Source organism: Litchfieldella xinjiangensis (assembly GCF_000759345.1).
GTDB classification, from domain to species: Bacteria; Pseudomonadota; Gammaproteobacteria; order Pseudomonadales; family Halomonadaceae; genus Litchfieldella_A; species Litchfieldella_A xinjiangensis.
Window position 1 is genome coordinate 168,852 of sequence record NZ_JPZL01000002.1, and the last position, 115,046, is coordinate 283,897.

Sequence of the window (115,046 nt, forward strand, 5' to 3'; positions counted from 1 at the left end):
GCCATCGCCGGCCTGGACCTCGGTGATCTGAGCGAGCAATCCGAAATCACGTAACTTGCCGGCCAGGCGCTGGGCGTCGCCGGTTTCCTTGAACGAGGCGGCCTGCAGCATGTAACGACTCGGGTCGGCGTCGGGCTGCGGCGTCTGAACCGTGGCGGCGCTCTCGTCTCGCGAGGCCATGCTGCGCTCGACGGCCTCGTTGATGCTGGCCAATTGCTCGGCAATGGGATCGGTGGCAGTCGGTGTCTCGGGTTGAGGGGCGGCCGGAGGCGGGTTGCGCGTGGCGGCGGCTTCCGATCGAGGTGCAACCACTTCCGACTCGGGAAGGAGGGTGTAGAACTCGAAGGTAGGCATGCGCTGCGCGCTGGAGGCGGCGGCTTCCTCGTTGCCACTGCCCGCGTCGGATGTGCTGTTCGAGGGCGGTTTCGGTACGACCGTCGCCAGCGGTACGGGCGCCTGTTGTTGGAGATACTGGGCCAGGAAGAAACCCGCCACCAGCCCGGCAATCCCCCACAGCCAGCCCGGAATGCCGCGGCTGGCGGATTTCTTCGGCGAACGGCGTGTGGTGGCGCCGCTGCGCTTGGTCTGGCGCGTTTGACGAGCCGCCATGAATTACATCTCCTCGGGGGCACTGACACCCAGCAGGTCGAGGCCGTTGCGCAGTACCTGGCGGGTCGCCAGGCCCAGGGCCAGGCGAGCGTTACGCAGGCCATCATCGTCGACCATCACTTTCACGGCGTTGTAGCAGGTGTGGAAGTCGGCGGCGAGTTCCTGCAGGTATTGCGCTATCTGTTGCGGCTCGCGGGTGCCGGCCGCATGCGCGACGACGTCGGGGTAACGGGCCAGGCGGTTCATCAGCGCTTTTTCCTGATCCGCCTCGAGGCGTGCCAGGTTATCGCGCGCCACGGCCAGATCGAAATCGTGGCCCTCGGCCTTGGCCTTGCGTGCCACGCTGCATACCCGGGCATGGGCATACTGGATGTAGTACACCGGGTTGTCGTTGGACTGCGAACGGGCCAGGTCGATATCGAACGTCAGCTGGGAGTCGGCACGCCGTGCAACCAGGAAGTAACGAGTCGCGTCACGGCCGACCTCGTCGATCAAATCGCGCAGGGTGACGTAGCTACCGGCGCGCTTGGACAGCTTGACCTCGACCCCCGAACGCGTGACCAGCACCATCTGGTGCAGCACGTAGTCCGGCCAGCCCTGGGGAATGCCGGTTTCCAACGCCTGCAGGCCGGCGCGCACCCGGGTCACGGTGGAGTGGTGGTCGGCGCCCTGCTCGTTGATGACGGTCGAGAAGCCGCGCTGCCACTTGTCCAGGTGGTAGGCGACATCGGGAAGGAAGTAGGTGTAATGCCCATCGGTCTTGCGCATCACCCGGTCCTTGTCATCGCCAAAGTCGGTGGTACGCAGCCACAGGGCGCCTTCCTCCTCATAGGTGTGCCCCCCTTCGATCAGTCGCTCGACGGCTTGCTCGACCTTGCCATCCTCGTACAGCGAGGACTCGAGAAAGTAGACGTCGAACGCCACACCGAACGCCTTGAGGTCCAGATCCTGTTCGCGGCGCAGGTAAGCGACGGCGAACTCACGAATGGCGTCAAGATCGTCTGGGTCGCTTTTGGCCATGACATGGCGATCGTCGGCATGCACGGTCTCACCCGCCAGATAGCTCTTGGCGACGTCGAGAATGTAATCCCCGCGATAGCCATCCGCCGGCCAGTCGGCGTCGTCGGGACCCAGGCCCTTGGCCCGGGCCTGGACCGAGGCGGCCAGGTTGTTGATCTGCGCGCCGGCGTCGTTGTAATAGAACTCGCGGGTGACATCGTAGCCGGTGGCCTCGAGCAGGCGACATAGGCTGTCGCCGATTGCCGCACCGCGGCCGTGCCCTACGTGCAGTGGCCCGGTGGGGTTGGCGGAGACGAACTCGACCTGAACCTTCTCGCCTTGCCCGGTGAGGTTGCGCCCGTACGTATCCCCGGCATCGAGCACCGCAGGGATGACCTGGGCGGCGGCATCGGTGGCGGCAAAGAAGTTGATGAAACCGGGCCCGGCGATCTCGGCCTTGTCGATGGCGGGGGAGCTCGGCAGGGCGGCAATCAATTGCTCGGCGAGCTCGCGGGGCTTCTTGCCGGCCGGCTTGGCCAGCATCAGGGCGAGATTGGTGGCGTAGTCACCATGAGCCTTGTCCTTGGTCGGATCCACCTTGATCGTGGGGGCGATATCCTGGGGCAGGGCGCCCTGTTGCTTGAGCGTGGCCAGGGCCTCGTCGAGCAGCGAAATGATGGTGTCTTTCATGTGAATCGAGATGTCCTGTGGCTCGGGCATGGCGCGCCTGGTTGAGCGAAAGCTCCGTGCAGCGTCGGCCCGCGAGTGGGGCAATGCCCCATTATCGGCAAATGCACTGCCGCTTTAAACCCTTGGGCGGCACTGCAAGCGATGCGGCTGTCAGTGGCTTCGTATTGCCTGCCTTCGAATGGCTGCATGCACATTGCAAATTACCCATTCAACTCAGCGTCTGCGGGTCGATATCCATCGACCAGCGAACGCGGCGTGCCTCACGGTTACCCTCAAGCCAGGCCACCAGCCAGGCAGCTGCTTCGTGAAGCTTGCTGCGCTGCGGGCTGGAGAGCATGACCTGCATGTGATAACGATTCTGGCGGCGCTCCATGGGGGCGGGCACCGGGCCCAGGCAATGCACGGGGTCGGGGCGGGCGCCGAGCCAGTCGCGCAGCGCCTCGGCCGCCGCTGAGGCCAGGGCCATCACCTCGGCATCACGCGGGCTCTCGAAGCGCGCCAGGGCCAGAAAGCGATAGGGCGGCAGCCCAGCGGCACGTCGCTCCTCGAGGAGTTGCCTGGCGAGTGCATCGTAGCCGTGCTCGGCGAGCAGCCTCAGGTGGGGGTCGTCGCAGTGCATGGTCTGTACTAGCACGCGGCCGGGATGTTCCGCGCGCCCGGCGCGCCCGGCGACCTGGATCAGCAGCTGAGCGCTGTGCTCCAGCGCACGAAAATCGCTGGCATAGAGACCGGCATCGGCATTGACCACCACCACCAGGGTCACGTGGGGCAGGTGATGGCCCTTGGCCAGCATCTGCGTGCCCACCAACAGACAAGGCTCGCCACGCCTGACCTCCGCCAGCATCGACTCGAAGGCATCCTTGCGCCGGGTGCTGTCACGATCGATACGGTGGACCGGCACGTCGGGAAACAGGCTGGCAAGCGTCTCCTCGCTGCGTTCGGTGCCGGCACCCAGCGGCCGGAGATCGGCACTGCCGCATTTTGGACAGGCATCCGGCAATGGGCGTAGCCGCTCGCAGTGGTGGCAGGCCAGTTGCGGCGGCTGACGATGCAGGGTCAGGCGCGCGTCGCAATGATCGCATTCCGCCAGCCAGCCGCATTCATGGCAGGCCAGCGTCGGTGCGAAGCCGCGGCGATTGATGAACACCAGCACCTGGCGACCGGCAGCCAGGGTCTGTCGGATCGCTTCGATGGCCGGCGTAATCAGCCCGCCCTGGCGTGTGCGGCCGCGCAAGTCGATCAATTCCAGGCGGGCCGGGGCGTGGCGGCTGGCACGGCGGGTGAGCTGCAAGTGACGATAGCGACCCGCCTGGGCTTGGGCCAGGCTCTCCAGGGCCGGCGTGGCGCTGCCGAGAAGCACGGGTATCGACTCCTTATGGGCACGCACCACGGCGAGATCCCGGGCATGATAGCGCAGGCCGTCCTGCTGCTTGTACGAACCGTCATGCTCTTCATCGACGATGATGACACCGGGCTTGGCCAGCGGTGTGAAGATCGCCGATCGCGTGCCGATCACGATCGGTGCGCGTCCGCTGGCGGCGGCCAGCCAGGCATCGAGACGCTCCCCATCGCTGATACCGGAGTGCAGGGCGACGACCGGCACGCGAAAGCGTTTGCGAAAGCGAGCCAGGGTCTGGGGTGTCAGGCCGATCTCGGGAACCAGGACCAACGCCTGGCGACCCTGTGCGATCACTGCCTCGATCAATTGCAGGTAGACCTCGGTCTTGCCGCTACCGGTCACCCCCTGCAGCAGGCACGGATGAAACCGGTCCAGGCCCTCGTGTAGCGCAGCCAGGGCCGTGGCCTGTTCGCGGTTGAGTGGCAGGGCAGGTTCGGCCAGCAGGCTACGATATTCGGCCCGGGGGCTTTCGATCACGGTTTCCTGTTCGGCCTCGATCAAGCCCTTGTCGAGCAGGCCGTCGAGTTGGGCGCGGCTGAAACCCTGGGCGGTGATGGCGCCGGTGGCGAGCCCGCGCGGATGCAGGCGCAATTGTTCGAGCAGTTCCGCCTGTCGCCGGGCGCGGCCGAGTTGTTCGCCATGACTGTTGCGGCCGCGCTCGGTCAAGCGCCAGCGCTCCCGGGTACGAGCTTCCAATGGCCGCCCCTGACGAAGTAATACAGGCAACGATTGGTGGTAAGTGTCGCCCAAGGCATGTTGGTAGTAGCGCGCAGTGAAACGGCAGAGCCAGAGCCAATCGTCAGGAAGCGGGGTATCGTCTAGCCAGCCATTGACAGGTTTGAGGTCGGCCAGTGGGAGATCGCTATGATCACGGCACTCTTCGACGATACCGACCACTTCGCGGCGGCCGAAAGGCACCCTCACGCGCAGGCCCGGACGCCACCCGCCGGAGGGAACCGAGGGGCCGGTGCGGTAGTCAAACAGACGTCGCAGTGGCGTTGGCACGGCGACGCCGAGCACGCGAGGATGAGATGTTGCTGGCAATTGGCCTCCGGCGTTGGCTCTGCTAGAATGCCCGGCCCGTCATGCCGGCTGGCCCTTTCATGTAGGGTGGGGCGGCAGGGCAGATCCGGTCCACGTGCGTACGCTGAGTCCTGTACGACTAACCCGTATGCGGTGCCTGGCAAGTGATCAGGTGGCGGCATACATGCTTCATGAGGCGTTAAGATGAAACAAGGTATCCATCCCGAATACAAGGCGGTCACGGCCACCTGTTCCTGTGGCGCGACCTATGAAGTCGGCTCCACTGCAGGTCATGACCTCTCCCTGGACGTCTGCTCCGCTTGCCACCCCTTCTATACCGGCAAGCAGAAGCAGGCAACCACCGGTGGTCGCGTCGAGCGCTTCAACAAGCGCTTCGGTGCCGCGGTCAAGCGCAACTAATCGCGCCCAACCGGCCTCACCGCCAGCAAAGGCCCGCTCCGGAAACGGAGCGGGCCTTTTCGTTGTGATGTCCCCTCCCTGATACAGAAAAAGCGGCGCGAGCACGGGTCACGATAAGCTCTGGCTTATGCGCTTCGGGCTAGATATAAGTTGCGACAAATAGTTGGAAAATGCTTCAAACGGTCGCTTAAATTCGAGTATCGACAGGAACTTGGCTCAAGTTGTGGCGCCGAAGGTTTTTCTATATTCTGGCTCGACATCACCAAGACACGAGCGGATGAGACGCATGACTGACGCTAAGAAACAGGCGGCGCTGGATTATCATTCACAGCCCATACCCGGCAAGCTCTCCGTCGAACTGACCAAGCCGACGACATCGGCCAAACACCTGGCCTTGGCCTACAGTCCGGGCGTGGCAGAGCCATGCCGCGAGATCGCCAAGGACCCCGAGAATGCCTACCTGTATACCGGCAAGGGCAACCTGGTGGCCGTGGTTTCCGATGGTTCGGCCATTCTGGGGCTGGGTAACCTGGGACCGCTCGCCAGCAAGCCGGTCATGGAGGGCAAGGGGGTACTGTTCAAGAAATTCGCCGGTATCAATTCGGTGGACATCGAAGTCAATGCCGAAAGCCCTCAAGCCTTCATCGATACCGTCGCGCGTATTGCCGACACGTGGGGCGGTATCAACCTCGAGGACATCAAGGCCCCCGAGTGTTTCGAGATCGAGCAGGCACTGATCGAGCAGTGCAGCATCCCCGTCTTCCACGACGACCAGCATGGCACGGCCATCGTGACCGCCGCGGGCATGCTCAACGCGCTGGACATTGCCGGCAAGCAACTCGATCAGGCGCGGATCGTCTGTCTGGGTGCCGGGGCTGCGGCCATCGCCTGCATGAAGCTGCTGGTTGCCTGCGGGGCCAAGGCGGAAAACATCTACCTGCTGGACCGCAAGGGCGTGATCCACAGCGGGCGTGGGGATCTCAACCAGTACAAGGCGATGTTCGCGACCGAGACCGAGCACCGCACACTGGATGACGTGATCGAAGGTGCCGATGTCTTTGTCGGCCTGTCGGGCCCCAACCTGCTATCTGCCGACCAGCTCAGGAAAATGGCCGATAGCCCGGTGGTATTCGCCTGTTCGAATCCCGACCCGGAGATTCATCCCGATGTCGCCAACGAGACGCGAAGTGACGTGATCATGGCCACGGGGCGCTCCGATTTCCCCAATCAGGTCAATAATGTGCTGGGCTTCCCCTTCATTTTTCGTGGTGCGCTGGACGTGCGCGCGACGCGTATCAACGAGGAAATGAAGGTGGCGGCGGTCCATGCCCTGAAGGATCTGGCCCGTGAGCCAGTGACCCAGGAAGTGCTGGACGCCTACGAAGTCGAATCGCTGGAGTTCGGGCGTGGCTATATCATTCCCACCCCCATGGATTCGCGACTGCTCGATCGCGTCTCCTCGGCGGTGGCGCAAGCCGCGGTGGACACCGGCGTGGCACGCAAGCCCTATCCTTCGCACTACCCCTTGAGCAGCGTCGAGGGTGTCTACGGCGACTGATGCACTGTTAGTCAGTACGTGAACGTAGCGCGCTATAAAAAGCCGGCCCTCTTGGCCGGCTTTTTCATACGTGATCGAAAGTGTATCTACCAACTGTAAAGCAGGGAGGCGCTGGTCGTCTGGTCGGTCTGGGCGGTTGCGGAGTCAGGGGGCTGCGAGTTGCGGCGTATCTCGTGAGACAGGCGCAGGGCAAGGCGGGAATTGAGGCGGGCGGTGATCGACGACAATGACCGCACGGTGACATTGTCGCCGGTGGTTTCGACGGAGGCCTCTTGAGAGACCGAGGCTTGCTCTGAAACTTCCCAGCGATAATCCATCGCGGCATAGGCGACCGCGTGTCGTTCGTCTTTCTCGATGCGCATCCCGTCGAAGCGAAACCCCGGGCCCGTCTCGACAGATAACTGATGCGTCTCTCCGAGCAGCAATTGCCGACCGTAACCGGCAATGGTCGTTAGCTGATGATCGTAGCCTGCGAAGCGATCACGCTCCCAGCGCGCGAAGCCGAACAGGTAGTGAGGGCCGTCCAGGTCATAGCGTTCGCGTCCGGCAACAAGGTATTGCTCTGCGCTGGCGCTATCGCCCTGGGTGACGCTGCGGATCTCGCCTCGCAGGGTATGCGTCCAGGCATTCTTCAGCCAGGTGAAGCGTCCCTTGGCAATCAGCGTCTGGCTGTCCGTATTGCCCGAAAGGTGCGTATAGCCGAGCTCGGCATCGCCACTGAAGGCGGGCGCATCCTGGTCGGGTGCGGGCGGGGAGTAGAACGGGCTGGCCAGGGCGTGTGTGCTGATCAGGCTGGCCAGCAACGCGAAGACAAGGCCGTTCAGGTGGCATCGCATGGCGAGGTCTCCTGGTTGCCGCATGCAGTGGTTTCGATAGTGCCCTCATGGTCTCGATGGAGGGCCAAGCACACCGCAGGCACGGGATGCCTGCGGTGCTCGGTGCATTGTCTGGCCTAGAAAATGGCCTCGTAGGTGCCGGTACCCTGTGAGCCGCTACGGTCTTCCAGTTCACTCTCGATGGAGCGCGGCTGAAAATCGGGCAAATGGTCTTCATGGAAGATCTCTTCGATCCCGCCCGGCTGATCGTCGTGCAAGCGTCGACCGGTTTGCGGATCGATGCGCACGCGCACGATCTCTTCCGGCGGCTCCGGCATGGCTTCGGGGCGACCTTCGAGTGCCTTGCCCATGAAATCGATCCAGATCGGCAGGGCGGCGCGACCACCGTACTCACCTGTCGATTCGTTGTTGTCCTTGCCGACCCAGACCGTGGTCACAAGATCGCTATTGTAGCCGGCGAACCAGGCGTCGCGCTGGTCGTTGGTTGTGCCGGTCTTGCCGACGATGTCGGCACGTCCCAATTCCAGCGCGGCGCGGCCGGTGCCATTTTCGATGACATCGCGCAACATGTCGCGCAACATGTAGACGGCAGCCGGATCGGCCACGCGAGGGGCGATGGGGTAGGTTTCGCCATCGATCTGGGTCTCGGTGGCCTGCTCGTCGCATTCCCGGCAGGCCACTCTGGGCACGGCTTCATCGATCACGTTCTCGTCACTGCCTCGCGTGACCCGCTCGATGAACCAGGGGGAGACCTGGAAACCGCCATTGGCCAATACGGCATAGGCGTTGGTCATTTCCAGTGGCGTCAGCGAGGTACTGCCAAGCGCAATGGCCAGGCCACGCGGCAGGCGCCCCTCGGCAAAGCCAAACTCCTCGAGAAACGCGAGGGTATTGTCCAGCCCGAGTTGCTGCAGTACGCGCACTGTCACCAGATTGCGTGACTGGGCGAGGGCGACCCTGAGGCGGGTCGGGCCGAGGAAGTCGCCGCTGGAATTGACTGGTCGCCAAATATCGCCGGCATCGGGCATCACGACCGGCGCGTCGTTGACCACGGTGGCCGGTGTCATGTCGCCGTGGTTGAGCGCCGCCAGGTAGACGAAGGGCTTGAAGATCGAGCCCGACTGGCGCTGCGCCTGGGTTGCCCGATTGAACTTGCTCGATGCAAAGCTGAAACCGCCCTGAAGTGCAAGGATGGCGCCTGTGTCCGGCTCGAGCACCACGATGGAACCTTCCGCATCGGGGCGCTGCGAAAGTCGCCATTTGCCCTCCTCGAGTTCGAGGATGCGTACCAGGTCGCCACGGGTGGCAATCTGTGACGCGGATTCGGGCTCGCCTTCCTTCCATTTTGCGCTACGGTAACGGCCTGCCCAGCGTAGAGCCTCCCAATCCAGGGTGATCAATCGACCCTGTGCATCCAGTACCTGCATCTGCCGCTGTGACGCCTCCACCACGATGGCTGGGCGAAGCGGGCCATAGCGTGGCGTCCGCTCGAGTACCCGTAACCAGTTGCTGACGTCGCCATCGATACCTTCGACTGTCGTCTGACTGCTTTGCGCCGCTTGGCGGGCAGTTTCCATCACTTCCGGCGACTCCGAAAGCTCTTCCTCCAGGCCGCTGCGCTCGGTGCGCTCCTGGGCTTCAACCAGGCTCGCGGGAATCTCCCGCTCTTCGGGGCCGCGCCAACCGTGGCGCGTGTCATAGGCGATCAACCCCTGTGTCAACGCCTGGCTGGCATGGGGCTGCAGTTCGCTATCCAGCGTGGTATGGATACGGTAGCCGCCGGTATATACCTCGTCACCATAGCGATCGATGGCAAACTGGCGGGCCATCTCCGCGACATACGACGCCTCGACTTCCACCTGGGCCGAGAAGCGACGCGCGGTGATGGGGGCGGCTACGGCTTCTTCGTAGGCGTCCCGGTCGATGTAACCGAGCTCGCGCATCCGATACAGGATCCAGTTGCGACGGATCAGAGAGCGCTCGGGATTGGCCAGAGGATTGAAGGTCGACGGGGCCTTGGGCAGGCCGGCGATCATCGCAGTTTCCGCAAGCGAGAGCTCAGCCAGGGTCTTGTCGTAGTAGGTCTCGGCCGCGGCAGCGATACCATAGGCGCGGTTGCCGAGGAAAATCTTGTTCACGTACAGCGCGAAGATCTCTTCCTTGCTGAGCACTTGCTCCATCTGCAGGGCCAGGAGAATCTCGCGAATCTTGCGGGTGAAGGTTCGATCGAGCGTCAACAGATAGTTGCGCGCCACCTGCATGGTGATGGTGCTGCCCCCCGACTGGATGTCGCCCCCGCTGGCGGCAAGCTCCAGGGCGGCACGAGCCAGGCCCTTGGGATCCACGCCGGGATGCTCGAAGAAGCCGTCGTCCTCGGCAGCCAGAAGCGCCTGGACCAGATCTTCTGGGATCTGGTCGTAGTTCACGGGCATGCGGCGCTCTTCGCCAAACTCACCGATCAGCTTGGCGTCGCGGGTAAAGATCCGCAGGGGGGTCTGCAGTTCGTAGTCCTGCAATTGGCGAACATCCGGCAGGCCAGGGGCAAAATACAACGCAGCCCCGACCACGGCCAGAACACTGGCCGCCCCCAACGATAGGGCGAGCCAGACTATCGAGACGATGAACCGTTTGGCGAACTTCATTGAATAGCGGTATCCGTGGTGATCGAGGGCGTTACGGCAGCGATGAGGGGGATCCATCCACCAAGCTGCGTATTATATGAACCTGACTAGCCCGTCACCAGCGTTGAAGGGCTGAGTGCGGGTAGTTTATGTGCCATCGGGTGATTTCATGTAATCTCTCAGCCACAGGGAATCCGGAGTGGTAAGGTGCCACTCATTATAAACGACTGCCGAGCCAGGCCTTCCGTACTGCAGGAGTCCCACGTTGGTGCGACTGAAAAAAACCAGCAAGGGGTTGATCGGTGTCGATATCACTTCGGCGACGGTCAAGCTGATCGAGCTGAAACGCAGCGATAGTCGTTTCCAGGTCGAGAGCTACGCCGTGCGTCCCCTGCGCGAAGGCGCTGTCGTGGAGCGGCGAATCCGCGACATGGACGAGGTGGCCGAGGCCATTGCACGTGCCGTGGAGCACGCTCGCCCTTCCGCGCGCCAAGCCAGTATTGCCGTTCCCGCCAGTGCCGCGATCACCAAGACCCTCACCCTGCCGGCCTCGCTCAATGATAGCGAGATCGAAGCGCGCATCCGGCTCGAGTCGGACAAGCATATTCCCTTTCCGTTCAGCGAGGTGGCCTTCGATTTTCAGCGCCTGGGCTTGAATGCACGCTATGGCGATCAACAAGATGTGCTTCTGGTGGCGTGTCGCCAGCAGGACGTGAGCCAGCTCTCCGAAGCCGTTCGCCATGCCGGCCTCGAGGCCACGGCCGTCGATGTCGAGACCTTCGCCATGGAACGTGCCTTCGGCGAGCTGCGTCATCAACTGCCTGTGCGGGGCAGCGATGACGATTGTGTCGCTCTCGTCGATATCGGTGCAACCATGAATGCGTTCCATGTGTTGCGCGAGGGGCGTGTCATCTATAGCCGGGATACCGTCTTTGGAGGGCGTCAGCTGACCGAGGAGATCCGTACCCGCTATGGCCTGAGCATCGAAGAGGCGGGGTTGGCAAAGAAGCGCGGCGGTCTGCCCGAAGACTATCAGACCCAGGTATTGGACCCATTCATCGATACCCTCGTCCAGCAGGTGGGGCGGTCGCTGCAGCTCTACTACACCGCGGGGCGCAAGCATGAGGTCAAGCGGCTGATGCTAGCCGGCGGCTCGAGCGTGATTCCTGGTCTCAGCGAGAGGTTGGCCCAGGATAGCGGGATGGATGTGGTCGTCGCCAATCCCTTCTTGAACATGAAGGTCAATCCGCGCATCGATATCCAGACCCTGGCCAGCGACGCGCCGGCCATGCTGACGGCCTGTGGCCTGGCGATGAGGGCGCGATCGTGACCATCGAGATCAACCTGTTGCCATGGCGCGAACGTGTCCGCGAGCGTCACCGCAAGCGTTTCTTCATTCTCCTTTCGTTGTCCGCGGCATTGGGTCTGATGGCGGGTGTCATCGTCACGTATCACTACGATCGCCAGCTCGCTGCCCAGCAACAGCGTAATACGCATATTCGCGAGGAAACGGCCCAGCTTGACGCGCATATCCGCTCAATCGGCGAGTACGAATCGCTTCGCGAACAGATGCTGGATCGGGTCGACATTTTCACCCGGCTGCAGCAGGGCCGGGCACAGACCGTCGATCTCTTCAACCAGCTTGCCGCGGGCCTCGAGGACGGCGTGCATTACACCCGGCTGACTCGTCAGGGGGAGAGCCTGCGACTGATGGGGGTTGCCGAGAACAATAGGCAGGTGTCCGATCAATTACGTGCCTTGGCCGAGGCTCCCTCGTTTGAGGTCCCGGTACTTTCCGAAGTCGAAAGCGAAGGCGACTCCAGGCAACGTCGCTTCAGCTTGAGCGTACGTCAGCGCACGAGTGACGACGCCCTTGCGGAGGCATCCCCATGAGTCTTGCCGGTGAATGGCGTCGCCTGAAGGAACTGGATTGGCGTGAATTGGACGTCAAGGAAGCCGGCGGTTGGCCATGGTCGCTGCAGACCTTCTGCCTGGCGCTGGTGCTGGGCCTGACCTTCGCCGGCCTTTATTGGTATCTGGCGCTACCGGAAAAGGCGCGGTTGGCGACGGCCATCGAGGAAGAGCAGCTGCTGCTGCGCGACTACCGCAACAAGGCGGCCCAGGCGGCCACTCTGCCGGCGATGCGAGAACAGGTGAATGAGCTGGAGTCGCGGATCGCTACCCTGAGGGAAATGCTGCCGACCGGGGCCGAAATTCCGTCCCTGATCGACCATATCAGCGAGACGGCGGTCGACAATCAGCTTGCGATCGATTTCATTCGTCTGCGCAGCCCGGTCGAGCAGACCTTCTACTTCGAGCAGCCGTTCGATATCCAGGTGCGTGGCGATTACCACCGTATCGGCTATTTCCTGGCCGGTGTCGCCAGCTTGCCGCGTATCGTCACTCAGCATGATTTCACCCTCGAGCCGATCGATGAACAGGGCCAGCTGCGCCTGTCCATGCTGGCCAAGACCTATCGTTATCGTGTGCCCAGCGACGACGAGGGAGAGGCGCAATGAGGTCGGCAAGCGCGCAATGGCCAGGGTGGGTCGTGTTCGTCGCATTGCTATTGGGCGGGTGCGCCGATCCGCACATGGCCGAGCTCGATCGCGACCTGGCGGCACTGCGTGTCGACCCGGGCAGTGTCGACCTTCCCCCGTTAGTCGACGTGCCCACGATTACCCGCGTGACCTATGACCAGGCCGACCTGCGCAGCCCCTTCATGGCACGCCGGCCCGAGGCGGATGCGGCGCCGACCGGCTCCGCGGAATTGGCCCCCGACCTGTCGCGTCCCCCCGAGCCGCTCGAGGCCTTCGTGCTCGAGTCGCTCGAGCTGGTCGGAACCTTGACCGTTGGCGGCCAGCAGACCGCCCTGATCCGGGCGCCGGACGGTGAAGTGCATCGGGTGTCGATCGGGTCGTACCTGGGCACCGATTTCGGACGCATCGTCAGTATCACGGCCCGCGCGGTCCAGTTGGTGGAAGTGGTGGCCACCGGGCAGGGGGGCTGGATAGAACGCGCTCGCCAACTGACCTTGGGCGCCGATCAGGAACAGAATATCGACCGTCGTGGCTAGTCCGCCGAGGCCGGTAGCGACGGCAAGAACGCAGGGGAAGGGAACCATGAACAAGATGCTACGCGGCCTGGCGGTCGTCATGATGGTGGGGCTGTTGCCATGCACAGCCTGGGCGGCATCGACACTGACCGATATCGATTTTCAACAGGGAAGTCGCGGCGAACTCGACATGACGCTGCAGTTCGATGGCGGGGTGCCGGAAGTGCGAGGTTACCGCCTGGATAACCCCGCTCGATTGACCGTCGACATGATCGATACGGGCCATCGGCTGGATCGTCGTAGCCAGGAGTTGAACATCGGCGGCGTCGAGCAGGTCACGGTCCTCGAGGCGGGCAACCGCACACGTCTGGTCTTCGACCTGGAGGGCGCGTTGCCCTACTTTACTCGCCAGGAAGGCGAGCAGTTACGACTGGTGATCGGTGCCGACGATAGCATGGCGACGACTCCGACCCCGTCGTCCAGCGACACAGCGCCAACGGCGATGCCTGACGTCGGCGCGGCGAACCCGCAGATCGAGAATGTCGATTTCCGCCGGGGCGATGGCGGCGCGGGACGTTTCATCGTCACCTTCGACCGCGCCGGCGTCGATGCCCGAGTGAGGGAAGCGGGCAACCGGATCATTGCCGAACTGCGCGGCGTGACCTTGCCGGCCGAGCTCGACCAGGTGCTCGATGTCAGCGACTTCGGCACCCCGGTCCAGCGTATCACGCCGGAGCGCGATCGACAGGGCGTGACTCTCACCCTGCAGGCGGAAGGCGAGTTCGCCATGCTGTCGACCCATGGCGACCGTCAGTTGATCATCGAAGCCCAGCCGATTACCCGGGCCGAACGCGAAACCCGTGAACGGCAGCGTTTTCCCTATACCGGCGAGCGCATCACGCTCAACTTCCAGGATATCGACGTCCGCTCGGTGCTGGCGATCATCGCCGATTTCACCGGGCTCAATCTGGTGGCCAGCGATAGCGTAACCGGCAACGTCACGCTCAACCTGCAGGACGTACCGTGGGATCAGGCCCTGGATCTGGTGCTCAAGAGCCATGGCCTGGCAAGCCGACAGGAAGGCAATGTGATTGTCGTGGCGCCCGCCTCGGAGCTGGCCAGCCTGGAGCGGCAGGAAATCGAGGCGCGAAGCCAGATGGAGACCCTGGCGCCATTGACGACCGAAATGCTCCAGGTCCGCTATGCCAAGGCCTCTGACCTGGCGGTGTTGCTGAAGGGCGAGAGTGGTTTTGGCTTGTTGACGGAGCGGGGCCGTGTCGCCGTCGACGTGCGCACCAATACCCTGATGATCCAGGATACCGCCGAGCAGTTGCAGGCCATCCTGCGCACCATCGAGCAGCTCGATATCGCCGTTCGCCAGGTTCAGATCGAGGCGCGTATCGTCATCGCACGTGACAGCGCAACCCGTGAGCTGGGTGTGAATTGGGGCATCTCTGGCGATGGCGGCGGGCGCCTCAACCTGGGGGGCGCCTCCTCGGGAGATCCGCTTTCCAGCAATGGACAGCGCTTCTCTTCCGGCGAGTACACGGGCCGTTGGGTGCCGCCATCCGATACCGTATTCCAGCGTGGCGGCCTGGCGGTGGACCTGGGCAATGCAACGAATCCGGGCACGGCGTTCTCCTTCGGCTATCTTTCCGGCGACATCCTGCTCGATCTGGAATTGCGCGCTCTGGAAAGCGAGGGCAAAAGCCAGACCATCTCGCAGCCGCGCGTGATCACGGCCAACCAGCGTACCGCCATCATCAAGCAGGGCACCGAGATCCCCTATCAGGAGTCGACCTCGAGCGGGGCGACCAGCACCGAGTTCAAGGAAGCCGTACTCTCGCTGGAGGTCACGCCGCAGATTACTCCGGACGACCGCATCATCATGGATCTGGTGATCAATAACGATACCGTCTCCGACCAGAGCTATGAGGGCGCGCCGGCCATCGACACCAACCAGATCGAGACCCAGGTGCTGGTCGACAATGGCGAAACCGTCGTGCTTGGGGGGATTCTCACCACCGAACAGTTGCGCAGCCTGTTCAAGACGCCCTTCCTCGGCGACCTTCCGGTACTCGGTCACCTTTTTCGCTATACCCAAGACTCGAACGAAAAGGTAGAGTTGCTGGTATTCATTACCCCCCGGATCATCGAGGACGGACTGGCAATTCGCTGATGCAGGAGCTTCCCAACCTATTTCTGATCGGCCCCATGGGGGCCGGAAAGAGCACCATCGGCCGCCTCCTGGCGGCCGAGCTTTCACGAGATTTCGTCGACAGTGATCACGAGATCCAGGCCCGCTGTGGCGCCGATATCCCCTGGATCTTCGACGTCGAAGGCGAAGTGGGCTTTCGTGAGCGTGAACAGCAAATGGTGGAAGAACTCACTCGCCGCGAGGGTGTGGTACTGGCGACGGGGGGAGGCGCGGTGCTGCGCGAAGCCAACCGTCGCGCCCTGCGGGACCGCGGCACGGTCATCTATCTCTACACCACGGTCGAACAGCAATTGAGGCGCACCGCCAAGGACCGCAACCGGCCGCTGTTGCGGGGCGACAATCCCGAAGACATCCTGCGCACCATCTTCACCAAGCGTGATCCGCTCTATCGCGCTACGGCCGACCTGATCGTGCGTACCGACAAGCGTGGCCCCCGATCGGTGGTCAATGAAATCCTGCGGCGGGTCACCCACCTCGTCGACCCGCTACACTGCAAGGCCTGATCATGACTGAATCCTCGCTTTCCGAATCTCCGGCCACCCTGCATGTCGATTTGGGCGAGCGTAGCTACCCCATCCATATCGGTTCCGGAGTGCTGGGGCACGTCGACTCGCTGGCACCCTACCTGGCCGGTCGTCAGGTAATGATCGTCACCAACCAGACCGTGGCACCGCTGTATCTCGAACGGCTGCGGGCGGGCCTGCCCGATGGGCTTGAAGTGCGTGAAGTGGTGCTCCCCGATGGCGAACACACCAAGACCCTGGAGTCGGTGGCCCGAATCTGGGACGCGCTACTCGAGGCCGGCTTCAATCGTCGTTGCACGCTGATCGCCCTGGGCGGCGGTGTCATCGGCGATATGGTCGGCTACGCTGCGGCCTGCTACCAGCGCGGGGTCGCCTTTATTCAGGTGCCGACCACGCTGTTGTCGCAGGTCGACTCCTCGGTGGGCGGCAAGACCGGGGTGAATCATCCCCGCGGCAAGAACATGATCGGTGCATTTTGGCAGCCGCGTGCCGTTCTCATCGACACCGATACGCTGGCCACCTTGCCGCCTCGTGAGCTCTCGGCGGGGCTTGCCGAGGTGATCAAGTATGGCTTGATTCGCGATAGCGCTTTCCTGGCCTGGCTGGAGGCCAACTTGCCGGCCTTGAGAGCGATCGATGGCGCGGCCTTGCGGGAGGCGATCCTGCGCAGTTGCTCACTGAAAGCCAAGATCGTCGCAGAAGACGAGACCGAGCAGGGGGTTCGCGCGCTGCTCAACCTTGGGCATACCTTCGGGCATGCCATCGAATCGCACCAAGGCTATGGCAAGTGGCTGCACGGGGAGGCCGTAGGCGCCGGGATGCTGATGGCCGCCGAGCTGTCCCGGCAGTTGAGGTGGCTCACTCAGGCGGATGTCTCGCGGGTCGAAGCACTCCTTCAATCGGCCGAGTTGCCCCGCTTTGCGCCCGCCGATATGAACCTCGAGGACTTCCTGGCGCGCATGCGCCTGGACAAGAAGAACATCGACAGTCGCCTGCGCCTGGTTCTGTTGCGTGCGCTGGGTGAGGCCTGTATCCATGACGACACCCCGCCTGACATGCTCGAGGAAATGATCGTGAGCTTTCCCCGCCAGTAGGCTCGGCCGCTGAGAACAATCAGGCGCCTTTCGAGGCGCCTTTTTTGTGTCTCGTTAATGCGAGAACGGCTCGATCCTGCATGAATTTGCATGCCTCATGCAGGATCGGCATGGGACGAGACGGCAGTTTTGTGAACAATTCGCCTGAAAAGGGTGATTCGGGGCTGGCGGCGCAAGTCCTTGTCAGAAAACACGTTTTCGTCAGTGGAAGTGGTCTAACTTGCCGTTTTTCGGGGTTTTTTGCCGATGCAGGCCAGGTGGGGAATTGCTTGTTGGGATCGGTCTGGCTATGCTGTACAGCCTTTTTCACGCCAGAAAGCAGCCAATTTTCGGCTTTCGAATAAAAAAGAAAACCTCTAAGAATAGCATCAAATATTTCTGGTTACAAGTTTCCCCGTTTTTTTGTGAGGCACGCCCATGATAAGAGGTCTCCACCAGCCTGGCGAGTTCCGTGACAACTGCGGCTTCGGCTTAATTGCCCACATGGAAGGCCAGGCCAGTCATGACCTGCTGAAGACGGCCATCGAGTCGTTGACCTGCATGACCCACCGGGGCGGTATCGCTGCCGATGGGAAAACAGGTGATGGCTGCGGTCTACTGCTCAATATGCCCATCAAGTTCATGCGTGCCATGGCGCGCGAGACCCTGGGTGTCGAGCTGGGCGAAGGGTTTGCGGTGGGGACGATCTTCCTGCCCGACGATGATGCCCGTGAAGCTCATGCGCGCGAGGTTCTCGAGCGTGAGCTCAAGGCCCGCAATCTGGTCGTGCATGGCTGGCGCGACATGCCGGTCAATCCCAGTGTTTGCGGTCCGTTGGCGCAGGAATGCCTGCCGCGTATCCGCCAGCTCTTCGTGGAGTCGGGTGACGAGCGTCCTGAGGCCAACCTCAATGTCGACCTGTTCATGGCACGTCGCCGCGCCGAGGAAGCCCTGCGCGACGAGGAAGACTTCTATGTCTGCTCGCTGTCGACCAAGGTGGTGTCCTACAAGGGCTTGATGATGCCCGTGGATCTGCCCACCTTCTATCTCGACCTTAGCGATGAGCGACTGGAAACCTCGATCTGCGTTTTTCACCAGCGTTTCTCGACCAACACCGCACCGCGTTGGCCGCTGGCCCAGCCATTCCGCTTTCTGGCCCACAATGGTGAAATCAACACCATCGAGGCCAACCGCGGCTGGGCGAATTCGCGCAAGGAAAACTTCGTCAACGAGCTGTTGCCGGATATCGCCGAGCTGGATGAGATCGTCAATACCCAGGGTTCCGACTCCTCGAGCATGGACAACATGCTCGAAGTGCTGATGACCGGGGGCATGGACATCTATAACGCGATTCGCATGATGGTCCCGCCTGCCTGGCAGAACGTCGAGACCATGGATGGCGACCTGCGTGCCTTCTACGAATATAACTCCATGCACATGGAGCCGTGGGATGGCCCCGCCGGCATGGTCATGACCGATGGCCGCAATGCGGTCTGCATGCTGGATCGCAATGGCCTGCGTCCGTCGCGCTGGGTGATTACCAAGAATGGCTATATCACCCTGGCGTCCGAAATCGGCACCTATGCCTACAAGCCGGAGGATGTGGTCGCCAAGGGCCGTGTCGGTCCCGGCCAGGTGCTGGGTATCGATACCCATACCGGCGAAGTCCTGCATACCCAGGATATCGATGATCGCCTCAAGTCCAGCTATCCCTACAAGCGCTGGCTGAAGGATCGCGCCCAGTATCTCGAATCGGCGCTCACCGAGCTGGCTCGCTTCCAGCCCATGGACGCGGAAGAGCTCAAGACCTACCAGAAGATGTTCCAGGTCACCTTCGAGGAGCGTGACCAGGTGCTGCGTCCGCTGGCCGAGAGTGGTCAGGAAGCCGTCGGCTCGATGGGTGACGACACGCCCATGGCGGTGCTGTCACGTCACAATCGACTGCTGACCGATTACTTCCGCCAGAAGTTTGCCCAGGTGACCAATCCACCGATCGACCCGCTGCGCGAGGCGATCGTGATGTCACTGGAAACCTGCTGTGGCGCCGAGCTCAATGTTTTCGAGGCAACACCGGATCATGCCCACCGCCTGATCCTGACCACGCCGATCCTGTCGCCACGCAAGTTTACCGCGCTGGTGAGCCAGGAGGATCCGGCCTTCGCCAGCCATCACATGTCGCTGGCTTATGACCCGCAGGCGCAGGGACTCAAGCAGGCGCTGCTGGCGCTATGTCATCAGGCAGAAGAGGCGGCCCGCAACGGCAAGGTCATCCTTGTGCTCTCCGATGCCGAGCTGAAGCCGGGACAGATGCCGATCCAGGCCGCCCTCGCCGTAGGTGCCGTTCACCACCATCTGGGAAAAAAGGCGTTGCGCCCGCGAGTCAATGTCGTGGTCGAGACCGGCTACGCCCGCGATGCCCACCAGATGGCGGTTCTCTTCGGGGTGGGCGCCACGGCGGTCTATCCGTACCTGGCCTACCAGGTCATGGCCGACATGCATCGTACCGGTGAGCTGGTTGGCAATCCGGCCGATGCCCGCGAAAACTACCGCAAGGGGATGCAGAAAGGGCTATTCAAGATTCTCTCCAAGATGGGAATCTCGACCCTGGCCTCCTATCGCGGCTCGCAGTTGTTCGAGGCGGTGGGGCTATCTTCCGAAGTGATGGACCTGTGCTTTACCGGCATGGCCTCGCGCATCGAGGGTACCGGTTTCAGCGAACTGCAAATGCAACAGGAACTGCTGGCCCGCGATGCCTGGATTCCGCGCAAAGGCATCGGCCAGGGCGGCTTGGTCAAGTACGTTCATTATCAGGAATACCACGCCTACAATCCGGACGTGGTCATGATGCTGCAACAGGCCGTACAGCAGGGCGACTACGAGAAGTGGAAGAAATTCGCCCGCCTGGTGAATGAGCGTCCCGTGGCGACCATTCGCGACTTGCTGGCGCTCAAGCCGGCGCCCGAGCCGTTGCCGCTCGAGGAGGTCGAGCCGGTCGAGAATCTGCTGCCACGCTTCGATAGCGCCGGGATGAGCCTCGGTGCGCTGTCTCCCGAAGCCCATGAGGCGCTGGCCCAGGCCATGAACGAGACTGGCGGACGCTCCAACTCCGGTGAAGGGGGTGAGGATCCCGAGCGCTACGGGACGATTCGCAGCTCCAAGATCAAGCAGATCGCCTCCGGGCGTTTCGGGGTAACCCCCGCGTACCTGGTCAATGCTGAAGTCCTGCAGATCAAGGTCGCCCAGGGCGCCAAGCCTGGTGAAGGGGGGCAGCTGCCGGGTAGCAAGGTCAACGAACTCATCGCCCGGTTACGCTATGCGGTACCCGGCGTGACCCTGATCTCGCCACCGCCGCACCACGACATTTACTCGATCGAAGATCTGGCGCAGTTGATCTTCGACCTGAAACAGGTCAACCCGGATGCCCAGGTGTCGGTGAAGCTGGTTTCGGAGCCGGGTATCGGCACCATCGCCACCGGGGTCGCCAAGGCGTATGCCGACCTGATCACCGTATCTGGGTATGACGGCGGCACCGCGGCAAGCCCGATTACCTCGATCAAGCACGCCGGCAGCCCCTGGGAGCTGGGCCTGCCCGAGGTGCATCAGGCCCTGCGCATCAATGGCTTGCGTGACAAGATCCGCCTGCAGACCGACGGCGGCCTGAAAACCGGGCTCGACGTGGTCAAGGCGGCGATTCTCGGCGCCGAGAGCTTCGGTTTCGGTACCGCGCCGATGGTGGCACTGGGGTGCAAGTATCTGCGTATCTGTCACCTGAACAACTGCGCCACCGGTGTCGCCACCCAGCTGCCGTATCTGCGTGACGAGCATTTCCGTGGCACGGTCGACATGGTCAAGCATTACTTCCGCTTCATCGCCGAAGAAGTCCGCGAATTGATGGCCATGCTGGGGGTTCGCAAGCTGACCGACCTGATTGGCCGTACCGACCTGCTGGAGGTGATCGAAGGGCAGACCCCGGCCCAGCGCAAGCTCGACCTGACGCCGCTGCTTCAGAACGATCACGTGCCCGCCGAGGCGCCGCAGTTCTGCCAGGTGAGCCGTAACGTGCCGCACGACCCGGGTGCCAAGAACCAGGAGGTGCTCGAGGCGATACGCGGCGCGATCGACAACAAGTCGGGTGGCGATTTCTCGTTCTCGATCACCAACTGCGACCGGAGCGTGGCGGCCTTGGCCTCGGGTGCCATTGCCAAACGCTATGGTGAAGAGGGGCTGGAAGACGCGCCCATCACCGTGCGCTTCACCGGTGTGGCTGGCCAGAGTTTCGGCGTATGGAATGCGCGCGGTCTGAATCTGCACCTCGAAGGGGACGCCAACGATTACGTGGGCAAGGGCATGAATGGGGGATCGATCACCATCGTGCCGCCCCGCGTGAGCAACTTCGAAAGCCACAAGACGGCGATCATCGGCAATACCTGTCTCTACGGCGCCACTGGCGGCCAGCTGTTTGCCGCCGGGACCGCAGGCGAGCGCTTCGCCGTGCGTAATTCCGGGGCGCATGCCGTGATCGAGGGGGCCGGCGACCACTGCTGCGAGTACATGACCGGTGGCACGGTGTGTGTGCTCGGTGAAACCGGCGTCAATTTCGGCGCGGGCATGACCGGTGGTTTCGCCTATGTGATAGACGAGGACCGTACCTTCGTCGATAAGTACAACCATGAGTTGGTGGAGATCCATCGGATCAACACCGAGACCATGGAAGCCTACCGGCGTCACCTGCGGGAGGTCATCAAGGAGTATGTCGAGCGGACCGGCTCTCAGCGCGGTCGCGACATCCTCGAGGACTTCAGCGATTACATCCGCCATTTCTGGCTGGTGAAGCCCAAGGCAGCAAGCCTCAACGGCCTGCTCGCCGAATCCCGCCGGCGCCCGGAGTAAGTGGAGGAGAAGACCACCATGGCAAACCGTCTCAACAACGATTTCCAGTTTATCGATGTGGGTCGCCAGGACCCGCAGAAGAAAGATGCACGTACCCGGGCCAAGGAGTTCGCCGAGATCTACGAACCCTTCAAGCCCCAGGAGGCGGCCAGCCAGGCGCATCGCTGCCTGCATTGCGGCAACCCCTACTGCGAGTGGAAGTGCCCGGTACACAACTACATCCCCAACTGGCTGAAGCTGGTCAGTGAGGGCAACATCCTCGAGGCGGCGGAGATGTCGCATCGAACCAATACCCTGCCCGAGGTCTGTGGGCGGGTATGTCCGCAGGACCGCCTGTGTGAAGGCGATTGCACCCTGAACGACGGTTTCGGTGCGGTGACCATCGGCTCGGTGGAGAAGTACATCACCGATACCGCCTTTGCCATGGGCTGGCGCCCGGACATGTCCAAGGTGACCTGGACCGACAAGCGCGTCGCGGTCATCGGCGCCGGGCCGGCCGGCCTGGGGTGTGCCGACATCCTGGTTCGCAATGGCGTTCGCCCGGTCGTGTTCGATCGTTATCCCGAGATTGGTGGCCTGCTGACCTTCGGCATTCCCGAGTTCAAGCTCGAGAAGAATGTCATGGAGCGCCGGCGTGCCGTGTTCGAGGAGATGGGGGTCGAGTTCCGGCTGAATACCGAGATCGGCCGCGACGTCACCGTCGACGATCTGCTCGAGGAGTACGATGCCGTCTTCATGGGCATGGGCACCTACAAGTACATGACCGGCGGCTTCCCGGGCGAGGACCTGCCCGGGGTGCACAAGGCGCTCGACTACCTGATCGCCAACGTCAATCACTGCCTGGGCTTCGAGACCGGCCCGGCCGATTACACCTCTCTCGAAGGGCAGCGTGTGGTGGTGCTGGGCGGAGGGGATACGGCCATGGACTGTAACCGTACGGCGATTCGCCAGGGAGCGGCGAGCGTCACCTGTGCCTATCGCCGCGACGAAGGCAACATGCCCGGCTCCAAGCGTGAGGTGAAGAATGCACGCGAGGAGGGCGTCGACTTTCTGTTCAACCGCCAGCCGGTGGCCGTCATCGGCGAGGACAAGGTCGAAGGGGTCAAGGTCGTGCGGACGCGTCTGGGGGAACCCGACGAGAACGGCCGCCAGCGTCCCGAAGTCGTCCCTGGTTCGGAAGAAGTCCTGCCGGCGGATGCGGTGATCATTGCTTTCGGCTTCCAGCCCACCGAGATCGCCTGGCTCGAGGCGACCAACGTCTCTACCGATGACCGAGGCCGGGTGATCGCCCCGGAGCATGGCACCTATCGTTACCAGACCACCAACGAGAAAATCTTTGCGGGGGGTGACATGGTGCGCGGGTCCGATCTGGTCGTTACCGCCATTCACGAGGGCCGTCAGGCCGGTGAAGGGATACTCGATTATCTGGGCGTGTAAGTCTCGCTGTCAGGCTGGCCGTTAGGCTAGCGTCGAGCCTATCGAAGGGCGCCTACCGAGCGGTGGCGCCCTTTCCTTTTATCATCAACTAACCTGATGATGTCTCGGGACAATCGTATCGATCCAAGGTGTAAGAGGAGGCAAGCATGCAGCGACGCAGGGCGATCTGGCTGGTCTGGTTGGTGGTGGCACTGTGTTATCTGGTGCCCTACACGCTGCTATCGCATATCCAGGCATGGTACGGCAGCTTCCTGTTCTGGAGCCTTGCAGGATTGGTGATCATCGCGCTCAACGTCTACATCACACGCGACCTGGGGGGCAAGTGACATGAGTGCCTCGCTCATCTGGTGGTCGGTGGTGATCTACCTGGCCATTTCCCTGCTGCTCGCCGTGCTTTCCCGGCAGGCCAGGGCCCCCGATATGGCCGGTTATTTTCTGGGTAACCGGCAGATGAACGGCGTCGTCTCGGCGCTGAGCTATAGTGCCACGACATACAGTGCCTTCATGATGGTGGGCCTGGCCGGGCTGACCTATGCCGGTGGGGTCGGGGCGCTGGGCTTCGAGATCGTCTATTTCGCGGGGGTGTCGCTGGTGGCTGTCTTCGGGCCGCGGTTCTGGTCGGTGGGCAAGGCCTTCGGCTTCATCACGCCCAGCGAGATGCTGGGTTACCGCTATGCCAGCAAGCCCGTGGCCATGGCCGTGGCCCTGGCCAGTTGCGTCTTTCTGATTCCCTATGCAGCGGTTCAGCTGGCGGGTGTCGGTTACCTGCTCGAAGGGACCACCCAGGGCGCCATCGGCTTTTCGACCGGGGTGGTGTTGGCGACCGCCATCGCGATCGCCTTCTCATTCATTGCAGGTATCCGTTCGGTGATGTGGACCGACTCGCTACAGGCGCTGGTGATGATCGTGGTCTCCACGTTGGTGGCATGGCTGGTCATCCAGGGGCTGGGCGGCTTCGGCGCCTTGTTCGATACCCTGGCCAATGAGCATCCCGAGTCGCTTGCCGTACCGGGCAGTGGCCTGTTCAGCTTCGTCACGTTTCTGGGACTGACGATACCCTGGTTCTTTTTCAGCGTGTCCAATCCGCAGGTCAGCCAGCGCTTGTTCATGCCGTCGTCGATGCGAGCCATGCGACAGATGTTGATCGGTTTCCTGGTCTTCGGCTTCGTCTATACGCTGGTCTCGGTCCTGTGGGGCTTCTCTGCATTGGCAGCCTTTCCGGGGCTGGAACGGGCAGACCTGGCAACGCCCACCTTGCTGGGGTCGCATTACGTCCCGCCAATCCTTGGCGTGGTGGTAATGATCGGCATCATGGCGGCCGCCGTGTCGACCATCGATTCGATCATGCTGACGCTGTCCTCGATGCTGTCCCGCGATGTCTACGCTCACCTCCGCGGTGCCAGCGAGACCCGGCAGTTGCGCGCCGGTCAGGCCGTGATCCCCATCATCGCCCTGGTGGCGCTGGGCTTTGCCGAACTCGAACTCGACTTGATCGCCATGCTTTCGGTGGCGGCATCATCGGGGCTGGTTTCGATGGTGCCGGCCATCATCGGGGCGTTTTTCTGGCAACGCGGTACGGCCGCCGGTGCGCTGGTCAGTATCATCGGTACCAGCCTGTTCGTGCTGTTCGTCTACGCCAGCGGCAATGCCGTGCTGGGCCTGCCTGCCGGCATCTGGGGCATCGTTGTCTCCAGCGGCCTGTTCGTTGGCGTCAGTCTTCTCGGCCGGCCTCCCCATGAGCGGGCAGCGGCATTTCTGGCCGCAGCTCAGGGGGCCGGCGCCGAGGACTCCCTGCGTCAAGAGAGCGATGGGTAAAGGTATGTAGCGAAGCTTAGACTAAGGTCGCTTTTCGCTGAGCCTCCGGCTGGTTTATGTTCGTCTCTGTATAACGAACGCATGTTCTCTATGCGAACAATTAAGGCGTATCGAGAACGCTACGACCGGCCGGAGGAATCCCATGACTACCAAACTGACCCGCTGCCTACTGGCGCTGTCCATTGCCAGTGCCACCCTGTCATCGGCGCAAGCGGCAACGACCCTGCGCATGGCACACTTCTGGCCAGGTGCGTCAGGTATCAATCAGGATATCTTCGAAGCCTGGGCCAATACCGTCGAGGAGGAGTCCGGCGGTGAGCTGCGTGTCGAGAATTTCCCCTCCGGCACCCTGGCCAAGCCGGATGACCTCTACGAGGCTGCCGTGAACGGTATCGCCGACATCAGTATCACCGCACAGGGTTATACCGCAGGTCGCTTCCCGCTCTCGCAGATCGTCGAGCTTCCCGGCGTCTCGGATTCCGCCAGCCAGGGGGCCTGTATCCTGCAAAGCCTCTATGAGGATGGTCACCTCGCTGAAGAATACGCCAACACCCGACCGCTTTATATGTTCACGACCGGGCCGGGTTATATCCACACCACCGATACCGATGTCCAGACCCCGTCCGACCTGGCGGGCCTGCGCATCCGTCGGCCCACCGCGGTGGCCGGCGATATCCTCGAGAACCTGGGTGCCAGCCCGGTGGGCATGCCTGCGCCGGATATCTACACCTCCATGCAGCGCGGCGTCATCGATGGCCTGAGCTTCCCCTGGGAAGGCATGAAGGTTTTCCGTCTCAACGAGCTGGCCGAATACCACACCCAAGTGCCGTTCTACTCGCTGATCTTCGTTGCGACCATGAGCCAGCGTACCTACGACAGGTTGAGCCCAGAACAGCAGGCGGTCATCGATGCCAACTCCGGCATGAAGTGGGCCGAGGTCGCCGGTGATGTGTTCGATGGACTCGACAAGGCCGGCAAGCAGGAAGCCGAGGAAGCCGGTCATACCATCCGCGTCATCGACAATCCGCTCGAGAACCCGGACTGGCAGCAGCCGCTACAGGACGGAATCGACAATTATCTTGCCGAGCTTGAAGCGCGCGGCCTCGACCAGGCTCGCGACGTCTACGATGCGGCCCTCGAGGCGCGTCAATCCTGCCCGGCCAGTTAAGGGGCAGGCATGATGCAAGCCAGGCTCGAACAGGCCGGTCTCGTACTGGCCACCCTGTGTCGCGTCATCGCCGGCATCGCCCTCGTGGCGCTGCTGGCGGTCACCATTACCGACGTGGGGACCCGTTATCTTTATCGACTGACCGAAGGCGCCATCGCCCTGCGGGTGACCGGCAGTGTCGAGCTGGTCAGCTACCTGATGCTGTTCTCGCTGCTGGCTGCCATGGCAGCCAACGTGGAGCGCAGCCAGGTGGTGGTCGAGGCCTTCTCGCATGGCCTGTCGTCATCGATCAAGGCCCGCCTGCATGGCGTCTATCTGTTGGGATTCGCCGCCTTGGGATTGGTGCTGTTCATCGGCCTGATCGATGCCGGCGGGGCGGCCGCTCGTCATGGCGAAGTGACCCAGGACCTGCGCCTGCCGATGGGCCCCATCTATTATCTGGCCGCGTGCCTTGGCCTGTTGCTAGGCATACGTAGCCTGATCCATGCCGTATTGAGCGCTGTCTTCGGCGTCGAAGGAGAAGAAGCCCATGGGGAGTGAAATGATCGGCGCCGTGGGCCTGGGCTGCCTGCTCCTGCTCATGGTGCTGCGTGTACCGGTGGCATTGACGATGCTGCTGGTGGGCATCGTCGGTTTCTCCCAGGTGATCAGTTGGGGCGCGGCCATCTCGATGCTCAAGTCGGTACCGGTCGAGGTGCTGTCCAACTACAGCTTCAGCGCCGTGCCGATGTTCATCCTGATGGGCGTGCTCGCGGCGCACTCGGGCATGGCCGGCAAGTTGTTCGATTCCACCCGGGTGATCTGCGGTGGCTGGAAGGGCGGCCTGGCGATCGCTGCGGTGGGCTCGTGCGGCATCTTCTCGGCGATCTCGGGCTCGTCGCTGGCCACCGCCAGCACCATGACCCGAGTCGCCCTGCCGGAAATGGAGCGCTACGGCTACAACCGTGGCCTGGCCACCGGCGCCCTGGCGGCCGGCGGTACCCTGGGAATCATGATCCCACCGAGTATCGCGTTGCTGATCTATGCCATCCTTACCGAGCAGTCGGTGGGCGACATGTTCATGGCTGGCCTGGTGCCGGGGTTGATGGGCCTGGTGATGTATGCCCTGACCGTCAGCGTGGTGATGCGCCTGAAGCCGTCGCTGGCGGTGGCCGGCGAGCCCACTTCATGGGGTGAGAAGTTCCGCTCGATGACCGGGCTGGTGCCGTTCTTCGCCGTGTTCCTGGTGATGATCCTGGGGATCTACTTCGGGGTCTTTACCCCGACCGAGGGCGCCGCCGTCGGAGCCTTCTCCACGCTGCTCTACGCCCTGGTCAAGGGCATGCGCTGGGGTGGGCTGTGGCGCAGCGTGCAGGAGACGCTGTCGCTCTCCGCCGTGGTGTTCTTCATGCTGGTGGGGGCCGAGACGCTGGGCTACTTCATCTCGGTATCGCGGATCTCGTTCTCGATCAGCGATATTCTCTACGGCATGGATCTCGCCCCGATCGTGGTGGTGCTGTGCATCCTGTTGCTGTACTTCGTGCTCGGCATGTTCATGGACTCGATCGCCATGCTGGTGATCACCGTGCCGGTGGTTTACCCGATCATCCAGTCGCTGGGCGTGGATCCGGTGTGGTTCGGCATCATCACCGTACTCACGGTGGAGCTTGGCCTGATCACGCCCCCGGTGGGCATGAACGTGTTCGTGATCAAGGCGATGGCTCCGCACGTGGGACTGGGCGAGATATTCAAGGGCGTGACGCCATTCATCGTCTCGGATTTCATTCGCCTGGCGCTGTTGGTGGCCTTCCCGGTCCTGACCACGATGTTCCTCCTGTAGGCACGGCCTCTGCAATCGGCTACTTGCCCCGTGGCGTCACGCTGCGGGGTTTTTTATTGGCGGCCTGTCGCCCGGCGCTCCAGATGACGTTGGCGAAACGCCTTCGGCGTCAACATCGTGTGACGCTTGAAAAAGCGAGTGAAGTAGGCGGGTTCGGAGAAGCCGAGGGTATCGGCGATCTGGCTGATCGTCATGCTGGTGTAGGTCAGTTCACGCTTGGCTTCGAGCAGCAGTCGCTCATGGAGTATCTGCAGTGCGCTACGGCTGGCGAGACGGCGGCATAGCGTATTGAGATGCGCGCTGGTCAGGCCGAGTTGCGCCGCCAGCGACTCGACGGAGGGCTGCTCGCGGTACTGGGCCTCGACCAGTGAAAGCAGATTGTTCAAATGGGCCTGGCCGCGACCCGTCGGATTGATTGCCTTGGCACTCACCTGACGGCGGGTATCGGTACGTCGTATGAGATGGATCGCCAAGGCCTCGAGCAGTGCATTGAGCAGTAGGTCGCGCCCCGGAGCCGGGTAGCGATACTCATCATGCAGCTGGGCAATGAGCTGAGCGACCCGCCTTGCATCACCTTCGCGGGTAAGCTCATGGAAGGCGGGCCTGCCAAGTCCCATCGACGCTGGGCCGAGGCGTTGGCTGAGCGTTTCCACCAGCGGTTTGGCGAGGGTCACGATATGCCCTTGGATCGACTGCGAGAAACGAAACCCATGGATGGTCATGGCCGGGATCACGATCAATGCCGGCCCCGCGATAGGCTGAGGATTGCCTTCGATTTCCAGCGTCAACTCGCCGCTTTCGATATGCAGTATATGCAACAGGTCGGCGTGGCGATGCGCTCGGATATGCCAATCATGGCGGCGACTACGCTCGGCGATCGACTCGCAATGGAGCAGATCGGGGGTGGGCCAGTGGCGGGTCTCGCCGTACAGCTTGAAGACCGGCACCGTGTCGGAATGGGGAGTGAGCATGGTGGCCTTTCGTTACGACTAAAGTCGATTCTGGATCCTGTAAAAGTCCAAGTTTTCAGCGGCAATATGCCTTATTTCGCCCTGCGAAACATAGAAAAATACAAGGAATGATCGCAAGTCACGAGGCATAGCCATGCGAACCCAAGTCGCCATCATCGGTGCCGGGCCTTCCGGCCTGTTGCTCGGTCAGCTGCTCCAACGCCAGGGCATCGACAACATCATCGTGGAGCGCAAGAGCGGCGAATACGTGCTCAGCCGTATCCGCGCGGGCGTCCTCGAACAGGGTATGGTCGACCTGTTGCGTGAGGCGGGTGTCGAGGAGCGGATGGATGCCGAGGGCCTGCCGCATGACGGCTTCTCCCTGGCTTTCGACAATCGCCGCGTACGCGTCGACCTTGCCGAACTGACGGGCGGCAAGAAAGTCATGGTTTATGGCCAGACCGAGGTCACGCGCGATCTAATGGCCGCCCGTGAGGCCAGCGGTGGCCAGACGATTTACGAGGCCGACAACGTCCAGCCGCACGCGCTCGATAGCGACCGGCCCTACCTCACCTTTGAAAAAGACGGTGAAACGGTACGCCTGGATTGCGACTATATCGCCGGGTGCGATGGCTATCATGGTGTGTCTCGCCAGTCGATTCCGGCGGAGCGCATCAAGACGTACGAAAAGGTATATCCCTTCGGCTGGCTGGGGCTGCTCTCCGATACGCCACCCGTCTCCGACGAGCTGATCTACGCGCGTCACGAGCGCGGCTTCGCCCTGTGCAGCATGCGTTCCGAAACTCGCAGCCGTTACTACGTGCAGGTACCTCTCGACGAGAAGGTCGAGAATTGGTCTGACGCGCGTTTCTGGGAGGAACTGAAACGGCGCCTACCCGAGGATATCGCCGCCAAGCTGGTCACCGGCCCTTCGCTGGAGAAGAGCATCGCGCCGCTGCGCAGCTTCGTCGTCGAACCCATGCAGTATGGCCGCCTGTTCCTGGTCGGGGATGCGGCGCATATCGTGCCGCCTACCGGCGCCAAGGGACTCAACCTGGCAGCCAGTGACGTCAATACGCTCTATCGCTTGATGGTCAAGGTCTATCAGGAAGGGCGCACCGACCTGATACCCCATTATTCTCAGACCTGCCTGAAGCGTATCTGGAAGGCCGAGCGATTCTCATGGTGGATGACCTCGATCCTGCACACGTTCTCCGATCACGCGGACTTCGACAGTCGCATGCAGCAGGCCGAACTCGACTATGTCACTTCATCCGAGGCAGGGCTCACGACGCTTGCCGAAAACTACGTGGGGCTCCCCTACGAATCGTTGGAATCCTGACGCGTCCCTGACCGAAATAAGGTGACTCCTGGTCCTCTTGGCGGCCTCTCCATTTCCCGAACGCCGCCGTGCGTTCGGGTTTTTTCATTCCCAACGCCGACGTGCCGGAGCATGCCCCCACCATTGGCCGGTCAAGGTGCCCTCGGCGAGCTGTTCGCCAAGCCGAGCCAGGGCGTCGGGGGCCAGGCTGGCAAGCGCTTCCTGCTCGGCCAGCCATGGGGTTTGCGGCGCGCTGCCCTGTCGTACGGCGTGCCATAGCCTCAGGCGCGTTTCGCGCTCGGTTTCCGGTGCGCCCCAGCTGACGCTGAGCCAGCGGCAGCGCTGGATGAACGCCTCTGGCGCCAGGCGTGCCAGCGCAGGACCCTGCTGAACGACGAAGTCGACGATGGCGCGACGCAGCTCAGGGATATCGGCCCCAGGGGACTGCACCACGTAGCCGATCCGCGGCCAGCCGCCGGCCTCTCGGTAACGAACAGCGCAGGCATAGCCCAATTGACGCTGCTGACGCATCTCGTGGCAAAACGCGGCGTCGTGACACTGGGCCAGTAACTGGAACAGCGCACGACTCTCTGCGCTGGCATCGGGGGCATCGACCTGCAGCATCAAGGCCCGGTCGCCGTCATGGGCAGCGAGCCATTGGGTCGGCCATTCACTTATCGCTGTTTCAGAGACCGGGTGACTGGCAGAACGGGATGCCCTGGGGTCGCCAAATGCCACGGGGTCGGGCAGGGAGGCGAGCAGTGCCCTGGCGGCGTCCAGCGCCGTCTCGGCATTCTGATTGCCACCTGCCCAGGCCAGTTGCTGCGGCAGGGCCGACTCAAGAGCGGTGCCAGAAAGCGTGTATGCTGGCAGCGGCTGGGAATCCAGCTGTGCCAATAGGCGCTGGGCGAGAAGGCCGTGCGAGGGGATATCGGCATGCGCGGTGCTTCTCAGCGCTTCGTCGGCCTGGCGAGGCCAGGCGGCAACGGCCTGTTCGAGTCCGGAAACGAGCCGCTCGGCGTCGCCCCAGGCGAGCAGCCAGTCGCCATGGCCGTCTCCGCCCAGAGTTAACTGGATTCCTTGATGACGCGCCGCCTGACGCAGCGCCAGGGTGCGCTGTAGCCAGCGCGCCACTCGGTCGGGTTGATCCATAGCCGAGGTAGGCCAGGCGATACCCAGGAACGCCTCGTCCAGGACCGGTTCGCTGCCCCACCAAAGGCGTTGACGCTCACTCGTCTCGTGCCAGGGGGCCGGGTCGCTTGCTCCTTGGGCGATGGGGTGGCGCTTGTCCAGGATAGGCGACAGTGACACGGGCCAGGGCGCGGCATCGACATCAGGCGACAACCGGCGCAGACGTGTACCGGTCTCGGGGTTCACGTCGATTGAAGCATGCGTTGCGGGCATCGGTTCCAGTACGCGACAACGTTCAGCCGCGAACGCATTATCGGTAGGTATCCCCGCCAGGTTGGCTGACGCTTGATTGTCTGCCAGGGCCAGGCGTACGGCTGCCTGCCGGGGCCAGCGGTCGAGATCGAGCTCGTCAGGACGAGGCATGGCTGCCGGTAAATGCGATGAGAGGTGTGCCACCCGAGCCTGGCAGGTAGCAAGGACCGGTTCGATCTGACGCAGGCCGGCAACGGTCAACGTCAGGGTCAAGGCCACGACCGGGGCCGTTCCATCGATCCGCAGCACGGCGTCCATGTCAAGAATGGCACCATGCTGGCGCAGGGTGGCGGCCAGCGTCCCATCACAGAGCGCCGCCGCCAGGCGCGCCCCTTTTCGGTACTGCTCTTCGCTGAGCGGTTCGGATAAGGGCCAGATGAGTTCCAGCATCGGCTGGGATGCTTGCGTATTGGGCAGCCCCCACTGAATCCGGGCAGGCGGTGCCCAGCGCCAGTGACGCTCGGGATGGGGCGCGGTTCCTTGTTGAATCGTCGTGGCGGCATGTGCGAGCCACTCGAGCTGGCGCTCGGCGGGTTGAGGGCCCAGCAGCACCAGGCTGAACCGCTCGGCTCGATAGTGGGCTCGATGGAAGGCGGTGAGGGCGTCGGCGCATTGCTGGAGGCCGCCTTCGAGACTGCCGCGGTGGCCGTGATGCAACCGATGGGCGGGATGATCGGTATGGCAAAGCAGGCCGAGAGCGGCCTGACGGTGAAGGTCAGGGTCGGCAAGCCGGGCCTGAAACTCGGCGTCGATCACGGCGATTTCGCTTTCGATGCTCGAAGCGGCCAACCGGGGATGCACCATCAGCTCGACCAGGCGGTTCACCCCAGTCTCGGCACTGTCCGGGGGCAGCGTGACATGCACGTCAGTGACGTACTCGTCGGTATGGGCGTTATAACGACCGCCCTGTTCAGCCACCCAGGCGGCGAAGTCACCGGCTTCAGGATGGCGTGCCGAGCCCAGGAACAGGGCATGTTCGAGGAGATGGGCGAGGCCCGGCCACTCGGCCGGTTCGTCGAGATAGCCCACCCCGACTGCGGCGACCAGACGCGACTGGCGCGCACTGGGCATTTCCACCGCCAGCAGGCGGGTGCCGCTTTGCAATCGACGTTCGAGCAGGCGGCTGCCTTCGGGCAGGGCAGGAAGGCCGGTCATTTCGTGCATGTTGTCTCGCTAGCGTGGACGGCGAAGAACGCCAGTTCGCTGGCGATCATGCGGCGCCGGTTATCGGGATGACGAATGCCATGCCCCTCATGGGTAAACAGTACCACTTCGACCGTCAGTCCGCGCTCCCGCAAGGCCTCGGCCATGGCGTGGGTCTGCTCGGGTACCACGATACTGTCGCGTTCGCCCTGGAAGAAGATGACCGCGCCCGCAAAACTCGACAGGCGGTGAATGGGGCTCATGCGTCGCTTGGCGTCGTCATCGCCGAGCAGCCAGTCGAGATACCCCGATTCGAAGCGATGGGTCTGGCTGGCAAGACGCTGTGCATCGGTGACCCCATAGAGGCTGGCGCCGGCCCTGAAGCGGTCGCTTCCGGCCAACGCATTGAGCACCGTGAACCCGCCAGCACTCTGGCCGCGAATGTAGCAACGCTGGGGGTCGGCGATGCCGCGCCGGGTCAGTTCATCGGCCAGGGCGACACTGTCCTCGACATCGAGACGCCCCCACCCGCGGGCGAGGCGCTCACGATAGGCGCGGCCGAAATTCCCGCTGCCACGCGGGTTGAGGTCGGCGACGACATAGCCCTGCCGTACCCACCAGCGCACCAGCGGGTCGAAGACCGGGTAACAGGCCGCCGTCGGCCCGCCATGAACGCGTACGATCAACGGGGCGGGCCCGGCATCGGGTGTATCGGGAAAATAGACGAAGGCCGAGGTCGCTTCGTCAGGCGATATCGCGGCAGTGACGGTATGCGGCACAGGGGGATCGCCAGCGGTGGGCAGCGCCTGAAGCACCTCGGGCGATTCGCTCCCGAATTCTGGTCCTGCCAGCGCGATACGCTCGAGCCGGGCGGCATGGGCCGGCCCCTGGGTGATGGCATAGAGCCAGTCATCGGCCTCGGCCAGCCCCACGATTCGCGTCGAATCGGGTAGCAGCCGGCGTTCATCGTGCCCTTGACCACTTACTTGCCAGAGGGTGGCGCTTCCCTCCACGAAGCGCACCAGCACGCCGGGCCCATCGCGCCGCCAGACGTGATGGCATTCGCCCAATTGCCAGGGGGTTGGCGCATGATCGGCATCGCTTGTGCCGGTTCGATGGGCTGTGCCGTCCTCGATCCGATAAGGCTGCCACCAGCCGCCATGGTCGCTCAGGGCAACCAATTGTCCATCGGGCCGGAACCGTGGCTGCGTCACCGCCGCGCCAGGGTCCCACACGGTGTGTCCGATCACATCGCCTGCGTCATTCAGGTCGGCGATGCATAGGCGGGCCCGTTGCCAGGGCATGTGAGGCAATTGCCACTCGACCCAGGCCAGTCGCTGGCCATCGGGGGAGAGCGCCGGCGCGCCGTAGAAATCGCTGCCCGCCATTATGACCCGCCGTCCTGTCGCATCGAGGGCCACCAGGGCCTGGCTTGCCTCGCGTGCGCTACCGGTCTCTTCCACGGCGAGCAGGCGATGGCGCACGGGGTCGGCAAGCAGGCCGCCGTAGCGACTCGCTTCGCGGTTCCACCAACGCTCGAGGTGCGGCATGGAGGCGGACGAGTCAGTCGAGACGCGATAAAGCGTCTGGTCGCTTCCAGCCACGAAATAGGCATGCTCACCCAGGCGGGCATGCGCTCCGCCACCATAGCCGTTGACCCGACTCGATACATCGAGCGTGGTCGGCGTGAGTGGGTGTGCCTGGCCCCCGTGCCAGTGCCATAGCCGCCGGGCGCCTGTCTCTGCATCGGCGGCCAGCCAGTAGGCGCCGGTCTCGTCGGCACGTAGGTCAGCCAGGCCGTCGGCCGGGCGCGCCGCTTCGGCAAGCGCCGCTTCTTCAGCAGCCTCGTCAGGCGTCGATTCGCTCATTCGCGGCAGAACACGCGAGATTCATGCACGTTGCGTGGCGTCAACGCGACGGCCTGGCGGTGGTCGGCGGCCGCCTGATCGCGAACTGCCTCGATCAGGTGATGATCGGGAGACAGTTCGCAGACCGGATCGGTGGCCGTGGGGTCGCCGGTCAACAGGTAGGCCTGGCAGCGGCATCCGCCAAAATCGGTGTGTCGCTCATCGCACTCCCGGCAGGGCGAGGGCATCCAGGCATCACCGCGAAAACGATTGAATTCCGGGCTGTCGTACCAGATGGATTCCAAGGGCTGATCGCGCACATTGGGAAAATCCATCGGCAACATGCGCGCACTGTGACAGGGCAGGACAGCCCCATCCGGCGCCACGGTCAAAAAGATCGATCCCCAGCCGCCCATGCATGCCTTGGGACGCTCGGCGTAGTAGTCGGGCACCACAAACAACAGTCGCATGTCACGCCCCTTCTCGGCCAGGCGTTCACGCCAGCGCGCCGTAGTGGCCTCGGCGATCTCGAGCTGTTCGCGGCTGGGGAGAAGCCCCTCGCGGTTGAGGTGGGCCCAGCCGTAGATCTGGCAATTGGCGAGTTCCACGGCATCGGCACCCAGGTCGTCGCACAGGGCGATGATGGCATCGAGGTCGTCGATATTGTGCCGATGCAGCACGACGTTGAGTACCATGGGATAGCCGGCAGCCTTGACGGCCCGGGCCATGGCGAGTTTTCTGGCATGGGCCTTGGGCGAACCGGCCACCGCTGCGGCGATCTCGGGGTCACCGGCCTGCAAGCTGATCTGAATGTGGTCGAGCCCGGCGTCGCGCAGCGCCTCGATGCGTGTCTCATCGAGTCCCTGTGCCGAGGTGATCAGGTTGGTATAGAAGCCCATCTGACGGGCTTCCTGCACCAGCGTTTCCAGATCGCGGCGCACCAGGGGCTCGCCGCCGGAAAAACCGAGCTGCACGGCGCCCATGGCGCGCGCCTGGCGCATCGTCTCGATCCACTCTTCGGTGGTGAGCTCGTCGCGGTAGGCGGCGAAATCCAGCGGGTTCGAGCAGTACGAACACTGCAGCGGACAGCGATAGGTGAGCTCGGCAAGCATCCACAAAGGGGCGCCGGTGCCCATGTCACCCACGTCGGGGCGAGCTGCCGACGGTTGGGCAAGGTCAGTCATGGTAGATCCAGCCCTGTTGTGAGGCATCGGTCAGGAATTCGCGGACATCGTGGCCGAGCGCGTCGGCCGGTACCTCGGGATATTGCTGGCTGAGGGCATCGATCAGGGCAGCGACATCTCGCTGGCCATCGAGATGCGAGAGTATCGCTCCCGCACTGTCGTTGAGCTGCACCATGCCCTCGGGATAGAGCAGGACGTACCGGCCCTGGGCTTCCTCCCATTGTAGACGCCAACCCGGGCGTAGCCGGTATACGATATGGTCTTCGGCGCTTGCGTTCATGACAGCCCCCGGTGCCAGACGCGCTGTTCCGTCACGCTATGGTAGGGCGGGCGATCGAGCTGGTAGGCCAGGGTCATGGCATCGAGCATGCTCCACAGCACATCGAGCTTGAATTGAAGAATGTCGAGTGCGCGCTGCTGGGCGGCTGCCGTCGTGCACAGGTCGAGTGCCAACTGAAGTCCGTGGTCGACATCGCGTCGTGCCTCGCCGAGACGCTTGCGGAAATAGCCGTAGCCGGATTCGTCGATCCAGGGGTAGTGCGTTGGCCAGGTATCCAGTCGGCTCTGGTGGGCCTGGGGGGCAAAGAGCTCGGTGAGCGAAGAGATGGCGGCCTCGCGCCAGTCGGCCCGCCGCACGAAATTGATATAGGCATCGACGGCAAAACGTACCCCGGGCAGCACATGCGTTTGCGAGTTGAGCTCGTCCCGAGTGAGACCGACGGCCTCGCCCAGGGCCAGCCATGCTTCGATACCGCCGGTATCGTCGCCGTAGCCGTCATGATCGAGCAGGCGCTGTACCCATTGGCGCCGCGTGGCGGCGTCCGGGCAGTTGGCCAGCAGCGCGGCATCCTTCTGCGGGATCATGATCTGGTAATAGAAACGGTTGGCCACCCAGCCGCGTATCTGCTCTGGGGTGGCGCGGCCCTCGGCCATGTCGACCTGGTAGGGGTGGTGAATATGGTAATACTCTCCCTTGGCCAGAAGCGCTGCCCGGAATGCCTCGCGGTCGAGGGCCATCTCGGGAAACGATGAATCGGCCGGTAGCGGCGATGCGAGTGATGGCATGTCTTGTTCCCGGTTCAGTAAGTCATTGGCGCTGAGTGATCGGCCTCGCTGCGCGTGTGGGTCAGGGCGTGATTCGCATCCCGTCGTAGGAGACCTCGATATCATGACGCCGTAGCTCGGCTCGCTCGGAGGAACCTTCATCGAGAATCGGATTGGTATTGTTGATGTGTATCAGAATGCGCCGAGTCGACTCGGGCAGGGCGTCCAAGGTCTCGAGCAGGCCATGCTCACCCGCCAGGGCCAGATGGCCCATGTCGCGTCCTGTGGCCCGGCCGACACCGGCACGCTGCAGTTCGTCGTCGTGCCATAAGGTGCCATCGACCAGCACACAATCGGCACGTGCCAGCCAGGCGCGGGTCTCGTCATCGACCAACCCTAAGCCCGGCGCATAGAACAGTGAGCGCCCGTCCCGCGTGTCCTCGATCAGCAGGCCAATATTGTCTCCTGGCGTAGGGGAGCCGCGCCGAGGGGAGTAGGGCGGTGCATTGCTGGTCAAGGCCACTGCCGTGAAAACGAGACCGGGACAGCTCGGGACCTCGAAGCGAGCGTCGTGATGCTCCTGGTCGATGCCGATGCGCTGCCAGCTGAGCCCGCCTTGCCAGTGTTCGAGCATCGGAAACAGGGGAAAGCCGCTGCTCAGATCCTCATGCACATTGGGCGTGCACCAGACATCGAATGGGCAGCCTTCGCGCAATGACAACAGGCCACTGGCATGATCGATCTGTCCGTCCATCAGCAGCACCTCGGCGATGCCGGTATCGCGAGGGCCGCGGCGAGGATGCAACTCGGGGGTGGCCGCGATCTGGGCGCGAATGTCCGGTGAGGCATTGCACAGGAGCCACCGCTCGCCGTCGCTGCTGATGGCGATCGAGGATTGCTGTCGAGCCGTCAGGGCGGAATCACCCTGGCGCACACGCAAGCAGTTATGGCAGTTGCAGTTCCACTGCGGAAACCCCCCGCCCGCCGCCGAACCCAGAACCACTACATGCATGCCGTCTCTCCTTGTCGCTAAGCAAGGTTGTCACCAGCGCGGTGGATAGCCGGTGACTCTCCTGCCGATTACGCCTTCCCTGGCGGTTCATACGCAGAAACGCTCCGGCTAAGCGGAGCGTCTCTTGCGTTTACTTCGTCTTGCCGATTGGCATCGCCTTAACGATTGGCAATGTACAGTGTGACCTCAAAGCCAAGACGCAGGTCCTTGTAAGCCGGTTTAGTCCACATGAGCGCTCTCCCTATCCTACAGATCGGTGGGTTCAGGGCAACGCCAGCCAGCGTTGCCTAGTCTATTAAGTCCTAGTGGTCGGTTGCCTCGGGGTCAAGCCATTGCGAGGTCGCGTCACACAATTGTCTCGCAGCATGGATTGGAAACGTCTATCGGGTATATCTAACCAATAAATTGGTTAGATGGATGCTGGGCTCGTATCGTTAAGGCGTCTGATGACCAACCAGACGCTTCATTGCTGCATCGCTAGCGGTGCACCCCTGTTAGATCCATCTTGTGGCCCGCCTATCCCCTAGGTGGGCCTTTTTTTCGAGATCGATAAGCCTGCACTGCCCTGTGAACCTACACGTAACGGATCACTTGAATCGGGGGTCGGTGTCGCGCTGCTTGACTTCGTAGTGCCCTTCCAACACATGCTGGCGGCCAGCGTGTCGGGAAGCAGTGAAACCATCATCGATATCCTGGGCTTGTCCGGCACGCATCCGTTCCATGCGCTTTTTCATGCGGTGGCGAAGAAAAGGCAGCATCGCCCAGCCGACGAGCAAGAAAAACAGGCCGAGCAGGGTCCCGACGATCATCAATATGCCGAACAGCAGCCAGGTCACAGCCAGACGCAGCCCACTGGCTCGCCCCCGGAAGCGGTCCTGGCGCGCCCGCTCCCGCCATTGCTGGGCGGCCTGCCAGGCAGGATTGCGGTGAGGGTCGCGGTTGCGATCGATCATATCAAGCTCCGATAGGCACGCTGACTGCCCGATGGCAGCCATCTCAGGGTCTTGTCGATTGGAACACGCATCGGCCACTTCGTTCCGGATCTTGTACCGCCTATGATGACTTTCATGGCCGGTATCGGCAGACTCACCCACGCCACGAGATATCCGGCAGACTCGACACGAACAGGATCCCCACGGAGTGACCATGACGACACGACTCGACGCCCTGAAACGCCACTCATTGGTGGTGGCCGATACCGGCGATCTCGATGCCATCCGCCGTTATCAGCCCCAGGATGCCACCACCAACCCGTCGCTGCTGCTCAAGGCCTTCGATCTGCCGGGTTACCAGGAGCTCATCGATACGGAGCTGGCTGCGGTCAAGCGCGAAGGTGGCGATGCACAGCATCAGGTCGATCACGCCGTCGAGCGGCTCGCCGTGATGAAAGGCAGCGAGATTACCAAGCTGGTCCCCGGGCGCGTCTCCACCGAGGTGGCGGCCAAGCTCTCCTTCAACACGGACGCCAGCATCCGCAAGGCACATGAGCTGATCGAGCTCTATGACAAGCGCGGCATCGGCCGCGAGCGGGTCCTGATCAAGCTGGCCTCCACGTGGGAAGGCATCCGCGCGGCCGAGCAGCTCGAGAAAGAGGGCATCAACTGCAACCTGACCCTGCTGTTCAGCGACGCCCAGGCCCAGGCCTGCTTCGATGCCGGGGTGTTCCTGATTTCCCCGTTCGTCGGTCGCGTCACCGATTGGTACAAGAAGGAGACCGGCAAGGACTATGCCCCCGACGAGGATCCCGGTGTGGTCTTCGTCCGCGGCGTGTGCGAGCGTGCCGGACGTGGCGGATACGACACGGTGGTAATGGGTGCGAGTTTCCGCACTACCGGCCAGGTGTTGGCCCTGGCAGGCTGCCATCGCCTGACTATTTCACCGGCGCTGCTCGAGGAGCTCGCGGCCGAGGAGGGCGATGTCGACAAGCGTGTCGATTTTCCCGCCGCAGGCGAACGTCCTACGCCCATCGACGAATCGACGTTCCGCTGGGAGCATAACCAGGATGCCATGGCCAACGATAAGCTGGCCGAGGGCATTCGCCGCTTTGCCGACGACCAGGTCCAGCTCGAGCAGCGCATCGCCGAACGTCTGACTCAGCTCTGAGCGTCAGCCGATCCAGAATCGCCACAGGGCCGCTGTGGCGATTCCCATAGCAATGGCCGGCAATGGCTTGCGCAGTACCAGCATGACTCCAAGGGTGGCGAGCAGGGCCATGCGTGCCCCCCAATCGCCCTCGATCGCCATGGGCGTGATCACGGCCACCAGCACCGAGCCGGCCATGGCATTGATGAAGCGCTCGACCCGTGGCCCGATCGGCACGCGTGACATGACCAGCAATCCGCCGGTACGGGTCAGTGCGGTCACCACCGCCATGAGCAGGATGGCGACGATCGAGCCCAGCAACGGGGAGGACAGGCTCATGCCGACGCCTCCTGTTCAGCAGGCTTGCCAGGAAGCAGCAACCCGACCAGCCCCCCTGCCAGCGCTCCGACGATCACGTGAGAATGTGGCGGTAGCCAATGCATGGCGGCCAACGCCGCCAGTGCTGCCGCGCCCCAGGGCAGCAGGATGGACAGGTCGCGCTTGCTGCCGACCAGCATCGACAGCAGAAAACAGCCCATGATCACGTCGAGGCCGTAGCGCTCGGGATCAGAGATACCGCTACCGAACACCACGCCGAGCAGGGTGCCGATCATCCACGCCACCCACAGGGCGATCCCCCCGCCGACCAGTATGCCGACATTCGATTCGCCCCGCTGATAGTCGGCTGCGGCCATGGCCCAGTTGGAGTCGCTCATCACCAGGACGCTGGCGTAGCGCTGACGGGCGGGAAGGCCGCGGAGCCAGGGGTAGAGCGCCGCCCCCATCAGCAGATGCCGCGCATTGATGGCGAATGTCGTGGCCATCAACGCGACCAGCGGAATCCCGGGCCCCCACATGTCGATGGCGGCGAACTGCGACGCGCCGGCAAAGACCAGCGCGCTCATCAACAGCGTTTCCAGCCCCGACAGGCCGTTCTGCAGCGCGGCCACACCGTAGGCCAGCCCAAACACGATCACGAACAGCGACAGCGGGGCCATGCGCTTGAGACCGGACACGATGCCGGCCCGGTCGAGGTAGGCACTCATCCCCGGCAGACCTCGCTGACGATCTCGTAGGAGCGGAGCCGGTCCTCGTGCGAATAGAGATCGGAGTTGATCATCAACTCATTGGCGCCGGTGCGCGCCTGAAATTCCTCCAGTCCGGCCCGGACCGTATCGGGCCCACCGATCACGGCGGCGCCCAGGAACTGGTCGACCTGGGCCTGTTCCATGGGCGTCCAATCGAGCTCGTTGACCGGCGGCAGCGACTGGGTCCGCTTGCCACGGATCAAGTTGAGGAATTTCTGCTGGGCGGTGGTGGCAAGGTAGTGGGCCTGGGCATCACTGTCGGCGGCGATCACGGGCATGCCCACCATCGCATACGGCTCATCGAGCACGGCCGAGGGGCGGAACTGCTCCCGATAGAGCCGTAGCGCCTCGAACAGGTAACCCGGCGCAAACTGGGCGGCAAAGGCGAACGGCAACCCCAGGCGGGCGGCGAGTTGGGCGCTGAACCCGCTGGAACCGAGTAGCCACAGCGGAACATGGGTTCCCTGGCCGGGGACCGCCTTGACCCGCTGTCCCGGCTCGGCCTCGCCGAGAAAACGTTGGAGTTCGGCGACCTGGTCGGGGAAGTCGTTGACCCCTGAGCGTGGATCCCGGCGCATGGCGGCAATGGTCGCGCCATCGGAGCCGGGGGCACGCCCCAACCCTAGGTCGATGCGCCCTGGATAGAGTGTTTCCAGCGTACCGAACTGCTCGGCAATGACCAGCGGGGGGTGATTGGGCAGCATGATGCCGCCGCTGCCGACCCGGATGCGATCGGTGGCGCCGGCGACATGGCCGATCAAGACCGCGGTCGCGGCACTGGCGATGCCATCGATATTGTGATGCTCGGCCAACCAGAATCGGGTGTAGCCGAGGCGCTCCGTTTGCTGAGCCAGGTCGACTGTCTCGCGGAAGGTATCGGCAATGCTGCCCCCCTCGCGAATCGGCGCGAGATCGAGGACGGAAAGGCGTGTCGAGGAGAGTTGGCTCATGGCGTACCTATGGAATGAAATATTTAGCCTGCTTTCGAACTATCTTCAACGCTATGGGGGCGAAGTGCCAGTGTTGCAAACACTCCGAGGCAGCATAATCGGCCGAATGTATTGTTTCGTATCGTTAATTGCCTCTCCTCGGGGCCAGTGTTACTGCTGACTATGCGCTACGCTCTATCTTTTTGGACATATGACAAGGAGTCGACATGGCCAAGCCTGGAGGGCATCGAGTTTTCTGGATTTCCGCCGCGATCATCGTGGCATTGGTAGCGATTGGCGCAGCGTTCCCCGAGCAGTTCGGTGGAGCAGCGGAAGCGGCACTGAGCAGCACCATTCACGTCTTCGGCTGGTTCTACCTGTTTTCGGTATTTGGCTTTGTGATCTTTCTGTTCGGGCTGGCGCTGAGCAAATACGGCAAGATTCGCCTGGGACCGCAGGATAGTACACCGAGTTACAGCTTCTTTTCCTGGGTGAGCATGCTCCTGGCGGCGGGTTTCGGCGTGGGGCTGGTGTTCTACGGCATGGCCGAGCCGATGATGCACTACATGGAACCGCCTTTCGGCGACCGCGAGCCGGAAACCGAAGCCGCCGCCCGTTACGCCATCCAGTACAGCTATTTCAACTGGGGCGTGCACCAATGGGCTGCGTTCTCCGTGGTCGGCCTGATCATTGCGTATTTCCAGTTTCGCAAGGGGCAGGCGGGGCTGGTCTCCTCGGTACTTTCTTCGATGACCGCCAAGTATCCCAATGCCCGGCGTTATGCCCCGGCCCTGGATATCTTTGCCGTGGTCGCCACGGTCATGGGGGTGGCCACCTCATTGGGGCTGGGTACCTTGCAGGTCAATGGCGGACTCAATGCCGTCTTCGGGATCCCCGAGAATACGCTGTGGCAGTTCATTATTCTGTCCTGCATGTTCGTCGCCTACATGGCCTCGACCTGGTCGGGGCTCGACAAGGGCATCAAGCGTTTATCCAATCTCAACCTGGCGCTGTGTCTCGGTTTGATGGCTTATGTGCTGTTCACGGGGCCGACCCTGGCGATCCTCGAAACGATCACCCTGGGGATCGGCGACTACCTGCAGAACATGATTGGCATGAGCCTGCGTATCTCGCCGTTCAGCGACAATAGCTGGATCGGTGACTGGACCGTTTTCTACTGGGCGTGGGTGATTGCCTGGTCGCCCTTTGTCGGCACGTTCGTGGCCCGCGTCTCCCGTGGCCGGACGATTCGAGAATATGTGTTCGGGGTGCTGATCATGCCGCCGCTGCTGGCTTGTTTGTGGATCGGCGTCTTCGGCGGAGCGGCACTGCACATGGAGTTGGGTAGCGATGCCGGCCTGGCCGCTGCAACCCAGGACAACATCACCGTGGCGCTATTCGAAATGTTCGACCTGATGCCGTTCTCGACGGTGCTGTCCAGCGTGACCATGTTGCTGATCTTCATCTTCCTGGTCACCTCGGCGGATTCGGCCTCCTACATCGTCTCGCAGATGACCGACAATGGCTCGATCAATCCACCGCTGTACAAGCGTATCTCCTGGGGGGTATTGATCGCCGCGATCTGCCTGACCCTGATTGCTTCAGGCGGCTTGACCGGTCTGCAATCCGCCGCGGTGCTTTCGGCGCTGCCGTTCACCTTCATTCTGTATCTCATGGTGGTGGTGCTGGTGCAGGAGCTGCGTACCGATCGCAAGGCAATGTTGACGGCCCTCTATCGTCGGCACGGCGATACGCCGGTAGGTGCCGATCCGTTCGAGGCGGAATCCTTGGGCGAGGACGACCGCTACCGTCGGGCACCGTCAGTGATCAATCGACGCATCAACCACTGATCCGTGTGTTGCAGTGGCCGTCCCGCCAGCGTTGGGCTTATCATGCAGGGATCCGTAAGAACGAGACCGGTGATCCCTGCCATGCAAGACCGCAAGCCACGACACGGTGCTACCCGGCGTCGCCCGTCGAGAGCGCAGCGCTCGACGGGGCCCTCCCTAGATATGTGGCTGGACCGCCTGGTGGATATCGCCGTCACGATGGCGCTGATCGTCGGCATGGTGGCCCTGGCGGTCACCTATCTCTGATGTCCAGCTCAACGGGGCGTAAGCGACCGCGCGCTGGGCGATGAACGAGGGATTGCCGTGCATATCGTGATACCCGACGATTACCAGGACGTTGTAAAACATCTCGAGGCGTTCGAGCGCCTTGCCGATCATGAGGTGAGCGTTTACAACGACACCGCCACGGATATCGACACACGGGTGGCCCGTTTCTCCGAGGCTGACGTACTGGTGCTCATCCGTGAGCGTACCCCCATCGATGCCGAGCTGCTGGCGCGCCTGCCGCGGCTCAAGTTGATCAGCCAGACGGGCGGCGGCACGGCACACATCGACGTGGCGGCCTGCCAGCGCCAGGGAGTCAAGGTCATGTCGGGGACGGGCTCACCCGTTTCCACGGCGGAACTGACCTGGGCACTGGTACTCGCCGCGACCCGGAACATTCCCCAGGAGATCGAGAATCTCAAGGCCGGGCGCTGGCAACGCACGCTGGGAACCGGCCTCCATGGGAAGACCCTGGGGCTCTTCGGCTACGGAAAGATCGGACGGTTGGTGGCGGGGTACGGCCAGGCCTTCGGCATGCAGGTGCTGGTCTGGGGGCGCGAGACCACACGCGAGCGCGCGCGCAGTGACGGAATCGAGGCGGCAGTATCCCAAGCCGACTTCTTCACGCGCTCCGATGTGCTGAGCCTGCACTTGCGGCTCAACGAGGAGACACGTGGCATCGTGGGGCCCGAAGACCTGGCGCGCATGCCGGCCACCTCGGTGCTGATCAATCCCAGCCGGGCAGGCCTGCTCGCCCCGGGGGCGCTCGAACAGGCGCTGCGCCAAGGCCGTCCTGGACGCGCCGCCATCGATGTATTCGACCACGAGCCGTTACGCGATGACCCCTTGCTGGCCCTACCCAACCTGGTGGCTACACCGCACCTGGGTTATGTCGAACGCGACAACTATGAGCTCTACTTCCGCGAAGCGTTCGATAACGTGCTGGCCTTCGCCGCTGAGCAAGGTTAGTACCTTCAAGCGTTCCTATTGATTGACGCACGATTGCATCACCCCTCGCCTGGACTGCTACGGTTAGCGTAGAGAGACAGGGAGAGCTGACATGCAGGAATGCCACGTTGACGTCGCTATCGTTGGCGCAGGGAGTGCCGGACTGAGCGCCTACCGGGCTGCCAAGCGTCACACCGATGCGGTCATGCTGATCGAAGGCGGCGAGCACGGTACGACCTGCGCCCGAACCGGGTGTATGCCCAGCAAGCTATTGATTGCTGCCGCCAACGCTATCCATCGTGCGCGTCACATCGAGCCCTTCGGTGGACGCGCTGGGCCCATCGATATCGACGGCAAGGCGGTCATGGCGAGGGTTCAGCGCGAACGGCGCCGCTTCTTCGAAAGCATCCAGGGCTCGGTGGCCGATTTCCCCGACGAGGACGTGCTGCAGGGTAAGGTGCGCTTCGAGGGGCCGGGCGCCCTGGTCGTCGACGATCATACGCGGGTGCATTTTTCACGTGCGGTGATAGCCACCGGCACGTCGCCCCATGTTCCCGAGCCCTTTCAGGCCGCAGGCGACCGTGTCGTGACCACCGACACGCTGTTCGACTGGCCCGAACTGCCGGACTCCGTGGCGATCATGGGACCGGGGGTGATCGGCTTGGAGCTGGGCCAGGCCCTGGCACGTCTCGATGTGCGGGTGCGCATGTTCGGACGCAGCGGCGGCTTGGGTGGGCTCAAGGATGAAGCGATCCGCGACCGAGCCGAGGCGCTCTTCGCCAGCCAGTTCTATCTCGATACCCGAGCCGAAATACACGCCGTGTCGCAGGACGACAACGAAGTGGCCGTGACCTTCGTCGAGCGCAGTACGGGCGAGACCCTCACTGAACGTTTCGATTATCTGCTGGCGGCGACCGGTCGCCGCCCCAATCTCCAGGGGTTGGATCTCGACCGTTTGGGTATCGAGACCGATGAGCACGGTGTGCCCCGTCACGATCGCTATACCATGCAATGCCATTCGACGACGCAGGCGCCCAGTCCGATCTTCATCGCTGGCGACGTCGATCGGGCCGACCCGCTGCTTCACGAGGCGACCGACGAGGGCCGCATCGCCGGCGACAATGCCGGACGCTTTCCCAATCTGCGTACTGGCCACCGGCGCGTTCCCTTCACGGTCGTGTTCAGCGAGCCGCAGATTGCTCAGGTGGGTATGTCACTTAGCGAGGTCGAGGCCAACCCGCAGGGGTATGCCATCGGCACACTGGATTTCGCCTCACAAGGCCGGGCTAGGGTCATGAATGTTCATGAAGGGGCAATGAATCTCTACGGCGAGTACGGCACCGGACGCTTCCTGGGTGCCGAGCTGGTGGCCCCCGAGGCCGAGCATCTGGGCCACCTGCTGGCCTGGGCATGCCAGCAGCGCCTGACCGTTCAGGAAATGCTCAACATGCCGTTCTACCACCCGACGCTGGAAGAGGGCCTACGTACCGCGCTACGCGATCTGGGTGCCAAGCTGCTGCTCGAGGAAGCGCCTGTGGATCAATGCACCGAATGCGGGCCGGGCACCTAGCCGGTGTTGGCTAGTCGGCTCTTTCGGCGCTGGCATCGTCGAACCGGTCGACGCGACGCAGTACCGGAAACAGGCGCATCCAGGTCGCGACCACCGCCAGCGTTCCCACGCTGCCAATCGCCGCCGCCGGCACGGCCCCTAGCCAGGCAGCCATGCTGCCGGCACGAAACTCCCCAAGTTCGTTGCTGGAGCCAATGAACAGCATATTGACGGCATTTACCCGACCGCGCATTTCATCCGGCGTGGCCAACTGAATGACCGTGGTGCGGACATAGACGCTGATCATGTCGGCGGCGCCGGCCACGAACATCGCACCCAGCGAGAGCCAGAACGTCGTCGAAAAGGTAAAGACCAGATTGGCGACTCCGAATACGGCCACTGCCATGAACATCACCCAGCCTGCGTGGCGTCGTATCCCACGCACACCGAGATAGATGCCCATCAGCAAGGCGCCCGCGGCAATGGCACTGCGCAGCGCGCCCAGCCCTTCGGGGCCCACCTCGAGTATTTCGTGAGCATAGATCGGCAGCAGGGCAATGACGCCACCGAGCAACACGGCAAACAGGTCCAGCGAGATGGCGCCAAGCATGGGAGGACCGTGATGCGAAGCGATGCCTGAGTCTAAAGGGCTTTTCGCTAGCAGGCGAATGATCCGTCGTTCAGCTGTCCCATCATGTCCCCAAAGGCGCAAACCGGCTAGGCTAGGCCGATGCGCATGACTCTGGTATGTCTCATCCTGATATTCATTGGCCTGGGCTTCGACAAGGGATGGTGGGAGGTGCCTCGCCACTGGGCGCCCTGGGCGCCGCTGGTGATCGATGACCCCATGACGCCGGTGACCCAATGGAAGCTGAAGCAGCTCCAGGGCGACCGGGAGGGTTGTCTGGCAGCGCTGGCTTCGGTGCCGAATGGCGAACTCGACTATACCCCGATGGCCGACTACACGCCGGTGGCGAGCTGCCCGCTCGAGAACATGGTCCGCGTGCGGGCGAGCAGCGTCAGCTTCAATGCGAGTTTTGCGGCGACTTGTCCGCTGGCCCTGGCTTGGGTCATGTACGAGCGTCATCGTCTGCAACCGCTCGCCGAGTCGGTTCTGGGCAGCCGAGTGGCGCGCGTCGAGCACTATGGGAGCTTTGCCTGTCGCAATATTTACCATCGGCCCAATGCCCGACGCAGCGAGCATGCCACGGCCGAGGCGCTGGATGTCGCGGCGTTTCGATTGGCGGATGGCCGACGTATCAGCCTGAGCCGGGATTGGGGAGATGAAGATCCACGTGGCGACTTCCTTCGCCAGGTGCGCGATGGCGGCTGCGATGTCTTCGGCAACGTGCTCGGACCGGACTACAACGCCGCGCACGCCGATCATTTCCATTTCGGCATGCGCGGCTTCGGAGTGTGTCGGTGAGCTGGGCCGCTCGCTCAGGGCCGGGGTTGTTGCTGCGTGATGCAGTGTACGTTGCCACCGCCTAGCAGGATCTCGCGAGCAGGCACACCGATCACCCGGCGACTCGGAAATATCCCCTGTAAAATGCCGCGCGTCACGTCGTCCAGGGCTGGATCGAGCGACGGCATGACCACCACCGAATTGCCGATATAGAAATTGACGTAAGACCCGGCCATGCGATCCCCCGGGCCACGTGGCCGCGAGCTGTTGAGCCGGTCGATACCACTAGCTTCCTCCTCGAGGATGTACATCGGCGCGGGTTGGGGCAGCTTGTGCACCTTGAGCCGGCGTCCCCGGGCGTCGATGGCGTTTTCGAGGATATCCAGTGCCTCGCGGGAGATCGGGTACTGGGGATCCTCTTCATCGTCGCACCAGGTCAGTACCACTTCGCCAGGGGCCACGAAGCAGCACAGGTTGTCCACATGACCATCGGTTTCGTCGAGGTGGCAGCCTCGCGGCAGCCAGATGATGGTCGATACGCCCAGGTAATCGCGCAGCAGCGACTCCATGTGTTCGCGTGACATGTCGGGATTACGGTTGGGGTTGAGCAGACACTCCTCGGTGACCAGCAACGTCCCCTCGCCATCGACATGAATCGCCCCGCCTTCGAGCACTGCCGGAGCCTGAAAACGCGGGATGCCCAGGATCTCGGCGATCTTGGTGCGAATGCGGCGATCCTTGTCCCAGGGGAAATAGAGTCCCCCCTTGAGCCCGCCCCAGGCATTGAAGTCCCAATCGACCATGGCCAGGCGGCCATCGGGGTGGGTCAGGAAGGTCGGACCCACATCGCGCATCCAGGCGTCGTTGCTCGAGAGCTCAACCACGCGAATATGCGAGGGCAGCTGATTACGGGCGTTCTCGTACTGCTCGTCATTGACCCCGACGAATACCGTCTCGCTCTCGGCAATGGCCGTGGCCACCGCGGTAAAGGCACGCTGCGCGGGCTTGGCTCCGTAGCGCCAGGTGTCGGGCCGTTGTGGCCACAGCATCCAGCAGGCGTCGTGAGGGGCAAATTCCGCTGGCATGGCGAAACCCAGTGCAGCGGGGGTATTGGCGGTCGTCATGGTCTCTTCAGTCAATGGCATTGGCTTCATGGGGGCTCGGTCTCGCCCAGCAGACATTCGACGACAAGAGTAGCGCCTAATCGGGTTGTGCTACCACCCGATTACGGCCCTGGGACTTGGCCTGATAAAGGCATTGGTCGGCTTGCTTGACCAGCGGGGCAGGGGACGCGTCGTCTTGGTCAGGGGTGGCGCTGGCCACGCCGATGCTTACCGTGATGCGGTCATGCACGGGGGAGAAGGCATGAGGGATATGCAGCGCTTCAATGGCGCCTCGTATCCGCTTGGCCACAGCACTGGCGCCATCAATGTCGGTGCCGGGCAGCACGCACACGAACTCCTCACCGCCGAAGCGAGCCGCCAGATCCGATGTGCGCGATACGGTACTGCTGATGCTGTGGGCCACCTGGCGCAGGCTGTCATCACCCACGGTATGTCCATAATTGTCATTGAAAGGCTTGAAAAAATCGATATCGATGAACAGCACCGACAGGCTATACCCGGAACGTCGCGCTCGTTGCCATTCGTCGGACAGGAAGGCATCGAAGCGGCGGCGATTGGCGATCCCGGTCAGGCCATCCACTGTGGATATCTGATGCAGTCGATCACGCTGGTCCAGGCCATGCTGAAAGGCCTTGAGCAGTCGATCCAGGCCGGCAACGAGGTGACCTAGTTCATCGTCGCCATGATAGCGAAGCCGTGGCTTGGGCCACTCGCCAGGGCGCTCGGGATCGACCTGAGCGATGGCGGCATGCACCTTGAGCAACGGTCGGGTGATCAGGAAATGGAAGGCAAGCACCACCAGCGCCGCGATGGCAAAGGCCTTGATTACCCCGAGGCTGAAGATCAATACGCTACGCTCGACAAATGCATTGCCCAGGCTATCCAATGCGAGTATCAGTTCGATCTCGCCCACGGGGTCGGCATTCTCTTCACCGTCGACGTGGTAGTTCAGGTCTTGCTCGTAATGGACGATGTCACCGAATAGCCATCGCGCAAGCCAACTGCCCTGCGTGTCTCGCTCGAGTTCACGCACCGCCATCCGTCGTCCGAAATCGTCGCGAAGCTCAATGCGTTTGACATTGCCGGCATCGAACAGGCCGTTGGCCACCTGTTGCGCCAGGTCGGGGTTGAGCTGGAACGCAGCCTCGGCCGCCGTACCGTCGACCAGGTCGAGTCGCTGGCGCGTCTGTTCCTGAATCTCGTCGCGCATCTGGCTCGCTTCCAGGCTGAGTTCCGCCACCCCGGCCAGCAGGCTCATGGCGATGGCGATGATCAGCGTCACGGCGGCCTGCTTGGCCGTAATGCCTTTCCAGCGCGAGACGCGTTGGCCTGGGATCGTAGAGGGCTCCGGGGTCATCGTTGCGCCTCCCCGTCGAGCGTCTGGCGGGAATGACTTTCGTGATGATCGGGATTGCGCAATCGATCCAGGGCGGCCTGCAGGCGTGACAGCAGTGACCCGGGCACCCCCGGATGGCAGGCCAGGTACATGTTCGCCCGATGAAAGCTGAAGAGGCGTTTGATCGGCACACCTGCGTTACCGGCGACATGCCTGGCGGTCGCCTCCCCGGTAACCCAGACATCGATCAGGCCGGCTTCGAGGCGCAGCGCGTTTTCACGGTCGGTCGCGGTCAACAGGACCGGAATGCCATGCGACTCGACGAAGCGGCCCACCGCATCCTCGCGGTAACTACCCACCCGCAAGCCTGCCAAGGCCTCGAGGCTCCCCGAGTCGATCGTGCGGTCTTCCAGGGCAAAGGCTGCCCAATCCGTATCGACCAGTGGCCCCACCCACTGGAATGCCGCCTCCCGTTCCGCTGTCCTTACGGTGGAGTAGACACATGTATCCTCGCGAAGACGGGCTTCGGTATAGGCCCTGGCCCAGGGCAGAACCCGAAATTGCGCTGTCATCCCGGCCTCGTCCAGGGCCGTCTGGAGCAGGCGTGTGACGGAGCCTTCGATCTCGCCCTCGGCATTGGTGAAGTTTTAGGGCGGATACTCCTCGGTGTTGAACGTCAATTCCTCGGCAGCCGAAGTCAGCGGGAACAGTAGCGGGAAGAGCAGGCTCAGGCAGGACCACGGGCGTGAAGCGAAGCAGTTCATTGGCGCTCCAGAAGCGTATTCAGCGTGCCGCGCTCGCGCAGCGTATCCAGCCCCGACTGCAGTGAGGCGACCAGCGTAGCGTCGGTGGCCGGATTGAGCGCGAAGTAGAGCGACGATTCGCTGAGGGTGAGTATCGACTCGTAGTCGCTCACGTCGAGGCCTTGTTCCTCGATGATCCAGAAGGCCACATCCTCGCTGTAGGCCCAAAGGTCGACTCGCCCCCGATCGAGCATCATCAGGGCGCTGGCATTGGAGATGGCCGAGATGATGCGCCCCGGATCCGCGCCGGCCTCTTCGAGCCGCTGGGCGCCAATATCCTCGCGAATTACCGCGACCTGAAAGGACGAGGCATTGAGCTCGGGGATGGAGCCGAGCGACAGGCCGCGATCGCGGCGAGCGATCAATGTGACCCGATCGCGGGCAATCGGCCCAACCCACTGGAATAGCGCCTCCCGCGAGGGGGTGCGGGTGGTCGAGAAAAGCACGGTATTCGGTTCTTTCAGGGCGGTCTCGTAGCCCCGCGCCCAAGGCAGGAGACGGATGGACTCCCGCGGAAGCCGCAAACCGCTGGCCTCGAAGATAGCGCTCAGGATATCGACCGAGATGCCGTGCACCTCCCCATTGCGCTTGTAGTTATAGGGGGGATAGTCCTCGGTGATGAAATGCAGCTCGCTCAGGTCCGCCGCCGCTGTCATCGAGGACAGCAGGCAGCAGCCAAGCCATACCCACTTGTTCATGCCCAGCCCGTCCTGCGTACGTCAGTCGTTGGTATTAGTTTTTATCGGGGGCATCTTCCCACGTAAAAATAAAGCAGGCGGGGTGTGATGTCACCTTTCGGTTACATCGAATAACGTTTAGAGGTCCTGATGAGACGCTTCAGCCACGTGTCCCGTCGATTTCCACGACCAGCCGGTAGGGGCCGCTATCCGAACCGCCGAACGAGCGCGCAACGAGACGGTAGTCGCCAGGCTCGAGATGGGTCCGGATACGTGCATCGTAGCCACCGCCACTGTCATCGTCTTCGAGCCGGAGCTGCTCACCTTCGAGTTCCAGGAAGGCGTCCACGACACTCGAGGACATGGTGATCGAGTAGCGCCCAGGCTGCTCGATATGGAACCCGTAATAGTGCCGAGCGCCGTATTCGAGCATGGCATCGATGGGCGTGCCGACCTCGAGCGAGCTGGTGGCCGTTGCGGGGAGCGCATCCCGGCTGGACGCCAGGGTGAACAGGCCGCTGCCGGTATTGTCATAGCTGCGTGCGGTGACGGTGTAGCTGCCCGAGGGGAGAATGCGCTGGATTCTCGCATCGTGCCCACCGGCCCCATCGTCATCTTCTACAGAGAGGGTCTCACTGTTCAATTCCAGGTAGGCATCGATGTCGCTCGAGCGCATCTCCAGGGTCACCTGGGTGGACTCGGTCAGCTCGAAGTGGTAATCGAGCGGCGAACCGCTATACCACCCCTGCAGCGTTTCGCCCAGTGGCAGCTCGCCTGACTGGGTCAGCGAGACGTCACCGGGAAGCGAGCGCTGGGTCATTGTCAGGGTATAGTGGCCGGTCCCGTCGCCCTGTAGCGTGCGCGCTTCGAGCTGATAGCGACCGGCGTCGAGGAAGTCGGAAAGGCGGGCATTCAAGTTGCCCCCGCTATCGTCGTCCTCACGGCGGGTGCCCTGTGCGTCGGTCAGCACCAGGTAGGCATCGACATCGTCCGAATCCATGCCGATCTCGTAGAGTCCCGGCTCGTCGATAACGATTTCGTACTGATTGCTGCTTTCCTGGAGCCAGCCATTGGTAGGCGTGCCGAGCGTGAGCGCTCCCGTATTCTGTACCTCGAGATGACGGCTGGTCAGGCGGAAGGGGCCATAGCTGTGCCGATCGCGCCCGCTGATGGCGACCACATAATTACCGCTATCATCGACGCGGCGACGCAGCCGAGTCGGGGAGACGTCTTCGGCCGACGCCGCCAGGAAGTTACCCTCGGTATCGTAGAGTGACAGTGCGCCGTGAAGAGCGCCGTCGAGTTCCAGTTCGACCAGGCTATCCGCTTCCAGCGTGAGCGTGACCCGCTCGAAACGGCTGCCGTCCTTGGCGTTGAGTGTGCTGCTGGACGTGATTTCACCTTGGTGGGGGGTACCCAATGCCAAGGGCCCGTTCTGGGTTACCTCGGCGGTCGAGGCGGTGGCGCCGGGGCGGTGCTCGGCTGCATACCAGCCGGCTCCCCCACCGATAATCAACGCCACAGCGGGAACCAGCAGGTGCAAAGCAGTCTTGGCCATGAAGGCGTCCTTGACGGAAAAGGGATGACAGAAGTGACGCCTCAACGCGTGCGGCGCCGGCACGCGGGCATAGTAAGGGCTTTTCGCGACGTTGGCATGTCCGGCTAGTACACGGTATTGCTACGTTTCGTCGAGCACAGCCAGCATGAACGCACGCTACGGGATATGGTCTTTTGGGCGTGGTTCGTGTTTTTCTACACTGAGTTATCGAAGGGAAGGGTGGTCTCGAGACCTATGCTCGAATTCATGCAAGGATTTGCCTATGGGCTTTTCCTGACCTGTCCGCCGTGGTTCCTGGTGGGCATGGTCAACCCGGCGCTGGCGGTTCCCACCGAATCGCCCAGTCGCCTGGAGGTGATCGGTCGTTATTGCCTGGGGATTCCGTTCATCGGGTTCCTGCTCTGGCTGACCTCGCTATGGGGCGGTTTCGATCCCAGCCTGCTTGGGTGGTTGGCGGGGTTGGGCGCCATCGCCGTGGAGCTGCCCCTGGAACGTAGCTGGCGGCGTTGGCGAGTTCGGCGTCGCCATCAGCGCCTCGAGGCGCTGCGTGCCGATGAAGCCGCGAAGCAACGGGCCCAGGTCGAACGCGAGGCCCGTGAGTCCGGTGTCGCGATACTCGACCCGGACCGCCCTCCGGCGGGGGCCGATGACGTTATCCTGGCCTTGTGCCAGGCAAAACGGGGCTTGGAGAATGTCGGCCGTCTCGATCTCGCCACTCAGGCGGATCGTCTCTACAGCCGCTACGCGAATGTTGCGGATCTGCTCGACGCCCGTTTCAGCCCCAGCGAACTGGCGTATGCCCGTTCCCGCGGCCTGGTCAGCGAAGTGTGCCTGGGTGCCGTGGACAACCTGACCGCGATGGCCAACCAGGCGCAGGGGGTCGCGGGGGTCGATAGCGACTTTGTCAGGCGCCGGCTGGACCGTGAGGGCAAGCGGCTATCCGTGGCCGAGCGTGTCGCACTCAAGCGGCGGCTGGAGCTGGTCGACGAGACCGAGCGTCACCTGCGTGAGCTTACGGCGCGCAATGAATCGGCACTCACCGTGCTCGACGATACGGCCGTGGCGCTGTCACGGGTACAGACCGATCGGCCTCAGGCCTCGGTCGCCGCGGATCAGGCCCTGAGTGACTTGCGGCGCTTCATCGAGCGTGCCGAACGCTACGGGCGTAGCTGAGGCGATCGATAACATGACGGAGAATACCGCCGATGAATGACGAGCACGATTCCAAGCGGCCCGCCCCGCTGTCCCTGCCACCGGTAGAGCACATCGCCCGTCATCTGGACGAACCGCGCGGCGGGCAAGAGGAAACGGTTTCCTCGAACCACGATGCCGAGTTGTCGGCCATGGCCGATGCCTTCGTCGATGAGGTCCTGGCGTCTCCCGAGGCCTCGGCCGAGCAGCAGCGCCGCGCTGTCGACGAGATGGGCATCGATATCCAGCGACAGGCTTCTCACCACAGCGCCATGCTGCAGACGCCACTGCGCAAGCTCGCCCACCACGGCGATGAAGGTGGCCCGGTGGCCCAGGCCCTGGTCAATCTGCGGGGGCGCATGCAATCCCTGGATCCCCAGCGCCACAACCTGTCGAAAGGCGGTCTCGACCGTGCCCTGGCATTGCTGCCCGGGGTCGGCACACGCATGCAGCGTTACTTCCGAAAGTTCGAGAACGCCCAGGAAGCGCTCGATGCAATCATTGCCGACCTGGAGAGCGGTCGCGAAATGCTGCGTCGGGATAACGTCACGTTAAGCGATGACCAGGAGGCCCTGCGCGATATCCTCGGCCAGCTCAACCGACAGATTGCCCTGGGGCGCTTGATCGACACCCGGCTCAGCCAGGCGGCCCAGGACCGCGAGCAGGACGACCCCCAGCGTACCTTCATCGAGGAGGAACTACTGTTCCCGCTGCGCCAACGGATCGTCGACCTTCAACAGCAACTGGCCGTCAGCCAACAAGGGGTGCTGGCGCTGGAGGTCATCATTCGCAACAACCGCGAATTGATGCGCGGCGTCGATCGCGCCATACATGTCACCGTCTCCGCGCTTACCGTGGCCGTGACCGTCGCCATGGCCCTGGCCAACCAGCGTCTGGTATTGGACCGGGTCGAATCGATCAACAGCAGTACCTCGGAGATGATTGCGGGCACTGCCAAGGCGCTACGTAGCCAGGGCGTGGAAATACAGACCCGGGCCTCGTCTGCGACGCTCGACATGCAGGCTCTCGAGGAGGCCTTCGGCGAGGTGATGGGCGCCATCGACGACCTGTCGCGTTATCGCCAGGACGCGTTGCCAAAACTCGACGAGCAGATCGATCGTCTCGAGTCGTTGTCCCGACAGGGCGGCGAGGCGATCAGCCGATTGGAGCGAGGCAATCGCCACCAGGACGACGAACGGGGCACGTCCCCTGATGCATAGCCTTCCTGAATCGGGCTCCAGGGCGTCACGGGCGCGCGCCTCGCGCAAGGAAATCCTCGGCTGGGCGATGTTCGATTTCGCCAATCAGGCCTATACGCTGCTGATCATTACCGTCGTGTTCGGCGAACTCTTCACCACCGTCATCGTCGGTGACCGGGGTGATGACTTTCGGCTTGCCAATTTCCTGTGGAGCCTGGCGCTGGCCCTCAGCTACCTGGCGGTCGTGATCACCGGCCCCGTCTGCGGGGCGATCATGGATTACAACGCCAGCAAGAAGCGCTTCCTGTTCGTCAGTTATCTGGCGACCGTAGTCACCACCGCGATGCTCTATTTCGTCTCGCCCGGTTACGTGGTCGTTGGCCTGCTTCTGATCGTGCTGTCGAATTACGCCTATTCGATGGGCGAATCGTTCATTGCCGCTTTCCTGCCCGACCTGGGGCCGCCGCAGGATCTGGGAAAGATCTCCGGATTCGGCTGGGCCCTGGGCTATGTCGGCGGCCTGTTCGCCGCCGGTTTCACCCTGGTGGTGCTGGGTGAGGCCACGGCGGACAACTTCGAGCGCATTCGCTGGGTGGGGCCCTTCGCAGCAGCATTCTTCCTGGTCACGGCCATTCCGACCTTCGCTTGGCTCAAGGAGCGCGGCCACCCCCAGCCGCGTCCGGCCGGGCACGGCTACGCGACGATCGCCCGCGAGCGTATCGCCGACACCTACCATGAGCTCAAGCGCTTTCGCGATCTGGGGGTATTCCTGGTCTCGTTGCTGTTCTCGATGGCCGGGGTCTACATCATCATCGCCTTCGCTTTCATCTACGGTGCCCAGGTGATCGGCTGGGATGAAGCGGTGCGCAACATCATGTTCATCATCGTCCAGATCACTGCCGCAGCGGGTGCGCTGGGGTTCGGCTTCCTGCAGGATCGAATCGGTGCAAAGATCACCTACATCGGTACGCTGGTGCTGTGGATTGCGGCGATCATCGCCATCTGGGCCACCCCCGAGGTCACCGCCTTTCTCAATGCGCGCCTGGGACTGGCCTGGGAGGCGCAGCATCTGTTTCTCTTCGTGGGATGCCTGGCGGGGCTTAGCCTGGGCTCGAGCCAGTCGGCGAGCCGTGCCCTGGTGGGGCTATTCTCACCGACCGAAAAGTCGGCAGAGTTCTTCGGCTTCTGGGGCCTGGCCAACAAGCTTGCTGGTGTCATCGGTATCATCGGTCTGGGGCTGTTGCAGTCGGTGGTCGGGCTTCAGGCCTCTATTCTGTTGTGTGCCGCGCTGTTCATGGTGGCGATCGCGATTTGCCTTGGTGTCGACCAGGCACGCGGCGAGCGGGTGGCCGAGACCTGGGAACGTCGGTCGGCGTGAGTGCCCCGCAACGCGCCCGCTATCGTCATGGCGTATCCTGCCGATAGGGCCTGCGACGTGATGCACGGGCGGGTCGCATGCCAAGGGAGGCGAGATGAGCGACGAGGACAAGGGAATTCGACGAGTCGGCCTGGGCATGATGTTGCTGTTCTGGCTGCTGCTATTGGCGATGGGGTCGTGGTGGTTCCACCACTATCTCGAACGACGGCATAACCCCAATGCCAACCTGGTGGAGCAGGAGGGCGCTGAGGGGGGCAGTGTCACGCTTGAGCGCAACGCATCGGGTCACTTCGTCGCCACGGGGCGCATCAATGGCGAGCCGGTGGAATTCCTGCTCGACACCGGGGCAACCTATCTGGCCATTCCGGCTGATCTGGCGGAGCGTCTTGAGCTGGCGCCAGGCCGCCCCGCGATGTTTCAGACCGCCAATGGCCGTGTGCAGGGGTACATGACCCAGGTCGATCGGGTCAGCCTGGGCGGCCTGGCGACACACGATGTGCCGGCGTCAATCAATCCCGGTATGGACGGTGACATGGCCCTGCTGGGCATGAGTTTCCTGGGGCGCTTCGATATCCAGATTCGAGGCACCGAGATGGTGCTCCGCCTGCCGGAGGCCCCCTAGCCACAACCAGGGAAGGAGGACGCAATGTTCAGATTCTTGCGCGGTCGGGGTCGTCGTGCCGATCAGCCACGACAGATTCCCCGCCTGGGCTGGCTGGATATTCTATGGCGCCTGGTACGGGCCATGGGCGACGACGATATCACCATGCTTGCCGCCGGCGTCGCTTTCTATGCCTTGCTTTCGTTGTTTCCGGCCGTGGCGGCCGTGGTGTCGCTCTGGGCTTTGATACTGGATCCTCAGGATATCATCGAGCAGATCGCTACCCTGGGCCGTTTCATCCCTCCCGGCGCCGCGGACATCATTCGCCGCCAGGCCGAGCAGATTGCCGAGAATACCAACACGGGACTCAGCGTGACGGCCGTCATCAGTCTCTTGGTGGCCGTCATGGTCGCTTCCAAGGGGGTGCTGGGTCTGATCAATGGCTTGAACAAGGTCTATGGCGAGCGTGAGCGTCGTCGCTGGCTCGAGCGGATGTTGGTGGTGGCGGCCCTTACCGTGGGGCTTATCACCTTGACATTGGCCACCATCGTTTTCGTCGCCCTGTTTCCTTTGGCGATTGGCATGTTGGGGCTCGACAGTGGCGCGGTGCAGATCGTAAGCCTGCTGCGCTGGCCGGCGTTGATGCTGGTGATGATGGTGGTGGTCGCAGTTTTGTATCGCTATGCGCCCTATCGCCGCGCGCCACGCTGGGACTGGGTCAGCGTCGGTACCGTGACGGCGACCCTGCTGTGGGTGCTGGGCTCCGGGGGCCTATCGTTGTATGCGCGTTACTATTCGACGTTCAACGAACTTTACGGCTCGCTGGGGGCAGTGGTGATCCTGTTGATGTGGTTCTGGCTGACATCCTTCCTGATCCTGTTCGGTGCGGAGCTGAATAGCGAGATGGAACGCCAGACCTCCCGCGATACCACGCAAGGCGAAGCCCGCCCGATGGGTGAGCGAGGCGCGCGGGCGGCCGATACACTGGGTAAAGACCACCCCAGGCGTTGACGCTTCCTGGCATTGGCATCAATTGACAGGGCGGCTGGATGGCACTAGTCTGCGTTTTTACGTTACTGGTAATATCGCGCGTCGATTGGCCACGGCGATGCCCCGTAAAGCGATAACACGAGGTAGACATGACCAAACCCAAGATCCTGCTGATGGGGGTTTCAGGTTGTGGCAAGAGCTTGATTGGAGCGCGCCTCGCGGAAGTGCTTCAAATTCCCTTCCACGACGCCGACAGCTTCCATAGTGAAGCCAACGTGCGCAAGATGGCCAATGGCGTCCCCCTCAACGATGATGACCGTGCCGACTGGCTGGCCACGCTGGCGAACCTGGTTCGCTCGGAGCCTGCGCTGGTGCTGGGGTGCTCGGCACTCAAGCGGCGTTATCGCGATTTCCTTCGTGACGGCAATCCTGACTTGCAGTTCCTTTACCTTCACGGTGATTACGACACCATCCTGCCACGCCTCGAGAGCCGTCGGGATCACTACTTTGCCGGTGCCGCGATGCTCAGGAACCAGTTCGAGCAGCTCGAGCCGCCCGATAACCGTGAAGCCTGTTCGATCGATATTCGCCTGGGTCCCGACGAGATCGTCAAGGCGTGTCTTGACACCCTCCGGCGCTGACATCATTCGGTCAACAATCCATCACGCGATTGTAAGGAAGGCTCCCTAAGGTCGTTGCCAGCCCCTTGGACTGGAGATCGACCATGTACCGATTCACTCGCCCCGCCAGCGTCGCGATGATGGCCCTGCTGGGTCTGCCGTTGCTTGCCCTGGCGGACGACACGCTGGTGCTCTACACCAGTCAGCCCAACACCGACGCCCAGCAGACCGTGGATGCTTTCCAGGCCGCCTACCCCGAGATCGAGGTGGAATGGGTGCGTGACGGTACCACTCAGCTTATGGCCCGGCTTCAGGCCGAGCTCTCATCCGGCGTGGTTCGCCCCGACGTGCTGTTGATCGCCGACAGCGTCACCATGGAATCCCTCAAGCGTGACGATCATCTCGCCGCTTACGAGAGCGAAGAACGCGAGGCCTTCGACGAAGGCATGTACGACCCCGAGGGCTACTACTACGGTACCAAGCGGATCACGACCGGTATCGTCTACAACACCCGCGCCGCCGAACAGCCCGAACGCTGGCAGGACCTGACCCAGCCCGCCTACGAGGGGCAGGTGACCATGCCCAGCCCACTCTACTCCGGCGCGGCGTTGATCCACCTGGCCACGCTGACCGACGCCCCTGAACTGGGCTGGGATTATTACGAGGCGCTGGCCGAGAACGGTGTCACCGCTCAGGGTGGCAACGGCGGTGTGCTCAATGACGTGGCCTCGGGCAACAAGGCCTATGGCGTGATCGTCGATTTCCTGCCGATCCGCGAGGCTGCCAAGGGGGCTCCGGTGAAGTTCGTGTTCCCCGAAGAGGGCGTGTCCGCCGTCACCGAACCGGTGGCGATCATGAAGGAAGCGGCGCATCCGGAAGCGGCACGCAAGTTCGTGGATTTCGTGCTGTCGCGTGAAGGCCAGGAGCTGGTGCTGTCCCAGGGATACCTGCCCGGCCGCAACGATGTGGACAGCCCCGAAGGCTTCCCGCCGCGTGAAGAGATTCACGTGCTGCCGCTCGATGCGCAGAGCGCGTTGGAGCAGGCCGAAGCCCACAAACAGCGCTTTGCCGAGCTGTTCGGAGGCTGAGCATGCAGCTCACCGTTCCCATGGGCACCCAGCTTCGCTGGCTGCCTTGGCTGTTGCTGCTGGCCATCGCGTCATTGAGCCTGGCGCCCAGCCTGCGCCTCGTAGTCGAAGCGTTCAGCCAGCCGCTCAACGCGGAGTCGTCGCTATGGCGTGTCCTGCGTGACGCGGCGACCTGGCGAGCGGCCTGGCACAGCCTATACACCGCCGGCCTGGGAACGCTGATTTCCCTCCTGTTCGGCAGCTTGTTCGCGTTCGCCATTACCCTGACCGATATCCGTGCCAAGCAGAGTCTGGTGTTCTGCTTCATGCTGCCGATGATGATTCCGCCCCAGGTCACTGCATTGAGCTGGCTGCAGCTGTTCGGGCCGGCGAGCCCCTTGCTCAATTCGCTGGGACTGGCGCCACCGCTGGGTAGCCCTCAACCGCTGTACTCGGCCAACGGCATCGCCTTGCTGCTGGGCATTCAGCATGCCCCCCTGGTCTTTCTGGCGCTGCGAACCAGTCTCCTCAGCCTGCCACGCGAGCTGGTCGAGGCAGCCCGTATCAATGGCGCAGGGCAGTGGCAGGTGTGGCGCGATATCATATTGCCGGTCACTCGCAGCGGGTTGATCGCTGGCGGCGCCATTGCCTTCGTCTCGGGGCTGGGCAATTTCGGCATTCCGGCCATGCTCGGCATCCCCGCGTCGTACTACGTGCTGCCGACGCTGATCTATCAGCGCATGGCAGGCTTCGGGCATAGCGTGCTCAGTGAAGTGGCGAGCCTGTCGCTGCTGATCGGAGGGCTGGCATTGATCGGCGTGGCGATCCAGCAACGCCTGCTGGAGCGTAGCCGATTCGCCTTGCTGGGCCAGAGCGGCCGTCCTCACGACTTTATCCTGGGGTCGAGGCGTTGGATGCTCGAGGCGGGCCTGGGTACGATCCTGGCGTTGATCCTGCTGGCGCCGTTGGCGGCGCTGGTGGTGGGCTCGCTGGTCCCTGCGCTGGGTGTGCCGCTGACCCTGGAGACGCTGACCCTCTCTGCCTACGGCGAAATGCTCGGGCGGCAGGGCGTGACCCTGCGAGCCTTCCACAACAGCCTGTGGCTGGCCGGCGGTGCGGCCCTTGTGCTGATGATGCTTAGCGTCCTGTTGGCCTACTACATGCAACGCCTGTCGCCCCGCTTGCGGTTGTGGCTGACGAGCGTCATCGAGATTCCCTATGCCTTGCCCGGCGTGGTGCTGGCAATCGCCTGCATCCTCTTGTTCGTTCGGCCGCTTCCGGTGATCGATGTGGCGCTCTATGGCACGCTGGGCATCATCTTCATTGCCTACCTGGCCCGGTTTCTGACCGTCTGCCTCAAGCCGGTGAGCAGCAGCCTGGGGCAGCTCGACGGCTCGCTAGAAGAGGCCGCTCAGCTCGCCGGCGCCGGTCCCTTGCGTAGGCTCGTCGACATCGTGCTGCCGCTGATTGCACCGGCCGTCTTCGCCGGCGGTCTGCTGGTGTTCTTGATCGCAGTCAATGAGCTCACCGTCTCGGCGCTGTTATGGAGTGCCGGTAACGAGACCCTGGGTGTGCTGATCTTCAATCTCGACCAGAGCGGCGACAAGGTCCTGGCCTCGGCGGTCGCAGTGCTGGTCGTTGTCATGGTGGCCGCCCTGATGCTGGGGCTCAATCTGTTGGCGTCGCGTCTGCCTCGAGGAGTCATTCCATGGCGGCACTAGTGTTGGATTCCCTCGTCAAGCGCTTCGAATCCACGCCGGTGGTGGATGAGCTGTCGCTTGAAATCGAGCCCGGTGAGTTCGTGGCCCTGCTGGGGCCGAGTGGCTGTGGCAAGACCACGACCTTACGCCTGCTGGCGGGGTTCGAGACGCTCAGCAGCGGGCAGGTGAGCCTCAATGGGCGCAGCCTGGCCCATGCGTCGCTGCATCTCCCCCCCGAACAGCGCCGCATGGGCATGGTCTTCCAGTCCTATGCGTTGTGGCCGCACATGAGCGTGGCAGACAACGTCGGCTATACGCTCAAGATGCGTCACATCAAGGGCGATGAGTATCGTCGTCGGGTCGGACAGGCGCTGGAGACCGTGCAACTCGCCTCGCTAGCCGAACGCATGCCCCAGGCCTTGAGCGGGGGCCAACGCCAACGTGTTGCGCTCGCCCGTTGTCTGGTCACGGAGCCCGAGGTAGTTCTGCTCGACGAGCCGCTGGCCAACCTCGATCGCCATCTACGCGCCTCGATGGAGGAGACCTTCCGGGAATTTCACCGGCGTACGGGCGCCACGATGGTCTACGTCACCCACGACCAATCGGAGGCGATGTCACTGGCCGACCGGATCGCCGTGATGAAATCGGGTCGATTGGCCCAATGGGCCACGCCCGAAACGTTGTATCGTCGACCGCGTAATGAATGGGTCGCCCGCTTCATCGGCCAGGGCAGCATCCTGCGCCTGCCGGACGTCACGCCCGGGCGAGCCATTCCCGGGGCCGAATTGATGTCCCTGGCCATGCATCACGAATGCGAGTGGGACACGCCCGTCCTGGTGCGGCCGGAGCAGGTTCGGCTGGGAAGCACCGGGCTGCCGGCCCGTGTCGAGAACTGCATCTTCCGGGGAGAACGCTATGAGCTGTGGCTCTGCCTGAATAGCGGCCAGCGGCTTTTTGCCTATCACCATGAGGCCTTGCCGATAGGGCGAGAAGTCCGTCTCGTACTTCAGCAAGGCTGGTCGCTGGAGCCGGAGGCATGACGACACGCTTGCGCGTTCTCAGTGGTTTCGGTGGCAAGGCCCCGGCAGCGGTCCGGGTCGAGCATGCGGGCTCACGCCTGCTGCTGGACGCCGGCGGTGCGCTGGAAAGCGACGCCCCTTGCGACTGGCATTACGGCCTCGATGTGGATGCCATCGTCATCACCCACGATCATGTGGATCACATCGATGGGGTGCGCTGGCTCGATGATGCGATTCCCCTGTATTGCACGCGTACTGTCGCAGCGGCACTACCGCCCGGGCGGGCCTGGCATGAGCTACCGGCGCGCGGTCGAACGCGTATTGCCGGTATCGATATCACCACCGGTCTGGCCGGGCATTCGCTCGGTGGGGTGTGGCTGCATCTCGATATCGGCCCCGGAATTTTCTACAGCGGTGACTTCAGTCTCGAATCGCTGCTGTTTCCCTTCGATATCCCGCCGCCAGCCGGCGTGGCGCTGCTCGATGCGTCCTACGGGCTCTACGATCGGGATCAGTCCGACTGTCGTCAGGCCCTGGCCGAGTGGCTGGAACAGCCGTTACTGCTTCCGGTCCCTCCCTCGGGCCGCGCATTGGAGATTGCGCTGTGGCTGGCACAGCGCGATACCGGGGCGTCGCGTAGCTGGACGCTGGATGCGTCCTGCCAGGCTGCCTGGCGTCAGGTGCTCTCGGCATCGCTCGATTGGCTGCGGCCCGGCATGCATCATGCGCTTGCCAGCCTCTCGGTAGGTGACTGGGATCCCGGTGCGCAGATTCATCTCGTTGCGGATGCCGTCAAGGAAACGGGGAGCGATTCGACACGCATGGTCGTGCACACCGGTTACCTGTCGAAACAAAATCACACCGAAGTGGCACAGGGGCGGGCCTATTGGCTACGCTGGAATGTACATCCGCGTGCCCGTGACCTGATCACGCTGGCCGATCGGCTCTCGGCCACTCGGGTGGTGCCACTGTTCACCTCGCTCCAGCCGCAGGATGCATGGCTATCGTTGCTAGGCGAACGACTCTATTCGAACCCTGATATGGAAATCACGCATGTCGTTACATCATCGTCCGTTCGTCTTCATGCGCCACGGCGAAACGTCACTCAACCGTGAGGGCCGGCTCGGAGGCAGCACCGATTCCCCCTTGACGCCGTTGGGCGAAGAGCAGGCGCGAGCCGCCTCGATCCACCTGGAACACGAAGACTGGCCCCTGATCGTCACTAGCCGCCTGGCGCGTGCCCGGCGTACCGCCGAGCTGGCATTGCCCGGGCGGGAGTTCGTCTCCCTGGGCGGGTTGAACGAACGCGACTGGGGCGAGTGCGAAGGCATTCCCTTGAGCCGTCAGCCAGCCTATGAGGCAACCCCACCGGGCGGGGAAAGCTGGGACGCGTTCCAGTCACGGGTGCTGGGTACGCTCAATCAATTGATCTGCGAGGCCGACCTACCGTTGATCATCGCCCATTCCGGTGTGTTCCGCGTGATTCATACACAGATCTACGGGACACCTTATGGTGAGCGTATTGCCAATGCCGAACCGGTGCTGATCGAACCGACCTGCCAGGGCTGGAAGATTTCACCGTTTCGCATGCACGAGCCGGTTGCCGCGATGAAGTGAGGCATCGCGCCGCACATCGAACGCTAGGCGCGTGGCGGGGCCGCTTGCTACCATGGATAAATGCACAGTGCCCCGCAACGCCTGCCGGTAACGGCCTCCCTCGACGACCCTCTCTACTACCTGACGAACTTTCGTTTCGTATTGGCATGGGTCGTCGAACGCTACCCCGATCTGCTCGATGCGGGGGAGCACCATTTCGTCTCTACCTTCGAGGCCTTGCCTCAGCCCGCGCAGGCGTTGTTGGTCCGCATGGTCATGCGCAAGGGAACCCGGTTCCGTACCGCCAAGCTGCGCTATGCCGAGATTGGCGAACCCGAGGCGGCCCTGGCGCCGCTGGTCGCGCTGGGTTGGGTGGATGCCGATCCCGAGCTCGACCTGGCCGACCTGTTTGGTGTGCTGACCAAGGCCGAGATGATCCAGGCCCTGAGTGACGAGATCGCTGCACTCGGGATATCGCCCAAGCAGGGCAAGGCGGTGCTGTTCGAGGCCTTGGCCCCCGAAGAGCTCGCCCCGCGTGGTTACGCCCAGTGGTGGCCCGCAGTGCCGGATCGTGTCGTCGATGTTCGGCTGATGGAGACCTGCGACCGGCTGCGGCTGATGTTCTTTGGCAATCTTCGCCAGGACTGGGCCGAGTTCGTGCTCACCGAGCTTGGCCTGCAACGCTTCGAACAGGTCGGGTTCCTGCCCGAGTCGCGGGCCTTCCAGGCGCGGGATGAAGTGGATGCCTACCTGCATCTGCATCGCCTGCGCGAGCGCTTCGAGGCTGGTGAGCCGTTGCGTGCGCTCTGGGCCGAGGTGCCGACGACCCCCCCTGACAATGCCTGGCTGGCGACACGCCGGGGCAAGTTGCTCTACCGGCTGGCGAGGGAAGCCGAGCGGCAGGGCGATAACGAGATGGCGGAGGCGATCTACCCGGCGTGCCTGCATCCCGAGGCGCGGGTGCGCTACCTGCGCCTGCTTGAGCGTCAGGGAGCGTTCGATGCGGCCTATCCTCTGGTCAGGGCCGCCTACGAGGCCCCCGCCAATGAGGCTGAACGCCAGGCACTCACCCGGTTGATGCCCCGCGTGTGCAAGCGCCTGGGAATCATGCCCCCTCCGACGGCGCCCGCCCCGCGTATAGAGCGCATCGACCTGACGCTGCCCCAGCCTGTCGGCGGCAGTGTCGAAGGGGCGGTGTGCGAGCATCTGTCCACCGATGACGCCCCGGTGCGCTATGTCGAGAATACGCTGCTCGGCGGATTGTTCGGCCTGCTTTGCTGGCGCGCAATCTTCGCGCCGTTGCCCGGCGCTTTCTTCCATCCCTTTCATGGCGCGCCTGCGGATCTAGGTCGCGAGGATTTCGTCAGCCGCCGGCGCGAGTTGTTCACGGCATGTCTTGCCGAACTCGACGACGGACGTTATCAGGCAACCATTCGCGAGACGTGGCAAGCCAAGTACGGCCTGGCTTCGCCCTTCGTGCATTGGGGGGTTCTCGACGAAACGCTGCTGGAACAGGCGCTCGCGTGCCTGCCCGCGGCTGACCTCAAGGCCTGCTTCCTGCGTTTGCTCGACGACATCAAGGCCAACCGTGCCGGGCTGCCTGACCTGATCCAGCTGTGGCCCGATCAGCAGCGTTACCGATTGATCGAGGTGAAGGGGCCGGGGGATCGCCTGCAGGACAACCAACGCCGCTGGCTGGCGCATTTCACCCAGCACGGCATGCCGGTGGCGGTCTGTTATGTTCAGTGGCAGGACCGCCGGGAACCGCAGGCCGCTACGTGACCTACCGGATTGCCGTACGTGCCCTGTGCGAGTTCACCGCCCGTGAAGGCGACCTCGACCATCGCTTCACTCCGTCGCCCAGCGCCCAGGAAGGTATCGCCGGCCATACGTTGATTGCCGAGCGGCGGCGAGCCGAGGCCGGTGCCGAAGGCTATGAAACCGAGGTGGCACTGAGCGGCGACTACGGCCTGTTGCGGGTGAGCGGGCGCGCCGACGGGTACGATCCGCGGCGCCAGTGCCTGGAGGAGGTCAAGACCCACCGCGGCAGCCTGGAACGCATGGGCGATAACCAGCGCGCACTGCACTGGGCTCAGGTACGTGTCTACGGTGCGCTTTTGTGTCGTGAGCGCGGGCTCGACAGCGTCACCCTGGCCCTGGTCTACCTGGATATCGCCACGGGCCGCGAGACACGCCTGACCGAGTCGGCGACCGCGCTGCAGCTCGAGACGTTCTTTACGCGTCAGTGCGAGCGCTTCCTGGCCTGGGCCGAGCAGGAAGCCGCTCACCGACAGGCGCGGGATGCGGCACTCCACTCATTGCGCTTTCCTTTCGCCGATTTTCGTCATGGCCAGCGGCCATTGTCGGAAGCTGTCTACAAGGCGGTCAGCACGCAACGCCATCTGATGATCCAGGCCCCGACCGGCATCGGCAAGACGCTGGGCACCCTGTTCCCGATGCTCGTTGCCATGCCGCGCCATGCACTCGACCGGGTGTTCTTCCTGACCATGAAAACCACCGGGCGGCGACTGGCGCTCGAGGCCGCCGAGAAATTGGGACATGGCGAAGGGGAGCAAGGGCTGCCGCTGCGGGTGCTCGAGTTGATCGCTCGCGACAGGGCGTGCGAGCACCCGGGGACGGCGTGCCATGGCGAGGCCTGTCCATTGGCACGTGGCTTCTATGACCGGCTGCCGGCGGCACGCCAGGCCGCCGTCGATCGGGGCGGGGTCCTCGATCAGGCCGCCCTGCGCGAGGTGGCGCTGGCCCACGATATCTGCCCGTATTACCTGGGGCAGGAGCTGGCACGCTGGAGCGATCTGGTCGTCGGCGACGTCAATCACTACTTCGATATGAATGCCATGTTGTTCGCCTTGAGCCAGGTCAACGGCTGGCGGGTAGGGGTGCTGGTCGACGAGGCCCATAACCTGGTGGAGCGTGCGCGGGGCATGTATAGCGCCACGCTGGAGCAGCAGCGCGTCAACGCCCTGCGACGCCACGCCCCATCGGTGATCGCCAAGCCGTTGGGCCGTGTGGCGCGACGCTGGAATGAAATGCTCAAGGAAGCGGCCAACGCCTCAGGGGAGACCGCCGAGCCTGACGACTACCAGGTACTGGCTGCCCTTCCTCAGCGCTTGCTGATGGCCTTGCAACAGGCGGCCTCCACGATTACCGATTACCTCGCCGAGCAGCCTGCCGGCGACGTGGCGGGGCTCACCGATTTTCTGTTCGAGGCCTTGCATGTTTGCCGACTGGCGGAGCGCTTCGGCGGCCATTCGATCTGCGACGTGACACGCCATGCCCGCGGCCGGGCGGTACTGACCTTGCGCAACGTGGTTCCCGCCGATTTCCTGGCGCCGCGGTTGGCAGCTACGCACGCGGCCGTGCTGTTCTCGGCCACGCTGGGGCCGGCCGAGTACTATCGCGACCTGTTGGGCTTGCCCTGTGAGGCACCGTGGCTCGAAGTCGATTCACCGTTTGCGGCACACCAGCTCGAGGTACGCCTCGCCCAGGGGATCTCGACACGCTTTCGAGATCGCGAGCGCTCGATAGCACCGATCGTGGCCACGCTGGCCGAGCAGTATCGATGCCGTCCCGGCAATTATCTCGCTTTCTTCAGCAGCTTCGCCTATCTCGACGCGGTGGTCAGCCACTTTACCGAGGCCCACCCCGATGTGCCGGTCTGGACACAGCGACGCGGCATGCAGGAGGCGGCGCGCCAGGCCTTCATCGATGGCTTCGTTCCCGGGGGCTGCGGCATCGGCTTCGCCGTGCTGGGGGGGGCCTTTGCCGAAGGCATCGATCTCCCCGGCGACCGCCTGATCGGCGCGTTCGTCGCCACGCTCGGCATGCCTCCCTTCGATGCGGTCAACGAGCAGCTCAGGCAGCGTATGCAGGCACGTTTCGGACGCGGATACGATTACACCTATCATCTCCCCGGCCTGACCAAGGTGGTGCAAGCGGCAGGGCGCGTGATCCGTAGCCCCGATGATCGGGGGGTCGTCGTATTGATCGACGACCGCTTCGCCCGGACCGACGTTCAGGTCTTGCTGCCACGCTGGTGGCGGGATTCCTAGCGTCACGGCAGGTAGGCCGTCGGTTATCGTCTAACGGTCCTCCTTGCGAGTTTTTTTACCGTGTGGGACGCGCGTGGCCACTTCCTTGTCCGTTTCGTACAAGGTTTCCAGTTCCTGTGCCGCTTCCTGCACGGTCTGGATCATCTTCTTCTCGTTACCAAAGACCTCGAGCTGTCTCAGCAAGACCTCTTCATCATGGGCGCGAAAGGTATCGACGGTGTGCTGCGCCTTGTCGTCGGGGATACCCAGCGTCCGCAGCGCATCGCGGGTCATTTCCAGGCTGGCCGGAAGCAGTTCCCTGACCATGTGGGTCACGCCGGCACGCATCAGCAGGTGCGCGTGGTAGCGATTGCGCGCGCGGGCCAGGATGCGCAGATGGGGGAATTGCCGCTTGACCTGATTGACGATGCGCATCGAGGCCTCGGGGTCGCCCACGGCCACTACCAACACCCGGGCTTGGCCGGCCCCGGCGGCACTCAGCAGGTCGATACGGGCGGCGTCGCCGAAATAGACCTTGTTGCCGTAACGCCGTACGAAATCTACCTGGTCGGCATTGAAGTCGAGGATGGTATAGGGGATCTCAAGCCCTTGGAGTGCACGGCCCATGATCTGTCCAAAGCGGCCAAAGCCGGCAATGATGATCTGAGGCGAATCATCGACAGGATGATCGAAGTCGCGATCTTTCGGCCGGGAGGAGGGGACGAACCAGGGGCGCACCCATTTGACGTGAGCCATGAACAGGGCGGGTGTGGTGGCCATGGATAACGAAATGGCCAGTACCAGCAGACTCAGCATCTCATCGCCGATCAGGGCAACGGCGCCTGCTGCCGTCAGAACCACGAAACCGAACTCACCGCCCTGAGAGAGCAGAACCCCCAGGTTGGCCGACTCTTGCCAGCTGTTACCGTAGAGGCGCGAGGCCAGGACCATGCTCGCGCCTTTCACCGCCAATAGCGCCAGGGTCACGGCCAGTATCGTCTGGGGACGTTCAACGAGCAGGTCGAGTTCGGCGGTCATGCCCACCGCCATGAAGAACAGACCCAGCAACAGGCCACGGTAAGGCTCGATGTCCGCCTCGATATTGTGACGATATTCCGAGTCGGCGAGCAGTACGCCGGCAATGAAGGCGCCCATGGCCATCGACAATCCCGCCTGATTCATCAGCAGGGCGGAGCCGATGACCACCAGCAGGGTAGTCCCGGCGAAAACCTCTCGGCTGCGGGTACTCGCCACGATGCGGTACAGCGGACGCAGCAGGTACCGCCCGCCCACGATCAATCCGAGGAAGGCGCCAATGGTAAGCAATAACTCGCGAACCAGGGGAAGAAGGCCATTTTCCAGTAGCGAGTCCCCGGCAAGGATAGGCAGCATGGCCAACACCGGGATCGCTGCCATGTCCTGAAACAGCAACAGGGCAAAGGCGTTGCGCCCATGCCGGGTCTGGAGTTCCTTGCGCTCGCCGAGCAGTTGCAACACCAGGGGGGTAGAACATAGCCCCAGGCTGAACCCCACCACCAAGGCCGTGGACGGGGCCAACCCCAGCCACCAGCCGCCCAAGGCCAGCAGGGTAGTGGTGATCAGCAACTGGAGGCTGCCGAAACCGAAGACAGCCTTGCGCATCAATTTCAGCCGGCGGGGCTTGAGCTCCAGGCCGATCACGAACAGCAGGAACACGATCCCGACCTGGGAAAATTGCAGCACGGCCTCGGCATCGCCGACCAGGCCCAGCATGGAGGGGCCGATCAGCACGCCGGCAAGCAGGTAACCGAGCACCTCGCCAAGCCCAGACCACTTGACCAGCGGCACGATCAGCACCGCGGCTATGAGGAAGATCAGAGCGTTATAGAGAAAGTCGACGGCCAAGCGGTGCCTCCGGTGGTGGAAAGGGGCGCAACGAGATTCTGGAAAGCGCTGGGATGCTAGAGGCAGGTGCCATCCACCTGGACGCCTCGCCCACAATGGTAACGAGTCTCGAGACTCTCGATGAACCAGCCGCGGCGATCCTCGCGCATCCACAGGCGGTAGTCACGGCCGCGAACGGCATCGTCCTGATAGCCCCAGAGCATGATGATGCCGATGGCACGATCCTCTTCCTGCCATATCCGCTGGGTCTGTTCCCAGTGGTCCTGTCCCAATGAATCCATCAGTGACAGCGCCTCCAGGCTCGCCACGAGCAACGCCCCAGGCGAAGCGTAGCGCTGGCCGATCGAAGAGAGCGAGACGGGGGTCGGGTGCGGCGCTTCATGCCAGGCCGTGGTTCCCGGGTCCAGACTGCTTTCAGGGGGAAGCAGATCCTCGTAGGCGGCAAGACGTGGCTGACCCTCCAGCCCCTCAAGGCTCCATAGGGCGGGTGCATACTCGGCAGTCGGTGGGTCCGGATAGGGCATCATGTCGACCTGGGGGGTGCGCGGCAGGCTACAGCCGGCGAGCAGGACAAGACCGGTCAGTACCGAAGTCCAGCATAGACGATGAAGCATGGTGGATCCTTGGAGTCCGTTCGGATGTGCTCTAACGCTAGTTGAAAGCGGTAGTCTCTACCATCTCGTGTTGGCTAGATAACGGCTCGTGACGGCAATCAAGCGGTTTCGTTTTAAACCAAGCGCTTCTATCCTGACGACAGGATGCTTTACACAACGGCAAAGGAGTATGCGATATGGGTATCGAAGTAGGTGGTCTGCTGAGTCTGATTTGGCTGATTATCCTTATCTGGGCCATCGTCAAGGTCGTCAAGAGTCCGGCCGGAGGCCTGGCGAAGGTTCTCTGGATTCTCGTACTGCTGATCTTTCCGCTGGTCGGCCTGATCATATGGTTGATATTCGGACCCAAAGGCTAGATTGAAACCCTTATAGGGAAGCGGAAACCAAAAAAGGGCGAGCTTTTTAGCTCGCCCTTTTTATTCTCACGATAAGTGAAATACGATCAATTGGCCTGGTTGGTCTCGTATTCTGGCGCGTTTTCCAACCGTTCACGATCCACATCGGAGCGTACGGTATAGCTGCCGTTTTCACCTTCCTGAGTGAGTTCGACCGAATCCCAGGAGAGGGCAACATCCTTCTGGCCTATCCCCAGGAAGCCACCGACGCCGACCACGACCGCCTGCGCCTGGCCTTGCTCGTTCAGCACCAGATCGCTGATGGTACCGATGTTCTCGTTGTCACCGGATTGCGTTTCGACGTTGCTACCGATAAGGGTTTCGGCATTGACGGCATTGTTTGGCTGATTGGTCATGAAAGCATCGCCGCCTTGCTCGCCGGATTTATCCTCATTGGCAATAGCGGCTCCCGCCAGCATGGCCGGTAGAATCAATGAACCTAGCGTAAGAGTAATGGGCTTCTTCATGGGTTTCTCCTTTCGGTATCTCCGACAACCCTTGATTCAGGAAGTCCTGTTAAATGACGTGGTAAAAGAAACCTCGTAAGGCATTTTTTACGCTAGTTCAGGCAGTAAATGGGGTCAATCGAGCAGGCGTAGCATAAGCGGGATGATCAGGAAATGAAATGTAGCCAGATGTGTGTAATTAAATACAAAAGCCCCACCTCGCTGGGTGGGGCTTCGAATCATTGTTGGCGCGCCTGGCTACTCGGGTAGGCCCGCTGGCTACTCAGATAAGCCTGATTGCGCAGGCGCCTTGTAGTGGCCGGGTACCGTGACCTTTTCCCCATTGGGTAGATCGCGCACATGCGTGGGAACGTAGACACGCTTGATGACACTCTTTGACTTGGCCATACGATGAATCCCCTCCCGATTACCTCGTGCCAGCCTTAACGTTATGCCTCTCCCGGCTCGGGTTCAAGCCCGGTTGTGCCACCGGCTCAGGTTATTTCAGCGCTTGGCGGCGGCTGGCGTCAGCTTGACCGGACCGTATCTCCTGACGATAGTGAAACCAGAACGGACGCTTTCTCTCTCAACGACGGTCATATGGATATGTTCACGTCGCTCTCGCATCGTCGGCTCACCGATGAGCTGATGGACGATCCTGCGATCGATGCCAGACAGCACCGCACAGCCCTGCGTGGTTTGCGGCGTATCAACGTCGCGAGCCGTACGACGGCGGCCTTGTGGCCTTCCATTCGTGCCATTGCCGAGCGCCGGCAGTATCGCCGCCTGAGCCTTCTCGACATTGCCACCGGGGGTGGGGATGTCGCTATCGACCTGGCACGACGGGCCAGGCAAGAGGGCATGGAACTGGATGTGGCAGCTTGCGATATCAGCCCGACGGCACTGGCCTACGCACAGCAGCAGGCCGAGCGGGCGGGTGTGTCAGTGCGCTTCTTTCAGTGGGATGCCCTCACCGAGACGTTGCCGGAATCCTACGACATCGTGACCTCGACGCTTTTCCTGCATCACCTCGAAGCACGGGATATCGTGAGCTTGTTGAGAACGCTGTCGCGTCAGACCGATCACCTGGTCGTCAGTGACCTGTTGCGAACCCGGGTCGGCTATGGCCTGGCGTACCTTGGCACACGCTTGCTATCGGCCTCGCCCGTGGTCCATGAAGATGGCCTGAAATCGGTGCGTGCCGCACTGACCTTGCCCGAGGCGCGCACATTGGCCAGTGAAGCGGGGCTCCAGGGGGCCCATTTCGAGACGCACTGGCCCAGTCGCTTTCGTTTGACCTGGTCACGCAATGCCACGGCGTCAGGACGCCTGAGGCACGATACATGAGCACGCCTGGCCAACCCGTCGCTCTGCAGGCTCAGGACTGGGACGCCGTGGTGGTGGGTGCGGGTGTGGCGGGGGCGGTCAGTGCCTTTCGTCTGGCCCGGCACGGATTGCGTGTGTTGCTGATCGAGAAATCCCGCTGGCCTCGGGATAAAGCCTGTGGTGGCTGCCTCAATGCCGCCGCCCTGCATCAACTCGACGCGCTTGGCCTGGGGGATATCGCTGCTGATTCACCTGAGTACTCGCGCCTGGCTCTGGGCTGCGGCGTGCGCGGGGCCGAGCTGACACTGCCCTTGGGTCGTGCATTGAGCCGCCGAGAACTCGATGAACGTCTGGTGGCCCGGGCGCAGGCCGAGGGCGCCGTTTTTTTACCCTCGACCCAAGCTATCCTGGAAACAGCCGAACGGGGCGATCCGGTCCGCCGTGTACGGCTAAGTGGAAACGCCATTGATACTATCGTTTCGGCGCGCCTGGTATTGGCCTGTGACGGCCTGGGCAGCCGGTTGCTGCGTGAGGCCGTGCCCAATGATCTGCATGTCGATAGCACTGCCCACATTGGACTGGGAGCCACACTGGACGATGCACCGGAGCCCTACTGCCCGGGCACCATTCACATGGCGTGTGGCCCCCATGGTTATGTCGGGCTGGTCAGGGTGGAAGAAGGACGGATCAACGTGGGGGCAGCGCTGGATCCACGCTGGGTAAAACAGCAGGGCAGTCCGGCAGCGGCCGTGGCGGCGGTGCTGAGGCAGGCGCAGTTCCCCGTCTGGGAGGGCTTGAACGAGGCGCAGTGGCAAGGTACCCCGCGGTTGACCCGGCAGCGCTCCCACCTGGGTGCAGAGGGGGTGCTTGTGCTTGGCGACGCTGCAGGGTATGTCGAGCCTTTTACCGGGGAAGGCATGAGCTGGGCGCTGGCGAGCGTGGCAGCGTTGGAGCCGCTGGCACTCGACGCCATCGAGACATGGCGACACGATCATGTGGCGCACTGGACACAGCGCCACTCGCAGTTATTGAGCGCCCGACAGCGGGGCTGTCTTGTCGTTACCCGTCTGCTGCGCCGTCCGCGGCTGGTGTCGGCCATGCTGCCCGTCATTGCAGCGATGCCGGGCATCACCCAGCCTGCGATTCGCTGGCTGAACCGTCCTTACCCTACTACATCGACGCTCCAATCACCCAAGGGAGTCCCATGAGCCCACGCCATATTCATCTTTTGGGCTTGGGGGTGGCCGCGCCTCCGGCTAGCCTTGATCAGGAGACGGCTATAGCGCTGGCTCAGGACCGCTGTGCCAACACATCACGCCAACGCGCCTGGATTCGTCGCCTTTATCGACATACCGGGATTCAACAGCGTGGCAGTGTCCTGCTGGGCGAGATGCCGGCATCGAATTCCCCCATGGCAGGCTTCGAGGCTTTCTATCCCCCCGCCACCACCGCGGAGGACCGCGGGCCGGGCACGGCAATGCGCTTGGCCCGTTACGAGGCAGAGGCCATCGGGCTCGGCGAGTCGGCTTGCCGCCGGGCGCTCGAGGAGGCGGGGACTGCGGTGGATGAGATTACCCACCTGGTGACCGTGTCGTGCACCGGCATGGTCGCGCCGGGCCTGGACGCAGCGCTAATCCAGCGTCTCGGCCTGCCGCGGGATCTCGGGCGCCTGAGCCTGGGGTTCATGGGCTGTCATGGCGCCCTCAATGGCTTGCGCGCGGCCAGCGGGCTGGCTCAGGATCATCCTCGTGCACGCGTTCTGGTGTGCTGTGTCGAGCTTTGCAGCCTGCATTTCCAGTATGGGTTCGATACCCAGAAGGTCCTGGCCAATGGCCTGTTCGCTGACGGGGCGGCAGCGACGGTCATAGGTCCCGCGGGGGAGCAGGCTCGTGAGTGGCGGCTAGTCGATACCCAGAGTCACCTGTCTGAAGGTACCGGCGAGGCCATGACCTGGCGGATCGGCGATCACGGCTTTGAAATGACGCTCTCCAGCGAGGTGCCGCGACAGATCCGGTCTTCGCTTCACCAGTGGACCGAACAGTGGTTGGCAAGCCACGACCTGACGATTGCCGATATTCGCCACTGGGCGATTCACCCTGGTGGGCCGGATATCCTGCGGGCCGCCCGTGAGGCGTTGTCGCTACCTGACTCGGCGACCGAAGCCTCCAGTCAGGTATTGGCCGAACACGGCAATATGTCATCGCCTACCGTGCTGTTCATTCTTGAACGGTTGCGCCGGGACACGATTGAAGGCCCTTGCGTGGTGATGGGCTTCGGCCCCGGCCTCTCTCTCGAAGCCGCCCTGATCGACTGTTGAGCGGATGAATGGCCATACGATTTCAAGGCAAGGGCCGGCTCAAAAGCCGGCCCTTGAGGTTACTCGATACGTCCTGTCAGCGGGCGATCAGCTGTCGTCCCAGCGACCATCGAATTCCTGATAATCGAAAGTGGTCATCTGCGAGACGTCTTCTTCTGTATAGGGCAGCTCATACGAGGTCATGCCCGGATGCCAGCCGAACTGGAAGCCATGAAACGGATAAGCCGTGGCTCCCCGAGTGAAGGCGCCGCCGGAAGGCATGACAATGACGGCCATCAACTCGCCCTCTTCGGAGAATACGACATTGTCGACGTAACCATAGCCGGCACCGCTTTCTATGCTGGCGTAATCGTTGATCAGCTCGCTCAGTTTCCAGGTACGGTCGCCTGTCTCGGCTCCCGGCTCGACAGCACCGCGGTCCTGCAGATCCTCTTTTGTCAGGGCTGAGTTCTCGCCATAGAGATCGTAGTCGTCGACGTTGTCCTCGTTGACCGGAATACGTACGCCTTCATCGATCAGTTCGGCCTGATCCCAAGGCACGATGACATGCGTCCCGCCGATGCCCCACAGCCCGCCGACTTCGGCGATAAGCGCCACGATCTGATTCTGTTCGTCGAGCACCGCATTGACGATGTTGCCAATATCCTCGTCGCTTTCACCGATGGCATCGATACCCATCAAGCGGTTGGCGAGGAAGCCGCCGCGTTCGTAGATCTCGTCATAGTTCCATTCGCTGATCGGCTTCACGTCTGACTTGGAGGCTGAGCTATCGCTCTGCTCCTGGGCGTGGGCTTGGGTGAATGCCATGGTGGTTGCCACGGCCAATGCCAAGGTTGAAATCTTGTAACGTTCAATCATCTCGCGTCCTCCTTGTCTTCCGTTCTCGGATGAAAGGGTCGTCGCAACTGAAACTTCTGCCCTTGCTCTCAAGCGTAGAACCCAGAGGCCGTATGCCTCAAACCGGCAATGATGCGGTTTGTGCGTACTTCCCGCTCGGCTTCTACCCTGTGGATATCGAAAAATGCCAAGGAGTCATGGATGACGGAACTCAATCTTGCTCTGGCTCTCGTGGGGGGGATTGTGCTGCTGGTCGGGCTACTGTCGCAGCCGCTCGACCGATCATGGGTGTCACCCCCCATGCTGGCCTTTGCCGTGGGCACGGTTCTCGGCCCACAAGGGGTAGGGCTGCTGGATCCGTCTTACTGGGGCGATGCCCGGCTCCTGCTCGAGGAGACGGCTCGCTTGACGCTGGGAATCAGTCTGATGGGCATCGCCCTGCGTCTGCCGCCCCGTTATCCCATGGCGCACTGGCGTTCGGTCGTGGTGTTGCTGGCCATTGGCATGCCGGCCATGTTCCTGATCAGCGGCTGGCTCACCCACTGGGTACTGGGCATCCCCTTGCTGACTGCCTTGCTGATCGGAGCTTGCATCTGCGCCACCGACCCGGTGCTGGCCTCGTCCATCGTCACCGGGGGGTTGGCCAAGGACAATCTCCCCGGCAGCTTTCGCCATTTGCTGTCCACCGAGTCCGGCGCCAACGATGGTCTCGCCTACCCACTGGTGCTGCTGCCGATTCTGTTGATGACTATGCCCGTTACACAGGCCTGGACGGAGTGGCTGGTCAAGGTCTGGGCATGGGAAGTGGGGGGCGCCATCGGTATCGGCGCCTTGCTTGGCTGGCTCGCTGGACGAGGCCTGAACTGGTCCGAAGACCGGGGTTATCTCGATCAACCGTCCTTTCTATCGCTTACGCTGGCGTTGACCGTCCTGGTGTTGGGCGTCGGCAAGCTGCTCGGTACCGACAGCATTTTGGCGGTCTTCGCCGCCGGGTTGGCCTTCGACCAGGTCGTGGGCGGCAAGGAACGCAGTGAAGCCGACAACGTACAGGAGGCCATGAACATCTTCATCACGCTGCCTGTCTTCGTGCTATTTGGTTTGATGGCGCCATGGCGGGAGTGGATGGCCTTTGGCTGGCCGGGGCTGGGGTTGATCGTGCTGGTGCTACTGTTGCGCCGACTGCCGGTGATCCTCATGCTTCGCCCCATGCTGCCTCCGGTCAGGGGTCGGGGAATTTCCCTGGTCATGGGCTGGTTCGGTCCCATCGGGGTGTCGGCCTTGTTCTATGCTGTCATGGCGGCGGAGCGCACGGGAGACGACGTGATCTGGCATGCGGGCAGCCTGGCGGTGGTCGCCTCGATCGTTGCCCATGGCATCACCGCCGCCCCGTTTGCCAAGCGTTACGGGCGATACGAACGACGCCGGCAGTCGCAATGAGGCTTATTGCAGGGAGGACGACGTGAGCGAGACGGATCTAGGCGGCATGAACGCGGCACAGCTGGTGGCGTGCTTTTCCTCGGGGCAGGCATCGCCGGAGGAGGCCACGCGCGCAGCGCTGTCACGTATCGACCGTTTCAACGGTGCGGTCAATGCCTACGTTCATGTGGCGCATGCCCTGGCGCTCAAGGAGGCCCGGGAGTCGACCCGTCGCTGGCAGCGAGGTGAGGCGCTCAGTCCCATCGATGGCGTGCCTGTTTCGCTCAAGGATCTGACTGATGTGGCCGGCATGCCCTCAAGCCAAGGCTCGTTATCGGTCGTCCAGACGCCCTGCCAGGTCGATGCCCCCTTGGTCAGGATGCTGCGCGAAGCGGGGGCGGTGCTGCTCGGCAAGACCAATACGCCCGAGTTCGGCTGGAAGGCAGTGACCGACAATCGCGTCTTCGGTGCCACGCGCAACCCATGGGATACTCGACTCACCCCAGGGGGATCATCTGGCGGTGCTGCGGTAGCTGCAGCGCTCAACATGGGCGTGTTGCACCAGGGCGGTGATTCCGGCGGTTCGATCCGCATCCCGGCTGCATTCAGCGGCGTATTCGGCTTCAAGCCCAGCTTTGGCTGGGTTCCGCAGTGGCCCCCTTCGCATGAGCCGACCCTGTCCCATATCGGTCCCATCACGCGTACCGTCGACGATGCCGTCAGAATGCTCAATGTGATAGGGCGCTACGACTACCATGATCCCTATGCCATCCGCGGCCAGCCCGAGGACTGGGGGGCGGATCTGGATCACGGCCTGAACGGGTTGCGTATCGCCTTCTCGCCCGACCTGGGATATGCCGAGGTCGACCCCGGCGTGGCGGCCCGCGTGCGAGAGGCGGCCGAGCGTCTGGAAACGCTGGGTGCAGAAATAGTCGAGATCGATCCGGGCTTCACATCGCCGGTCGAGACCTTCAAGCGCGTCTGGTTCACCGCCTCACTCGATCTTTGGCAGCAGTGCGACGAAGCCACGCGCGAGAAGCTCGACCCGGGCATGGTGGCCAATGCCCGCTACGCAGAAGACTGGAGTGCTGCCGATCTGTTTCGGGCCCAGGCCGAGCGCGCCACCCTGACCGAGCAGCTCGAGCAATTCAACCAGCATTATCATCTGTTGATGACACCGACGGTGCCCATCGAGCCCTTCGTAATCAATGAGCAGGTCCCTCCCGGAAGCGGCATGATCGACTGGGAGGAGTGGGCACCGTTTTCCTACCCCTTCAACCTGAGCCAACAACCCGCGGCGTCGGTCCCCTGTGGATTCACCGCTGCAGGCCTGCCGGTCGGTTTTCAGCTGGCCGGGGGCAAGTACGACGACGTCCGGATCCTGCGGGCATGTCATGCCTACATGCGGGCGTTTCCGCCACGGTTCCCCGAGACGCCCATGTCTGGTGCGGATGACTGACGCGTCCCATCACACCAATCACCAGGATAAGAGCACACTTATGTCGATTTTCGATCTTACCGGCCGCACGGCCCTGGTCACTGGCTCTTCCGGGGGCCTTGGCCTGGCCATGGCTCAGGGCTTGGCTGAAGCGGGCGCCAGCGTTGTGCTGCACGGTCGAAATCAGGACAAGCTGGCCGCGGCCCGCGAAACCCTCTCGCGCCAGGGCCATACCGTACAAACCGTTGCCTTCGACGTCACCGATGAGGTGGGTATCGAGGAGGCCCTGGATCGTTTGCAGGCCGAAGGAACGCGTATCGATATCCTGGTCAATAATGCCGGGATTCAATTGCGCCGGCCGATGCTGGAACTCGAGCGCGAACAGTGGCAGACCGTGATCGACACCAATCTGACCAGTGCCTTCCTGCTTGGGCGGCAGGTGGCGCGCCGCATGGTCGAGCGCGGCGAGGGGGGCAAGATCGTCAATATCGGCTCGTTGATGAGCACGCTGGCACGCCCCACTGTGGCTGCCTACACCGCCGCCAAGGGCGGGGTTCGCCTATTGACGCAATCGATGGCGGCGGAATGGGCCGAGCATGGCATCCAGGCCAACGCCATCGGCCCCGGCTACATGGCCACCGAAATGACCCAGGCGCTACGCGACGACCCGGACTTCGATGGCTGGGTCAAAAAGCGCACGCCCTCGCGGCGTTGGGGCACCCCCGAGGATCTGGTCGGGACGGTGGTGTATCTCGCTTCACCGGCATCGAACTACGTGAACGGCCAGATCATCTATGTCGATGGCGGCATGACGGCCGTGCTCTAGGCGCTCTCTTCGGCACACCCCGCCTGAGATACTACTTGGGTGGCTCGACGTGGCCGCCGAAGCCGAAGCGCATCGCCGACAGCAGGCGTTCGCCATAGGTATTTTCCTGGCGTGAACGGAAGCGGGCGAACAGGGCACTGGCTAGCACGGGCGTGGGTACGCCCTGTTCGACCGCGGCGTCGATGGTCCAGCGTCCTTCGCCGCTGTCGGCCACCGCCCCGGTGAACTTGTCCAGCCGAGCATCGCCGGCCAGGGCCTGGGCGGTCAGGTCGAGCAGCCATGACGAAACCACGCTGCCGCGGCGCCAGACTTCGGCAATGTCGGCCAGGTTGAGATCAAAACGCTCCGCCTCGGGCAGGTCGGAAGACGATTTGTTCTTCATGATGTCGAAGCCTTCGGCGTAGGCCTGCATCAGGCCGTATTCGATGCCGTTGTGAATCATCTTGACGAAATGGCCGGCACCGACCGGTCCTGCGTGGATATAGCCGCGCTCGGCACGGTCATCGGGTGCGTTGCGTCCTTGGGTGCGCTCGATATCGCCATACCCGGGGGCCAGGCTATCGAAGAGCGGGTCGAGGCGTTCGAAGACGCTGTTCTCGGCACCGATCATCATGCAATAACCGCGCTCGAGCCCCCACACGCCGCCGGACGTGCCCACGTCGACATAGTGAATTCCCTTGGCCTGCAGGGACTCGGCACGACGAATATCGTCCTTGTAGAAGGTATTGCCGCCATCGATGATGATGTCATCGGCCTCGAGCAGCTCACCGAGCGCCTGGATCGTCGTCTCGGTCGGCTCACCGGCGGGCAGCATGACCCATACGGCACAGGGCTTCGTCAATTCTCCGACCAGAGCCTCGAGACTGTCGGCGCCCTTGGCGCCATCCTGGGCCAGGGCGTTGGTGCTGTCTTCACTCTGGTCGTGTGCCACTACGTCGTGGCCGTTGCGAATCAGGCGACGGGCGATATTTCCGCCCATGCGGCCGAGACCGATGATACCGAGCTGCATGTGGTATTCCTTCGACTGGGAGGTATGAAATTGAGGCTAGCGTCAGCCCGTGACTTTGGCGAACGCGGGAGAGACCTGAGCTGCCCTCGCGACATGAGAATGGGCCATGCCAAACGGCATGGCCCATGCGAGCGGGGGCGATAGGGATTTCGATCAATCCCAGCTCAGCGCACCGCCGACTTGGTATTCGGTGACGCGCGTCTCGAAGAAGTTCTTCTCCTTGCGCAGGTCGATGATTTCGCTCATCCACGGGAACGGGTTCTGCGCGCCGGGGAACTGTTCCTTCAAGCCGATCTGTGCCAGGCGACGGTTGCAGATGAAGTGAGGGTAAAACCTTGAAACAGCATCAATAACTCGAAGAAACGCAAGGAATCTATGAGTCAGCCCTCAAGCTCTTTCGGCAAACCGAACCATAACCGAAACCTAGGGTAGCAAACTTGATGCTTGCTCAGCATCTAGGTAGTACTCCCAAGGGGAGCGATCACCGAACGACCGGAAAAACACCGAAACGGTAGCTGCATAGGCGGTCTGCAGCATCGCAGACGCATCGATCTTGCTTGAGGGGAGAGCATATACACCTATTGCAGTACAGGCCAACGCTTCGTCGGGTGCGTCAGGTTCGTCGGGTTGCTCCGCGAGATGATGCGCACTGCGGTATTGACACCGCTTCTTCGGATCGCTCAGCAAGATAATATGTACTGTCCTTGGGAAGCTTATTGACCTGACCAGTAGTGGAGCTATATGGAGAAAGCCTATTCCTCATCCAGAAAAATTTATTACCTCAAAAATATCAAGAGGAAAAAGCATTATTTTCTCGGAAAGAAATCTTTTTTGAATAGCGTTATATGAGCTTCCTCATGGCAATCTGATACCGGTAGGTCAGGAGCCCCAAGCGACCTGTCCTACCGGCAGTCCTACGTACCCGAAGCAGCCACTGTAGTGCATCGACCTGACGGACCCGACGAACCTGTCGAAGCATATCTGCGGGATGCTCCCGAGTCTAAATTGAACAGATGATCGTTGTATGGCCCCGTCGATTCCTTTTCTCATTAAAGCTTGCTAGGCTGGCCATAAGTATTACTGGCAAAGAGAAGTGGATGAAGATATAAAAATGGCTCTTTAGGGAGTTTTTCCCGTTGAGTGTGGCACTCTTGTTATAGGTATTCCATGAGGAGGCTAGATGGAGGGTAAAAGCCACTTGATTAGTTTTTATTTGGGAGAGAGCCATGACCACGCAGGAAGGAAGATTGAACAAATCTGGCAGCTATCTCATTTTTGGCTAGAGCATACCCATGATTATATACAGTGGCTGTTTCCTATTCCTGAAACAAGCCGATTCAACAGTTTCGCCCCTGCACTTGAATACAGTGAAAGGGAAGAGTTTTCGCAATCAACACAGCTGCAGCTTCGCCAACAGCGCTCACTTGATGTTATGCTAGATTTTTTCGGCCTGACCCGTAATGGCTTGGAGATAATGGCTAAGCCAGACTTATCGATCTCTCACCACATTTGGCTTAAGCGTGGAGGGCATAATCATCTGCGTATCACTCGGATCATTCGAAGCCTATACTTCTGTGGTCAGGTTGAACTGGCAGAGGCATTCCAAAGTGCGGTAATTCGCATCGGTAGTACGCAAGGAATCGTTGCCGAGGAGTCTAAACAGTATTGGCGGAAAGCAACAGAACAGCCTAGCTGAACTATAGGGCGACTGTTAGATTAATTAGCGGTCGCCCTAAAAGGCCTAATATCAAGAGGCCAGTTCAGCCTGCTTTATATGGTTCCTTAGTTGCTCTATTGAGAGTGTGTTGTCTTTATATCTATGAACTACCGAATGGCAGTTTGCACATAATGGGACTAAGTCTGTTTCTGCACTTACAGAGGTCGGGCCTCCAAGCTCTGATACAGGGACAATGTGATGGATATGGACTAACCCTGATGCATATTCACCATAAAAATCCCCGAAGTTGAATCCGCAAGCTAGGCACGTGTCGACATGCAATTCTATTGCTTTATTTCTTAATTTTTGGTTTCTTTCATATTTTGTGATAAATTTATTATTTGAGCCTCCCTCATAAGATACAAGTCCGTTACCCTTGTCATTTGTAATATCTGGGAGCCTGCTTCCTTTATCAGCTATCTTGCGATGCAGAACCGCAACGATGCGACTATCTAATTGGCTCTGGAACGATACGCCCCGGCGACAGAAATGCCTTTTAAAGAGGCTCCAGCTGCTATTTCCCTCTGTATGGGGCAACTCTTCATTGAGCTCTTGTTCTTGGAGCTTAATAGACGTATGCAGTTTTGTAACGTCCGAAAGCCCCACCCTATATGGCCTGCGGGAGTCAGGGCTGAAATAGTGTCCTTCAATGCGAAAAAGTCCACATAGCTCAAAGAATTGACTCTTCTTTCGGTACTGTATAATGAAGACAAGGTCGCCGATTCTTACGTTATTCCATTTGTAGTCTTGAGAAACCCCATAGCCGCCTTTATAGTCAAATTCATGCTCATTATCGGGGCCATGATAGGCGTAATAATAGTTAGCCAAGACGTAATCTCCAGTTTTCGATATCTCTACGGAACAAAACGTATTAAACAGTATCGGCAGGTTTTTAGGTTTCTTTAGGTTTGAATAGCCTGTTCTTTTCGTTTAATGATACAGGTGTTTTGGTTTTAGATGCATGAAGGCCTGTTTTGCAAGTTGTTAATATGGCTCAGAGAATTATAAGTTCTTGCTTAATTTTTTGTCGAAACTGCCGATAATGTATATGGGTCGAAGAGGGAAGGAAGGGTGCTTAGTTTTATTTTAGGCCCGTCATTAATGCGTTAGGAGTAAGCTGTGGGAAAACAAGCTTTTGCTTTCGCTAGGGTCCCAGATGAAATTAGCGGAAGAATCTACGAAGAGATTGCTCTTGGACGCTCGCGTTTTGGTACCTGGGATCAGGAAGTATCCTTACGGGAACGGTATCACGGAAAGAATGGGTTTTTATTAAAAATCGAGGAAGGTGATTGGATAGTTCATATAAACCTGCCTTCTTACGGGAAGTGCGTGGCGGTGCAGGCTATTGGTGAGTATCACTATGACGAGGGAATCCCTTTCCGGGGTGGTAGGGACTACAATAACTATATTCCCGTAAATCCAGAAACTATGATGCAGTTTTCTCGGAATGACCCCAATGTTTTGCCTTCGGTGAATCTCAAGCCTTACCGTCGAGGCCAACCTATTCATAACGTAAAAGACCTGCTTAGCAGTCTGGAAAATGTTAAACAAAGTCGCTACGACAAGCTTTCACATACTCAACGCTGTATTGTACACCTCCAAGATAAGGTCAACCAAACAGTTCTGCCGCAGCTTACTGAAGTAATCCACTCACTCTTCAAAGGAAAGGACTTCGAGCGGTTCCTTCATGAGGTCTTCCTACGTATGCCCAATACTGTATCAGTGAAGAATGGCTTTGGTTGGGGAACAGATCATGGTGCAGATTTGATCGTCACGTTCAAGACTCCGCTCCTGGGCGACAATCTAACGACCACCCTTGTGGTGCAGGCAAAGTCCTTTTCTGGTGAACACTGGGATACGAAGGGCGTAGCTCAACTGGAGATAGCGATCGAAAATTATCAGGCTGACGGCGGATTGCTAGTCACCACGGGTATTGCTACAGAAGCACTTGAGGACTGCCTTGTCGAAACCAGTGATAGAATCGGCAAAACTATAAAGATGATCGCGGGAGCCGAGGTGGCTAGGATGGCGTTGCAGCATGCACCTGACCTGCTCTTAGGGAAGCAAGGCCTTTAGATTCCCCTAAACGAGTAGCTTGGACATATATTATATAAGCGGGATGTATCCCGCTTATATATCTTGATCCTATTCCAGCCTGTCAAAGCATCAAGCATCAAGCATCAAGCATGCGCTTATATTCTGCATCAAGATAAGCATCTACCGCTTCAATATCAAGGTCTCCCTCACGGCACCAAGCTTTCAAATCTTTTAAGGCGAGCGTACCAAAGCGGACCCAAGCAATTATATTGCTTCTGAGCATAAACTGAACCATATTACCACCTGAGCGCAATGCAGCATCTGTCGTATCAACGAGACACAATGACCCATGACCAACCAACAGCATTCTTCTCAGCTCCGGGTTGTTAGCGGTCGGTATGCATTCAGCCCATGCCTTGTCATGGTAAAAGCGTTGCTTGACAGCCCACATCGCTCTGGTAAGCAACTCAGTAACCAAGACCGGAATTGCCAGCGCCATACCATGCCGGAAGTCATAGCCTTGCTCGAACACTTGAACTGCAATCTTCGCGAAGGACTGCTTATGTTTACCAAATTCACCAAAATTCAAAAACTGTAGTAGCGAATAGAAAGGGATAGGAATGCCTGAGCCGCGCCCCTGAGCTCCAGACGAGCCTGCAACATCTGAGAATAGATGGCCTAACCAATTGATAAACCCACAATATAATTTTGAAACGAAGTTTGAACCGACAAGCTTAAAGCTTTCATTATCACTGGTGTCGATAGCAATCAGTTTAGAGTATTCTCCGACTTTTACTCCAGATTCATTGAACTTGTCAAAAATACCAACAAAGTGGGCCGTATTATTAAATTGGTCTAGTATTGAAAAAAATAGCCCTACCAAATCAGGAGAATGACCGAGGCTTTTTATATGATGATTTTTTGTGCTCATATCAAAGCGGCCACCTACGTCAACTCCATGCCGATGATCATAATTGACCTTGAAGTTTCGCTCAAGAAATCCTATAGCACTGTTGGTTGGATCCTTGCCTTCGTTAGGCCCCTTCCAGCCATTGAGTTTCGCAAATTTCTGAACTGCATTATCGGTCATTTCGTCGGTGAATTTTGTCAGGGCTCCTTGTCCAGGTAGCCCAACAAAAAGTACATCGATTAACCCACCTATTAAGCCGCAGGTGCCAGCGATCATGTAGTCATATTTATCGCAATTTGCACCTTTTAAGCAGAAATCTTCTTTGATTCTTTTTTCTAGCTCTATCTTTTGGCTTGGGCACATCAGATCCTGAAACGGGTCTTTCTTATATTCTATCTGATGGCGAGTCGCATAAGCCTCTATATGATTGAAGTATTGAACCCAATCTGTATCACCTGCAATCTCTATTCGGTCAAGAGCACCAATTTCAGTTTGGGGCAGGTCAATATCGCGATCGTCTATCAGTAAGGTGCTTTCATAAAGTAATTCGTCTTCGACATCAAAAATGATTTGGCTGTGCTCAACTGAAGCTTCTGCTTGAGTGATCAACGCTTCTAAAGCGTCTAGGTTAGTCTCCTGTTCAGAGAGAACTATGTCTATTTCAGCAGACAGGCGCCCGAGATGAGCTTGGGCGCTATCAAGCTGATGCTTTTGTACAACCATCGTAAAAGCTTGATCATTTAAATTATCTTGCTTACTCATGAAAATAATCCAGCCAATCTATCCTTTGTCTTTCCTGCCATGTCAGAAGCTGATCCCATTAGAACGTCACTGACCTTGAAGTAGCCTACTGCCTCAAACGCTTTAGCCAGGTTTTCTAGTTCCTTAGTTGTATAATTGCTTTTTAAAGCAAGTTTTGTTATTTCTCTAGCTTCGCCATCCTTTTCTATAGTAAAGTTTTGCGGCTCATAAAAGCTCATAATGAAATCAAATAAATCCGCTTTGGTCGGATCCCGAGTTAATGACCGCAGCTTTTCTGTATCAATAAATCGAGCACAGCGAATCTTGGTGGCGCTACTTTGTGCAGCATTTGATTTATTAGTGAGTACGGAGCCGGCACTAGTCATCTGGCTCATTAATGACATTAGCTTTTTAACTTGTGCATCCTGCGAACTATGTGCCTTTAGTAGGTCATTTAATTTTTGAGTAATAAAATTAATATCTTCTATGAGGAGAGAGATTGTAGACTGGGTCTGCTTGATAACTTCGTTTAGCATCAACTCGCGGCGCTTGAAACGGGTAAGTTCGTTTGCGCCGGTGAGCTTACGTACACCTGCATAAGCACCTACTCCAATTAGAACAGCCACGCCAATACCCGTTGCCATACTGGACAGGCCCAGCATCCCTCCCATACCGAGAGTGGCAAGTCCGGAAGTTAGGCCGGCGGCGGACATGCCCACCACCGAACCTGATAAATAGACCGCAGCCAGTGGCGTTCCCACCGCTGCAGCTTTTGCAGACAGTGCCTTTAACGAGCTGATAACCTGATCATCCGTAACATCATCTCTCAACATGTCATGATCATTCTTGATAGCCATAACAGTGAGATCAATCTCGGGAGTTGTTATTTTGATATGCTCACGTTGTTTTTTAAGAAAATCAAAATCCTGGATGGAAGTCCCACCTGTTGAAAAAAATAGATTGATCAAATCTTTAGTTAAAGAGATGTGCAGAGACTTGACCTGACCTTCGGGGCATTCACTATCAATAAGTTTAATTAGCTGCTCGAATGGTACTATTTCATTGGGCGAGGCCATGTAAGTGCGTAGCTCAAAGCGTGAGTTTTTGCTAAGGTTTAATCGGGTCATCAAGAGAAGAAGCTCAGCAAATTCTTTTTCATCGATTATGTCGTCATTATCATAGGCCATATTGATAATGGCTTTTACATATGAAACCTTAAGAGCTTCACTCATCTCGTCGATAGAAACAAGCTGTTTTTCTTCTTTGTAGTCTTCAAATTCTGTTATTGTTTTATTAATTATCTCGCAAAAGATTTCATAATCACAGTTAAGTAATCCAGATACATAGACTTTTGAAGAGTCTCTGCATGTGATAGAGAGTGACTCCTCGATTTTATCGCCTTTGCTGCCGCTTGGCTTTCTGACATACTCTACAGAAGAGATGAGCGCGTATGGTATACTTTTAGGTTCAGAGAAAGCAGGGCGGTAGATCAACTGTTCGCCGGTAAAGAGTATCCCGTCTTTGCCACTACCTAAAAGTGTGTTGTCGAAAATAGCGATTATGCTGGAGGGACTGCCGAGGTAGCCGAATGCTTTAATGGCGTTGTTTAGTTTCTTCTCGGCTATTGATGGTGCCACATTAATGTTTTTAACTGAAATGCTTGAGAGATTTTCACGAAGATATAAGTTGACGTTGCTCATTTTTCTACTCGCCCTGTTAACTAATTAAACGATTGTGAGTACGACTATTTTATATATCCCTGCTGCTTGACCGCTAACTTGTCTGATTACATGTATTTCAATAGCCATGCTGCTTGTTTCATCTAATCATATGCAAGGTTGTATAACGTGGACCTTGCCTCCCAAGCTTACCAGTCCCTATGGTCGGTTATCGGCCAAGGTATGCTTAGCTTTAGAGAAATATTCTGAGCCAGACGTTTTTAGGCTATGGCGAGGGTATGGGCCGAAACCAGCGCGATAATGGGAGTCTCTCAAGGCATCTAAGCTACTCCTGCCTTACTACCTGAAGGCTGCCCAGTGTCGTGAAAATGAAGCAAGCCTCGACCAAGCTTTCCAAGCTTGGAGCCTGAGGAAAATTTGCCGAGGTTTGCTCAATAATGAGAATCTAAAGCTTTGAGAGGGAGCTAGCCGACGCAGTGGTCGTCCACTTTCCGTCTGTTTGCTTAGACAGAAGGTCCCTATTCAGTGGCCTGAATTCTAATTTTCCAATAGGTCCCACGGCCATTGATGCAGCACCCTGAAGGGACTCTGAGGACAGGTGCGCATAGCGCATGGTCATCTTAGGCGTGGTGTGGCCGAGAATATGCTGAACCTCATAGAGAGAGCGCCCGCCATTGACTAGTGCCGAGGCGAATTGGTGCCGACAATCATGCAGGCGAAAATCACGTAAGCCTGCCTTGTTGCGTAAGCGGTTCCACACCGCCGTGATGTGCTCCAGTGGCTTCTTGGTATGAGGGCTTATGAATACCTCCTCTTGGCTCTGACAATAGGTTTGGGCCTCTTCCAGTACTTGTATGGCTATGTCGTTCAGAGGGACCGTACGTGCTTTCTTGCTCTTGGCGATCTCTGCCGGGATACGCCAGTGACGCTTTGCCAGGTCGATATCCGACCATTTGGCCTTGAGAGCTTCGTTACGTCGAGTACCGGTGCTCAGCAGGAGCAGGATGACCAGACATACCACGCGATTGTTATCAGTCTTCAGCACGCTTAGTAAGCGCTGCATCTCCTCATCGCTCAGGTAACGCTCACGGGTGTTGTCCCTATTGAACAGCTCAATACGCTGCGCGGGATTCTTTTCAGGTAGGGTCGTATGAAAGGTGACCAGTTGGGATCGGTTGATCTCATCCAGCGGTGAGTCACCGAATACAGGCAGAATATGGTTCTTGAGGAAGGAAACGTCGGTTTCCCATGAACGCTTCCTGACCTTGATATAGGGCAGATAACGGTCATTCACGAACTCGGCAAAGGTGGGTACTTGTTTCTTGCGCTTCAGCTCACCTCGGGGGTCGCCACCTAGCACGATATCGGCCTTTAGCTGTTGGGCTTTCTTGCGGGCCTGGGCCAGGGTCACCTCAGTGGTCTTGGCGATCTTCACATGCTGGGTCTTGCCACGTGCATTCTTGTAGCGCAGATAGTAGGTCCCCTCCCGGGTGGCGGTGGCACGCGCTTCAACATAGAAACCGGGAATTTGGGTATCACAATACTCGACCTTGCGCTTGCCGTCGGGGCAGCGCAGATCCTGCTTGATAAAAGACGGCGTGAGTTTGATTTTTGGCATGGGCTCACCTTTAAAAGGAAAACTTAAGGGGACGGCTCGAAACGCTGTACTGCAGGCGAAAAGGGCTAGGCTACGCATGGTAGGCCCAGCACTGGATGGCATGGTCGTAGTAGGGGGTAGGTTTCGTCGGATGACGGGTGCGTCACGTTCGACAGATGGTTACCGACCGGCAGGAAGCTGCAGGACCAAAGCCCTACAGCATCCCTGTGTCCCGACCGGTGTTACCCTTCCTGCTTATTTGGGCTCCTCGGTTTCGCAGGTGATATCCAGCCACGGGCAGTCAGGTTTGCAGGCGATATGGATCAGGCGCTCCCTGCCTCGTGTGGGGCGCTCGATCACGACGCCCAGCGAGTCGAGCAGCTCCACATGCTGCATAATTTTCTTGCCCAGAGAGGTAGGGTTATGCGGCCACTGATAGAAATGAGCTCGGATATCTCTATCTGACACAAGCGCTTCCAGCTCAGGCAGTAGATCTGAGGCGGTCCCGGTCCAGCCATCGACACCACTCATGAGTGCCACGTTGAGTAGCGCATTGGCCAATGGCTGCTCAGCCAATGATGATTCATATGACTGCGCCTGATTAAGGGCATAGGCGTCTTCCAGATAGCCTTCGCCAAGACCCATCACCTGCTCGCAGGCCACCAGCCAACGCGAGAAATCCATCATTCGCTGAGGCCGCTGCGGAGTGACCAGATCCCGGATATTCAATGCCTGAGCCGCCAGTTCCAGCAGAGCACGGAAGATACGACCTTCATGGGCATCCAAATGGGCATTGAGTGCCTGTTCGGTCATACGTGAAGCGGCATCGATGGGTTGCAGATTGAGAAATAGGCACCGGCTAACCAGATCCGGCTCGGTGACCGGATTAACGATGCCGTTGATAACCAGCGGCGCCTGGATATTGATGGTATGCGCATCGTCGTTGGTATAGAGCTTGCGTACTGTAAACGTCCCACCGGTAGACACCTTGCATAGCCAGTCGCTGAGCCGAGGGGCGATCGAGCGGATATTATCGAAGATGAGGAGGTAGGACTGACGAGCAGCAATCGCCATATCCGTTACCTGGGCAGGCATCGCCTGGACACCCAACTGATTCGGATCGATGAAGCGGCGAAGAATCCATTTGCAGAAAGCACTTTTACCCGAGCCTTGCTGACCCAGCAGTACCAGAAAGACCTGAGAGACTTTGGGGCTCAGCGGGTGAGTCAGGACGTAGGCCAACCATGCCAGCAATAGGTACTGTTCTGCTTCCGGTAGGTTGATTAATTCAAGCAGGGAGTTGAGCCCGTCAAGCTCCGGATCGGGTTCGCTGTTGGGGATGGGTAATGGCCGCATACTGTCACTACGCAACATTACGCTCTGTACACCCTGATGCGCGATCTTGACCTGCCCCCTCTCTAATAGGATGAAGGTGTGGTCCGAGTTCCCCAGATCGATCACTGTTCTGCCTTGGTGTGACGCTTCAGCTACACGCACAGAGAGCCTAACCTTGTCACCACGTAACTTGGCTTTGAAGTGGTATCTTTTGAGTTCCGCCCTGACGGCTTCTTCGCTTACCTCGAATTTCATCTGGTCAAGCTCAAAGCAAATACGGTCGCTGGTAGCCGTTGATATGATCGGCTGTGCGACAGGATTACCTGCCCGGTTGACCAATACGCTTAGACTGCGGGACTCGTCGTAGGCTAAGTAATGAGTGCTGTCAATCAATTCGTGGATAGCCTCAGCTAATGTAGGCTGGGTGTCTTTCTTGACGGCTCTATTAGTGGGGATAGGTTGTTTGGCTGGTTCAGGTCTGGTACGCACGCTTTTGACCGGCCTCGTCCGAAGCGTCATTTGCTTACCTTTTGGCTTTTTTTTATCAGTCATGTCATTACCTGGCTTTTCTCTGACACAAGAAGTCCATCAGGGGGCGGGCACCCCCTGAAAGCGTCGAGATTGATATGAATTAGAGACGGATTAGCAGCTCATCAGTGCCCTTGATGACGCTCACACAGTCATTTAATGAAGCCATGAGAGCGTCGTAAGCTTCGTCTGTCAGGTCCATTTCTTCTGCTGAAAGCGAAACCCAGCGGATAAAGTCATGGGCACAGGCATAGCTATCCCAGACCGGTTCATTCCACCAGCGGTGAAGGACACGGGCACCCAAATGGAGTAGGCCATGAAATATGTCGGCGGCCATCCTATCCACTTCGGCGGCGATACGATGATATGCCGGCCATGAGGCATCCAGGGGGCGTCCTTGATCAGGAGCATACCGAAGCAAATGTTCGCCCTCCTTTATGCCACCTTTCCAAAGTATCATCGGGACTGAGCCGTAACCGGCTTCATGCTGATAGGCCACCAGCTCGCTGGCAGAATTGACAATGCCACGCCCTACCCGGAAGACAGGGATGTCGCGTTCAGTGATTGCCTGGGTAAATGCTGCGGTACTGTCTGGTTTTGCCCGGTAGAGCTCCGTAGATGGATCGATCACACGATGAATCAGCACAGGAACATACTTTTCCTTCGGCATTGCCAGTAGAGGGAAAGAGAACCCTAGACCTCGAGGTACGACTAGGTTCTGGCTAAGGGTGCACATCAGCAGTAACGTTCTTCCTTCTCCATATTTGCTACAGGGCGGGATCACTACCTTCATCTGTTCCCACAATGCTTCAGGATTGCCATCACCGGCTGGGTAGGGCTTGTCACCAAAAGCTGATTTAAAGCGGATAGCTGTAGGTTCATCAGTTTTTTCGACCGTTCCCTGGTGGATACGGATCCTAGAATCGAGTCCAGAATTATTGAACACGACCCCTTCAAGAAGGTAGGGGGCCTTCCGATGAGGGAGAGAGATCGTCTCAAAGCGATCGCCAAAATCAGATGAATCCGTGGATAGATCGCCCCCAGCTTCTGGATACGCGGAATACGGGTAAGAGCAGTTCTGAAAACTGGAGGGGTGCTGCTGGCTAGCCTGTTCTGTAGGCAGTTGCGATGATGCGGGAGGCATGAGCTCTCCTATTTCTGTGTGACCAGAACGTCGGATTGACGGACCGGTGCAGCAGGCTTAACAAGGCGTTAAACACACAGTATTAGGAAAGCTATTCGGTGGGAGGCCTGGAATAGCGGCAGGCGAAAAACACGGGAAATCACAAAGCAATATTGGTAATGGCGCGGCCTAGTAAGGCTCTTGACGTCAGCTCGGTGGCGCTCTGCCACCTGACTCCCCGACGTGAGGGGCTCTCTTCTTTGCGCCGAAGCCTGCCACCGTTATGGGTGACCAAGCATGCTGCAGGAAAAATATTACCTAGATCATTACCAATTGCAACCCTGGCTGGTACTTTCCTATGGCTTATCCAGCTGTAAAGCCATACACCTCAAAAAATTTGCCCAATGGCAATAAGCCTGCGGTCATGGCAATGTTGCCGTGCGTGGACCGTTGTGAGTGGTTTCGATGTCTTTGTAGTAGGTTAGGTTAGAGATGGTGAGTAGCGAAGAAGGCAGTCTAACGATGGAGACGGCTAATAGTAGCGCTAGTGAAGGGCTTGTCACGGTAAGTGGTCAGGCCGCGTTGATTCAGGGCGTCAGCGATAGCCGCTCCGGTTGTGATGCCCTCATGCTCCTGTATATGGTCTATCACCCGTAGGATGCGCTCCCGCCATAGTGCCTGAGCCTGGGTACGCCGCTGATTAGCGGCTTCGGTGTTGTCATTACGAACCGCATCCAATTTAGGGTTACCCAGCGTCTTCCCCTGGGCCTTGGCGACCTGCAGAGCCAACCAGGTCCGCTGCGAGATCATCCGGGCTTCGTGCTGGGCCATCGCGGCGAGAATATGGATGGTCAGTTGGTCCACCTCGGGCAGGTCGCAGAGCGTGAAGCGGATACCGCGTTTCTGAAGCCCGGTAATGAAGTGCAGGTCACGGCTCAGCCGGTCCAGCTTGGCAACCCGCAGAATGGCATTGGCCAGTTCGGCATAGTCACCCGCCTTATGGAACTCGGGACGCTCCTCCTTCTTGCCCGACTCGACTTCATAGAACTCGGCGACAATCTCGCCACCGTACTGCTGTTGATAGGTCCTGACGGCTTCCTTCTGGGCTTCCAGGCCAAGGCCCGAACGGGACTGCTTCTGCGTGCTGACCCGGTAGTACGCCACATAGCGCAAGGGCTTGATGTGAGTCATCGTTCTTATCCTGAGGGCTGTTGGATTGGTGGGAATACTGAGTAGGGCGGGATAGCGGTGATGACATGCGAGGTATCGCTCAGAACTCCCACGTCACCGTGACCCGGAAGACCCCAGTGCGGTGGTATTCGAGAAAGTTGGCTTCGACCTGCTGATACAACCCAGTCATGCGGGATAGCGCGATGGGTGGGCAGTAACGCACCTCGCAGAGATTGGCGGTAAAATCGAAGTCGATCTCCTTGGCCAGTTCCCGATCCCAGCCCATGCCGACATAACTGAAGTCGGTCAGGTACTCGATGGTATAGGTCTGACCTTCCAACTTGCCCAGACGTATCTCGACCGGGTGAAAGCCACCGGCGTCAGGATCGTAATGCGGGTCGTTGAAGTTGAGTGTTATGGCGTAGAGCGGCTCCAGGCGGATAGGTCTAGCAGACTTGCGTCGGGCAAACTCCACTTCCTGCTGTAGCATTGCGATCAGTCTCTCGGAGATGGCTACAGCAATGTTGCGCGTGGTAATGCTTAGGGGCATGGCAGGACTCCTTCCTTCAGCAGCGCATACAAAAACGGCATAGCCCCCCGAAGGGAGCTATGCCGAAATTGCATTTCGCTAAACGAACCTTTTGGGTGATGAAAAACGCACCTATTACAGGGCGTTAGCCGATCAGATCAGGGTTTAGGGCTGGCCTTGGTGGATGGCTCGGAAGGTGCCGGGTCAGCGCTACTGGCATCCATGTCGGCCTCAGGGGCCACATCTGATGAGGTTTCTTTCATCGCTTCCGGAGCGGCAGCGGTATCCATTTCTGCTTCACTGGTAGCGGCCTGGGCATCCGTATCCTCGACCTTCGCTTGCTGCTTGTGGGCCTCCCGCCGTCGAGCTTGCTCAGCCAATCGGGCCTGCTTGCGCGCTTCCTTGCGAGCGTGCTCCTCAGCCACGTCTTCATGCAGATCCATCCCGTCATTTCTAAGCTGCTCAATCTGTTGGCTAAAAGGACTACGATCCTCGATCGCATAGAGGAGTAGTGGCTGTTGCTCATCGGCTTCCACGATGCCTTCCGCTTTCAGAACGGCACCGAGAAAGCCATGATTGTTGGCTCCCCGACGTTCGAAGAGTAATGTGAAGACAATCGCCTTGAATGACTGATCGTGCTGTTCAGCCAGTTTGGCCTCAATGGCTTCCAGAGCGATCCACTCCTGGCTGAAGTAACCACTGGACTGGTTGGCGGTGATGCGTAAGAACACATGCTGGTCAGCTTCTCGGTAACCGAGATGATAGGTCAGTTCGCCGGAGGCTCTGGGGCTCAGCTTCTGGCAGGTGGCCTTCTTGAGGATACGGATCGTAGAAACTGGAGCAGCCGTATTAGGGGAGCTATCCGTGTCGGGCAGGGGAGTCGGGTTGCTCGTCGCGGAGCTTTGCGCATTATGCGTCTTGTGGCTCTCTGAGGCTGGCGGGGTCTTCTGACGCCGAGTCCGTGTATTCATGAATTTCATTCCTAATATCGTTAGGCATGGCAATAGGGCCCTACCGATCCCGAAAACCGGGACCAGTTAAGGCGAAAAGGAAATTAGTAAGGAGGTAGGAACAACCGGCCAGAATGTGGCTGTTGAGGTGTGTTCGAAAAGGGTGAAGAGTACCTCAGCCTCGAGCAGTCTCACGCATCTCGGGAGTGACGTAGGCATCCACGGCTTTGAGCAATCCTGTAATCACCGCTAGATCATCCAAGAAACCACCAGGTATGAAATCCGGCACCGCGTCGATCGGGCAGATCAAATAGCCCAATGCGGCAACTACGCTGGCCTTAAGCGCAATGGGAACAAGGGGGTCTTGAAGAACATACCAGAGCAGCTTGGCTCGGTAGCGCAATTCCCGATACCCACTAGGCAGGGAATAGAGCTTCTTCCAAAATTGCTGATCAGTAAAGTTGTCAGTGTATGACTTAGCCACAGGCTTCGCTCCTTATCGCTTGCAGTGAGGGGTGTGGAAAAGTGTTGTTGAAGATCAGGTAGGTGCCACCACCATCTCCGTTTGTGATAAACAGGCAGAAGCAATGCTCTAGGGGAGCCTGCAGTACCATTTCCGGTGGTAGCTCAAGCAAGGTATCTAGCGTTGTCTGGCACTCTGCCGATGTATCCTCGGACTCGATGCGGTAGAGCTGTGTTTCGGTTTCATGCCAGAAATTACAGGCGCGGCCAACGCTTCCTTCAAACGGAAGGTCTATGAGTTGTTCAGTCAGGAAATGGTGAAGTGGAGGAGGTAGGTCGAGGTCATTCAACCGGGATGGGCAGGTTAGGTGATGCATAAGTATATTCCTATGTCAGAAAGTGCATAGGAATAATATATATTTAAAAGGCGGGTTTGCTACACATAGGAATGTGCTAAATTTAAACATGTGTTGGCAGAGAATAAGTCTCCTCAGCTTTCAATGCGTAGACAATGTTCTAGTTTGTTTGTGATATTCTCGAATTTGTTTAAGGCACTTTCTACATAAAGGTGAGCTTCTTGGGTAGCAGGAAGAGGGTTTTCGTTTGCACTCCAAGTGCCGCGTATTTTTAGGTCAGTATAGTCAAATATTACAGAGCTTTCTTTTTTAGATAAGGTGGAGGTAAACGAGATCTCATAGTTTAGCCTCGAGCCTAAAGTCCTTGGGACAGTAAACGAAACTTGATCACGCCCTTGCGCGGTAACTTTCGTATTGGCCGGGTTGAATACTGGCGAACCAGATAACCCTGGGATATTCTGTGCGATGCAGAAATCAAGAGACTCTGAGGAAGGGGTAAGACCTGATCTGTTAAGCGTGACTGAATCTACTTGATATCCTCCAGCATGGTTAGCAGATATCGAGACGCCCTCAGGCACTGGAGAATAGGGTTGGGTAGCCATGCTTGAACAGCCAGACATGCCTACAACTACTCCTAGGATTGCAGCAATGATAGCAGGATTTCTCATCTTTTATTCCCTGTCTGCGCATGTTTTAGATGTAATGGTAATTTACTATATAGAGATAAGTATGTAAACCAACTTGCAATAATTTATCCTAACGCTGTTATTCGGAGGCTTGCCCTTTCTGAATCTAAAGCCATTTTTATAAAGCAAGGCATTCTGGGGTCAGTGAACTGAAAGACACCTCGGGCTGGACGGCACAAAATTGTTTTTCCTTCCCCCTTTGTAAGTGTTCCTAGACGTCTACTTAATAGTTTAGGGTCAACACTTACGTTGAGGGTGTCTTCAAGCTTATTTTTTAACTCGGATATTCTGAAATCTGGAGTCCTGCAATAAGCTGCTCCTAGAAGAAGGAGTCTATATTCTTGGGGCTTGGCTAAATATCTTAATGTCGTGTCAAAAAGTCGCCTAAGAGCACCTTCAGACTCTTCAACGGATGCCTCAAGTGCCGAAGCTAAGCTTTTTTCATTTATATGCCTGTTGCGAGAAACAAGAGAATTTTCGGCGCATTTTAGGCAAATCAAATGAGTGAAATGAGGAAAGCCTGCGCTAATGTTGATAATTTTTTCGACAACGGCATCATTAGGGATGATGTCTAGCCTTTTCATACCGTTTAGAATCATTTTACGCAGGGCGCTGTCGCTCATTCTTTTTAACGAGACTTCCTTGAGGCACCTTTCCACAGAAGGATGACCAGCAGTGAGCTCTTCTCCCGTTTTTGCAATACCTACTACTATTATTTTGAATTTAGATTTTGAATCGCTAAGTAGCTTTATTACTTCGGCAAGCTTCTTTTTGTCATCTTCTTTGCTTATGGCGTCTGTTTCATCTATTAAAAATATCCCTTTAAGATGACTTATTTGATTAGCAACCCAAGAAGGTGAGTCTGGTCTATAGTTTAATTTTGTTTTCTTCGTGGTGCTCCTGTCTGACCTTACCCCGGCGTTGGCAAAAAAAGTTGTAATGCCAGCATTGCCACCTGAGTGATGTGTGGAGCTCTGCTCTTGTAATGAGAGATCAATGCCCGTCTCAAGCAGGGGGTCTTCAAATATTGAGGCGAAGCTGTCCCCTGAGTCGCAGCGCTTCTCGAAGAAGTGGCCGCCTTGTAATTGTTGCAGTATCGCTTTGCAAGTGGTCATTGCTAGCGAGGTTTTCCCAACACCTCTATCGCCATAAAGGAGAATGTGCTGGCCTGGAGAATTGATAACGCTTACTAATCTCGCAGCTTCCTCCTCTCTGCCAAAAAAGTGATCAACCTCGTCAATTGGAGTGTGTGGGGTAAATATCTCTCTCACGCCACTTCGTAGGATGATGGCTTCACGATCAAGCCCAAAGGTGCCATTACCCAACGCATTTCTCCTTAAAATGAAAATTAATTGGGGCAACGCATGGTGAGAGCAGCCCCACTAAGGGGGCTGCAGTTACGGTTACTTGCTATTTTTTTCTTTTTCTTTCCTTATAGTACCTATTTTTTTATCGGAGCGAGTATCCCTTCCATCAGGATTCCGTACTGTTCCTGGTGGGAGCCCACGGGTCTTCTCAAAGTTTCCTACAGTGCAATCACTACGTACTTTTCGTACCATTTTTCTTTTCCTTTTCGTTTTTCCAACACTTTTAATCCCAGCTCAGCGCACCGCCGACCTGGTATTCGGTGACGCGCGTCTCGAAGAAGTTCTTCTCCTTGCGCAGGTCAATGATTTCGCTCATCCACGGGAAGGGGTTCTGCGCGCCGGGGAACTGTTCCTTCAAGCCGATCTGTGCCAGGCGACGGTTGCAGATGAAGTGCAGGTACTCCTCCATGATCGCGGCATTCATGCCCAGCACGCCGCGCGGCATGGTATCGCGGGCATAGGCGATCTCGAGTTCGGTGCCCTCGATGATCATCTGGGTCACTTCGTCCTGGAATTCGGCGGTCCACAGATGGGGATTCTCGATCTTGATCTGGTTGATCATGTCGATGCCGAAGTTCAGGTGCATGGATTCGTCGCGCAGGATGTACTGGAACTGCTCGGCGACGCCGGTCATCTTGTTGCGCCGGCCCATGGACAGGATCTGGCTGAAGCCACAGTAAAAGAAGATGCCTTCGGTGACGCAGTAGAAGGCCACCAGGTTGCGCAGCAGTTCCTGGTCGGTCTCCGGGGTGCCGGTATTGAAGTCCGGGCGTGCCAGCGACTGGGTGTGCTTGAGGCTCCAGGCGGACTTGGCGGCCACCGAGGGGACCTCGCGGTACATGTTGAAGACTTCGCCTTCGTCCATGCCCAGCGACTCCACGCAATACTGGTAGGCATGGGTGTGGATCGCCTCCTCGAAGGCCTGGCGCAGCAGGTACTGGCGGCACTCGGGGTTGGTGATCAGGCGATACAGCGCCAGCACCAGGTTGTTGGCAACCAGGGAGTCGGCAGTGGAAAAGTAGCCCAGCGAGCGTTCGACGATACGGCGCTCATCGGCGGTCAGGCCGTCCTGGCTCTTCCACAGCGCGATATCGGCGTTCATGTTCACTTCCTGGGGCATCCAGTGGTTGGCACTGCCGTCCAGGTACTTCTGCCACGCCCACTCATACTTGAACGGCACCAGCTGGTTCAAGTCGGCGCGGGCATTGATCATCTTCTTGTCGTCGACTTCGATGCGCGCCGCGCCCATCTCGAGTTCCTCGAGACCGGCCGCCACGTCGAGCTCTTCCAACGACTTGCGGGCGCGCGCCAGGCGGTCGCTCTCTACCGGCTGGTAATCGCTATCGCGATGCGCGGTACTCGGCGCATCGTCCGCCGGCGCTGCCGCCTTGGACGGCTGCGGTTGTGTCTTGGGCTTGGCCTCGGCGGTGGGGGCGTCGTCTTCGTGGAATTCGTCCCAGTTCAACATGGGCATCACCTCTGTGACTAAGATTTTGAGCGCATTGCTCGAATCTAGCTATGCGTTTTGAAACTGCGCGAGCGATGGCCAGGCAAGGCGGACATTGTTGAGGAAGCGGAACTTACTGAGGTAAATGAGCATTCCGAACAATGTCCAACACAGCCTGGCCGAGGACAGCCAGTTTCTACGATTACTGGCAGGCCTCGCAGCCCAGGTCATCGATCTCACCGGCACTCGGCGCACGTGATCCGCTGCCCCCCTTGCCGGTCAGGAAGTCTTCGATGCCGCGCGGTTCGCCGGCCTGCGCAGTCGGCGCGTCATACCCGGCGGCAGGCTCTCTGACACCGGCCCCCGAAACGCTGGACGGCTGGGCCGACGGCGCGCTGCCATTGCCCACGGCGTTCAGCGTGCCGCGCTCGACCGTAGACTTCTCAACCGAGGTGGCCCCTAGGGCGCGCAGGTAATACGTGGTCTTCAGCCCGCGGAACCACGCCATGCGATACGTCACGTCGAGTTTCTTGCCCGAGACCCCCTTGATATAAAGGTTCAGCGACTGGGCCTGGTCGATCCACTTCTGGCGACGCGAGGCGGCTTCGACCAGCCACTTGGGTTCGACTTCGAAGGCGCTGGCGTACTTGGCCTTGAGATCGTCCGGCACGCGGTCGATGGGCTGCACGCTGCCGTCGTAGTACTTGAGGTCGTTGATCATCACCTCGTCCCACAGCCCGCGTTCCTTGAGGTCGTTGACCATGTAGGCATTGACCACGGTGAACTCGCCGGAGAGGTTCGATTTCACGTAGAGGTTCTGGTAGGTCGGCTCGATCGATTGCGACACGCCGCAAATGTTGGAGATCGTCGCGGTAGGCGCGATCGCCATCACATTGGAGTTGCGCATGCCCTGAGCCTTGACCTTGTCGCGGATGCGATCCCAGTCCTGGGTAGTCGAGGTGTCGACCTCGATATATTTCTCGCCGCGCTCGGCCTTGAGCTTCTCGATGGAATCGATGGGCAGGATACCCTGGCTCCACAGCGAGCCTTCGTAGCTGCGGTATTGACCACGCTCGGCGGCGAGATCGGAGGAGGCTTCGATGGCGTGATAGCTGACCAGCTCCATGGAACGGTCGGCGAAGGTCACTGCGTCCTCGGAGGCGTAGGCGATGCCCTGGGCATAGAGTGCATCCTGGAAACCCATGATCCCCAGCCCCACAGGGCGGTGCTTGAGGTTGGAGTTCCTGGCCTGGCCAACGGCGTAGTAATTGATGTCGATGACGTTATCGAGCATGCGCACCGCGGTACGCACGGTCTTCTTCAGCTTGTCGCCGTCGAGCTCACCGTCGACCACGTGCGCCGCCAGATTGACCGACCCCAGGTTGCACACTGCGATCTCATCGACGCTGGTGTTCAGGGTGATCTCGGTGCACAGGTTGGAGGAGTGCACCACGCCGGCATGCTGCTGCGGGCTGCGCAGGTTGCACGGATCCTTGAAGGTGATCCATGGGTGGCCGGTCTCGAACAGCATCGAGAGCATCTTGCGCCACAGGTCCTTGGCCTTGACGCGCTTGAACAGCTTGAGCTGCCCGTTGCGGGTCATCGCCTCATACTCCTGGTAGCGCTTCTCGAAGGCAGCGCCATACAGGTCGTGCAGGTCGGGGCAGGTCGAAGGCGAGAACAGCGTCCAATCCTGATCGTCGAAGACGCGCTTCATGAACAGGTCCGGCACCCAGTTGGCGGTGTTCATGTCGTGGGTACGACGACGGTCGTCACCGGTGTTCTTGCGCAGCTCCAGGAACTCCTCGACATCCAGGTGCCAGGTTTCCAGGTAGGCGCAGACCGCCCCCTTGCGCTTGCCGCCCTGGTTGACGGCGACGGCAGTGTCGTTGACCACCTTGAGGAACGGCACCACACCCTGGCTCTTGCCATTGGTGCCCTTGATGTAGGAGCCCAGGGCACGCACCGGTGTCCAGTCGTTGCCCAGGCCGCCGGCCCACTTGGAGAGCATGGCGTTGTCACGGATCGCGCCGTAGATACTTTCCAGGTCGTCGGGAACGGTGGTCAGGTAACAGCTGGAGAGCTGGCTGCGGATGGTGCCGGCGTTGAACAGTGTCGGCGTAGAGGCCATGTAGTCGAAGCTCGAGAGCAGCTCGTAGAATTCGATGGCACGCGCTTCGCGGTCGTCTTCGTTGAGCGCCAGCCCCATGGCGACGCGCATGAACATGACCTGGGGCAATTCGTAACGTACATCGTCGCGATGAATGAAGTAGCGGTCGTAAAGAGTCTGCAGGCCGAGATAGGTGAACTGGTTGTCGCGGGTGTGATCCAGCGCATCGCCCAGCCGCTCCAAGTCGAATTCGGCGAGTTTCGGATCGAGCTGTTCGAACTCGATGCCCCGGGCGACGTACGCCTTGAAAGCCGGCTTGTAGAGTTCGGCCATGTCGCCGAAGGTGGCCTCGTCGGCGACCTCGAGAAAGCTCAGCGCTTCACGGCGCAGGTTGTCCTGCAGCAGGCGTGCCGTGACATAGGTGTAGTTGGGATCCTTCTCGACCAGGGTACGCGCAGTCATGGTCAATGCGGTGGCTACGCCATCCACCGAGACGCCATCGTAGAGATTCTTCAGCGAGTCGTTGACGATCTTCTGGGCATCGACGTTGGCCAACCCTTCGCAGGCCTCGAAGACCAGAGTCTCGACCCGACCCAGGTCGAGCGGACGGGTCGTGCCGTCGGCCAGCGTGACGTTGAGGGTGGGGTGGGGCTTCTGGATATCATCCCCTGCAGCGGCCCGGGCGCGGGCGTGTTCCTCACGGTACAGCACGTAGGCGCGGGCAATCTTCTGCTCGCCGGCCCGCATCAACGCCAGTTCGACCTGGTCCTGGATATCTTCGATGTGCAGGGTGCCGCCATCGGGCATGCGGCGCAGGAAAGCCTCGCAGATGGCATCGCACGAATGGGTGACGAAGTCGCGAATGCGCGAGGAGGCGGCGGCATTGTCGCCTTCCACGGCAATGAAGGCCTTGGTCATGGCGACAGCGATCTTGCTGGCGTCGAAGGCGACCACGTCGCCATTGCGCTTGATGACTCGCAACTGTTGAGGGGCGGTCACGTTCACTGAGGGGCTACCCGGGGTGAGAGTGGTATCCATGCGCCGTACGTTCCTACGAAAGTGGGTGTTGTGTGCAAGCCGATGGCGGTGCCGGTTCTGGACATTGGCCGATACCGGGCGGAAACTGTGCATAGCCGTTCGGACGCACCGGTTGACTAGGTCCGTTATGCTTGTTAGGGATACAGTATCTAGTAGGGCCTCTGGCTACCGGCACAAGATAGAGTGCCCGAGGGCGTCCGGCAAGGGCATAACTTGTGGATATCTTGTGTCTCTTCTGGGGGTTTCTTGCCTCGCATATAGAGGCATGTAAAAGCGGCGAAAAGACAACGAAACGCCAGGGATCGGCGGTGAACGAGAAATCCGTAGCAGAAATTCAGGTATCCTTGGTTATCATTCGCTAACATTAACGGAACATCGCCGAGCAATACTCGTTTATGCCTCGTCGCCCCATGCGCGGGCATTCACGAGACAGGAAGCTCTAAACTGATGTGACCCGCACGCGGGTTACCGGAATGGATATCAACGGGATGATGGAAGCAAGCTTGGACAGCAACGAACTAGATCATGTATTGATCATCGAGGACGACGATCGCCTGGCCAGCCTGACGCGTGACTACCTGGAAGCCAATGGCTTCAAGGTCACCGTCGAGGCCGATGGCGCGCGCGGTGTCGAGCGTATCGTGGATCTCCAGCCCGATCTGGTGATTCTCGACCTGATGCTGCCTGGTGAAGATGGCCTTTCGATCTGCCGTCGTGCACGCCCCGATTATGCGGGTCCGATACTGATGCTGACCGCCCGCACCGATGACATGGATCAGGTGCTCGGGCTGGAAATGGGCGCCGACGACTACGTGCCCAAGCCGGTGCAGCCGCGGGTGCTGCTGGCACGCATGCGTGCCCTGATGCGGCGCAGCGAGGCCAGCGAGAGCGCCGGTGGCGAGGTGCGGTTGACGTTCAACAACCTCGAGATCGACAGTGCCACGCGTGAAGCCTGGCTGGAAGGCGAGCGAATCGACCTGACCAGCGCCGAGTTCGACCTGTTGTGGCTGTTGGCCAGCCATGCGGGACGCGTACTGACCCGCGAGGAGATATTCTCTCAATTGCGGGGCATCAAGTATGACGGCCAGGATCGTTCCATCGATGTACGCGTGTCGCGTATTCGTCCCAAGATTGGTGACGACCCGAACCAGCCCCATCGAATCAAGACGGTGCGCAGCAAGGGATACCTGTTCGTCAAGGACGGTTGATGGCAGTTCCGCGCTCTCTAGCCCGTCCCCTGGCTGATAGCACATTCCTGCGGGTCTATGTCCTGCTGGCGCTGGCGTTGGTTCTCACCTTCGGCCTGGCGCTGGCCGGCTTTGCCATGATCGATCAGGTGCGCCGTGAGCATTACCGCGAGCAGCTGGCCGAAGCTCCCATGGCGCTACTGGTCAGTCAGTTGGCCGAACAGCCCCCCTATCTGCGCGACGCGTGGCTCAGCCAACGTGGCGAGATGCTCGATATCAGCTTGCGTCTCTACGAACGTGATTCCCTGCCTCTCAATTACTTCCAGCGTTCCCGCCTCGATGCCGGTCGAGTCCTGATTCAGCCGACCGGGGAACATGGCTGGCGTTTGCAGCGTCTGCTGCCCGGCGAGCCGCGGGTGCTCGAAGCCGTACTGACCAGCCTGAGCGAGCGCCAGCTGCGGGGCTTGGCCAATGGGCTTGGCCAGTGGTTGGAGCGCGCCGATCCCGAGGAGCGCGACGACCGGCTGGACTTGCTGTCCAAAACGGCCTTGGGCGTGACCCTCACCGAGGAGCTTCCCAGCGGACTGGATGCGGGGCAGCGCGAGCGCCTGGCCAACGGTGAAGTGATCATTCGCATGCTGCCCGAACGCTGGGCGCTGTCGCTCTATCTCCAGCTCGACGATCTCAACGGGGCCGCGCAGTGGATTCAGGTCGGCCCGATCGAGGCCTTCGAGCCCATGCCGCTATCCTTGTCGCTATTGATGCTGGTGGTCATGTTGCTGGTCCTGGCAGGCACCATCTATCTCATCGTTCGTGGCGTCGAGGCGCGCATGGCCCGTCTTGAACTGGCGGCCACACGTATCGCCGGAGGCCACCTCGATACCCGTGTCAAGGTGGAAAGCGGTGATTTCCTGGGCCGGCTGGGGATGGCCTTCAATGGCATGGCGACCCAGGTGCAGTCATTGCTGCGCGCCCAGCAGGAGATGATTCGCGCGGTATCCCACGAGTTACGCACACCCGTGGCCAGGATTCGCTTCGCAGTGCAGATGGTCGAGGACATGACCGACCAGGAGCCAGTGCGCCGGCAGTTGTCAGGCATCGATAGCGATATCGAGGAACTCGATCAGTTGATCGACGAGATATTGACCTATGCCAAACTGGGCGGCGATCAAGTGCATGGCATGGTGCTTGAAACCGAAATGGTCGAATGCCGGGCGATGGCCGCTCGGGTAGTCGAAGCGCTCGCCCCGCTGCATGGGCATCTGGAGATTGCCATCGCGCCGGGAGATGACGTCGAAGTCCTGGCCGAGCCCCGCTACCTGCAGCGCGCCCTACAAAACCTGGTAGCCAATGCTTGCCGACACGCGGAATCCAACGTGCTGATTCGCCTGCGCGGAGAGGCCCAGGCGGTTCGCCTGGATGTCGAAGACGATGGCCCCGGGGTACCGGAAAGCGATCGCATGGAGATATTCAAACCCTTCGCTCGCCTCGACAATAGCCGAACCCGGCGTTCGGGGGGCTATGGCCTGGGGCTGTCGATCGTGCAGAAGATCATGGCCTGGCACGGTGGCAGTGTCATGGTCGACGACAGTCCCAGCCTGGGTGGGGCACGCTTCTCGATGTTGCTCCCCCGTCAATCGCGAGCGCGGTCGGTCATCCCCCGATAGAGCATCTCTCTACGAACTTCGCCCCGGGTGCCTAGAGCGCTTCCTGGGCGGGTTTCACCCCGTTCAGTACCGCAAAAGACGTGTCCCGGGCGGTACGCAGGAAGTCCACCATCCATGGCTGATCGCGGCTCTCTTCCCGAATTGCCGCGAGCAGGGTATTCCATGTGCCATGCTCGCCAAGCGCCACGCCTCGCACGTAATCCCGCTCGAGATATTCGGTCAGTGCCCAGTTGGGGAGCGCACACACGCCGCGCCCACTGGCGACGAGCTGCATCATCATCACGGTGAGTTCGGCAGTGCGCACCTCGCGCGGGGCGATACCCGCGGGGGCGAGGAAGCGGCTGAAGATATCCAGGCGCGAATGTTCAACGGGGTAGGTGATGAGTGTCTCTTCGCTCAGGGCTTCGGGAGCGACCCAGGCACACTCGGCGAGGCGGTGCTGCTTGGCGACCGCCAACAGGTTCTGATAGCGAAATAGGGGTTCGTAATGCACGCCGGGCAACGGTTGGGGGTCGGCAGTGATTACCAGGTCGAGCTGTTCGCGTGCCAGGGCGGGCAAGGGATCGAAATTATGCCCACTGGGTATGTCGACCTCGATTTCGGGCCAATGATCGCGAAAGCGGTCGATGGTCGGCATCAACCACTGGAAGCAGCTATGACACTCGATGGCCATGTGCAGCCGGCCGTGCTCGGTGCCGGCCAGGCGTGCCAGGTCGCGTTCGGCCATGCGTACCTGAGGCAATACCTGTTCGGCCAACGCGAGCAGGCGCTGCCCGGCCCGCGTGAACTCCACGGGACGGGTCTTGCGCAGGAACAGCGGATTGCCGAGTCGCTCTTCCAGATCCTTGATCTGGTGCGAAAGGGCCGACTGGGTCAGGTGCACGCGTTCCGCAGCCTCGACCAGCGAGCCGGCATCCCTCAGGGCGATCAGGGTACGAAGGTGACGAAGCTCGAGCATGGATGAGTACTTCTCAAGTTTAGTTTTAATTAATTTAGTTTGTTTCACTTTCCCGGGCCAGCGAGACTGACCGGCATCTGGCAATGCCATGCCAAGTCTACCGACTCATCAGGAAAGGCCAACGAGACCGGGCCGGCGGACGTGGAGCCGGCCCTGGTCAGCGTGTCCGAGGCGGCGCCTATCTTGTGTAGCCAACTGGGCCGGCCTGGCTAGGGTTCGGTACCCTTGAGGCAAACGCAGGCAGCGAGGCAAACGTCTCGCTGCCTGTTATGCTTGCGCCTTTTTCACCACCGACTTCATCACTGGTAACCAAGGAGCCAGAATGTCGCTCTCTGCCGTTCATCGTAGGTATGCAGTGTCGCTGATGCTGGGAATGGGACTCGTCCTGGGCGGCTGTGCGACGTCCCAACCGACAGGCGTCGGACCCGAGGTCAGCGACCGCCCCTCGGCCCCGGCTACTTCTGACGCGTCGCCTCGGGGCGAGGAGCCTTCAAAGACCGTCGTATCCACCGCACCGCTATTGCCCTCGCTGTTCTTTGCCGGCGGCACCGAGCCTTTCGTCTCCTGGCGCTGCACGCCCGCCCAGGACCTGGTGTCCGTCTATGCCGACAATGAGCTTCGCTTGTGGTCGCGGCAGGGCGCCTATCGGCTCGAGCCGGCCGTCGTTGCCAGCGGCTCGCGTTACGTGAAGGACGACCTGGAATTCTGGAGCCAGGGGGATACGGCACAGGTGGAGAGCGACAAGGGACGACTGACCTGCGAGCGCGACATGGCACGTTCACCGATTCCGCGTAGCGATCGTCCCGGCGCCATGTTTCATGGGCGCGGCAACGAGCCTGGCTGGGTCGTCAATCTGGCTCACGATACCCCCGACCTGACGCTGACGCTGGACTACGGCAAACGGGAGCTGGCCTTGCCCTATCGGGTAACGACCATGGACAACCAGGCAGGGCGCGTGGTGCTCGAGAGTGGGCGTGCCGACCATCCGTTCCGGCTCGAACTCGAGGCCCGGGCCTGTTTCGACAGCATGAGCGGCTCTCCCTATCCGGTACGCGTCGTACTGGAAATCGACGGCGAAACATACCGGGGCTGCGGTCAAGGCATCGCGCCCTGATGGCTGCTGCTCGGCGACTGGGCGGGGCAGCCGTCTGACGAAGACAGTCGCCAGCGAGGCTCGACGAAGTCACCAATGCACAACCCGGCGGCCGGGTTCACCAACCGTTGCCAGAGACGCATCAGCGCGGCTCGGCTGTCGCCGTCTTCCGGCTCGACCTGGTGAGTCTTGATCGGTTGCCAGTCGCCCTGGTCATCAGCGTGTGCCAGGGCGAAGGTAAACGGGTGAAACCCGGGGAACCCTAGCCGCAGGTCGGTGGCGGTCAGCGTCTCGACCCCCTCGAGCGGTACCACCGCATAGCGCAGGAAAGGCCCTGCGAACCACGCCAGCCTTGTCCCTTTATCAAGCGCCAGGGCGTGTGGCTCGAACTCGCTGCCCCGAGTGAAGGATTCCAGACGTGGCGACTGCGAGCCGTCGAACAGGCCCACCCAGGTTTCATGCTGTGTGTCCCCATCGACGATACTCACGCGCCAGAGAAGAATATTGAACGGGGTTGGCTGGATCAGTCGGGGCGCCTCGCTCAGGCCATGTTCGGCCAGCACCGGCGCGATGCGCGATTCGACCACGCCCTTGACGCCCAGCGAAGCGATCAGATACAGGCACGACAGCGAAAGCGCCCAGGCCGGGGCATGCCAGCTTCGCCCTGTGACGAGGGCGATCAGGATGCCGACAACCAGCAGCGCGCTGTAGATGGGATCGATGATGAATACCAGCGGCCAGGCACTGGGACGGATATCGAGCGGCCAGAATAGTTGCGTGCCATAGGTGGTCACGGCATCGAGTAGCGGATGGGTGATCAAGCAGGCCATGAACAGTGACCACCAATGGCGAAAGGCGATGGGCTGGCCACGTGCGAAGCGCGAACATAGCCATGCCAGCAGCGTGCCGAGTCCGGTGAGTACAAAAAGCGAGTGGCTAAAGCCGCGGTGACGCGTGTAGTTGGCCACGGCATCGCCATAGTCGAGCGCCACATCGAGATCGGGCAGGGTGCCTAGCACGGCGCCGATAACCACGGCCTTGCGGCCCAGGCGGCGCCCCATCAACGTGCCACCGATGGCGGCCCCCAGCGCGGCCTGGGTCAACGAATCCATGATCGGCTTTCTCCTTGGTCACGCTGGCAGTGGGCAGCCTGTACTGTCACCATGAGCTGATGTTTACTATGTCCCGTGACTGACATGTTCCATGTTCACTATGGCCCGGTGACACGGTGGTGTAGCGTGTACCGGGGCGTAGCCTTATCGGTAACCGAGTATCCATCATGACTGAATTCTCGCTCAATTCCTTCTCACTCTGGCGACGCGCCCTGGCGACAGCCGCATTGGGGCTGATGTCGACCGCGGCCTGGGCGGCACCTTTGGTCGAAGTCTGGAAAGATCCCCACTGTGGCTGCTGTACCGAATGGGCCAGGCATCTCGAAGCCCAGGGATTCGACGTCGAACTCCACCCCACGCACGATATGGGGGCGGTCAAGGCCGAGCATGGCGTGCCCCGCGATATGGCCTCGTGTCATACCGCGACAGTGGAAGGCTACGTGATCGAAGGCCACGTGCCGGCCAGCGACATCCAGCGTCTGCTGGAAGACACCCCCGATGTGGCCGGCTTGGCCGTTCCGGGCATGCCGCATGGTTCGCCGGGGATGGAGACCGGTCGCCAGGACGATTACGCGGTGATGAGTTGGCAGCGTGACGCCGGCAGCTCCGACGTCTTCCAAGGGTACATTCACGACTAACCCCCTCACGGCTAAGGACGGCAAGCATGCAATTCCTACATACCATGGTGCGGGTCAGCGACCTCGATGCGTCGCTGCATTTCTACTGCGACCTGCTGGGCCTGAAGGAAGTACGCCGCAAGGAGAACGACAAGGGGCGCTTCACCCTGATCTTCCTGGCTGCCCCGGACGACGAGGCACGCTCGCAGGAACTCAAGGCGCCGGAGCTCGAGCTCACCTACAACTGGGATCCCGAGACCTATACCGGCGGACGCAACTTCGGTCACCTGGCCTACCGGGTCGATGACATCTATTCGCTCTGCCAGCATCTGCAGGACAATGGCGTGACCATCAATCGCCCGCCCCGCGACGGCCACATGGCGTTCGTGCGTAGCCCCGATGGCATCTCCGTGGAGCTGCTGCAGAAAGGCGATCCCCTGCCGTCCCAGGAGCCCTGGGCCTCGATGGAAAACACCGGCAGCTGGTAACGGGCGGGGCATGATGACTCTCGACGCGTCTCTACATAACGCCTTTCGCCATGAGGCCGAGGCGACACAGGGCATCGATACGGCCAGCTACGCCGAGTTCGAAAGGGACCCGCTCGAGCCGATCATTGGCCTTGGCCCTCGCGACGCCCCGGTGGGCTTTTTCGGCCGTGACCCGGGCAAGCAGGAGGTGCGCTGGGCCGAGCCATTCATCGGCAGTGGCGGGCAGAAGGTGCGCCAGGGGCTCTATCGCACCATGTACGGCGAACCGATGCCCGACTTCGATGCGTCGCGCGAGGTGGGCCGCCATGTGTTCTGGGCCAATACCGTCCCCTACAAGCCGATTGGCAACAAGGCCTGGTCGATGGCGGTCAAGAAACGCTTCCAGCCGTTGGTGGCCGAGATGCTGATGACGCATTGGCAGGGGCGCGAGCTGATCACGCTGGGCCGCGAGGCTTTCCTGTGGTTCGGCATCCACCAATCGCGCGACGTCCGCCAGGCACTCGAAGCCTTTTGGCAGAGAGACGACCGGTTCGAAGCTTGCCACACCACTACGCTGTGCCTGGAAGATGGCCGCGAAGCGACCTTCGAGCTGGCGCCGCTGCCGCATCCTTCGCCGCTCAATCAGGCCTGGTTCAAACGTTTTCCCGAGCTGCTCCAGGCGCGTCTCGAACAGCTCGGGGTCGCCCGATGCCTGGCCAGGGCGTAGGCATCAATCCGGTCGGTAGGCCATGCGACCGCTACCCAGGAATACGATGGCTAGCGACCCGAACAGAAACAGCCCCTGCAGTTCCAGGGCCCAGCCGCCGTTGTTGTTGAGGCCGACGAGTTGGTGGCTATGCATGAGGAACAGGGCGACTACCATATTGCATGCCATCAACAAACCTCCCAGCCTCGCTTGCCAGCCCACAATGGCCATCAGCGGAGCGATCACTTCTCCAATCAGCACGCCGTAGGCAAGAAAGGTGGGCATCCCCTGGTTGGCCAATTGATTGCCGATCCAGTTCAGGCTATCGGGATTGAGAAGCTTGGCGACCCCGTGCAACAGCAAAAGCCCTCCCACCGACAGGCGAAGAATCAATTTACCCAGGGCATCGTTCTGGAGGGCTTGCAACATCGAGTTCGACTCCTAAGAATTGAGCGCTTGGACGAAATTACGTAGGCAAGCGCTGAAGTTACCCGAATATCGGCCGATAACCTAGCAAAGCGACATATCAGACCGACCAGCCGGTCGTCGATGGCCGGCCAGCCCATGACGCCAGGGAACAGGGCCATGGCATGAGCGAGAACCGTGAATGTTGCACCGCATCCTCCAGCGCAGCTGGTTGAGACTGCTGCGCCCGCCAGCCGAGCTGGCCGTGGAGCGACAGCGCACTTATCAGATCTTCATGCAGACGTATCTGTTTGCCAGCCTGGCGCATCTCGCGTTCGTGCCCGTCCTGATCTGGCTGGATAACCTCATCCTGCAACTTGGCAACCTGGCGTGCATCGCTTTCAATCTGGTGGCCATCTCGCTGCATCGCCATTGCCATTTTGCCCTGGCGCTACTGATCAAGGTGTCCGCCATTCTGGCGCTGATCACCGTGGGCGGCATGCTGATGGGCGAGCATACCGGCTTCGAGTACTACTTCTTCATCGTCCTCTTCGAGATATTGATCAGCGAAATGCGCCGCCGCTTCAAGCTGATGCTGGTCATGGGGTTATTGTTTCTTTCGCTGTTATCGGTCAATTGGCTGTACGGCATGTGGGGGGAGTGGCCCTATGGGCCGATCTCGTTGCGCATGGTGCATTCATTGAACCTGGTCAGCGCGGGGTTGCTCTTCGCCTACATGCTTCTGCAGTTGCATTTCATCACCGAGCGCACCGAACTTCGCTTTCGCATCGACGCCAGCCATGATTCGCTGACTGGGCTACTCAATCGGCGCGCCATTTTCGAGCGTGGGGAAGCGTACTGGAAGAAGGGCAGCGTGTTCTGCCTGTTGATCGTCGATGCGGACCATTTCAAGGCGGTCAACGACACCCACGGCCATAGTGCCGGTGATCAGGTACTACGCCACCTGGCCAGACTGTTGAGCCGGGCCCTGCGCGACGGCGATCTTGTCGGCCGGGTCGGCGGCGAGGAGTTCCTGCTGATTCTGCCCGAGACCTCATTGCTGGAAGCGCGGGTGGTTGCCGAGCGGTTGCGTCACCGTCTCGCCGAGCGTCCCTGTCGCCTGGATGATGTCTCCCTTCCCATCACGTTGTCGATGGGCCTGGCCCAGGCGACAGAAGCGTCTTCCCTGCGGGAATTGGTGGAACTGGCCGATCGACGCCTGTACATGGCCAAGGCCTCGGGGCGTGATAGGTTGGTCATGGAAGGAGGCGACGAGCCGTGGGAGGATCCTCACTTAAGTGCCGCTGCGCGTTGAGCGCTGGCTTACGCTCGCCGGATACGGCACTCTGTCGCGCATCGGCCAGGCAAGTAGAGGAGATACCATGGGAAGGCACGCCATGCATGCCATGAAGAGAATGGGAATCGTGCTGAGCCTCGTGGGGCTCGTTTTGACCGGGTGCGCCGGTTCGCCCACGCCGGAAACGACGCGACAGGACGTGCCCGCACAGGCGGCGGGGTCCGGCTCGCCTGTCGTCGGGCCACGCTGGCGGTTGATTCTGTTCGGTACCGATGAACGTTGGTCGGGAAGCGAGCCCGCATGGTTCGAGGTCACGCCAGGCAACGGCGCCTGGCGCCTGACCGGCAGCGACGGTTGCAACCGGTTCAATGGCGATGTGAGCTTCGATGACGGCAATCGTATCCGTATCGACAATGTCTCCTCGACACGCCGGGCTTGCAGCGGTGCCGATCAGGCCGAGCAGGTCACGGCGATGCTCGAGCAGGCCTATCGTTATCTGATCGACCATAATCGGCTGGTATTCTTCGGTCGCGACAGTCGCGTACTGGGCGGATTCCAGCGTAGCTGACACGCTCGCCACGAGGCGGCATGGCACAAACGACACGGGCGGCCTTGAGGCCGCCCGTGTCGCGTTCGACGTGCTCTAGTTGCCGATCATTTACAGAGCGGCGATCTTGTCACGCTGGTCGACGAGTACCTGCCGGGCGTTACGGAAATCGGCCAGCTTGCCGCGTTCCTTGTCAACGACGGCCTCAGGCGCCTTGGCAACGAAGCTCTCGTTGGCCAGTTTCTTCTCGATTCCGTCGATCAACTTGTCCTGCTTTTCGATCTCCTTGGCGAGGCGAGCCAGCTCGGCGCCCTTGTCGATCAGGTCGGCCATGGGCACCAGCACTTCCACATCGCCGACCAGCTGCGTGGCCGAGAGCGGGGCCTGGGCCGGATCGTCGAGCCAGGTCACGCGCTCGAGTTTGGCCAGCTTGGCCAGGAAGCGTCGATTGGCCGTCAGGCGCTCGCGGTCCGACTCCGTGCCTTTGGTCAGCAACACCTCGAGGAGCTTGCCGGGGGCGATATTCATCTCGGCGCGGATATTGCGCACCGCCACGATCACGCCCTTTAGCCATTCGATGTCCCGCGTGGCCTGTTCGTCGACCTTGGCCTCCTCAGGCTGCGGCCAGGGCTGGACCATGATCGATGCCGAGTCCCCGGCGGCCGCCTTGCCGGCCAGCGGGGCAACACGCTGCCAGATTTCCTCGGAGATGAACGGCATCATGGGGTGCGCCAGGCGCAGGATCGCTTCGAGCACGCGCACCAGTGTGCGCCGGGTGCCACGCTTGGCCGAGGCAGGCGCCTCGTCGTCCCACAGGACGGGCTTGGAGAGTTCGAGGTACCAGTCGCAGTATTCGTTCCACACGAAGTCGTACAGGGCCTGGGAGGCATGGTCGAAGCGGAACTCCTCCATCGCCTTGGTCATCTGCGCCTCGGTCTGCTGCAGCCGCGAGACGATCCAGCGATCGGCCAACGACAGCTCTACCTCGCCGCCATCGATACCGCAATCCTGGTCTTCGGCGTTCATCAGCACGTAGCGCGAGGCATTCCACAACTTGTTGCAGAAGTTGCGGTAGCCTTCGAGACGGCCCATGTCGAACTTGATGTCGCGTCCGGTGGTGGCCTGGGAGAGGAAGGTGAAGCGCAGCGCGTCGGTACCGTGGGGCTCGATGCCCTCGGGGAACTCGTCACGTGTGGCCTTGGCGATCGCCTTGGCCTTCTGCGGCTGCATCATGTTGCCGGTACGCTTTTCGAGCAGGGTGTCGAGCTGTATCCCATCGATCAGGTCGATGGGGTCGAGCACGTTGCCCTTGGACTTGGACATCTTCTGGCCCTGGCCATCGCGCACCAGACCATGCACGTAGACCGTCTTGAACGGCACCTCGTCCATGAACTTGAGGGTCAGCATGATCATCCGCGCGACCCAGAAGAAAATGATGTCGAAGCCGGTGACCAGCACGCTCGAGGGGTGGAAGGTGTCGAGTTCGGGGGTCTTCTCGGGCCAGCCCAGGGTGCCGAACGTCCATAGACCCGAGCTGAACCAGGTGTCGAGGACGTCTTCGTCCTGGGTCAGGGCC

101 protein-coding genes and 1 pseudogene (2 of these 102 cut by a window edge) are annotated in these 115,046 nt (G+C 60.7%); 53 read left to right on the forward strand and 49 right to left on the reverse strand.

Annotation, left to right across the window (positions count from 1 at the left end; genetic code table 11):
- The 3 genes from JH15_RS08345 to JH15_RS08355 form a co-directional block, all read right to left on the reverse strand.
- Positions 1 to 609, reverse strand: partial view of an SPOR domain-containing protein gene (locus JH15_RS08345; protein ID WP_043529356.1) — the 5' portion only. 117 nt of this gene lie to the left of the window's left edge; the window shows 609 of its 726 coding nt (coding positions 1-609); the start codon lies at positions 607 to 609; its stop codon lies beyond the left edge, outside the window.
- 3 nt (positions 610 to 612) lie between these two features.
- Positions 613 to 2,298: an arginine--tRNA ligase gene (gene argS, locus JH15_RS08350; protein ID WP_043530552.1), complete on the reverse strand. Its 1,686-nt coding sequence runs from the start codon at positions 2,296 to 2,298 to the stop codon at positions 613 to 615.
- Between the two features lie 208 nt (positions 2,299 to 2,506).
- The gene (locus JH15_RS08355) at positions 2,507 to 4,741 is read right to left on the reverse strand and encodes a primosomal protein N' (RefSeq protein ID WP_043529358.1); all 2,235 of its coding nucleotides are present in this window, start codon (positions 4,739 to 4,741) and stop codon (positions 2,507 to 2,509) included.
- Between the two features lie 183 nt (positions 4,742 to 4,924).
- Here JH15_RS08355 and rpmE point away from each other — a divergent pair, with 183 nt between their 5' ends.
- Together rpmE and JH15_RS08365 are read left to right on the forward strand one after the other, a co-directional pair.
- Entirely contained in the window at positions 4,925 to 5,140 is a 216-nt protein-coding gene (gene rpmE / locus JH15_RS08360) for a 50S ribosomal protein L31 (protein WP_043529360.1), read from the forward strand.
- 286 nt (positions 5,141 to 5,426) lie between these two features.
- Complete coding sequence (locus JH15_RS08365) at positions 5,427 to 6,698, forward strand: malic enzyme-like NAD(P)-binding protein (protein WP_043529363.1); 1,272 nt, start codon at positions 5,427 to 5,429, stop codon at positions 6,696 to 6,698.
- A gap of 86 nt (positions 6,699 to 6,784) precedes the next feature.
- Here the strand turns inward: JH15_RS08365 and JH15_RS08370 are convergent, their stop codons facing one another.
- Together JH15_RS08370 and JH15_RS08375 are read right to left on the reverse strand one after the other, a co-directional pair.
- The gene (locus JH15_RS08370; protein ID WP_043529365.1) at positions 6,785 to 7,534 is read right to left on the reverse strand and encodes a DUF481 domain-containing protein; all 750 of its coding nucleotides are present in this window, start codon (positions 7,532 to 7,534) and stop codon (positions 6,785 to 6,787) included.
- Between the two features lie 116 nt (positions 7,535 to 7,650).
- The gene (locus JH15_RS08375; RefSeq protein ID WP_043529367.1) at positions 7,651 to 10,176 is read right to left on the reverse strand and encodes a penicillin-binding protein 1A; all 2,526 of its coding nucleotides are present in this window, start codon (positions 10,174 to 10,176) and stop codon (positions 7,651 to 7,653) included.
- A gap of 247 nt (positions 10,177 to 10,423) precedes the next feature.
- Between JH15_RS08375 and JH15_RS08380 the strand changes: the two genes are divergently transcribed.
- The 14 genes from JH15_RS08380 (at position 10,424) to JH15_RS08445 (ending at position 28,154) form a co-directional block, all read left to right on the forward strand.
- The gene (locus tag JH15_RS08380; RefSeq protein ID WP_043530553.1) at positions 10,424 to 11,485 is read left to right on the forward strand and encodes a pilus assembly protein PilM; all 1,062 of its coding nucleotides are present in this window, start codon (positions 10,424 to 10,426) and stop codon (positions 11,483 to 11,485) included.
- Positions 11,482 to 12,048: a PilN domain-containing protein gene (locus tag JH15_RS08385; RefSeq protein ID WP_043529369.1), complete on the forward strand. Its 567-nt coding sequence runs from the start codon at positions 11,482 to 11,484 to the stop codon at positions 12,046 to 12,048. Before JH15_RS08380 ends, JH15_RS08385 begins: the two co-directional genes overlap by 4 nt.
- On the forward strand, positions 12,045 to 12,674 hold the full coding sequence (locus JH15_RS08390) for a type IV pilus inner membrane component PilO (RefSeq protein WP_043529371.1): 630 nt from the start codon (positions 12,045 to 12,047) through the stop codon (positions 12,672 to 12,674). Before JH15_RS08385 ends, JH15_RS08390 begins: the two co-directional genes overlap by 4 nt.
- Positions 12,671 to 13,231 (forward strand): pilus assembly protein PilP, encoded by a 561-nt coding sequence (locus tag JH15_RS08395; RefSeq protein ID WP_052383979.1) that lies wholly within the window; start codon positions 12,671 to 12,673, stop codon positions 13,229 to 13,231. Before JH15_RS08390 ends, JH15_RS08395 begins: the two co-directional genes overlap by 4 nt.
- Positions 13,232 to 13,277: 46 nt before the next feature.
- Positions 13,278 to 15,389 carry a type IV pilus secretin PilQ gene (locus tag JH15_RS08400; RefSeq protein ID WP_043529373.1) on the forward strand — a complete coding sequence of 704 codons (2,112 nt, stop codon included), beginning with the start codon at positions 13,278 to 13,280 and terminating at the stop codon, positions 15,387 to 15,389.
- Complete coding sequence (aroK, locus tag JH15_RS08405) at positions 15,389 to 15,931, forward strand: shikimate kinase AroK (RefSeq protein ID WP_043529375.1); 543 nt, start codon at positions 15,389 to 15,391, stop codon at positions 15,929 to 15,931. The genes JH15_RS08400 and aroK overlap by 1 nt, the downstream gene beginning before the upstream one ends.
- A gap of 2 nt (positions 15,932 to 15,933) precedes the next feature.
- On the forward strand, positions 15,934 to 17,046 hold the full coding sequence (gene aroB, locus JH15_RS08410; RefSeq protein ID WP_043529378.1) for a 3-dehydroquinate synthase: 1,113 nt from the start codon (positions 15,934 to 15,936) through the stop codon (positions 17,044 to 17,046).
- A gap of 417 nt (positions 17,047 to 17,463) precedes the next feature.
- A complete protein-coding gene (gene gltB / locus JH15_RS08415) occupies positions 17,464 to 21,915 on the forward strand; it encodes a glutamate synthase large subunit (RefSeq protein ID WP_043529380.1) in 4,452 nt (1,483 codons plus the stop codon).
- An 18-nt stretch (positions 21,916 to 21,933) separates the two neighbouring features.
- The gene (locus JH15_RS08420; protein WP_043529382.1) at positions 21,934 to 23,352 is read left to right on the forward strand and encodes an FAD-dependent oxidoreductase; all 1,419 of its coding nucleotides are present in this window, start codon (positions 21,934 to 21,936) and stop codon (positions 23,350 to 23,352) included.
- 146 nt (positions 23,353 to 23,498) lie between these two features.
- Positions 23,499 to 23,678 carry a hypothetical protein gene (locus JH15_RS08425; protein ID WP_043529384.1) on the forward strand — a complete coding sequence of 60 codons (180 nt, stop codon included), beginning with the start codon at positions 23,499 to 23,501 and terminating at the stop codon, positions 23,676 to 23,678.
- Between the two features lies 1 nt (position 23,679).
- Complete coding sequence (locus JH15_RS08430) at positions 23,680 to 25,167, forward strand: sodium:solute symporter family protein (protein WP_043529386.1); 1,488 nt, start codon at positions 23,680 to 23,682, stop codon at positions 25,165 to 25,167.
- Between the two features lie 142 nt (positions 25,168 to 25,309).
- Positions 25,310 to 26,335 carry a TRAP transporter substrate-binding protein gene (locus tag JH15_RS08435; protein WP_043529388.1) on the forward strand — a complete coding sequence of 342 codons (1,026 nt, stop codon included), beginning with the start codon at positions 25,310 to 25,312 and terminating at the stop codon, positions 26,333 to 26,335.
- 9 nt (positions 26,336 to 26,344) lie between these two features.
- The gene (locus tag JH15_RS08440) at positions 26,345 to 26,875 is read left to right on the forward strand and encodes a TRAP transporter small permease (protein WP_331280868.1); all 531 of its coding nucleotides are present in this window, start codon (positions 26,345 to 26,347) and stop codon (positions 26,873 to 26,875) included.
- Positions 26,865 to 28,154 (forward strand): TRAP transporter large permease, encoded by a 1,290-nt coding sequence (locus JH15_RS08445; protein ID WP_043529390.1) that lies wholly within the window; start codon positions 26,865 to 26,867, stop codon positions 28,152 to 28,154. Before JH15_RS08440 ends, JH15_RS08445 begins: the two co-directional genes overlap by 11 nt.
- 53 nt (positions 28,155 to 28,207) lie before the next feature.
- On the opposite strand, the gene JH15_RS08450 is transcribed toward JH15_RS08445, so the two are convergent.
- Positions 28,208 to 29,125 (reverse strand): helix-turn-helix domain-containing protein, encoded by a 918-nt coding sequence (locus tag JH15_RS08450; RefSeq protein WP_043529392.1) that lies wholly within the window; start codon positions 29,123 to 29,125, stop codon positions 28,208 to 28,210.
- Between the two features lie 133 nt (positions 29,126 to 29,258).
- Between JH15_RS08450 and pobA the strand changes: the two genes are divergently transcribed.
- Positions 29,259 to 30,446, forward strand: a complete 1,188-nt coding sequence (gene pobA / locus JH15_RS08455; RefSeq protein WP_043529394.1) for a 4-hydroxybenzoate 3-monooxygenase — start codon at positions 29,259 to 29,261, stop codon at positions 30,444 to 30,446.
- Between the two features lie 84 nt (positions 30,447 to 30,530).
- On the opposite strand, the gene JH15_RS08460 is transcribed toward pobA, so the two are convergent.
- From JH15_RS08460 to JH15_RS08490, 8 genes are all read right to left on the reverse strand, one after another.
- The gene (locus JH15_RS08460) at positions 30,531 to 33,032 is read right to left on the reverse strand and encodes an insulinase family protein (RefSeq protein WP_043529396.1); all 2,502 of its coding nucleotides are present in this window, start codon (positions 33,030 to 33,032) and stop codon (positions 30,531 to 30,533) included.
- Positions 33,020 to 34,879, reverse strand: a complete 1,860-nt coding sequence (locus tag JH15_RS08465; RefSeq protein WP_052383980.1) for a S9 family peptidase — start codon at positions 34,877 to 34,879, stop codon at positions 33,020 to 33,022. Before JH15_RS08465 ends, JH15_RS08460 begins: the two co-directional genes overlap by 13 nt.
- Positions 34,876 to 36,042 (reverse strand): pyrroloquinoline quinone biosynthesis protein PqqE, encoded by a 1,167-nt coding sequence (gene pqqE, locus JH15_RS08470; protein WP_081948950.1) that lies wholly within the window; start codon positions 36,040 to 36,042, stop codon positions 34,876 to 34,878. The genes JH15_RS08465 and pqqE overlap by 4 nt, the downstream gene beginning before the upstream one ends.
- On the reverse strand, positions 36,035 to 36,322 hold the full coding sequence (pqqD, locus tag JH15_RS08475; protein ID WP_043529398.1) for a pyrroloquinoline quinone biosynthesis peptide chaperone PqqD: 288 nt from the start codon (positions 36,320 to 36,322) through the stop codon (positions 36,035 to 36,037). Before pqqD ends, pqqE begins: the two co-directional genes overlap by 8 nt.
- On the reverse strand, positions 36,319 to 37,107 hold the full coding sequence (gene pqqC, locus JH15_RS08480; protein WP_052383981.1) for a pyrroloquinoline-quinone synthase PqqC: 789 nt from the start codon (positions 37,105 to 37,107) through the stop codon (positions 36,319 to 36,321). Before pqqC ends, pqqD begins: the two co-directional genes overlap by 4 nt.
- A gap of 61 nt (positions 37,108 to 37,168) precedes the next feature.
- On the reverse strand, positions 37,169 to 38,098 hold the full coding sequence (gene pqqB, locus JH15_RS08485; protein WP_043529400.1) for a pyrroloquinoline quinone biosynthesis protein PqqB: 930 nt from the start codon (positions 38,096 to 38,098) through the stop codon (positions 37,169 to 37,171).
- A gap of 158 nt (positions 38,099 to 38,256) precedes the next feature.
- Positions 38,257 to 38,328: a pyrroloquinoline quinone precursor peptide PqqA gene (pqqA, locus tag JH15_RS17765; RefSeq protein WP_081949007.1), complete on the reverse strand. Its 72-nt coding sequence runs from the start codon at positions 38,326 to 38,328 to the stop codon at positions 38,257 to 38,259.
- A 357-nt stretch (positions 38,329 to 38,685) separates the two neighbouring features.
- Positions 38,686 to 39,051, reverse strand: coding sequence for a hypothetical protein (locus JH15_RS08490; protein ID WP_043530562.1), 366 nt, complete (start codon positions 39,049 to 39,051; stop codon positions 38,686 to 38,688).
- 193 nt (positions 39,052 to 39,244) lie between these two features.
- Between JH15_RS08490 and tal the strand changes: the two genes are divergently transcribed.
- A complete protein-coding gene (gene tal / locus JH15_RS08495; RefSeq protein WP_043529402.1) occupies positions 39,245 to 40,201 on the forward strand; it encodes a transaldolase in 957 nt (318 codons plus the stop codon).
- 3 nt (positions 40,202 to 40,204) lie between these two features.
- Here tal and JH15_RS08500 read toward each other — a convergent pair whose 3' ends face one another.
- From JH15_RS08500 to JH15_RS08510, 3 genes are read right to left on the reverse strand one after another with little or no spacing between them, the layout of a single operon-like run.
- Positions 40,205 to 40,519 carry an AzlD family protein gene (locus JH15_RS08500; protein ID WP_043529404.1) on the reverse strand — a complete coding sequence of 105 codons (315 nt, stop codon included), beginning with the start codon at positions 40,517 to 40,519 and terminating at the stop codon, positions 40,205 to 40,207.
- Positions 40,516 to 41,226 (reverse strand): AzlC family ABC transporter permease, encoded by a 711-nt coding sequence (locus tag JH15_RS08505; protein WP_043529406.1) that lies wholly within the window; start codon positions 41,224 to 41,226, stop codon positions 40,516 to 40,518. Before JH15_RS08505 ends, JH15_RS08500 begins: the two co-directional genes overlap by 4 nt.
- Complete coding sequence (locus JH15_RS08510; protein WP_043529408.1) at positions 41,223 to 42,218, reverse strand: LLM class flavin-dependent oxidoreductase; 996 nt, start codon at positions 42,216 to 42,218, stop codon at positions 41,223 to 41,225. Before JH15_RS08510 ends, JH15_RS08505 begins: the two co-directional genes overlap by 4 nt.
- 206 nt (positions 42,219 to 42,424) lie before the next feature.
- Here JH15_RS08510 and JH15_RS08515 point away from each other — a divergent pair, with 206 nt between their 5' ends.
- From JH15_RS08515 to JH15_RS08525, 4 genes are all read left to right on the forward strand, one after another.
- Positions 42,425 to 44,047 carry a BCCT family transporter gene (locus tag JH15_RS08515; RefSeq protein WP_043529410.1) on the forward strand — a complete coding sequence of 541 codons (1,623 nt, stop codon included), beginning with the start codon at positions 42,425 to 42,427 and terminating at the stop codon, positions 44,045 to 44,047.
- A gap of 81 nt (positions 44,048 to 44,128) precedes the next feature.
- Positions 44,129 to 44,293, forward strand: coding sequence for a hypothetical protein (locus JH15_RS18210; protein WP_197053294.1), 165 nt, complete (start codon positions 44,129 to 44,131; stop codon positions 44,291 to 44,293).
- 57 nt (positions 44,294 to 44,350) lie between these two features.
- Positions 44,351 to 45,280 (forward strand): D-2-hydroxyacid dehydrogenase family protein, encoded by a 930-nt coding sequence (locus JH15_RS08520; protein WP_043529412.1) that lies wholly within the window; start codon positions 44,351 to 44,353, stop codon positions 45,278 to 45,280.
- Between the two features lie 91 nt (positions 45,281 to 45,371).
- Positions 45,372 to 46,829 (forward strand): dihydrolipoyl dehydrogenase, encoded by a 1,458-nt coding sequence (locus tag JH15_RS08525; RefSeq protein ID WP_043529413.1) that lies wholly within the window; start codon positions 45,372 to 45,374, stop codon positions 46,827 to 46,829.
- A 10-nt stretch (positions 46,830 to 46,839) separates the two neighbouring features.
- On the opposite strand, the gene JH15_RS08530 is transcribed toward JH15_RS08525, so the two are convergent.
- The gene (locus JH15_RS08530; protein ID WP_043529414.1) at positions 46,840 to 47,418 is read right to left on the reverse strand and encodes an MFS transporter; all 579 of its coding nucleotides are present in this window, start codon (positions 47,416 to 47,418) and stop codon (positions 46,840 to 46,842) included.
- Between the two features lie 120 nt (positions 47,419 to 47,538).
- Here JH15_RS08530 and JH15_RS08535 point away from each other — a divergent pair, with 120 nt between their 5' ends.
- A complete protein-coding gene (locus JH15_RS08535; protein ID WP_043529415.1) occupies positions 47,539 to 48,234 on the forward strand; it encodes an extensin-like domain-containing protein in 696 nt (231 codons plus the stop codon).
- A gap of 14 nt (positions 48,235 to 48,248) precedes the next feature.
- Here JH15_RS08535 and aguA read toward each other — a convergent pair whose 3' ends face one another.
- The 5 genes from aguA to JH15_RS08560 all read right to left on the reverse strand — a co-directional run bounded on the left by aguA (position 48,249) and on the right by JH15_RS08560 (position 53,711).
- The gene (gene aguA, locus JH15_RS08540; protein ID WP_269319786.1) at positions 48,249 to 49,367 is read right to left on the reverse strand and encodes an agmatine deiminase; all 1,119 of its coding nucleotides are present in this window, start codon (positions 49,365 to 49,367) and stop codon (positions 48,249 to 48,251) included.
- Between the two features lie 46 nt (positions 49,368 to 49,413).
- Positions 49,414 to 50,694: a GGDEF domain-containing protein gene (locus JH15_RS08545; protein ID WP_043529416.1), complete on the reverse strand. Its 1,281-nt coding sequence runs from the start codon at positions 50,692 to 50,694 to the stop codon at positions 49,414 to 49,416.
- A complete protein-coding gene (locus JH15_RS08550) occupies positions 50,691 to 51,245 on the reverse strand; it encodes a substrate-binding periplasmic protein (RefSeq protein WP_422730555.1) in 555 nt (184 codons plus the stop codon). Before JH15_RS08550 ends, JH15_RS08545 begins: the two co-directional genes overlap by 4 nt.
- A 188-nt stretch (positions 51,246 to 51,433) precedes the next feature.
- Positions 51,434 to 52,174: a substrate-binding periplasmic protein gene (locus JH15_RS08555; protein ID WP_043529417.1), complete on the reverse strand. Its 741-nt coding sequence runs from the start codon at positions 52,172 to 52,174 to the stop codon at positions 51,434 to 51,436.
- A 139-nt stretch (positions 52,175 to 52,313) separates the two neighbouring features.
- Positions 52,314 to 53,711 (reverse strand): hypothetical protein, encoded by a 1,398-nt coding sequence (locus JH15_RS08560; protein ID WP_043529419.1) that lies wholly within the window; start codon positions 53,709 to 53,711, stop codon positions 52,314 to 52,316.
- Positions 53,712 to 53,945: 234 nt separating this feature from the next.
- Here JH15_RS08560 and JH15_RS08565 point away from each other — a divergent pair, with 234 nt between their 5' ends.
- The 13 genes from JH15_RS08565 to JH15_RS08625 all read left to right on the forward strand — a co-directional run bounded on the left by JH15_RS08565 (position 53,946) and on the right by JH15_RS08625 (position 69,145).
- Entirely contained in the window at positions 53,946 to 54,884 is a 939-nt protein-coding gene (locus tag JH15_RS08565; RefSeq protein ID WP_043529421.1) for a hypothetical protein, read from the forward strand.
- Positions 54,885 to 54,916: 32 nt separating this feature from the next.
- Positions 54,917 to 56,122: a toxic anion resistance protein gene (locus tag JH15_RS08570; RefSeq protein ID WP_043529423.1), complete on the forward strand. Its 1,206-nt coding sequence runs from the start codon at positions 54,917 to 54,919 to the stop codon at positions 56,120 to 56,122.
- A complete protein-coding gene (locus JH15_RS08575) occupies positions 56,115 to 57,479 on the forward strand; it encodes an MFS transporter (protein WP_043529425.1) in 1,365 nt (454 codons plus the stop codon). Before JH15_RS08570 ends, JH15_RS08575 begins: the two co-directional genes overlap by 8 nt.
- 94 nt (positions 57,480 to 57,573) lie before the next feature.
- Entirely contained in the window at positions 57,574 to 58,101 is a 528-nt protein-coding gene (locus tag JH15_RS08580; protein ID WP_043529427.1) for a retropepsin-like aspartic protease family protein, read from the forward strand.
- Positions 58,102 to 58,125: 24 nt separating this feature from the next.
- Positions 58,126 to 59,091, forward strand: coding sequence for a YihY/virulence factor BrkB family protein (locus JH15_RS08585; RefSeq protein ID WP_043529430.1), 966 nt, complete (start codon positions 58,126 to 58,128; stop codon positions 59,089 to 59,091).
- Between the two features lie 128 nt (positions 59,092 to 59,219).
- The gene (locus JH15_RS08590) at positions 59,220 to 59,711 is read left to right on the forward strand and encodes a gluconokinase (protein ID WP_043529432.1); all 492 of its coding nucleotides are present in this window, start codon (positions 59,220 to 59,222) and stop codon (positions 59,709 to 59,711) included.
- A gap of 83 nt (positions 59,712 to 59,794) precedes the next feature.
- Entirely contained in the window at positions 59,795 to 60,778 is a 984-nt protein-coding gene (locus JH15_RS08595) for an ABC transporter substrate-binding protein (protein WP_043529434.1), read from the forward strand.
- A gap of 2 nt (positions 60,779 to 60,780) precedes the next feature.
- Positions 60,781 to 62,478, forward strand: a complete 1,698-nt coding sequence (locus JH15_RS08600) for an ABC transporter permease (protein ID WP_043529436.1) — start codon at positions 60,781 to 60,783, stop codon at positions 62,476 to 62,478.
- Positions 62,466 to 63,497, forward strand: a complete 1,032-nt coding sequence (locus JH15_RS08605; RefSeq protein ID WP_043529438.1) for an ABC transporter ATP-binding protein — start codon at positions 62,466 to 62,468, stop codon at positions 63,495 to 63,497. The genes JH15_RS08600 and JH15_RS08605 overlap by 13 nt, the downstream gene beginning before the upstream one ends.
- The gene (locus JH15_RS08610) at positions 63,494 to 64,591 is read left to right on the forward strand and encodes an MBL fold metallo-hydrolase (RefSeq protein ID WP_043529440.1); all 1,098 of its coding nucleotides are present in this window, start codon (positions 63,494 to 63,496) and stop codon (positions 64,589 to 64,591) included. The genes JH15_RS08605 and JH15_RS08610 overlap by 4 nt, the downstream gene beginning before the upstream one ends.
- Complete coding sequence (locus tag JH15_RS08615) at positions 64,530 to 65,093, forward strand: histidine phosphatase family protein (protein WP_043529442.1); 564 nt, start codon at positions 64,530 to 64,532, stop codon at positions 65,091 to 65,093. Before JH15_RS08610 ends, JH15_RS08615 begins: the two co-directional genes overlap by 62 nt.
- 60 nt (positions 65,094 to 65,153) lie before the next feature.
- On the forward strand, positions 65,154 to 66,854 hold the full coding sequence (locus JH15_RS08620) for a VRR-NUC domain-containing protein (protein WP_043529444.1): 1,701 nt from the start codon (positions 65,154 to 65,156) through the stop codon (positions 66,852 to 66,854).
- Positions 66,851 to 69,145, forward strand: coding sequence for an ATP-dependent DNA helicase (locus JH15_RS08625; RefSeq protein ID WP_043529446.1), 2,295 nt, complete (start codon positions 66,851 to 66,853; stop codon positions 69,143 to 69,145). Before JH15_RS08620 ends, JH15_RS08625 begins: the two co-directional genes overlap by 4 nt.
- A 30-nt stretch (positions 69,146 to 69,175) precedes the next feature.
- Here the strand turns inward: JH15_RS08625 and JH15_RS08630 are convergent, their stop codons facing one another.
- Together JH15_RS08630 and JH15_RS08635 are read right to left on the reverse strand one after the other, a co-directional pair.
- Positions 69,176 to 71,008: a monovalent cation:proton antiporter-2 (CPA2) family protein gene (locus tag JH15_RS08630; RefSeq protein WP_043529449.1), complete on the reverse strand. Its 1,833-nt coding sequence runs from the start codon at positions 71,006 to 71,008 to the stop codon at positions 69,176 to 69,178.
- 56 nt (positions 71,009 to 71,064) lie between these two features.
- A complete protein-coding gene (locus JH15_RS08635) occupies positions 71,065 to 71,622 on the reverse strand; it encodes a hypothetical protein (RefSeq protein WP_043529451.1) in 558 nt (185 codons plus the stop codon).
- Between the two features lie 176 nt (positions 71,623 to 71,798).
- On the opposite strand from JH15_RS08635, the gene JH15_RS08640 reads away from it, so the two are divergent.
- Positions 71,799 to 71,978 (forward strand): PLDc N-terminal domain-containing protein, encoded by a 180-nt coding sequence (locus JH15_RS08640; RefSeq protein WP_043529453.1) that lies wholly within the window; start codon positions 71,799 to 71,801, stop codon positions 71,976 to 71,978.
- A gap of 86 nt (positions 71,979 to 72,064) precedes the next feature.
- Here the strand turns inward: JH15_RS08640 and JH15_RS08645 are convergent, their stop codons facing one another.
- Complete coding sequence (locus JH15_RS08645; protein ID WP_043529455.1) at positions 72,065 to 72,484, reverse strand: PRC-barrel domain-containing protein; 420 nt, start codon at positions 72,482 to 72,484, stop codon at positions 72,065 to 72,067.
- 258 nt (positions 72,485 to 72,742) lie between these two features.
- Entirely contained in the window at positions 72,743 to 72,871 is a 129-nt protein-coding gene (locus JH15_RS18460) for a hypothetical protein (RefSeq protein WP_269319787.1), read from the reverse strand.
- A gap of 192 nt (positions 72,872 to 73,063) precedes the next feature.
- On the opposite strand from JH15_RS18460, the gene JH15_RS08650 reads away from it, so the two are divergent.
- The 3 genes from JH15_RS08650 to JH15_RS08660 are packed head-to-tail and all read left to right on the forward strand — an operon-like array spanning position 73,064 to position 76,106.
- Positions 73,064 to 73,810 carry a methyltransferase domain-containing protein gene (locus JH15_RS08650; protein ID WP_052383982.1) on the forward strand — a complete coding sequence of 249 codons (747 nt, stop codon included), beginning with the start codon at positions 73,064 to 73,066 and terminating at the stop codon, positions 73,808 to 73,810.
- Positions 73,807 to 74,997 (forward strand): NAD(P)/FAD-dependent oxidoreductase, encoded by a 1,191-nt coding sequence (locus tag JH15_RS08655; protein WP_052383983.1) that lies wholly within the window; start codon positions 73,807 to 73,809, stop codon positions 74,995 to 74,997. The genes JH15_RS08650 and JH15_RS08655 overlap by 4 nt, the downstream gene beginning before the upstream one ends.
- Positions 74,994 to 76,106, forward strand: coding sequence for a type III polyketide synthase (locus tag JH15_RS08660; RefSeq protein WP_043529457.1), 1,113 nt, complete (start codon positions 74,994 to 74,996; stop codon positions 76,104 to 76,106). Before JH15_RS08655 ends, JH15_RS08660 begins: the two co-directional genes overlap by 4 nt.
- Before the next feature lie 87 nt (positions 76,107 to 76,193).
- Here the strand turns inward: JH15_RS08660 and JH15_RS17485 are convergent, their stop codons facing one another.
- A complete protein-coding gene (locus JH15_RS17485) occupies positions 76,194 to 76,964 on the reverse strand; it encodes a PRC-barrel domain-containing protein (protein WP_052383984.1) in 771 nt (256 codons plus the stop codon).
- 180 nt (positions 76,965 to 77,144) lie between these two features.
- Between JH15_RS17485 and JH15_RS08670 the strand changes: the two genes are divergently transcribed.
- The 3 genes from JH15_RS08670 to JH15_RS08680 are packed head-to-tail and all read left to right on the forward strand — an operon-like array spanning position 77,145 to position 80,623.
- Entirely contained in the window at positions 77,145 to 78,380 is a 1,236-nt protein-coding gene (locus tag JH15_RS08670) for a cation:proton antiporter domain-containing protein (protein ID WP_043529458.1), read from the forward strand.
- A gap of 22 nt (positions 78,381 to 78,402) precedes the next feature.
- Positions 78,403 to 79,818 (forward strand): amidase, encoded by a 1,416-nt coding sequence (locus JH15_RS08675; RefSeq protein WP_081948952.1) that lies wholly within the window; start codon positions 78,403 to 78,405, stop codon positions 79,816 to 79,818.
- Between the two features lie 40 nt (positions 79,819 to 79,858).
- Entirely contained in the window at positions 79,859 to 80,623 is a 765-nt protein-coding gene (locus JH15_RS08680) for an SDR family oxidoreductase (RefSeq protein ID WP_043529460.1), read from the forward strand.
- Positions 80,624 to 80,654: 31 nt separating this feature from the next.
- Here JH15_RS08680 and gnd read toward each other — a convergent pair whose 3' ends face one another.
- Positions 80,655 to 81,632 (reverse strand): phosphogluconate dehydrogenase (NAD(+)-dependent, decarboxylating), encoded by a 978-nt coding sequence (gene gnd / locus JH15_RS08685; RefSeq protein WP_043529462.1) that lies wholly within the window; start codon positions 81,630 to 81,632, stop codon positions 80,655 to 80,657.
- A 153-nt stretch (positions 81,633 to 81,785) separates the two neighbouring features.
- Positions 81,786 to 81,962, reverse strand: a pseudogene (locus JH15_RS18060) (ribonucleotide-diphosphate reductase subunit beta); the annotation flags it as partial.
- Between the two features lie 850 nt (positions 81,963 to 82,812).
- On the opposite strand from JH15_RS18060, the gene JH15_RS08690 reads away from it, so the two are divergent.
- On the forward strand, positions 82,813 to 83,328 hold the full coding sequence (locus JH15_RS08690) for an opioid growth factor receptor-related protein (RefSeq protein ID WP_052383985.1): 516 nt from the start codon (positions 82,813 to 82,815) through the stop codon (positions 83,326 to 83,328).
- 51 nt (positions 83,329 to 83,379) lie between these two features.
- Here JH15_RS08690 and JH15_RS17770 read toward each other — a convergent pair whose 3' ends face one another.
- Complete coding sequence (locus JH15_RS17770) at positions 83,380 to 84,177, reverse strand: HNH endonuclease (RefSeq protein WP_197053295.1); 798 nt, start codon at positions 84,175 to 84,177, stop codon at positions 83,380 to 83,382.
- Between the two features lie 291 nt (positions 84,178 to 84,468).
- Here JH15_RS17770 and JH15_RS08695 point away from each other — a divergent pair, with 291 nt between their 5' ends.
- The gene (locus tag JH15_RS08695) at positions 84,469 to 85,425 is read left to right on the forward strand and encodes a restriction endonuclease (protein ID WP_043529464.1); all 957 of its coding nucleotides are present in this window, start codon (positions 84,469 to 84,471) and stop codon (positions 85,423 to 85,425) included.
- A gap of 97 nt (positions 85,426 to 85,522) precedes the next feature.
- Here JH15_RS08695 and JH15_RS08700 read toward each other — a convergent pair whose 3' ends face one another.
- The 14 genes from JH15_RS08700 to JH15_RS08755 form a co-directional block, all read right to left on the reverse strand.
- A complete protein-coding gene (locus JH15_RS08700; RefSeq protein ID WP_043529466.1) occupies positions 85,523 to 87,058 on the reverse strand; it encodes a hypothetical protein in 1,536 nt (511 codons plus the stop codon).
- Entirely contained in the window at positions 87,055 to 88,737 is a 1,683-nt protein-coding gene (locus tag JH15_RS08705; RefSeq protein WP_043529468.1) for a hypothetical protein, read from the reverse strand. Before JH15_RS08705 ends, JH15_RS08700 begins: the two co-directional genes overlap by 4 nt.
- A gap of 424 nt (positions 88,738 to 89,161) precedes the next feature.
- The gene (locus tag JH15_RS08710; RefSeq protein WP_052383986.1) at positions 89,162 to 90,334 is read right to left on the reverse strand and encodes a tyrosine-type recombinase/integrase; all 1,173 of its coding nucleotides are present in this window, start codon (positions 90,332 to 90,334) and stop codon (positions 89,162 to 89,164) included.
- A gap of 234 nt (positions 90,335 to 90,568) precedes the next feature.
- Positions 90,569 to 92,200 (reverse strand): hypothetical protein, encoded by a 1,632-nt coding sequence (locus JH15_RS17490; protein ID WP_156105284.1) that lies wholly within the window; start codon positions 92,198 to 92,200, stop codon positions 90,569 to 90,571.
- A 79-nt stretch (positions 92,201 to 92,279) separates the two neighbouring features.
- Complete coding sequence (locus tag JH15_RS18065; RefSeq protein WP_156105285.1) at positions 92,280 to 93,320, reverse strand: hypothetical protein; 1,041 nt, start codon at positions 93,318 to 93,320, stop codon at positions 92,280 to 92,282.
- Positions 93,321 to 93,815: 495 nt separating this feature from the next.
- Positions 93,816 to 94,490, reverse strand: a complete 675-nt coding sequence (locus JH15_RS08725; RefSeq protein WP_043529472.1) for a recombinase family protein — start codon at positions 94,488 to 94,490, stop codon at positions 93,816 to 93,818.
- 79 nt (positions 94,491 to 94,569) lie between these two features.
- Entirely contained in the window at positions 94,570 to 95,019 is a 450-nt protein-coding gene (locus JH15_RS08730) for a DUF2787 family protein (RefSeq protein WP_043529474.1), read from the reverse strand.
- Between the two features lie 137 nt (positions 95,020 to 95,156).
- The gene (locus tag JH15_RS17495) at positions 95,157 to 95,978 is read right to left on the reverse strand and encodes a hypothetical protein (RefSeq protein WP_052383988.1); all 822 of its coding nucleotides are present in this window, start codon (positions 95,976 to 95,978) and stop codon (positions 95,157 to 95,159) included.
- A 145-nt stretch (positions 95,979 to 96,123) separates the two neighbouring features.
- Positions 96,124 to 96,432: a YkvA family protein gene (locus tag JH15_RS08740; protein WP_052383989.1), complete on the reverse strand. Its 309-nt coding sequence runs from the start codon at positions 96,430 to 96,432 to the stop codon at positions 96,124 to 96,126.
- On the reverse strand, positions 96,425 to 96,787 hold the full coding sequence (locus tag JH15_RS08745) for a hypothetical protein (protein ID WP_043529476.1): 363 nt from the start codon (positions 96,785 to 96,787) through the stop codon (positions 96,425 to 96,427). The genes JH15_RS08740 and JH15_RS08745 overlap by 8 nt, the downstream gene beginning before the upstream one ends.
- Positions 96,788 to 96,900: 113 nt before the next feature.
- Positions 96,901 to 97,434, reverse strand: a complete 534-nt coding sequence (locus tag JH15_RS18070; protein WP_156105286.1) for a hypothetical protein — start codon at positions 97,432 to 97,434, stop codon at positions 96,901 to 96,903.
- A gap of 83 nt (positions 97,435 to 97,517) precedes the next feature.
- Complete coding sequence (locus tag JH15_RS17775) at positions 97,518 to 98,777, reverse strand: AAA family ATPase (protein WP_197053296.1); 1,260 nt, start codon at positions 98,775 to 98,777, stop codon at positions 97,518 to 97,520.
- A gap of 265 nt (positions 98,778 to 99,042) precedes the next feature.
- The gene (locus JH15_RS08750) at positions 99,043 to 100,287 is read right to left on the reverse strand and encodes a ribonucleotide-diphosphate reductase subunit beta (protein ID WP_043529478.1); all 1,245 of its coding nucleotides are present in this window, start codon (positions 100,285 to 100,287) and stop codon (positions 99,043 to 99,045) included.
- Positions 100,288 to 100,468: 181 nt separating this feature from the next.
- Positions 100,469 to 103,414, reverse strand: a complete 2,946-nt coding sequence (locus JH15_RS08755; RefSeq protein ID WP_043529480.1) for a ribonucleoside-diphosphate reductase subunit alpha — start codon at positions 103,412 to 103,414, stop codon at positions 100,469 to 100,471.
- Between the two features lie 491 nt (positions 103,415 to 103,905).
- Here JH15_RS08755 and JH15_RS08760 point away from each other — a divergent pair, with 491 nt between their 5' ends.
- Both JH15_RS08760 and JH15_RS08765 read left to right on the forward strand, forming a co-directional pair.
- Positions 103,906 to 104,622 (forward strand): winged helix-turn-helix domain-containing protein, encoded by a 717-nt coding sequence (locus JH15_RS08760; RefSeq protein ID WP_081949009.1) that lies wholly within the window; start codon positions 103,906 to 103,908, stop codon positions 104,620 to 104,622.
- Positions 104,622 to 106,268: an ATP-binding protein gene (locus JH15_RS08765; protein ID WP_043529484.1), complete on the forward strand. Its 1,647-nt coding sequence runs from the start codon at positions 104,622 to 104,624 to the stop codon at positions 106,266 to 106,268. The genes JH15_RS08760 and JH15_RS08765 overlap by 1 nt, the downstream gene beginning before the upstream one ends.
- Before the next feature lie 31 nt (positions 106,269 to 106,299).
- Here JH15_RS08765 and JH15_RS08770 read toward each other — a convergent pair whose 3' ends face one another.
- A complete protein-coding gene (locus tag JH15_RS08770) occupies positions 106,300 to 107,226 on the reverse strand; it encodes a LysR family transcriptional regulator (protein WP_043529486.1) in 927 nt (308 codons plus the stop codon).
- Between the two features lie 322 nt (positions 107,227 to 107,548).
- On the opposite strand from JH15_RS08770, the gene JH15_RS08775 reads away from it, so the two are divergent.
- Positions 107,549 to 108,340: an MliC family protein gene (locus JH15_RS08775; RefSeq protein ID WP_043529488.1), complete on the forward strand. Its 792-nt coding sequence runs from the start codon at positions 107,549 to 107,551 to the stop codon at positions 108,338 to 108,340.
- Here JH15_RS08775 and JH15_RS08780 read toward each other — a convergent pair.
- Positions 108,322 to 109,431: a metal-dependent hydrolase gene (locus JH15_RS08780; RefSeq protein WP_052383990.1), complete on the reverse strand. Its 1,110-nt coding sequence runs from the start codon at positions 109,429 to 109,431 to the stop codon at positions 108,322 to 108,324. The genes JH15_RS08775 and JH15_RS08780 overlap by 19 nt on opposite strands.
- 167 nt (positions 109,432 to 109,598) lie before the next feature.
- Here JH15_RS08780 and JH15_RS08785 point away from each other — a divergent pair, with 167 nt between their 5' ends.
- The 3 genes from JH15_RS08785 to JH15_RS08795 are packed head-to-tail and all read left to right on the forward strand — an operon-like array spanning position 109,599 to position 111,242.
- On the forward strand, positions 109,599 to 110,069 hold the full coding sequence (locus JH15_RS08785; RefSeq protein WP_043529490.1) for a DUF411 domain-containing protein: 471 nt from the start codon (positions 109,599 to 109,601) through the stop codon (positions 110,067 to 110,069).
- 26 nt (positions 110,070 to 110,095) lie between these two features.
- The gene (gloA, locus tag JH15_RS08790; RefSeq protein WP_043529492.1) at positions 110,096 to 110,536 is read left to right on the forward strand and encodes a lactoylglutathione lyase; all 441 of its coding nucleotides are present in this window, start codon (positions 110,096 to 110,098) and stop codon (positions 110,534 to 110,536) included.
- 10 nt (positions 110,537 to 110,546) lie between these two features.
- Positions 110,547 to 111,242 (forward strand): uracil-DNA glycosylase family protein, encoded by a 696-nt coding sequence (locus tag JH15_RS08795; RefSeq protein ID WP_043529493.1) that lies wholly within the window; start codon positions 110,547 to 110,549, stop codon positions 111,240 to 111,242.
- Between the two features lie 3 nt (positions 111,243 to 111,245).
- On the opposite strand, the gene JH15_RS08800 is transcribed toward JH15_RS08795, so the two are convergent.
- Entirely contained in the window at positions 111,246 to 111,650 is a 405-nt protein-coding gene (locus JH15_RS08800) for a DoxX family protein (protein ID WP_043529495.1), read from the reverse strand.
- 178 nt (positions 111,651 to 111,828) lie between these two features.
- Between JH15_RS08800 and JH15_RS17500 the strand changes: the two genes are divergently transcribed.
- Both JH15_RS17500 and JH15_RS08810 read left to right on the forward strand, forming a co-directional pair.
- Complete coding sequence (locus JH15_RS17500) at positions 111,829 to 112,941, forward strand: GGDEF domain-containing protein (protein WP_052383991.1); 1,113 nt, start codon at positions 111,829 to 111,831, stop codon at positions 112,939 to 112,941.
- 67 nt (positions 112,942 to 113,008) lie between these two features.
- Entirely contained in the window at positions 113,009 to 113,491 is a 483-nt protein-coding gene (locus tag JH15_RS08810; RefSeq protein ID WP_231566408.1) for an META domain-containing protein, read from the forward strand.
- Positions 113,492 to 113,581: 90 nt separating this feature from the next.
- Here the strand turns inward: JH15_RS08810 and JH15_RS08815 are convergent, their stop codons facing one another.
- Positions 113,582 to 115,046, reverse strand: the 3' portion of a protein-coding gene (locus JH15_RS08815) for a valine--tRNA ligase (RefSeq protein WP_043529499.1). The gene runs 1,385 nt beyond the window's last position; 1,465 of the gene's 2,850 nt are visible here — the last part of the coding sequence; its start codon lies beyond the right edge, outside the window — the gene reads right to left on this strand; the stop codon is at positions 113,582 to 113,584.

What these genes read in the sequence shown, in the direction of transcription:
- JH15_RS08725 (WP_043529472.1), bottom strand. Translation starts at nt 94,490, where the DNA reads ATGACTCACATCAAGCCCTTGCGCTATGTGGCGTACTACCGGGTCAGC.
- gltB (WP_043529380.1), top strand. Translation starts at nt 17,464, where the DNA reads ATGATAAGAGGTCTCCACCAGCCTGGCGAGTTCCGTGACAACTGCGGC.
- JH15_RS08775 (WP_043529488.1), top strand. Translation starts at nt 107,549, where the DNA reads ATGTCGCTCTCTGCCGTTCATCGTAGGTATGCAGTGTCGCTGATGCTG.
- JH15_RS08650 (WP_052383982.1), top strand. Translation starts at nt 73,064, where the DNA reads ATGGATATGTTCACGTCGCTCTCGCATCGTCGGCTCACCGATGAGCTG.
- JH15_RS08710 (WP_052383986.1), bottom strand. Translation starts at nt 90,334, where the DNA reads ATGCCAAAAATCAAACTCACGCCGTCTTTTATCAAGCAGGATCTGCGC.
- JH15_RS08510 (WP_043529408.1), bottom strand. Translation starts at nt 42,218, where the DNA reads ATGAGCCAACTCTCCTCGACACGCCTTTCCGTCCTCGATCTCGCGCCG.
- JH15_RS08420 (WP_043529382.1), top strand. Translation starts at nt 21,934, where the DNA reads ATGGCAAACCGTCTCAACAACGATTTCCAGTTTATCGATGTGGGTCGC.
- JH15_RS08450 (WP_043529392.1), bottom strand. Translation starts at nt 29,125, where the DNA reads ATGCTCACTCCCCATTCCGACACGGTGCCGGTCTTCAAGCTGTACGGC.
- JH15_RS17485 (WP_052383984.1), bottom strand. Translation starts at nt 76,964, where the DNA reads ATGATTGAACGTTACAAGATTTCAACCTTGGCATTGGCCGTGGCAACC.
- JH15_RS08610 (WP_043529440.1), top strand. Translation starts at nt 63,494, where the DNA reads ATGACGACACGCTTGCGCGTTCTCAGTGGTTTCGGTGGCAAGGCCCCG.
- JH15_RS08535 (WP_043529415.1), top strand. Translation starts at nt 47,539, where the DNA reads ATGCGCATGACTCTGGTATGTCTCATCCTGATATTCATTGGCCTGGGC.
- JH15_RS08585 (WP_043529430.1), top strand. Translation starts at nt 58,126, where the DNA reads ATGTTCAGATTCTTGCGCGGTCGGGGTCGTCGTGCCGATCAGCCACGA.
- JH15_RS08525 (WP_043529413.1), top strand. Translation starts at nt 45,372, where the DNA reads ATGCAGGAATGCCACGTTGACGTCGCTATCGTTGGCGCAGGGAGTGCC.
- JH15_RS08810 (WP_231566408.1), top strand. Translation starts at nt 113,009, where the DNA reads ATGGGAAGGCACGCCATGCATGCCATGAAGAGAATGGGAATCGTGCTG.
- JH15_RS08670 (WP_043529458.1), top strand. Translation starts at nt 77,145, where the DNA reads ATGACGGAACTCAATCTTGCTCTGGCTCTCGTGGGGGGGATTGTGCTG.
- JH15_RS08440 (WP_331280868.1), top strand. Translation starts at nt 26,345, where the DNA reads ATGATGCAAGCCAGGCTCGAACAGGCCGGTCTCGTACTGGCCACCCTG.
- JH15_RS08375 (WP_043529367.1), bottom strand. Translation starts at nt 10,176, where the DNA reads ATGAAGTTCGCCAAACGGTTCATCGTCTCGATAGTCTGGCTCGCCCTA.
- JH15_RS08605 (WP_043529438.1), top strand. Translation starts at nt 62,466, where the DNA reads ATGGCGGCACTAGTGTTGGATTCCCTCGTCAAGCGCTTCGAATCCACG.
- aguA (WP_269319786.1), bottom strand. Translation starts at nt 49,367, where the DNA reads ATGAAGCCAATGCCATTGACTGAAGAGACCATGACGACCGCCAATACC.
- JH15_RS08580 (WP_043529427.1), top strand. Translation starts at nt 57,574, where the DNA reads ATGAGCGACGAGGACAAGGGAATTCGACGAGTCGGCCTGGGCATGATG.
- JH15_RS08690 (WP_052383985.1), top strand. Translation starts at nt 82,813, where the DNA reads ATGGAGGGTAAAAGCCACTTGATTAGTTTTTATTTGGGAGAGAGCCAT.
- JH15_RS08505 (WP_043529406.1), bottom strand. Translation starts at nt 41,226, where the DNA reads ATGAGTGCCTACCTCGACCGGGCCGGCATCGTGTCCGGTCTCAAGCGC.
- JH15_RS08390 (WP_043529371.1), top strand. Translation starts at nt 12,045, where the DNA reads ATGAGTCTTGCCGGTGAATGGCGTCGCCTGAAGGAACTGGATTGGCGT.
- JH15_RS08500 (WP_043529404.1), bottom strand. Translation starts at nt 40,519, where the DNA reads ATGAGCCTGTCCTCCCCGTTGCTGGGCTCGATCGTCGCCATCCTGCTC.
- rpmE (WP_043529360.1), top strand. Translation starts at nt 4,925, where the DNA reads ATGAAACAAGGTATCCATCCCGAATACAAGGCGGTCACGGCCACCTGT.
- JH15_RS17490 (WP_156105284.1), bottom strand. Translation starts at nt 92,200, where the DNA reads ATGACTGATAAAAAAAAGCCAAAAGGTAAGCAAATGACGCTTCGGACG.
- JH15_RS08545 (WP_043529416.1), bottom strand. Translation starts at nt 50,694, where the DNA reads ATGACCCCGGAGCCCTCTACGATCCCAGGCCAACGCGTCTCGCGCTGG.
- JH15_RS08370 (WP_043529365.1), bottom strand. Translation starts at nt 7,534, where the DNA reads ATGCGATGCCACCTGAACGGCCTTGTCTTCGCGTTGCTGGCCAGCCTG.
- JH15_RS08705 (WP_043529468.1), bottom strand. Translation starts at nt 88,737, where the DNA reads ATGAGCAACGTCAACTTATATCTTCGTGAAAATCTCTCAAGCATTTCA.
- JH15_RS18065 (WP_156105285.1), bottom strand. Translation starts at nt 93,320, where the DNA reads ATGCCTCCCGCATCATCGCAACTGCCTACAGAACAGGCTAGCCAGCAG.
- tal (WP_043529402.1), top strand. Translation starts at nt 39,245, where the DNA reads ATGACGACACGACTCGACGCCCTGAAACGCCACTCATTGGTGGTGGCC.
- JH15_RS08680 (WP_043529460.1), top strand. Translation starts at nt 79,859, where the DNA reads ATGTCGATTTTCGATCTTACCGGCCGCACGGCCCTGGTCACTGGCTCT.
- JH15_RS08750 (WP_043529478.1), bottom strand. Translation starts at nt 100,287, where the DNA reads ATGTTGAACTGGGACGAATTCCACGAAGACGACGCCCCCACCGCCGAG.
- pqqC (WP_052383981.1), bottom strand. Translation starts at nt 37,107, where the DNA reads ATGCCATCACTCGCATCGCCGCTACCGGCCGATTCATCGTTTCCCGAG.
- argS (WP_043530552.1), bottom strand. Translation starts at nt 2,298, where the DNA reads ATGAAAGACACCATCATTTCGCTGCTCGACGAGGCCCTGGCCACGCTC.
- JH15_RS08570 (WP_043529423.1), top strand. Translation starts at nt 54,917, where the DNA reads ATGAATGACGAGCACGATTCCAAGCGGCCCGCCCCGCTGTCCCTGCCA.
- gnd (WP_043529462.1), bottom strand. Translation starts at nt 81,632, where the DNA reads ATGCAGCTCGGTATCATCGGTCTCGGCCGCATGGGCGGAAATATCGCC.
- JH15_RS08730 (WP_043529474.1), bottom strand. Translation starts at nt 95,019, where the DNA reads ATGCCCCTAAGCATTACCACGCGCAACATTGCTGTAGCCATCTCCGAG.
- JH15_RS08600 (WP_043529436.1), top strand. Translation starts at nt 60,781, where the DNA reads ATGCAGCTCACCGTTCCCATGGGCACCCAGCTTCGCTGGCTGCCTTGG.
- JH15_RS08445 (WP_043529390.1), top strand. Translation starts at nt 26,865, where the DNA reads ATGGGGAGTGAAATGATCGGCGCCGTGGGCCTGGGCTGCCTGCTCCTG.
- JH15_RS17495 (WP_052383988.1), bottom strand. Translation starts at nt 95,978, where the DNA reads ATGAAATTCATGAATACACGGACTCGGCGTCAGAAGACCCCGCCAGCC.
- JH15_RS08655 (WP_052383983.1), top strand. Translation starts at nt 73,807, where the DNA reads ATGAGCACGCCTGGCCAACCCGTCGCTCTGCAGGCTCAGGACTGGGAC.
- JH15_RS08565 (WP_043529421.1), top strand. Translation starts at nt 53,946, where the DNA reads ATGCTCGAATTCATGCAAGGATTTGCCTATGGGCTTTTCCTGACCTGT.
- JH15_RS18460 (WP_269319787.1), bottom strand. Translation starts at nt 72,871, where the DNA reads ATGGCCAAGTCAAAGAGTGTCATCAAGCGTGTCTACGTTCCCACGCAT.
- JH15_RS08530 (WP_043529414.1), bottom strand. Translation starts at nt 47,418, where the DNA reads ATGCTTGGCGCCATCTCGCTGGACCTGTTTGCCGTGTTGCTCGGTGGC.
- JH15_RS08465 (WP_052383980.1), bottom strand. Translation starts at nt 34,879, where the DNA reads ATGAGCGAATCGACGCCTGACGAGGCTGCTGAAGAAGCGGCGCTTGCC.
- aroB (WP_043529378.1), top strand. Translation starts at nt 15,934, where the DNA reads ATGACTGAATCCTCGCTTTCCGAATCTCCGGCCACCCTGCATGTCGAT.
- aroK (WP_043529375.1), top strand. Translation starts at nt 15,389, where the DNA reads ATGCAGGAGCTTCCCAACCTATTTCTGATCGGCCCCATGGGGGCCGGA.
- JH15_RS08395 (WP_052383979.1), top strand. Translation starts at nt 12,671, where the DNA reads ATGAGGTCGGCAAGCGCGCAATGGCCAGGGTGGGTCGTGTTCGTCGCA.
- JH15_RS08590 (WP_043529432.1), top strand. Translation starts at nt 59,220, where the DNA reads ATGACCAAACCCAAGATCCTGCTGATGGGGGTTTCAGGTTGTGGCAAG.
- JH15_RS08700 (WP_043529466.1), bottom strand. Translation starts at nt 87,058, where the DNA reads ATGAGTAAGCAAGATAATTTAAATGATCAAGCTTTTACGATGGTTGTA.
- pqqB (WP_043529400.1), bottom strand. Translation starts at nt 38,098, where the DNA reads ATGCATGTAGTGGTTCTGGGTTCGGCGGCGGGCGGGGGGTTTCCGCAG.
- JH15_RS08365 (WP_043529363.1), top strand. Translation starts at nt 5,427, where the DNA reads ATGACTGACGCTAAGAAACAGGCGGCGCTGGATTATCATTCACAGCCC.
- JH15_RS08785 (WP_043529490.1), top strand. Translation starts at nt 109,599, where the DNA reads ATGACTGAATTCTCGCTCAATTCCTTCTCACTCTGGCGACGCGCCCTG.
- JH15_RS08640 (WP_043529453.1), top strand. Translation starts at nt 71,799, where the DNA reads ATGGGTATCGAAGTAGGTGGTCTGCTGAGTCTGATTTGGCTGATTATC.
- JH15_RS08620 (WP_043529444.1), top strand. Translation starts at nt 65,154, where the DNA reads ATGCACAGTGCCCCGCAACGCCTGCCGGTAACGGCCTCCCTCGACGAC.
- JH15_RS08435 (WP_043529388.1), top strand. Translation starts at nt 25,310, where the DNA reads ATGACTACCAAACTGACCCGCTGCCTACTGGCGCTGTCCATTGCCAGT.
- pqqD (WP_043529398.1), bottom strand. Translation starts at nt 36,322, where the DNA reads ATGAACGCAAGCGCCGAAGACCATATCGTATACCGGCTACGCCCGGGT.
- gloA (WP_043529492.1), top strand. Translation starts at nt 110,096, where the DNA reads ATGCAATTCCTACATACCATGGTGCGGGTCAGCGACCTCGATGCGTCG.
- JH15_RS08460 (WP_043529396.1), bottom strand. Translation starts at nt 33,032, where the DNA reads ATGCACGAAATGACCGGCCTTCCTGCCCTGCCCGAAGGCAGCCGCCTG.
- JH15_RS08755 (WP_043529480.1), bottom strand. Translation starts at nt 103,414, where the DNA reads ATGGATACCACTCTCACCCCGGGTAGCCCCTCAGTGAACGTGACCGCC.
- JH15_RS08795 (WP_043529493.1), top strand. Translation starts at nt 110,547, where the DNA reads ATGATGACTCTCGACGCGTCTCTACATAACGCCTTTCGCCATGAGGCC.
- JH15_RS08800 (WP_043529495.1), bottom strand. Translation starts at nt 111,650, where the DNA reads ATGTTGCAAGCCCTCCAGAACGATGCCCTGGGTAAATTGATTCTTCGC.
- JH15_RS08400 (WP_043529373.1), top strand. Translation starts at nt 13,278, where the DNA reads ATGAACAAGATGCTACGCGGCCTGGCGGTCGTCATGATGGTGGGGCTG.
- JH15_RS08575 (WP_043529425.1), top strand. Translation starts at nt 56,115, where the DNA reads ATGCATAGCCTTCCTGAATCGGGCTCCAGGGCGTCACGGGCGCGCGCC.
- JH15_RS08645 (WP_043529455.1), bottom strand. Translation starts at nt 72,484, where the DNA reads ATGAAGAAGCCCATTACTCTTACGCTAGGTTCATTGATTCTACCGGCC.
- JH15_RS08430 (WP_043529386.1), top strand. Translation starts at nt 23,680, where the DNA reads ATGAGTGCCTCGCTCATCTGGTGGTCGGTGGTGATCTACCTGGCCATT.
- JH15_RS18210 (WP_197053294.1), top strand. Translation starts at nt 44,129, where the DNA reads ATGCAAGACCGCAAGCCACGACACGGTGCTACCCGGCGTCGCCCGTCG.
- JH15_RS08490 (WP_043530562.1), bottom strand. Translation starts at nt 39,051, where the DNA reads ATGATCGATCGCAACCGCGACCCTCACCGCAATCCTGCCTGGCAGGCC.
- JH15_RS08780 (WP_052383990.1), bottom strand. Translation starts at nt 109,431, where the DNA reads ATGGATTCGTTGACCCAGGCCGCGCTGGGGGCCGCCATCGGTGGCACG.
- JH15_RS08765 (WP_043529484.1), top strand. Translation starts at nt 104,622, where the DNA reads ATGGCAGTTCCGCGCTCTCTAGCCCGTCCCCTGGCTGATAGCACATTC.
- JH15_RS08760 (WP_081949009.1), top strand. Translation starts at nt 103,906, where the DNA reads ATGGAAGCAAGCTTGGACAGCAACGAACTAGATCATGTATTGATCATC.
- pqqE (WP_081948950.1), bottom strand. Translation starts at nt 36,042, where the DNA reads ATGACTGACCTTGCCCAACCGTCGGCAGCTCGCCCCGACGTGGGTGAC.
- JH15_RS08515 (WP_043529410.1), top strand. Translation starts at nt 42,425, where the DNA reads ATGGCCAAGCCTGGAGGGCATCGAGTTTTCTGGATTTCCGCCGCGATC.
- JH15_RS08745 (WP_043529476.1), bottom strand. Translation starts at nt 96,787, where the DNA reads ATGCATCACCTAACCTGCCCATCCCGGTTGAATGACCTCGACCTACCT.
- JH15_RS08555 (WP_043529417.1), bottom strand. Translation starts at nt 52,174, where the DNA reads ATGAACAAGTGGGTATGGCTTGGCTGCTGCCTGCTGTCCTCGATGACA.
- JH15_RS17500 (WP_052383991.1), top strand. Translation starts at nt 111,829, where the DNA reads ATGTTGCACCGCATCCTCCAGCGCAGCTGGTTGAGACTGCTGCGCCCG.
- JH15_RS08560 (WP_043529419.1), bottom strand. Translation starts at nt 53,711, where the DNA reads ATGGCCAAGACTGCTTTGCACCTGCTGGTTCCCGCTGTGGCGTTGATT.
- JH15_RS08550 (WP_422730555.1), bottom strand. Translation starts at nt 51,245, where the DNA reads ATGACAGCGCAATTTCGGGTTCTGCCCTGGGCCAGGGCCTATACCGAA.
- JH15_RS08425 (WP_043529384.1), top strand. Translation starts at nt 23,499, where the DNA reads ATGCAGCGACGCAGGGCGATCTGGCTGGTCTGGTTGGTGGTGGCACTG.
- JH15_RS08595 (WP_043529434.1), top strand. Translation starts at nt 59,795, where the DNA reads ATGTACCGATTCACTCGCCCCGCCAGCGTCGCGATGATGGCCCTGCTG.
- JH15_RS08660 (WP_043529457.1), top strand. Translation starts at nt 74,994, where the DNA reads ATGAGCCCACGCCATATTCATCTTTTGGGCTTGGGGGTGGCCGCGCCT.
- JH15_RS08615 (WP_043529442.1), top strand. Translation starts at nt 64,530, where the DNA reads ATGTCGTTACATCATCGTCCGTTCGTCTTCATGCGCCACGGCGAAACG.
- JH15_RS18070 (WP_156105286.1), bottom strand. Translation starts at nt 97,434, where the DNA reads ATGAGAAATCCTGCTATCATTGCTGCAATCCTAGGAGTAGTTGTAGGC.
- pobA (WP_043529394.1), top strand. Translation starts at nt 29,259, where the DNA reads ATGCGAACCCAAGTCGCCATCATCGGTGCCGGGCCTTCCGGCCTGTTG.
- JH15_RS08770 (WP_043529486.1), bottom strand. Translation starts at nt 107,226, where the DNA reads ATGCTCGAGCTTCGTCACCTTCGTACCCTGATCGCCCTGAGGGATGCC.
- JH15_RS08635 (WP_043529451.1), bottom strand. Translation starts at nt 71,622, where the DNA reads ATGCTTCATCGTCTATGCTGGACTTCGGTACTGACCGGTCTTGTCCTG.